We start from the raw sequence: 111,282 nt of genomic DNA on the forward strand, positions 1-111,282 counted from the left end.
GTCGGCCCCGGGCAGGTCGGTGAAGAGCATCCGCATCATCTCCTCGTTGTCACGGGCAACGAAATCGACGATGAGATCGGCGGCGCCGGTGACGACGGCCAGGAAGCGCACGTCCGGGCTGACGGCGAGCTGGTCCGCGAGGTCCAGCCCGCGACCGGGCCTGGCCTGCACCCGGACGAGCATGGACGAGCCCTCCCGGGTGCGGTCCAGCTCCAGCGTGCCGACGACCCGCAGCACTCCCCGCTCGCGCAGGGCCTTGTAGCGCCGCTGGGCGGTCGTCTCGCTGGTACCCACCCAACGGGCCACCGCGCACCACGGGGCACGACCGTTGAGCTGGAGCGCCGCGATCACGCAACGGTCCAGGTCATCAATGGTGTCCACGAGGGCTCGGTGGGTCATGGGGCGGACGCTAATGAGCGCTTTTCCACTCGTCAATGATGGAATCCTGCATCGCTCCTGGTCACAGCCGGGCGATCCGGCACCCCGCACATCACGAAGGCGTAACACCCGCAGATCTGGCGTGCATGAACGGACGAGGCGCGGCGTGACGGATTACGTCACGCGGATATCCAAAAAAGTTCACTCTCGCCCCGGCCGCGGCGGGCACAGGCGTGCTTCCTCCCCCTTCCCAGGTGGGGAAGTCAGTGCATGGGCAGCAACCGCGTGGCGGCCGCGGTGATGGTCCGCGCGGCGTGGGTGAGGACGGGGATCTCGCCGGCTCCGCGGCGGGTGACGGACATGATGCGGCGGGCCGGGGCCGGTTCACCGTGCAGCGGGAGACGTGCCACCAGCGATTCCTCGCTCAGTTGCGCCAGGCGCGGTACGAGGATGACGCCGAAGCCGTGGGCCACCAAGGCGGTGCCGGTGCCCCACTCGTCCGCGTGGTGCGCGATGTGGGGTGTGAAGCCCGCGCTCATGCAGGCGGCGAGCACCAACTGGTGGTAGGTCGTGCCCGGGTTGCCCACGATCCACGGTTCGCGCGCGGCGTCGGCCAGGGTGACCCGCCGCTGCCGGGTCAGGGGGTGGTCCCGGGGGACGACCAGGTCCAGCGGGTCGTCCAGCAGCGGCCGCTGGTCGAAGCGCCCGTCGGTCATGGGCGGCGAATCGGCGGTGACGACGAGCAGCGCGAGGTCGGCTTCTTCCGAGAGCAGCAGGTCGAAGCAGCGGTCGGGTTCGGCCTCGATGATCCGCACCGTGAGATGGGGATGGGCGTCGCGCAGGTCGGCCGCGGCGGGAGGCAGCAGACGGCTGGCGGCGGTGGAGAACCCGCACAGGGTGACCTGTCCCGTGGGCTCGGTACCGGCGGCGGCCAGCTCGGCTCGGGCGAGCTCCCACTGTTCCTGAAGGCGCTCCGCGTGGCGCAGCAGGATGCGGGCCGCGTTCGTCAGGCGGATGCCGCGGCCTTGCTGCACCACCAGGTCCGCTCCGACCTCGTCGGCGAGCCGGCGCAACTGGTAGGAGACGGCGGAGGGGGTGTAGTGCAGCGCCCGTGCCGCGGCGGTCACCGAGCCGTGCTCGGCGACCATCTGGAGGATCCGGAGCCGGGAGTCAATCATGAAAATATTTTGCACGGTGACGCCGAGAATCGTTTGATTTTCCTCGCCTCCCTGATGGTCCTGACGGCGGGCGCCTATCTCCCCAGCCCGCTCTACCCCGATTACCAGCGTCTCTTCGGCTACGACGACCTGGTCATGACCCTGCTCTTCGCGACGTTCGCGCTGGCCGGCGGTCCGGCGCTGCTGCTGTGCGGACCGGCGGCGGATATCGTCGGCCACCGGCCGGTGCCGCCCTGTACCTGCTGTTCTACTGGGGGTCGGGGGCACCCGCGGTCGCCGTCGGGCTGCTGACCGCCTGGATGCCGCTCACCGCGGCGGTGACCCGGCTCAGCTGGGCCGGAGTCGCCCTGACCGCGCTCGCCCTGTCGGCCACCTACTGCCTCGCCTTCTCCGAGCGGCGTCGCACGCGGGCGGGCATCCGCGGTCTCCCCGGTCTCCCCGGTCCACCGAGCTACGGCAAGTCCGGCGACACCGTGCTCCGGGCCGCGGGAACGGAGAGCCGACCCGTCCGGTGCCGGGCCGCCCGCGGCTTCGTGTCAACCTCGGCCGCAGCCGGGGAACTCGGCATCGTCACCGCCACGACGACATATGTACAAGACCGACGGTCGGCGGCCCCTGCACCATCCCCGCATGAGTGAACACAGCGTTGAGCTCTCGCACGGGATGCATGTGGTCCACGACGGCCCTCGGCAGGCACCGCCACTGTTGCTCATCCACGGATCGGGGGCCTCGGGCGGCTTCTGGGGCCCGGTGGTCCCGGCGCTCGCCCGCCACCATCACGTCATTCGGGTCGACCTTCCGGGCTGCGGCCAGTCCCCGCCCGCGGCGTCCTATGACGTGCCCGCGCAGGCGGGTCAGGTGGCGGCGCTGCTCGATGGCCTCGGCCTCCGTTCCGTGGTCGTGGCCGGGCACTCCAGCGGCGGCTACGTCGCCACCGCGCTTGCCGAACACCGCCCTGACCTGGTCAGATCGCTCGCGCTGATCAGCAGCGGCCCGAGTCTCGACGCCCTCCTGCCGCAGCCGCTCCTCCTTCGGGTGCTGTTGGCCCCGCCCCTCGGCCCGCTGCTGTGGCCGAGGCGTTCGGACGCGACGATCCGCAGGGGAATCAGCGCGACGTGCGCCCGCCCGGTGGACGTTCCGGACGACCTGGTCGCCGACATACGGAGGATCACCTACCCCGCGCTCAGGACCGTGCTGCGCTGGAACGCCGCGTACATCACCGAGCGGAGCGTGCCCGAGCGTCTCGCCACCCTCGAGGTCCCCGTACTGGTGATCTTCGGTGCTGCCGACCCCCGCTGGGAGCCCTCGTCGGCGCACCAGTACGACGCGGTGCCGGACGCGCGCATCGAGCTGCTGCCCGGCGTGGGGCATGTGCCCATGCTCGAGGAGCCCGACGCGACCGGCACCCTGCTGCTGGGCTTCGCGGCAACGGGCGTTGACACCCCGCCCGTGACGCCCTGAGACCTAGACTGGTCGCGTGATGTCGGCGGGGACACCATTCGACTGGGCAGCGGTGGACGTCGCGGTCCCGCGCCCGTCCGGTCGGCTGCCGGGGGTCAGCATGGCCGGGTTCCGCCAACGTGTCCCCGCGGCGGTGGACATCGCCATGGTGGCGCACCCGTCCGTCACCCTGCTGCTCGACCTGAGCGAGGGAGACGGCCTCGTCTACGACGCACACGGTAGGCATGGGCGCGGCAGTGTCGTCGTCGGGCTCCACCCCGGCGAGCTGCGGGCAGGCGGCCGGGTGGGCGAGTGCCTCCAGATCCGGCTGGAGCCGGTCGCGGCGGCCGCGGTGCTCGGCCCGTCGGCCGAGCTCAGCGGGACGGTGGAATCCCTCGATGATGTCTGGGGCGCCGACGCCTGGCGAGCCGAGGACAGGCTGCGTGCCGCCTCGTCGTGGGACGAGCGGTTCGCGATCGCGGTGGACATCCTCGGCCGATGGCTGGGCCCGCGCCCACCGGTCGACCCGGAGGTGGCCCACGCCTGGCGGCGGACGCTCACCGCCCGGGGGCGGGTGCGGGTCGAGCGCCTGGCGGAGGAGGTCGGCTGGAGCCGCAAGCGCCTGTCGGCCCGCTTCCGCTGCCAGCTCGGCATCACACCCAAACGCGCCGCACGACTGGTGCGGTTCGACCACGCGGCCCACCTTCTCGCGGCGGGTCACGCCGCCGCCGACGTTGCCACCGAGACCGGCTACGTCGACCAGTCCCACCTCCACCGCGAGGTGAAGGCGTTCACGGGGCTCACGCCCACGGCCGTGGCCGTCGCGCCGTGGCTCGCGATCGACGATGTGGCGTGGCCGACTTCCTCGCCGCCCCGGAGGCCGGGTGCGGTGATCGCGGAGGCGCAACCCACCTCGTGAGACCGCACACCGGGGTTCGGAGAGCAGCGCGTTGAGTTCGGGGAAGGTGATCGCGTCGACGAGGGAGCCGTAGTCACCGGTGTCGAAGAGCTCCTGCGCCGCGCGGCGAGCGGCAGCGTACGCGGCCTGCGCCACGCCGGAGCCCAGGCTGACGCGGGCCACGCCGAGGGCGCCCAGCTCGGCGACGGTCGGGGCGCCGGGGCCGGCCATGACGTTCAGCGGTCCCGAGATGTCTTTGGCCAGCGCCGCGATCGTGGTGGTGTCGGTGACACCGGGGACGAAGATGCCGTCCGCACCGGCGTCGAAATACATGTGCGCCCGGGACAGGGTTTCCTCAAGTCGGGTGTCCGGGTTCCCGAGCCCCAACAGGTACGTGTCGATACGGGCGTTGAGGAAGAGATCCGCCCCCGCCCGGTCAGCGGTCCGCCGGGCGACCGCCAGCCGCGTCGCGAGCTCGCCCGGGGGCCTGGTGCCGTCTTCGATGTTGACGCCGACGGCGCCCGGCCCGCCGCGAGCACCCCGGTGATGGTCTCGGCGACGTCGGCCGCGTCCTGCCCGTACCCGCCTCGATGTCGGCGGTGACCGGAACCGCGACCGCGGCGGTGATGCGGGAGATCGTCTCCAGTGCCTGGTTGCGGGCGAGCGCCTCGCCGTCCGGGGAGCCCAGCGACCAGGCGACGCCGGCGCTGGTGGTGGCGATCGCGGGAGCGCCCGCGGATTCGATGACGCGAGCGCTTGCGACGTCCCAGGCGTTGGCGAGCGCGAGGGGCCCGGCGAGGGTGTGCAGGGAGCGGAAGAGGTGGGCTTTGGCCTGCTGCGTGGCGGTCATGCGGGTAGCCAAACACTGCCGGGTGGTCATTTCCGGCAGGAATCCGACATCGGCGTCGACCTTGCCGAATCTCGGCGCGGCCACCGGTCGCTGGTAGTAGGTCTCGCGCCTCATGCGCGCTGTGAGCCCGCTGGCTAGGGTCGGCTCCCATGCACCCCATGCACCCCATGCACCCCATTCACTCCACGCACCCCACGCATCCCACGGGAATCGTTCGTCGCCAGGCGGCGGAGCGAAGGCGCGACACTCTGGACCGGCTCGTCGCCGAGCGGGATGTATGGGTGTCGACGGGGCATCCTGAGCGCGGACCGCACCAGGTGCCGCTGTGGTTCCTGTGGGATGGGCAGGCCGTTTGGATGTGCACCAGCGCCACTTCGGTGACGGCGCGGAACGTCCGCGAGGAGCCGCGCGTGCGCCTGGCACTGCCGGACACCTTCGATGTGGTGCTTCTCCAAGGGGAGGCGGAGTGCTTCCCGGATCAGGAGGTCCCCGGAGACGCGGCCGAGGCATTCACCGCCAAGTTCGGGTGGGACCCGCGCGCGGAGGAGGGGCCCTTTCTCTACGTCCGCGTGGTGCCGAAGACGGTGCTCGCCTGGCGCGGCGAGCCGGAACTACGCGGGAGAGCCATCATGCGCGACGGGACGTGGCAGGAGTAGCCGCGCCGCCTCCGAGGAGGCAGCGCTCACGGCGATGGCGGCCAACTGAAGCACTCAGCGGCCAAGTACTACCCCGTACCAGGCCGTTGACAAAGTCGATGGGCAGTAGAAATCTGTCGTCAAGGCACTGCAAAAGATAGACGAAATTACTCAACTCTTGCACTGCGGCTGGCTCGGCTTCTTCACCGCGACATCGTCTGGGCCCGCTGAACACCGTCATCGTCCACCAGGCGCACCGCTCCCTCATGCCTGCGTGCTCCCTGCCCCGAGAAATCCTGCGCGTCTGTGGGCGGCGGGTGGCGGGGCCGGTTGCGAGCGCTCAGGGGAAGGGATCGAGAGGGCCTCATGAGAAGAAGACATCACGGTCGGCGGTTAGCCGCCGGGCTTGTGACGGCGGGTCTGCTCACGGTCGGGCTGCTGCCCGTGACAGCCCATGCCGCGGAGGGAACCCATGCCGCGGAGGGAGCGAACCTGGCGCTGGGCAGGCCGGTGACGGCCGGCGGGGCACACGGCTCCTACCCGGCGAGCAATGTCACCGACGGCAGCCAGTCCTCCTACTGGGAGGGTCCCGCGGGCTCGTTCCCGCAGTGGGTGCAGGTCGACCTCGGGAGCAAGGCGGACATCGACGAGGTGGTGCTGAAGCTCCCCGCGTCGTGGGAGTCCCGCACCCAGGGCGTGAGAGTCCAGGGCAGCGCCGACGGCCAGAACTTCACCACCGTGGTCGCCGAAGCGCGCAAGGACTTCTCGCCGTCGTCCGGCAACACCGTGGCGCTCGACCTCACGGCCGAGGCGCGGTACGTGCGCGTACAGGTGACCGGCAACACGGGCTGGAACGCCGCCCAGCTCTCCGAGGTGGAGGTGCGCGGGGAGGCCGGCGGGGAGAACCCCGAGGACCCGCCCGCGGGCACCAACCTGGCCCTGCGCAAGCCGATCGAGGCGTCGTCGACCACCCAGAACTACATCGCGAGCAACGCCAACGACGGCAGCACCGCCACCTACTGGGAGGCGAGCGGCCAGTCCTCGACGCTGACCGCGAAGCTCGGCGCCGACGCCGATCTGACCGCCGTCGTCGTCAAGCTCAACCCCGATCCCGTCTGGAGCACCCGGTCGCAGAGCATCCAGGTGCTGGGACGGCCGGCCGGGGAGTCCGGTTTCACCTCGCTGAAGGACCGGGCCGACTACACCTTCAACCCGTCGCAGAACAAGAACACGGTGACCATCCCGGTCACGGGCCGGTACGCGGACGTACGGCTGCAATTCTCCGGTAACACCGGTGCCGGCGGGGGACAGGTCGCCGAGTTCGAGGTCGTCGGCGCGGCCGCGCCCGCCCCCGACCTGACCGTCACCGATCTCTCCTGGTCGCCCGAGTCGCCCTCCGAGACGGACGCGGTCACCGTCGAGGCGACGGTCCGCAACGCCGGGACGGTCGCCGCGCCCGCGACCACGGTGAACGTCAGCCTCGAGGGCACGGTCGCCGGCAGTGGCGCGGTCGACGGGCTCGCGCCGGGCGCGTCGTTGAAGGTGCCGGTCAAGGTCGGCAAGCGGGCCATGGGCAGCTACACCGTCTCCGCCGTCGTCGATCCGACCGACACGGTCCCTGAGCTCGACAACACCAACAACAGCCGCAACGCCGCCTCGAAGCTGGTCGTCGGCCAGGCCCCCGGACCGGACCTGGAGGTCACCGGCATCACCACCAACCCCTCCAGCCCGGCCGTCGGCGCCAAGGTCACCTTCACCGTCGCGGTGCACAACAGGGGTACGAGCGCGGTGCCCGCCGGATCGGTCACCCGGCTCACCGTCGGCGAGACCACGCTGAACGGCACGGCGGGCACCGTCCCGGCCGGTGGCACGGCCACCGTGGCCATCAGCGGCGACTGGACCGCCACCAACGGGGGAGCGACGCTCACCGCGACGGCCGACGCCACCGGCACCGTCGCCGAGACCAACGAGGACAACAACACCTTCGCCCGCTCCCTCGTCGTCGGACGCGGCGCCGCCGTGCCGTACACCGAGTACGAGGCGGAGGACGGCCGGTACGACGGGACCCTGCTGAAGACGGACGCCAAGCGCACCTTCGGGCACACCAACTTCGCCACCGAGTCCTCCGGGCGTGAATCGGTCCGGCTCGACACCACCGGTCAGTACGTGGAGTTCACCTCCACCACCCCGTCCAACTCGATCGTCGTCCGCAACTCCATCCCGGACGCGGCAGCCGGTGGCGGCAAGGAGGCGACCATCAGCCTCTACGCGGACGGGAAGTTCGTCCGCAAACTCACCCTGTCCTCCAAGCACAGCTGGCTCTACGGCACGACCGACGACCCGGAGGGCCTGACCAATCGGCCCGGCGGCGACGCCCGGCGGCTGTTCGACGAGTCCCACGCCCTGCTCACCGACTCCTACCCGGTGGGTACCAAGTTCCGGCTCCAGCGGGATGCCGGTGACGACGCGGCCTTCTACATCATCGACCTGGTCGATCTGGAGCAGGTGGCGGCACCGGCCACCAAGCCCGCCGACTGCGTCTCCATCACCGACTACGGGGCCGTGCCCAACGACGGCATCGACGACGCGGACGCCATCCAGCGCGCCGTCACGGCGGACCAGGAGGGCCAGATCCCCTGCGTGTGGATTCCCGCGGGCCAGTGGCGCCAGGAGAAGAAGATCCTGACCGACGACCCGCAGAACCAGGGCCAGTACAACCAGATGGGCATCCGGGACGTCACCATCCGCGGTGCCGGGATGTGGCACTCCCAGCTCTACTCGCTCATCCCGCCCCAGGAAGCGGGTGGCATCAACCACCCCCATGAGGGCAACTTCGGCTTCGACATCGACGACAACACCAAGATCTCCGACATCGCCATCTTCGGCTCGGGCACCATCCGCGGCGGCGACGGCGGCGCCGAGGGAGGGGTCGGGCTCAATGGCCGCTTCGGCAAGAACACCAAGATCGCCAACGTGTGGCTCGAGCACGCCAACGTCGGCGCCTGGGTCGGCCGCGACTACTCCAACATCCCCGCGCTGTGGGGGCCCGGTGACGGCCTCGAGTTCAGCGGCGTACGGATCCGCAACACCTATGCCGACGGAGTCAACTTCACCAACGGCACCCGCAATTCGACCGTCTACAACTCCTCCTTCCGCAACACCGGCGACGACTCGCTCGCCGTCTGGGCCAACAAGTACGTGAAGGACACCTCGACGGACATCGGCCACGACAACCACTTCCGCAACAACACGATCCAACTGCCCTGGCGGGCCAACGGCGTCGCGGTTTACGGCGGCTACGGCAACACGATCGAGAACAACCTGATCTCCGACACCATGAACTACCCGGGGATCATGCTGGCCACGGACCACGACCCGCTGCCCTTCTCGGGCCAGACGCTCATCGCCAACAACGGCCTGTACCGCACGGGCGGCGCGTTCTGGGGCGAGGCGCAGGAGTTCGGCGCGATCACCCTGTTCGCCCAGGGGCAGGACATCCCGGGGGTCACGATCCGCGACACCGACATCCATGACTCCACCTACGACGGCATCCAGTTCAAGACGGGCGGCGGCACGATGCCCGGCGTCCGGATCGAGAACGTCACCATCGACAAGTCCAACAACGGGTCCGGGATCCTCGCGATGAGCGGGGCGCGCGGCAGCGCCACGCTGACGAACGTGACGATCACCAACTCGGCCGAGGGCGACGTGATGAAGGAGCCCGGCTCGCAGTTCGTGATCAACGGCTCCGCGAACCGGTCCTCCGCATCCGCATCGCGCGACTGAGCGCCGTTCCACAGGACGCACCGGCTCCGGCCCGTGACCAGCGGATCTTCCGATCCGCCGGTCACGGGCTTGACCTTGACACGGTGATAACGTGTGCCCTGGGTGCAGGAGGTGGCCCCGATCAACACAACAATCGGAACCCCGCAGAACACCCGAGTGGCCAACGCCCTGAGCGCCGACGACCCGTCGGTCCGGCTTCAGGCGGCCCTGGCGGTCGGCTCGAACCCCGACCCCGGCTTCCTGGAGCCGCTCGTCGAACGGTGCGCGGTCGAGCCGGACTTCTTCGTACGGGACATGCTGTCCTGGGCGCTGACCCGCCTCTCGCCGGAGATCACCCTGCCCCGGATCCGCCGGGAACTCGACGCTGAGCGCACTCAGGCCCGCAGCCAGGCGTTGCACACGCTCTCCAAGATCGGCGACAAGGGCGCGTGGGCCTGGATCACGCGCGACCTGCTGCGCGACGCCGACGACGGGATCGCGCGGACCGCGTGGCGCGTCGCGGTCGTCCTCGTACCCGAGGACGAGAAGGAGGACCTGGCCGACGAACTGGTCACGCAGCTCGGCCGCGGCGACCGCGATGTGCGGCTCAGCCTGAGCCGGGCCCTGGTCGACCTCGGCGACGTGACCGAGCGCGCCCTGGAACAGGCCGCGGCGAACGAAGACCCGGCGGTGGCCACGCACGCCCGCGCCACCGAGCTGCTCCGGCAGAACCCGGAGACCGGCTTCGACGCGGCCATCGACGAGGCGAAGCGAGCCGCCACACTCGGCCCGGAAGGAGCCGCTGCCGCGGCGTCCGCGAAGACTGCGGAGATCGCGGATTGCTGATCGGCGAGGTGGCCCGTCACTCGGGGGTGAGCGCCCGGATGCTCCGGCATTACGACGCCCTCGGGCTGGTGCGCCCGACCGGTCGCACCGTCGGCGGCTACCGCGAGTACTCCACCGAGGACGTCCGCAGGATCTTCCACGTGGAGAGCCTGCGGTCCCTCGGGCTCTCGCTCAAGCAGATCGGGCGCGCGCTGGACGACCCGGCCTTCACCCCGTCCGCGCTGGTCAGCGACCTCATCCAATGGACGGAAGACCGCTTGGCGCGGGAAGCGGAGCTGCTCGACCGGCTCCGCGCGATCGATGCGTCGGCGCCCACCGGCTGGCAGGACGTCCTGCGCATCGTCGAACTCATGCAGGGGCTCAACTCGACCAGCGCCGCGCGCAGGCAGCAGGCCGTCCTGGCCCGGCCGGGGGACGTGCCGGTTCCCGCCGAACTGCTGGCCGGGGCGGTCCTGGCCGAATCCGACCCCAACGTCGCGGGCGCCCTGCGCTGGGCCCTCGCCCGATCGGGCGGCGATGGCGTGGCGACGCTGGCCGCCGGCGTGCACTCGGAGGACGTCGACATCCGGCGGCGCGCGGTGCTGGCGATCGCCGAGCTGCCCGAGGCCCCGGGCGCGACCGCGGTGCTTGCGGACGCGCTCGGCGACCCGGACCCGACGGTGCGCAGGCAGGCCGCTCTGGCGTCGGGCAGGCGTGGCGTGACCGCGGCCGTGCCGACCCTCGTCGACATGGTGGTCGAGGGCTCCAACGACGTCGATGCGGCAGAAGTCCTGGGAACGCTGTCCCAGGACCCCGGATGCGCGGACCGGATCATGACCGCACTGGCCGACGAACTCGCCGCCCCCACCGCGGACTCCGCGACACGGATACGCCTGGCCCAGGCACTGGTCGAGCAGTCGGGGACCGCCGTGCAGGAGGTTCTGCGCCAACTGGCCCACGACGACGACCACGCTGTCGCCCTCGTCGCCTCGTCCTTCGTCGGACTTCTCGAAGAACGGAGGCAGGGCTGTCACAAACGGGGAGGCCGTCTTGTCCTTTCTATGGACAGTCCCTGTTTGGAGGAACACATGAGTGCTGAGCACGCGCACCTGCCACATGGCGTTGAGGTGATCATGACCCTGCCGGAGGCGGCGGCCCGCATCCCGGCCGGCGCCGAGGCCAGGACCGTCCGGGTCACCCTGCCGCCCGGTGACCCTGGCGCGCCGCCGCACCGGCACCCCGGACCGCTGTACGGCTACGTGACCGAGGGCGAGATCCTCTTCGAGCTGGAGGGGGAGGCGCCCCGGGTGCTCAAGGCTGGTGACGCCCTGTTCGAGCCCGGGGGAGACGTGATCCACTACCAGGGCGCCAACAACCTTCCGGACGCGCAGTCGCAGCTTGTGGTGACCATGTTCGCGCCGCCCGGTACCCCGGTTCTGACCGTGGTCAGCCCAGAGGAACTGGCCGAACGACGGCACCTACGGGTGGCCGACTGAAAAGCTCGGTCACACGTGTGCGGGGCAGCCGGATCACATAGCCGAGACCCGGCTACCCCACACAGCTTGACCTGGGCCGGAGTCGCGGACACCCGGTAGGACGCCCTACTTCGGTGGCTGGAAGCCGCCGATCTTCTGCTCGAGCAGTTCGGCCAGCCGCAGCGGGGTGCGGTCCTCGAACATCGGACCGAGGAGCTGCACTCCCACCGGCAGACCCTCGGGGGACCGGCCCGCTGGTATGGCGGTGGCGGGCAGGCCGGGCATGGTGGCCACACCGGCCCAGACGAGCTGGTCGAAGTACGGGTACTCGACGCCGTCGATGTCGAGCCGGCGTTCCCTCGGATCGGGGTTGTGGTCGTGCGGGAACGCGGGAGTGGGCGTGATGGGACACACCACGGCGTCGAACTCGGCGAAGAGCTGCCGCCAGCCGTGGCGGTGGAGCTCGCGACGGCTGTTCGCCCCGATCCAGTCGCGGTGGCTGAACACCATGCTGCGCAGCCGCGCCGCATCGAGACTCTGGTCATCCGCGCTCAGCGCGGCGGCGCTGGTCCGCAGCTGCTCGTACGCCTCGATGGGGAAACGTGCGATCTGGCTCGAAAACAGCAACTGCGTGTAGAGCATCGCGGCTTCGGTCAGATCGGGCAGCAGCGGACTGTGCCGTTCGACGCGGGCACCGGCGTCGACGAGCGCGTCGGCCACCCGGTTCACGCCCGCCCGTACAGCGGACCCGGTCGGAATGAGCGGATGCTCGTCGAGGACCAGGACCCGGAAGTCGCCAAGCCGCTCGTGGCGCGCGGGCGGCAGCGTCACGTCGTGCGCCACACCGAGCGTCAGCGGGTCCGGTCCGGCCATGACGTCGAGCAGGAGCGCGAGGTCGCGGGCAGTGCGCGCCATCGGACCGACGACGGCGAGGTCGGGGTCGGCCGGCAAGGCCGGCGCGGGCGGCGGGACCATACCGCGGCTCGCCGCCAGCCCGAGTGTCGGCTTGTGTGCGTAGACACCGCAGAAATGCGCGGGGGTGCGCAATGAACCGGCGATGTCGGAGCCGATGGACAGCGCGCCGAATCCGGACGCCAGGGCCGCCGCCGATCCGCCGGAGGATCCACCCGGCGTCCGACCGTGATCCCATGGGTTATTGGTGGTGCCGTAGATCTCGTTGAAGCTCTGCACATCTTGCAGCCCCACGGGCACATTGGTCTTACCGAGCACCACCGCGCCCGCGGCCTTGAGCCGTGACACCTGGACCGCGTCCTCGGCCGGGAGGTAGTCGCGGTGTTGCGGCATGCCCCAATTCGTGGGCAGCCCTGCGATGTTGTAGGACTCCTTGACCGTCACCGGAATGCCGAGCAGCGGCCGGTCCTCACCACGGGCGCGCGCCTGGTCGGCACCGCGCGCGGCGGCCCGTGCACGGTCGAAGTCCGGCACACAGATCGCGTTGATCGCCTTGTCGTCCCGCTCGATACGGGCGATCGCCTGGTCGGTCAGTTCCGCCGAGGTCACTTCACCGGCACGCAAAGCGGCCGCGAGTCTTTCGGCCGTCTGAAAATTCCACTCCATAAATCCGACCGTAACGGCCTCTGGAACAGGCCATAAAACGCTTCTCAACGCAACGGGATGGATGCCTCAATACGCAGCAAGTTCCTCTCCGCCAAAGACAGTTCGCCCGCTGGCGCCGGCGCTGTCCCGGGCCGATGGCGCGGTGCGGCTCGCGCCGGTTACTTCCGCTCCAGCGCGGCCAGTCGCAGCTCAAGCTGGTCAACCCGGTGCCGTAGCAGGGTGACCTGAGCTTCCAGGCTGACTTCCCGTTCCGCTCTGCGTTGAATGCGCGGTGACGCGGCGGCGCGCTCGATCACCGCTTCCAGTTGGACCAGGCGCTGCGGCCCGTTCGGACCATCCACCAGCCGGGACCGGATCTCGCCGTTGCGGTACCAGGACCGCAGGGCCGAGCGGGAAACGCCGGTCTCGGCCTCCGCCTTGGCCAGCGTGACCCAGGGTGTCTCGTCCAGCCGCTCGAACAGCTCCAGCTCATTCTGCCAACGCGCGAGCCGGTCCTCCCAGTCCGACGGTGTCTCCATCACACCCTCCCTTCGCCACGGTGACCCTATTAATAGCAGTGTATTGACAGGGTTGCGACCATGGAGCCATGCCATTTGAAAGGTTCACAATGGAAGCCCGCAAGGTGGTCGTCACGGCTCAGGAGGAGGCGAGGCTGCTCAAGCACCACCACATCGGCACGGAGCACATCCTGTTGGGGCTGCTCGACGCGCCGGACAGCACGGCGGCGAAGGTTCTGCACCGGCTCGGGTACGACAAGGAGACGGCACGGGCCGATATCGCCGCGGTGGTCACGCCCGGCACGCAGGAGCTGAGCGGCCATATCCCGTTCGCGCCGCGCGCGAAGAAGACGCTGGACCTCGCCGTGCGCGAGGCGCAGCAGCTGCACCACACCTACATCGGTACGGAACACATCCTCCTCGCTCTGGTCAGCGAAGGTGAGGGCGTCGGCGCGAAGACGCTTGCCGAGCGGATCAGTCCGATCAGCAAGATCCGTGCAGCGGTGCTGGCCTCAGCGGAGGGATCGCAGGACGTCGCGGCCGGCCCATGGCCGGCCGGCACGCCTGCCACCGAGGACACCGTGTCCGCCGCCGGCGCGCTGGCCGGTGGCGCACCGGTCGGCAGCCATCACCTTCTAGAGGCGATGCTGCGGGCGGAGAACAGCATGGCGGCCAGGGTGCTGCGCGAACTCGGAGTCGACCCGGACGCGGTCGCCGCCAAGATCGACGAACTGGACCCGGAGACGACCACGGACGCGAACCCGGAGGAAGCCGCCGCGCGCAGGATGGAAATCCGGCTGGTCGACGATGAGGTGCACCTGATCCTGCGGGACCCGGCAACGGTCACGATGGCCAAGAACGTCACCGAGCTGTCCGGCGGCCCGATCCATGGCGTCGGGCCGGTCGCCGGGATGTTCGTCCCACTCTGGCGGTCGACCAACCAGCTACTGCTGCAGATCCAGCGCGTGCTGGAACCGGAACCCGAAGAAGCGGACGGATCCGCCACGAGCAAGGTGGCCAAGGCCGTACGCACAGTGCTCGCGCCCCGGCTCCGCCGGTGAATCGGAGGCAACCATGACCATCAGCATCGTTGGAGCCGGCTTGGGCGGCCTGGCCCTTGCCCGTGTGCTGCACGTGAACGGCATCGATGCCGTCGTGTACGAACGCGAGCCGTCGCGCGACGCGCGCGGTCAGGGCGGCATGCTCGACCTGCACACCGGGACCGGTCAACGGGCGATGCGCGAGGCCGGCCTGATCGACCAGTTCCGCGCGATAGCCCGTCGTGAAGGCCAGGACCTGCGCCTTCTGGAGCCGGACGGCACCCTGCTGCTGCAGGAGGACACGCCCGAGGACGCCCCGCTCGACCGACCCGAGGTCGACCGGGCCGATCTGCGTAATCTGCTGCTGGATTCGCTGCCCGAGCACGCGGTGCGTTGGGGGCACGCGTTCGAGCACGCCGATAACGGCCTGCTGCACTTCGCCGACGGCAACAGCACGACGTATGACCTGCTGGTCGGCGCCGACGGCGCGGACTCCCGGGTCCGCCCCCTGCTCACCGACGCCCGACCAACGCACACCGGCCAAAACGTTGTTGAGCTCGGGATTCCCGACATCGACCGCACCCATCCCGATCTCGCGGCGATGGTGGGGCGCGGCAACTACTGGGCGCTCGGCAACGGACAATCCCTGTCGGCGCAGCGCAACGGCGACGGCCGCGTACGCATCTACCTCAGCTTCTACACCGCCGAGGACTGGTTCGGAAGCAGCGGCATCCCGTTCGACGACCCCGCCGCCGCCCGGGCGCGGCTGATCGACCTGTTCACCGGCTGGGACGCACGGTTCACCGCGCTGATCGCCGCCTGTGACGACACGGTCCTGCCGCGGTCGATCACCACGCTCCCGGTCGGCCTGACCTGGCCGTCGACGCCGGACATCACACTGCTCGGCGACGCCGCGCACCTGATGCCGCCGGTGGGGCAGGGCGCCAACATGGCGCTGCTCGACGGCGTCTTGCTCGGCCTCGCGCTGGCCGCGCACCCGGACGACTTTCCCGCCGCCGTCAAGGAATACGAACGCGAGATGTTCGAACGCACCAGCGCTGCCGGCCGGCAGTCCGCCCGTATCCAGGAGATCCTGATGTCGCCGGACGCCGGCCGGAAGATGCTCGCGTTCTTCCAGCCGGGCTGAAGGTATACGGATTGCCGGGGCGCCTTGCCATAGGAATCCCCTATGGCACCTGCTGACATTTCGTCTTTGCCTCTCCTTCCTTTCCGGTTCTACCGTAAAACCACTCGACGAGGTGCTCACCGCGCTTTCTTCGGAGATTCGCGCTCTGCGCATGTCGATTCTTTTTCCGTCGAGCGGACAATGACGCGATCGAGAGGACCGGTGGCATGGCCACAATCGAGAACGGATCGGGAACGCGCGAACTCGCGGGAAAGCGGGCCCTGGTCACGGGGGGTTCTCGCGGAATCGGAGCGGCCATCGTGCGTCAGCTCCTGGACGCGGGCGCCGAGGTGCTCACGACCGCCAGGTCGGCGACGAGCACGGTGCCGGAAGGGGCCACCTTCGTGGCGGCCGATGTGCGGACCCGGGCCGGCGCGGAGGAGCTCGCCGCGGCCGCGCGGAAGGTGCTCGGCGGGGTGGACGTCCTGGTCCACAACGCGGGTGGGGCGCGACCGCACGAGGGCAGTTCGGCCATCTCCGACGAGGAGTGGCAGGACGCGCTGGACCTGAACTTCCTGGCGTCGGTGCGGCTGGACTCGCTGCTGGTACCGGGTATGCGGGAGCGGCGTTCGGGGGTGATCGTGCACATCTCGTCGGCCGCGGTCCTCACCCCGGTAGGGCCGTTCCTGCACTACACGGCGGCGAAGGCGGCGCTGGAGAACTACAGCCGGGGGCTGGCCGTGGAGCAGGCCCCGTTCGGGATCCGGGTCAACACGGTGTCTCCCGGCAGGGTCGCCACCCCCGGCGGCGAAGAGACGCGGGAGCAGTGGGCGCGGCTGGACCTGGCGCCGGGCCAGAGCGACGGCGCCATCGCGCCGCTCGGGCGCGACGGTGAGCCCGACGACATCGCCCAGGCGGTGCTGTTCCTCGCCTCCGGCCGGGCGAGCTGGCTGACCGGAAGCAGTCTCATCGTGGACGGCGGAGAATTCCCCAGGGGCTGACGCCGACGGAATTCCGGAACGCTGATTCAAAGAAAAAGAATGGAGCGGCGCCCGCCTCCTTCTCGACCGTCAGGAAACCGGCGAGAAGGAAGCGGGCTCGCTCCAGGTCTCTTTACGCAGGAGTTCCAGCAGGACCGTCTCTCCCGGGCCCGCGCCCTGCCGGACCACGGCGATGACGGGCTGGGACACGACCGGGAACACCGGGCGCGCGAGGTGCTCGTAACCGTGGGGCACCGCGGAGACCGGGACGAGCGTCACCCCGAGCCCGTGGGCGGCCCAGCGCACGGCCGTCGCCGTCTGGGACACGCGGGCGACCGTGGTCGGGGCCGGCTCGTTGTTCCGCCGCACCACCTCCAGCAGCACGGCGTCGAGTGCGCTGTCGCGATCGAACCTCACCCACGGCTCCCCGTCCAGTTCGCGCAGCTCGACCCGGTCCGCGGCGAGCAGCCGGTGCCCGGCGCCCAGCACCACGACGAACTCCTCGTCGCCGAGGTGGTGGGCGTCGTCGGGGGTCTGCTCGCACGCCGCCATCAGGGCGAGGTCCAGCACGCTCCGGCGCCCCAGCCGCTCCAGCTCGGCGGAGCTCGGCTCCTCGAAGACGGTGACCTCCAGCCGTGGGAAGCGGCGGCGCAGCGCGGCAAGGGCGCCCGGCAGCTGCCGCGTGCCGAAACCCATCTGCACCGCGACCACCAGCTCGCCCACCAGCTCATCGGCACCGGCCCGCGCCGTCGCCCTCGCCCGCCGCGCCGCGCTCACCGCGGCCTCCGCCTCCCGCAGGAACGCGCGGCCGACCACGGTGGGCACCAGTCCGGTCGGTGTGCGGGCGAACAGTTCCACGCCGAGTTCCCGCTCCAGGCCGCGGATCTGCTGGGACACCGACGGCTGAGCGACGTGCAGCCGCTCCGCCGCCGCCGTCACCGAGCCCTCCTCGGCGACGGCCAGGGCGTACTCGAACTGACGAAGGCTCATCGGCTCCCGCCCCCTCCCCGCGGTGGACCGCGGACCACCCGTTGTCGTCGTTGTAACAGCAGGTAACTCGGTTCCGTCGGCGGAGATTCCCGGGAGCACGGCAGCGGAGCCTGGATCAGGCGATTCAGCCGGTCGGGCCCGGGTCGTTGGGATGCGGCTGTACGGCGGTGACCACCGCGGTCATCCAGGGCCACAGGGGCAGGGTCCCCAGCACCTTCGCGCGCAGATCCGCCTCGCTGTCGGCGCGCCACACACCGATGCTGCGGAGCTCGCCCACCGGGCGCCACAGCCGGACCAAGTGGCCCGCGGAGGCGAGCTCCTTCGCCCGGGCCGACTCGTCCGCGCGGCGTCGGCCGACCTCGGCGGGGTCGGTGCCCTCGGGCACGGTGGTGGTGAGCTCGACCAGGAACTCCTTCATGGTCATGTTCCTCTCCGTGAGGTAGGGGGTCTCGGGGCGGTCGGCCGGAACCGTCCGTGAGGGCACCGTCGGGTGCCTACGGCGCCGGGCGGCCCGCATCGCTTCCGGATGGGGATATGGCCGGCCGGCCACCACCGGGTGACGAGGCGGGGCCGCGCCGACGGGCTTGCGTCCAGCGGACTGATCAGGCAGCGGCCTTGAGCGCGGTGGCCATCCTGACCGCGCGCTCGGCCTGGATACGGGCGGCGGTGCGCGTGGTGTCGTCGACGGGGTTGGTGCCCTGGGCGTCGACATGGGAGGTGCCGTAGGGGTTGCCGTCGGTGAACTTGGCCGGGTCGGTGAAGCCGGGGCTGACGGTGATGCCGCCGAAGTGGTGGATGGAGTTGTAGAGGGCGAGGAGGGTGGACTCCTGGCCGGCGTGGGCGGTGGCGCTGGAGACGAAGCCGCTGTAGACCTTGTCGGCCAGCTTGCCCTGGGCCCACAGGCCGCCGAGCGTGTCGATGAACTGCTTGAGCTGCGCGGAGACATTGCCGAAGCGGGTGGGGGTGCCGAAGAGGACGGCGTCCGCCCACTCGATGTCGTCGGGGGTGGCCTCGGGGATCTCGGCGGTGGCGGCGTGGTGGGCGGCCCAGGCGGGGTTGGAACCGATGGCCGCCTGGGGAGCGAGCTCGGCGACCTTGAGCAGGCGTACCTCCGCGCCGGCCTTGACGCCCGCGTCGCGGAGCTCCTTGGCGATCTCGGCGATGGTGCCGGTGGACGAGTAGTACACGACGGCGAGCTTGACGGGGGTGGTCACAGTGACTCTCCACTTCAGGGGGATAACCGGTGCAGGCGGTCGGTAGTCGACCGACCGGCTAAAGATTAGTGGACCGGTCGTCTAGTCGCCGGCATGGAGCCAAGGGGGACAGGCCGACCCCCGGGCGTCCGGCGGGACGCCCGGGGGCTGCGGATTCTCGGTATAGACGATCGGTCGTACACTTGCCGCCATGGGACGCACCAGTGATGCGAAGGAGAAGATCCTCAACGCCGCGCACTCGCTCATCGAGCTGCGTGGCTACTCGGCGCTGGGTGTCGCCGAGATCTGCAAGGCGGCCGACGTTCCCAAGGGCAGCTTCTACTACTTCTTCGAGTCGAAGGAGGCTCTTGCCCTGGCCGTCCTCGACGAGCACTGGCAGACGCAGCGCGGCGACTGGGCCCGGACCCTGCAGGACGACGGGGAGCCGCTCTCGCGGCTGCGCCGGCTGTTCGAGCAGACCCAGGCCAGCCTGCACGCGGGCCAGCAGAGCTGTGGAACGGTCTCCGGATGCATGTTCGGCAACCTCACCCTGGAACTGAGCAACCAGACCGAGCCCATCCGCGCACGCCTTCAGCAGATCTTCGACGCTCAGGTGGAGATGGTCGACACGGTCATCGCCGAAGCCCGGGAGCGCGGAGAGGTCACCGTTGGCGACACCCATGCCGCTGCCCGGTCGGTCGTCGCTCAGCTCGAGGGCCAGGTGCTGTTCGCCAAGCTCTACAACAACACCCAGCACCTCGAAGCCCTGTGGGACAACTGCCTGGCGCTGCTCTCCGCACGCCCGACGGGCATGGCGGCCGTCAGCTCCTGACCAGTCCGGGAGCGACCGGCCGGGGCCGTCGGTCGGCGAACAGCTTGGTGCCGGCGTAGTACCCCACCGCGCCCACGACCAGCCCGACGAGCCAGGACAGATCGGCGCCGCCGAGGGATCGCACCAGCGGGCCGACGTAGATGCTGCTGTTGATGAACGGCAGTTCGGCGGCGATCGACACCAGATAGACGAGCACCGCCCACCAGGTGAAGGTGCCGTACCGTCCGTTCTTCGTCAGCAGTTCGGGAATGTCGTAGTGGCCGCGGCGAACGAAGTAGTAGTCGGTGAGGTTGATCGCGGTCCATGGCACCAGCAGGTAGAGCACGAACAGGGTGATGTTCTGGAACGTCTCCAGCAGGCTGCCGCTGGACAGGATGGCAAGCGCGCTGGCGAGGGCGGCGAAGCAGATGACGAAGATCGCCCGGGCCGTCGCGGTCGAGCGCACCCTGCCCTCCGCGGAGAGCGCGCTGAGCACGGTGAGGAACGCACCGTAGGGACCTTCGGCACCCGCCGGGACCAGCCCGAGGAGCAGCGCCGCGACCAGGAGCCAGCCGAACGACGGGAAGCGGTCGGCCAGGAACCCGATCGCGTCGGAGTTCACCGCGTCGCTGTTGACCGTCGCCGCCATCGCCCCGATGACCATCGTGGCCGCGCCGCCCACGGCCGAACCGAGGTAGGTGTAGGAGAAGGTGACCCTGGTCGGCGTGGACTCCGGCAGGTAGCGGGAGTAGTCGGAAACGTAGGGCGCCCAGGTGACCTGCCAGGCGACGCACACCGAGATCGCGGACACGACCACGCCGATGGAGTGCGTGGTGGGGCCGGGCGGATGGCTGGGCAACTGGGGGAGAAGCCGTACGAACAGCGCGAGGAACGCCACGCCCGAGATCACCGCGACCACCCGGCTCGCCGCGTGGATCAGCCGGTATCCCACCAGGGGGATCAGCAGCAACACCACGTTGAACACCACGATGCCCAGGGCCTTCGGCAGATGCGCCCAGGTGGCGATCGCCTGTCCGGCGACGAGGCTGCCCTCGACGGCGAAGCCGAGGTACATCAGCACGACCATGACCGAGGGCAGTATCGCGCCGTAGAAGCCGAACTGGGCGCGACTCTGCACCATCTGCGGCAGGCCGAGTTGGGGCCCCTGCGCGGAGTGGTAGGCCATGAACAGCGCACCGACCAGGTTTCCCACCAGGATGCTGATGATCGACCAGGTCAGGCCGAGTCCCATCCCGACGGGCACCGCACCGATGATCAGGGTGTTGATCTGGACGTTGTTGGAGAACCACAGGGCCAGTTGGTGCCATGGCCGGCCGTGGCGTTCCGCGGCCGGAATGTGTTCGATCGTGCGCCGCTCCAGCGCGAACGACGGGTGCTGTTCCATCACATCGCCCGTGCGCCGTCGACGGCCTCGGCGATCGCGGCCAGCGCCGCGGCATGCTCGGCGCGGCCGTCCCGGGGGTGCGGAAGGCTGGAGAACTTCACGATGACGACGTTCCGGACCGGGTCGAGCCAGAGGTACTGGCCGAAGATGCCGATTCCGAAGAACGTGCCCACCGAGTCGCCGGGCGCCCACCACTGGTTGCGGTATGTCCCGTGGGGATAGATCGACCCGAGATCGCGGTCGGGCAGCACCGCCGTCCGGCCGCCCCGGCGGGTGGCGCGGACCCACTCCTCGGGAATGACCTGGCGGCCCGCCACCATGCCGCCGTCGAGCACGCACCGGCCGAACCGGGCCAGATCACGGGCGGTGGCGTGGATTCCGGCGCAGGCGTACGGGTTGCCCACCGGGTCCAGGGTGATCACGGCGTCGTGTTCGGCGCCGATCCGGGACCAGATCCGTTCACCGAGCAGGTCCGGATAGGGCCTGCCCGCGGCGCGCTCCAGCACCCAGGCGAGTACGTCGGTGGTGGCCGAGCAGTACTGGAACCGGAGCCCGTGCGGGCCGTCGGGGGCCAGACCGGCCAGGAAGGCCCGCACGCCATCGGGGTCGCCGTCGTGGCGGGGCCGCCAGCCGGCCGCGCGGTCCCCGATCCGCACCTGTGATCCCGGGTCGTCGTAGTCCTGGCTGTAGTGCAGCGCCGCGGTCATGTCCAACACGTCGCGCACCGTAGCCGTCCCGTACGCCGACGACGCGAGTTCCGGAACGTACGACCGCACCGGAGCCGAGACGTCCAGGGTTCCGTCGGCCACCAGGCAGCCCGCGGCCATGCCGGCGATCGACTTGGAGATCGACATCAGCGCATGCCGACGGTCCGGCGCAGCCTCGCCGTAGTAGCGCTCGAACAAGAGCTGGTCGCCCCGCAGCACGACGATCGCGTCGGTGGCCGTGCGTGCCAGGAACTCGGCCACCGTCGAGGAACCGTCGGCGGTCGCGATCGGCACCTCGTCCAGCTTTGTCCCGGCCGGGACGAACCGGCGGCAGGCGGTGTGGCCGCGCGGGATCACCGCGGTGTCGAAGAGCGGCTCGGCATGGTTGAACGCCCACCGGTTGGCCGGCGGTTCCAGCCAGTTCTCCACCGTGGCCGGGCTTTCCGGAGAGGCGTCGGCCGCCGTGGCCGGCACCCCCTCCCCGCCGGGGCTCGTCGGGCGCCTGCGCGAAGGCGCGGTGTCGGTCTGCTCGCTCACAGGCTCGCTCATGGCTCTGGCTCCTGGTCCGGATGGGGCGTTCAGTGAGGCAGAACTCAGCGTCGCGAACTCGCATCATGCTGTCCAATACCGATTGCTTCGCCGATCCCATGCCGATTCGGCATAATGCGCGGGTGGAACTCAAACGCATCCGCTACTTCCTCGAGGTGGTCCGCGCCGGCACCGTCACCGCGGCGGCGGAACGGCTGCACATCGCCCAGCCGGCGGTGTCCCGGCAGCTGCGCTACCTGGAGACCGAACTGGGACTCGTCCTGTTCGACCGGATCGGGCCGAGACTCCGGCTGACCAGCGCGGGACGCCAGTTCGTCGAGGTCGCCGAGGATCTCGTCCGCCGAGCCGACCGGATCGAATCCGCGGCCCGGCAGATGGCCCGCGGCGAGCTGTCCCAGGTGGTTGTGGCCGCCGCCCAGACCACCATCACCGAAGTGCTCGCACCGTTCGTCGCGACGCTGGCCCCCGACGATCCGTTCATCTCGGTACGCGAGGTGCCCGCGGACCAGATCCACAGCACCGTGCGCGAATACGCCGACCTCGGCGTCGCCGCGGGGCCGGCCGACGATCCGACGCTGACCTGGCGCCCGCTGACCGACGTTCCGTTGCGGGCCTATGTCGCCCCCGGCCACCGCTGGGCCACCGAGGGCCGACATGCGATCACGATCTCCGAGCTGGTCACCGAGAACCTGTTGCTGCTGACCCGGGAGCACCCGGCGCGCGGGATCCTGGACCGGGCGGTGTCCCAGGCGGGCCTGACCTACGAGCGGGTGGCCGAAAGCGGCAACGCCCTGATGTGCGAGGCGCTCGCGGCGAGCGGTTTCGGCGTCGGTGTCATCACCGACCTGCCCCGGTTCGGCGGCCACCCCCTGCTGATCGACACCGGCGCACGGACGACACTGCGCCTGTCACTGCACGCCTGCTGGTCGCCGCACCACTACGCGGCGGGCGCGCTGGCCACCGTCGTGGACCGCCTCGCCGGGTTCGCCGCGACATACGTCCACGACACCGCATGGCGAACCGGGCCGGGATCCCCGGGCGGGCCGAGCTGATCGGCCGATGCGGCACCGAGCCCCGGTCAGTCATGGGTGGGGCCGGGAGCTGTGCTGTCACCCTCGCCGTCCTGCCGCGTGCGGCGGTGGTGGTAGGCGCTGCGGACGTTGCGGGCAACGGCGATCGCCGCGGCGGTGAGGAGGGCGGAGGCGAGGTTGCCGGTGAGGTCGTGGAGGAGGAAGTCCTCCAGGCTGTCCCAGTCCATTGGTTGGTGGCGTCCCGTCTTGCTCGCGGATGACTGACGCCTTCACCGTTCTCCCAGGTCAAAGTGTTGCGGAAGGGTGCAACACCCGCCTGTCGGCACCTTTTTCCCTTGATCGATTTTGTCCGGTCCCGCCGAATGGGGAGACTGGTGCGCCCCGAGAACGCGGGGTGTGCCCGGACGGGGGGACGGGATGGACGCTGAAGCCGTCGACGGCGAGTACCGGCTGGCGAGCGATGCCTACGCCGAGGGACTGCGCATCGCCTACCAACAGATCCCGGACTCATACCGGACGTTCGCGCGCAGGCAGGAGGTCACGTTCGACTACACGGCCGTGTCGCGCTTCCTGTCGGGCGACAGGGTGGCGCCCCCGGAGTTCATCGACTGCCTGGCCTTGGTACGTCGGGCCGTGAACGCCCCACTGCCCGCGGCGGAACAGGCGCGGCTGCGGGAGTTATGGCTGGCGGTGATGCGGACGAGCGGCAATCCCCACCACCGCCTCGCCTATCTGGAACATCAACTGGGCACCGTACGCGAGCGGCTGATGCAGGCGGAGGAACGGGCCGGCACCGACCGCCGACGCTTCGAAGCCTTGCAGACCCGCCTTGAAGCCCTCCAGGAAGAGCTGGGGAAGGCACGCGTCGCCGCCGGCCGCGCGCGGGCACTTCGCGAAGAGAACACCTGGCTGCGGCGCCAGCTCGTGGCAGCGGCCGGCTACGTCAAGGACACCGAACGAGAGCTCGGGGAAAGCGAGCGGCGGCGCACGGACCTTCAGGAGACGGCCCGCCTGCTGGAGCAGGAAGTCGCCGTGCTCCGTCGGCAGGTTGAGTCGCTGCATCAGGAAGCACCGGCAGCCGTCCCCGCATCCGCGGGAGGCGCCAAGGTCGGTGTCGGGGCCGCTGCCGGTACTCCGAGCGACCCGGCGGTGCGGACCCTCCCCAGGACGATCATCTCCCGTATCGCTTCTCATCAGCTCACCCGATGGCAGCAAGGCGTGGTGTTGGTAGCCGGTATCGGAGTCACCGTGGCGCTCACGTCCTGGATTCGAAATTCCATCGACTGGCTTCCAGGGATGGACTACGCCAAGGGGGACAGACCTTCGGAAACCGCCAAGGAATGCAACCTGGAGACGGGCTGCTCGCCGGCTTACTGGTCGTGGAAGATCCCATCGGGCGGCGCGATCGAAACGACCTTCTGGCTCGATATCTCCGACAAGAGCCAGCAGCCTCGGGGAACCCTCGAAATCCTGAATGGAGATCGATGCGAGGGAACCGTCGAATGGGCCATCACCGCAGGTACCGGGCAGGTTTCGGCGGGCACCGTCACTGCCGGCAAGACCACGTCGGTCACTGGCAGCGCGCCATCCCACAGCGGCCAGATCACCATCTCCGCGCGGCGCACCGACAGCGAAGGATGCCAAGCAACCCTGTCCTGGACGGATGCGCGAGTCGAATGAACTCCCGCCGTCGCCCGCGGGGCCTCAGCGGGGGATGAAGCGGTCGATCAGGAGGGCGAGGCGCTGGGGGACCTGGTCGGCGGGCATGCGTCCGGCACGGGTGAGGGTGACCAGTCCGTGCAGCGCGGCCCAGAACGTCTCGACGAGCAACCCCGGTGCATCGGAGCCCGCGTGGTCGTGGAGCGGGTCCAGCAGGGCCTGGTACGCCTCGCGCAGGGGGGCGGGCGTGGCCTCGTCGGCGAAGGGCAGGCCGTTGTCGAGGCTGAACATCGCGTCGTACAAGGCATGGTTGCGCTCGGCGAAGTCCGTGTAGGCGTGGGCCAGCGCGGTCACCGCCTCCCGGTCGGCGGGCCCGTCCGGCACCGCGGCGCGCAACGCGGTCTTCAGCTCGGCGAATCCCTCCAGCGCGACCGCCCCCACGATCTCGTTCCTGCTCCGGAAGTGGCTGTAGAGCACGGGCTGGCTGTACTCGATCCGCTCGGCGAGCCGGCGCGTGGTGACCGCGTCCCAGCCGTGGGTCTCGGCGAGTTCGCGGGCCGTTGAGACGATCAGCTTGTGGCGGTTGGCCCGCTCGCGTGCCTTGCGTTCGTGTACTGACATGACCCGATCCTAGCACCGCTAGACAATAGCGCGTCGGCAGGTCTATCGTCGCATCGGATTCTAGCGGTGCTAGGAATCGGTGCTGGGAAATCTTTGGAGGGGACATGCAGAACGTATTGGCAGTCGTCACGGTCGTCGTGGTCGGAGTGATGGTGGGCGTGGAGTTCGCGGTGGCGGCGTTCGTCAACCCGATCCTCGACCGGCTCCCGAACGACGGCGGACTCGACGCTCGCAGCGACGGGGCGCGCGTCCTGGGCAGGGTCATGCCGTTCTGGTACATCGGCTCGGTCGTCCTCGGCGCGGTGTGGGCCGCGGTGACGTGGGGTGACGCGGGCGCCTCGTTCATCACCGCGGGCACGCTCCTGCTCGTGCTGAGCGTGGTGATGTCGATCCTCCTGCTCGTGCCGATCAATTCGCGCGTCGCGACATGGTCGCGCGAGGGCGTGCCCGCGGACTGGAAGCAGCAGGTGGGACGGTGGGACCGGTTTCACTACGTTCGCGTGGGCGTCATCGTGCTCGCCTTCGCGCTGTTCGCCGTCGCCCTCGGCCGGGGCGTATGACCAATGTGCTGTTTCAGGTCCGCAGGTAGGACGCGCCGTTGAGGTCGAGCACGGCTCCGGAGGACCACGCGGCCTCCGGTGAGGCCAGGTAGAGCACGGCGGCGGCGACCTCCTCGGGCGTCCCGACCCGCCCGAACGGGCTCTGGCCCCGCAGCTCGTCCCCGGTGGGGCCGGCCATCTTGGGGGCCTGCCGTTCGGTCGCGACGAACCCGGGGGCCACGGACGCCACCGCGATCGCGTGCGGCGCCAGCGCGACGGCCATCGACTGCCCGAAAGCGTGCAGCGCGGCCTTGCTCGCACCGTACGCGGGGGAGTCGGGCTCGCCCCGGAAGGCGCCGCGGGAACCGATGTTGACGATGCTTCCGGTCGCGCCGCGGTCGATGAGATGCCGGGCGACGCAGTAGGTCATGTTCGACGCACCGAGCAGATTGACGTCGATCATGCGGTGCCAGATCCGCTGCCAGTCCGCGTAGGACACGTCGGCCACGGAGTGGCGGTTCTCGGCGGACGGCGCGATGGCGGCGTTGTTGACCAGCACATCGACCCCGCCCAGCGTCCGCACGGCCCCCTCGACGATGTCCTGCGCCGCTTGTGGATCACCCAGATCGCCGCCGAGCAGACAATGGCCGGAGCCGGGCAAGTGCCGCAAGGTGTCCTCGGCATCCGCGAGGCCGGTCGCGTAGTGCACCCCCACACGGTCGCCCCGCTCGGCGAACGCGTGGGCCACGGCACGACCGATGCCCCGCGACGCTCCTGTGACCAGCACCCGCCTCATCGCGCGAACACCTTCGCTGTGGACACGGGGCCACCGGGGACCACATGGGTCACCAGCTGATGGCCATGCAGATCCCCATCGACCCATTGGCCGGTGGAACGTCCCTCGGCAAGCCCGAGGACGTCTCCGTAGAACCGGCGCGCGGCATCCAGGTCATCCACGGGTCTGGCCAGATGCACGGCAGGACGCACAGGCATGGAGCGGCTCCCTCGGCTCGGATGGCTTCAGACCTTGCAGCACCGCGCCTGCGAATGTCAACATTCGACATGCCCATCGCACCGCTCCCCAAGGCCAGCCGCCGCGGACTGGCACAAGAGGCCGCCGACCTCATCCGCGAGGCGATCTTCGACGGCCACTTCCCGCCCGGATCGCCGCTGCGCGAGGTCGAACTCGCCGCCTCATTGGGGGTCAGCCGCGGATCGGTACGCGAAGGACTCGCATTCCTCGAACGCGAAGGGCTGGTCCGGAGCGCCTGGCATCGGGGCACCACCGTCATCGACGTCACCGAGCAGGACGTCGAGGAGGTCTATGCCGTGCGCGCCGCGCTCGACCGCCTCGCGGCGACGAGCGCGCAGGGCAACGCGACCGCCGATCAGCTGACCGAGCTGGACACCCTGGTCCGGGCGATGGCGGAAGAGATCGGCGGCGAGGCGTCCGGCGCGAGGCTGCTCGCGCTCGACATCGCCTTCCACGACCTGATCTACGCGGCCTCGAACAACCGCAGACTCGGCGCGGCATGGCACGCCGTACGCTCACAGATCTATCTCTTCCAGCTCCGCCGTATCGCCCTCGGCTACGAGCACTACCGTGCCCGGGTGGTGGACGAACACCACGAACTGGCGACGCTCCTGCGCTCCGGCGACCGCGGCACGCTGGCCCGGCGCGCTGAAGAACACGTCGACTCCGCCCGCCGCAGTCTCCTCACCGGACTGCACTCCTGAACGGCTCGGATCGTGATCCGCCGGGCGGGGGCGGGGGCGACTCCTTCTAGGACTCGGTCTCGGGTGCGATCAGTGAGCGGGCCACCGCGAGCGCCGCTGCGTGGCGTTCCGCCTGTCGGCCGCCCAGTTCGCGTCCGCGTGCCGCGGCCATGATCACAGCGGACAGGGCCAGTCGTCCGCGCATCATGCCCTCGGGCCCTCCGCCGGTGGCCAGTGCGCGGGTCAGGTCGCCCAGCCGCTGCTGGAGTGCGCGCGCGGCGGCCAGGCCCCGCAGGGCGTGCTCGTTGAGCTGGGCGCACACCAGTGAGGCGCCGTGCTCGCCGCGGACCAGGGCGTCGAACTGCTCGACGGCCCGCATGCGGGTCGCGGCGGACGGCGGGTGGGCGCGTGCGGACTCGATGACGGCGTCGAGCGCCGGAAGCAGTTCTTCGTAGGAACTGGTGAGCAGCTCCTCCTTGTTCGCGAAGTGGTGCAGGACGGCCTGCCTGGTGACGCCCGCCTGCTTGGCGACCTGAGTCAACGAGGTCAGCTCGTAGCCCTGCTCGGTGAACAGTTTCAGCGCGATGGCCCGCACGCGTCGACGGGTGTCGGTGCGCCTTCGATCGGCTTGCTCCGGCATATTCAACTGCCTTACTGGTAAGTCAGGTATTCTGATCGCATGAATGGCACAGAGAGCAACCTACCCGCTGGTGGGAGCGGGATCGACGCGTCCTCGCCGATCCCCGACGAAGGGCTTGCGGGGCGGCGCGCGCTGGTCACGGGCGGGAGCCGCGGGCTCGGCGCGGCGATCGTGCGGCGACTCGCCGCGGCGGGCGCGACCGTGTTCGCGGCAGCCAGGTCGGCGCCGCCCGAGGGTTCGCTGCCGGCGCGGTTCTTCACCGCGGACCTCGCGGACCCCGACGGAGCACGGCAGTTGGCGGAGCGGGTGCGCGACGCCGCCGGCGGGGTGGACATCCTCGTCGACAACGCCGGCGCCGGCAGTGCCCCGGAGGACACGCTGACCCGGCCGCCGGCAACCTGGCAGTCCGACCTCGAGAGCAATCTGCTGTCCGCGGTCCGGCTGGACCAGGAACTGGTCCCGGGCATGGTGGAGCGCGGCTCGGGGGTCGTGGTGCATGTCTCGTCCATCGCAAGCCATCTGCCGCAGCCGGGCCAGGCCGCCTACGCGGCGGCCAAGGCCGCGCTGAACAGCTACAGCCGCTCGCTCGCGGCCGAGGTCGGCCCGGCCGGGGTGCGGGTGGTGTGCGTCCTGCCGGGCTTCATCGCCACCCCGGGGGCGATCGCGCACCATCAGAAGATCGCCGACAGCCAGGGGGTTTCGCTGGAGGAGGCGCAGCGCGGCCTCGCGGCGCGGCTGAACGTGCCGATGAACCGCCCCGGAACCCCTGAGGACGCCGCCGAGCTGGTCGCGTTCCTGGTATCCGAGCGGGCGCGCTGGCTCACCGGATCCCAGTTCCGCGTCGATGGAGGCATCCTCGCCCAGGTGTAGCCGGGCCGGTGCCACAGCGGCTCCGTGCGCGAGGGGGGCGCTCAAGGATAATTCCACCATATGTGTCCTTGTCCGGTGGTTCACTTGGCTCAGGCGTGCCCGCGGGGGGCACGGGCCCAGGGGGGAACACCGGATATGGCCACGCCCATTGTCACCGCACTGGCGGTGTATGAAGCCGGCAAGAAGGCGTACGAGGCATACCAGGGCATCGTCGCCTTTGTCAGCCTCGGCAGTCACACCCCCACTCCCGAAGAGCAGATCCTGGCCCGGCTGGAGGTGCTGCACCAGGATTTCGTCGCCCTCCAGGGGCGGTTCGACGAGGTGCTCGAGGCCGTGAAACAGGCGGTCAGAGTCGAGCAGCAGGCGTATGTCCTCAATCTGCGGCGCGATCTGGAGGGGCTGCGCGGGCGGGCCCGCACGGCCACGGACGAGCTCAGCGCCTGGGTCGCCGACGGGCGCAAGGACCCCCTGCTGCGGTCCAACGCGGACAACAACTCACGGCTGGCGGCGAATACCCTGCTGGAGGGCGACTCCTACTTCTACCGCCCGGATCCGAATTCACCGGAAAGCGTCTTCGACCACCGGCTGGCGTATATCGCCTACGTCTATGTGCTGACCGTCCGGTTCGGCGTGATCGCCGGGCTCAATCCGCAGTACCGCGAGGACCGGCTGGCCCGCGAGGAGCTGACCCGGCACGCGGCGCGGCTGGACTGGGTGTTCCAACACGCCGACCAGGCCATCGAACCGCATACCGGCGGCGGTCCTGACGACCGCGGCAGCTACTTCCTGGCCCACCAGTGCGTGGACCACATCACCGGCTACGACACGGGGCACACCGAAGTCGGGTGGCGTCCGGGAGGGCAGGCCGAGTACGACGACGCCTGCGCCTACTACGCCGATCAGCTACGCGCCGATATGCGGGTCAGGACGGGTCTGGCCAAACTCATGGGCCTCCACGACACCGTGGCCTACTGGGCCAAGGACCCGCGCACACCCTTATGGTCCCCCTGGACCCCGGTGGAGGTGCCGGACAGCATCGTGTCCCTGGCCGCGGCGTCGGACCGGCCGGGACACACCGTGCTGGTGTGGCGGGACCCGGACAAGGGACAGCTCCGCACCACGTCCTACGACGCCACCGCGGCCACACCGGCCTGGAAGCCTTCGGTGGCCATCAGCGCGGAGAACATGGTGCGGGAGGAACCCACGCCGCGCGCCGTGTCATCGGGGCCGGGCCTGATCACCGTGGTGATGCGGGGCAAGGAGGGCGGCATCTACGCCACGCGCACCGACCCCACCCGGCCGACCGGATGGCTGGACGCCCCGGTCAAGGTGAGCGGCGGCACCACCGACGTCTCGTTCGGCGAGGCCGCCGCCTCACCGGGCTCCGTCGTCGTGATGTGGCAGGACAATGGCACCGGCACGCTGATGGCCGCGTTCCAGGACGCCAAGGGGGCGTGGGGGCCACCGCAGGCGGCGACCCCGGCAGGCGCCATTTCGCTGAGCTCGGACCTCGTGGTGGCCTGTCCGGCGCCCGGGGTGGTGCTGGCCGTGTGGACCATGAACAACCGTACACTGCACAGCGTCACCTACGATTCCCACGCGACCGGCCCCGCGTGGAGCGCACCCGCGCAGATCGCCGAATTCCCCGGGAAAGACTTCGCGTCGTCCATCCACGCCATGGGCACCGGCGACGGAAAGGCCGATGTGGTCTGGCAGGGCACCTTCGGGGCCATGTGGAACATCCACTACGACGGCGGCTGGGGCGCCCCGGCCGAGATCACCCCGCGGCACCTCACCAAATGGGGCTATCCCTACACGATCGTCCCCGCGGTGACCGGGGAGCGGCGGCTCAACTGGTTCTGGCAGGGCCGGGACAGCCGCGTGCAGACCATCTACCGGGATCCCCAGCAGCCCCAGTGGTCGGCGCCGCAGCGGCTCGGACAGCCCTGGTGGTCGTACGCCGAGCTGGCCGCGGTGCCGTCGACGGCTGGGAGCGTATCGCTCTACCGGGTCGACTTCGGCAGCGAGATCGGTGAGGTGCCGAAGCTCCAGACGTGTTTCTACGACACCGCCACGCCGACGGCGTCGGCCCGGATCGCGGACGCCCGAGCGCTGGTGGCGCGGGCCCAGACCCTCTGGAACCTGCCGGGCCCGGCGCGCGAGGAGGCCAACGCCCGGGCGGCCGACGCGATCGCGGTGGCCCGCGAGGTCGTGGCCCTGGACTCCGGCTTCCGTGCGACGCTCGCGCAGTGGCTGGTGTTCCCGGCGGGCACGTATCTGATGGCCAGTGGCCACCACGATGACGCCATCGCTCGTATGCAGGAGGCCCTCGGCCTCTACGAAGCACTGATCCATGAGCAACCCGGATCTGATGACCTCCGCTATCGAAAGGCGTGGACGCTGGTCAATCTGGCCCAGGCCCTGTGGGGTAAGCCCGACCACGCCCAAGGCGTACAGCGTGCCGTCGAGGCCACCGACCTGCTCCGCCAACTCGCCACCAGGACCCCCACCTACCGGCCTGGGCTCGCGCAGTGGCTGGTGTTCCCGGCGGGCACGTATCTGATGGGCAGCGGCCGCCACGATGAGGCCATCGCTCGTATGCAGGAGGCCCTTGGCCTCTACGACAAGCTGATCGGTGAACAGCCCGGATCTGATGACCTCCGCTATCGAAAGGCGTGGACGCTGATCAATCTGGCCCAGGCCCTGTGGGGTAAGCCCGACCACACCCGAGGCGCGCAGCGTGCCGTCGACGCCACCGACCTGCTTCGCCAACTCGCCACCGAGAACCCCGGGAGGTATCGCGGAGGGCTGGGCGACTGGCTGATGTATCCGACGATCCCCTACCTGCGGCAGTCCGGCCGGAAGGACCAGGCGCTCGTGCGGGCGCAGGAAGCCGTGGACATCTTCACCGCGCTCAACGCCACGGATCCCGCGGCCTACGGGCCGAAGCTGGCGGCGGCGAAGAAGCTCGTCGCCGATATCCAGGCCGAAACGCGGCCCGGCGATGTCCAGTCCGCCGATGTCCAGCCCGGCGATGTCCAGCCCGGCGATGTCCAGTCCGGCTGACGCGCCCGGGGACGCGCCGGGCGTCAGCCCCGGTCGCCGATGCCCGTGGCGTCGGGGCTCCGGTACGCCGTCGGAGGTTGGCCGAGGAGCTTTTTGAACGCGGCCGTGTAGGCGGCGGGGTTGTCGTAGCCGAGCTGGGTCGCGATGCGTGTGACGGGCATGCCCGCGGTGAGGTGCTGAAGGGAGTGCAGGACGCAGGCGCGTTGCCGCCATTGCGAGAAGCTCAGGCCGGTGCCGCGCTGGAACAGGCGGGCCAGGGTGCGTTCGCTGATGCTGAGGGCAGCGCACCAACGGGCGGGCGGGTCATGGATGTCCGGCTTGCGCAGGAACGCCTCGCACAGGCCGCGCAGCCGCGGATCGGAGGGCAGCGGCACATCGAGCGGCAGCGGGGTGAGGGTCTTGAGCTCGTGGAGGATGAGGGCCGCCACCGCCGCGTCGCGGCTGTGCTCGGGGTAGCGCGGCTCCAGCTCCACGGCCTCCAGGATCAGCGCCCGCAGCAGCATGGAGACATCGACGGCCTGACACCGGGCGGGAAACCACGGCACGGCGGTGGGCTCGATGTAGAGGCTGCGGGTGCTGACGCCCGTCATCGTGACCTGATGCCCGGTCGCGGGCGGGATCAGCACGGCGCGGGCGGTGGGTATCGTCCAGCTGCCGTCCGCCGTCTCGACCCGCATCACGCCGGTGGCCGCGTACAGCACCTGGGCGCGGCGGTGCTCGTGCCAGACGAGCAAATGATCCTGGGGGTAGTCGGTGCCTATGGCCAGCACCGCACGATCGAGGTCGTCCACCTCCGCGACCCGGATGTTGCGCATACCGCGAGGCTACGCGGGCCGCGCACCCTTGTCTGCTGCGCGTAGGAATATGGCAAACCGTCGATTGCCCGCCACGCCTGCTGGTCCCTAGCGTCTGACCAGTGCTGACCTCGTTCTCCACTCTCCTGTTCCTCGGATGCCTGACCGGCATCACGACGGTGCTCTTCGGCTTCGGCGGCGGTTTCATCACGGTCCCCGTCGTCTACGGCGTTCTGACCGTGACGGCGTCTCCGGGAAGGGACGCGGACGCCATGCACATCGCCGTGGCGACCTCGGCTGCGGTCATGGTCGTCAATGCCGCCGCGGCGGCGCTTGCCCAGTGGCGGCAGGGCCGACTGCGCCGCGCGTACGTCTGGCCGCTGGCGGCGTTCATCGCGGTCGGCGCCGTCGTCGGATCCTTCGCGGCCACCTTGATCGGCGGCACGGCGCTGCGCCTGCTGTTCGCTGCCTACCTGCTGGTGACGATCGCCGACAGTCTGCTGAGGAAGGGCTTCCTCTCCGTGGCGCATCAGACGCGCCCGGAACCACTGGGGCGGCGCACCACCACCCTCGGCGGCATCGGTATCGGCCTGGTGGCCGCGGGCCTGGGGGTGGGCGGCAGCGTCATGACGGTTCCGCTTCTGCGCCGCAGAGGTCTTCCCATGGCCGAGGCGACCGCCATGGCCAACCCCCTCAGCGTCCCCGTTGCCATGGCCGGAACCCTCGTCTACGCCCTCGCCCCCGCCACACCCGCCGGTCCGGGACAGCTTGGCTATGTCGATCTCACCGCGGGCGCCGCCCTGCTCATCGGATCACTGCCCACCATCGCCGTGGCGAGGCGCGTCACCGGCCGGGTCCCGGACCGGGTCCACTCCGTCGCCTACGTCGTCCTGCTCCTGATCGTGCTGGTCGTGATAGTGACCATGGGAGTCTGACGCGTCTGACGCGCCGGTCTCCCGGACACGCCTCGTCGGTACGAGGCGCGGCGGCTCAGCCCGCGTTCTGCGCGCCGAACCGCAGGCCGTCGAAGAGGATCGCCGTGATCTGCACGGCTTCGTCCTGCCAGCCCTCCGTGGTGTGCATTCCACAGATGCCTCCCAGCGCGCGCAGCAGTGTGCGTCCGCTGACGCCGCCACGGATGGTGTCGGCCGCTGTGCCCGCTTCGAGTAGCTGCTGGAGAGCCTGTGCCATCCGCGTGCGGGCGTCATCGAAGATCGGTGAGTCCGTCGCCATGATGCTCTCCAGCGCGACGGCCATTCCCTTGCCCACGGCGGCGTGCTCCACGAGCAGCAGCAGGAAGTGGCGCAGGGCCTCGTCCGGGGCATGCAGGTCAAGGAGTTCCGCGGGTGCGGCGCACAGCTCGTCGACCTCCTGGCGGTAGACCTCCTCGACGAGGGCCTCGCGTGTCTCGAAGTGGCGGTAGAGCGTCCCGACCGCCACTCCGGCCCGCCGGGCGATCTCTTCCACGTGAGCGTCGGCCTCGCCGGTGAGGAACGCCTCCCGCGCCGTGGCCAGGAGCGCCTCGCGGTTGCGGCGCGCATCGGCGCGCATCGGACGTGACGACGGCAACAGTGCCTCCGTAAAGTGAGTCGGGTTCCGTTTATGTATAGTTTCCGGAGTCGGGTTCACTTTACTGGAGGGGCACTCCCATGACAGTTCCGGAAGAGGGGCTCAGCGGCCTTCGTGTGCTGGTCACCGGCGGCAGCCGCGGTCTGGGCGAGGCGACCGCCCGTCGATTCGCCGCCGCGGGCGCGACGGTGCTGACCGCCTCGCGCAGCGCGCCTCCGGAGGATCTGCCGGCCACCTTCATCCCCGCGGACCTCGCGACGGATCAAGGAGCGGCGGAGCTCGGCCGACGGGTCATCGACAGCGTGGGCGGGGTGGATGTCCTGGTCAACAACGCGGCCGCCGCGAGCGCCCCGATGCCGACCCTGAAGCGGTCCGACGCGTCGTGGCGTGCGGACCTCGAGATGAACCTGCTCAGTGCCGTCCGGCTCGACCGGGCCCTGGTCCCGGGGATGGTTGAGCGGGGTTCAGGTGTCGTCGTGCACGTCTCGTCGATCGCGAGCCGTCTGCCGCAGCGCACCGAAGCGTCCTACGCGGCGGCCAAGGCGGCGCTCAACGCATACAGCCGCGAGCTGGCGACCGAAGTGGGCGAGCACGGAGTGCGGGTGGTGTGTGTCCTGCCGGGCTTTGTGGCCACCGAGGGCGCCGTCCAGCACCTTCAGCGCATCGCCGACCGGCAGGGCGTTGGCGTGGCGGAGGTACAGCAGCAGATCGTGGATCACCTCAACGTGCCGATGGGCCGGCCCGGCGATCCCGAGGACGTGGCGGAGATGATCGCCTTCCTCGCATCCGGCCGCGCGAAGTGGCTCACGGGAGCTCAGTTCCGAGTCGACGGCGGCATCATCCCCGTGGCGTAGGCCCAGGCCCAGGCCCCCGGGGGGGATTGCGCCGGGCCCGGAGGCCAGGAGCCTCGTTTCAGGGCCGCGGAAACGAGCCGCGGTGTTCGTCGGCGAGCGGGACACACCGAGCGGGACCGGCTTCTCCGGGGGCGGTCGCCCACGCACACGCCGGGTGGGTCACCTGAGCTTGTCGTCGATGTCGAGTGAGCCGACGATCGACCGCAAGCTCGCGATGAGCGGCGCGATGGAACCGTCGCGGGCCTCGGCGCGGCTGATCGCGCAGATCCGGACACTGCCGGACGCGTCGGCGATCGGCCGGAACACGACAGTGGACAGGTGATTGGAGAACGCGATCGGCCCGGGGTGGACACCTACGTGTCCGCGCGTGGCCACATGCACGGCAAGCTCGTCGTAGCGCCCCACCTCCTCGATGTGGGTACGGGGGATACCGGCCCGGATGATGTCCGCCTGCAACTGGCTCTCCAGGTAGGGGTTGTCGGCACGCGGGGTGATCAGGATCTGACGGGTGCGGAGGTCGGTGAGCGCCACCTCGCGGCGGCTCGCCAGCGGGTCCGCCGCCCGCACCACGGCGACCAGCGGGAACTCGCCGAGCACGGCGCTGGCGATCCCGGGTTGCTCGGGAACCGACCAGCACAGGCCCACGTCCACCTCGCCGTCCGCCACGGCGGCGAGTTGCTCGGGGGTGTGCATGGGGACCGGACGCCACCGGCCCCGGGCCTCGTCGTCGGCGGTGGCGCCGGGCCAGGCGTCGACCAGTCCTGGCAGGATCAGCTGTCCCAGCTCCGGGGTGTGGGCGACGACGAGGTCACGATGGCGCGCCGAGCGCAGGCGGGCGGTCCGATGGGCCTGGTGCAACGCCTCGATGGGCTGCCGGATCGCGGCGGCGAACTCGGCGCCGAAGGGGGTCAGTTGCACCCTTCGGCTCGTACGCTCGACGAGCCGGCTACCGAGGCTGCGTTCCAGACTGGCGACGGCCTCGCTGACACTGGGCGGGGCCAGTCGCAGACGGTCGGCGGCGCGCCGGAAATGGAGTTCGTCCGCGACAGCGAGGAAGCACTCCATCTGACGCAGGTTCACTGCCGTCCTCCCGTCACTCCATAGTGTTCGAAACTCCAAGGTGTTCGCACCACGACGAGCAGCCAGACTCTTCTACCACATCGTTCGGATTTGCCGAACGATGGCTTCGGCAACCCGCAGTTGATCAGTCCCTCGCCTTGGACCGAGTATGGCGTCACATCCGATCACCGCGACCGGGATCGATGACCCCGTCGCGGCGCCGTAGCCCGAGGGAGACAGTGTGACCGAGACCGGTGGGCGGCGGCCGGGACGGGCCTGGATCGCGCGGCTGGGCCCGCGGGGTGAGGTCGACCTGGACCGAGCGGCAAGCCCGCGCGCGGTCGTCGAGGACGCCGTCGCGCGCGTCGGCGCGGACCCCGTGCGCTGGGCGATCGAGCTGAATTCCGTGGTTGTGCGGCGGATCGTCGGCGAGGTGCCGGCCCTCGGCGGTAGCCCGGCCGCGGTCGAGCTGCTCCGCCGGGGCAATGAAGCGACCACCCTGCGGGCGCTGTTCACTCTGGTGGACGGCCCGGCAGCAGCCCCGCCCACCGATGAGGCGATCCTGGAGGGCATCCACGAGTTCGTTCACCGGGCCGTACCGCTCGAGCGGGTGTTGCACGGCGTCCGGATCGGGCATGCGGCGACGACCGAGGCGTTCCTGCGGGCCTGTGCCGAGCTGGTCGACCCGGAGGTGGCGGTCGATGAGGTCACGGCGATCTCCCGCGAGCTGTTCTCCTACGTCGATGACCTCTCCGACACCATGATCCGCGCCTACCTCGTGGAACACGAGGTGTGGAGCACCAGCGCGGCCGCGGCACGGGCCGACATCGTGCGTTCCCTGCTGAGTGATGCCACGACGACGGACGTCGGCGAGGCGTCGCGTGTCCTCGGCTATGACCTGCGACGGACCCACGAGGCGGTGGTGGTGTGGTCGGACGCGCCGAACGGCAGCTCCACACTGCAAGCGGCGGCCACCGAGGCGCTCCGGGCCCGGGGCGCCACCACGATGCTGGTCGTACCCGTGGCCTCGGGGCGGTTGTGGGCGTGGGGCACGGTGCCCTCGGAAGGCACGGTGCCTTCGGACGGCACGGTGCCTTCGGACGGCACACGCCGGACCGGTTCGTGGGAGACCATCGCCGAGGCTCTGTCCCGGCAGCGGACGCAGGCGGCCTTCGGGACCCCGGGTGGCGGCGTCGAGGGCTTCCGTCGCTCCCACCGCGAGGCCCAGCGCGGGGAGCGGGTCGAGCGACTGCGGCGCGAGGCCGGGCGGGTGCCGAGGCATGCGACCGCCTACGCCGACGTGGCCGCCATCGCGCTGTTGGCCACCGATCTCGACGCGGCCGGTGACTTCGTACGACGTGAGCTCGGCGGGCTCGCCACCCGCAGCGCGTCGATGGAGGCGCTGCGGACCACGCTGTACCACTACATCGGCGCCGAGCGGAGCCTCGTGGATGTCGCCCGACGCCTGCACGTGGCCAGGGGGACGGTGACCTACCGCGTGAAGCGAGCCCAGGAGGTGCTGGGACACGGCCTCGACGACCGCCGCTTCGCCCTCCACACCGCCCTGGCACTCGCCGAGGAACTGGGGGACGCGGTCCTCCAGCCCCGCGACGTCACAGAGCGGTGAGCCCGGAGCGCCGGTCGCGGCCCGGACCGGTGCGGCAGACCAACGGACCGGTGCCGCAGACCAACAGACCGGTGCCGCAGACCAACAGGCGACCGGAATCCTGAGCCGACAGACCAAGCGCCCGCCCCGGAAGCCGGAGTTCACTGTGTGATGTCGGACGCGGGATCACACAACACCACGCATCCCGACAGACGAACCCATGCCTACGAGAGGCGCCCGATGATCAACCGAGAGACTTTCGTCGAGCTGATGAGCGGGGTGTGCTCGCCGGTCACCGTGGTGACGGCGACGACCGCCGACGGACGACCGCACGGCACCACCGTGTCGAGCCTTGCCTCGCTCTCACTCGACCCTCCGCTCGTGAGCTTCGCACTGGACCGCTCCTCGCGGCTGCTGCCCCACCTCCAGCCGGGTGACCGGGTGGGAGTGAACATCCTCGGCGCCCACCAGCGGGAACTGGCGTCGGCATTCGCCCGCCGGAGTGGATCGGGCTCGAAGTTCGACGGCGTCACCTGGACCCTCCGCGCCGGACTGCCCTACCTGCCCGAGTCCGCAGGCTGGACGGCGGGACGCGTCGAACGCCACGTGGACGGCGGTGACCACATCCTGCTCGTCGTCGGCGTCGAGGAGGCCGAGCCGACCCCCGCGGCCCCGCTGACCTACGCACGCCGGGTCTTCGGCACCCACACCCCTCTCGCTGTCGCGAGCTGAGCCGTACGACCCGTACGACCCGTACCCACCCAACCCCCGACACCGAAATGACGACGATGACCATCACCCTGGACGTTCCCCGCACCACCGATACCGCACGTGACCTGCGGTCCGAGCTCGTCGAGCGCGCCGCCGCCCTGCGACCGCTGATCGCCGCGGGCGCCGATCGGACCGACCGCGAGCGCATGGTTCCCGCCGAGAACATCGGCGCCCTGGCCGAGACCGGCCTGCTCTCGCTGATGCGACCCGCCCGTTACGGCGGCTTGCAGACCGACTATCGCACCCTGCTGGAGGTCAGCCGCGAGGTCGGGCGGGCCTGTGGCTCCACCGCCTGGCTGACCTCACTGCTCAACGCCAATGCGTGGTTCGTCGGGCTCTTCCCGGCCCAGGCCCAGGACGACGTATGGGCCCACACCCCCGACGCCCGAGTCGCCGGTGTCGTGACCCCCTCGGGTACCGCGCGCGTGGTCGAGGGTGGGTACCGGGTGAGCGGGCGCTGGGCCCCGGCCTCCGGGTGCGCCCACGCCGACTGGGCGGTCCTCGGGGTCACCCGGCCGGACGCCGAGGGAACGTCGGACGCCGTCGGCATCGTGCTGGCGCCGATGACGGAGCTGACCGTCGAGGACACCTGGTTCGTGGCGGGCATGCGCGGAACCGCGTCGAACACCCTCGTCGGCGAGGACCTCTTCGTGCCCGCACACCGCTTCCACTCCGTCCCCGACGCCGTCGAGGGCCGCTACGCCACACCCTTCACCGACGAGGCGCTCTACCGGGCACCGTTCGTGCCGACCGCCGCGCTCGTATTGACCGGGCCCCAGCTCGGGCTGGCCGCGGCCGCTGTCGATCTCCTGCTGGAGAAGGCCCCGCGGCGAGCGCTGACCCTGACGAGCTACGCCTCCCAGGCCGAGGCACCCACCATCCAACTCGCCGCCGCGAAGGCCGCGTCGCTCGCCGACTCCGCCCAACTGCACGCCTACCGCGCCGCCGCCGACATCGACGAGGCCGCGCGGGCCGGGGTGTTGCCCGATTACGATGCCCGGGCACGGATGCGGATGGACGCGGGAATGGCGGCGGTCCACGCGCGTGAGGCGGTCCGCATCGTGTGCTCGGCCCAGGGCGCTTCGAGCTTCGGCGAGTCCAACCCGCTGCAGCGCATCTGGCGCGACATCGAGACCGGGAGCCGGCACGCCGTCCTCAACCCCGAAGTGGCCGCCGAGATCTACGGGAAGTCGCTGTTCGGCATCCGGGGCACGGTGTCCGTGATGGTGTAGGACGAGGATCGTCCCTCCTACGAGGGCGTCGACGCTCCCGTGGACGACGAAGCACAACCCCGCTCGTCGTGCGATGTCAGCCAGCTCCATGACCTCCGTGGTGCAGCCGGTAGTGCTGGGCGAGGAGATCACGCCCGTAGTCGTTGCCGTTGGGCGCCCGCACGATGGTGTGGACGTGGTAGCGGGCGGGCTCGGGATTGGTGAGGAAGACACCGGGATGGTTGTCGTACTCGACCAGGAGCACGGGGGAGTGGATCCGGTAGTAGAAGGCGCACTCGTCGTCGTGGCCGCCGCGCCAGGCGAACCGTGTCTCGCCGAAGTGCTCACGGACGAGCGCCAGGGTGCGCTCGGCCTGTGGCGGCGGGAGGCGGTCGAGATAGACGCGGATCAGCTCCACCAGACCGTCACGCTGGTCGGCCGGCAGGCTCGCCGCGACGATCCCCTCGGGAGGCAGGACGAGGTTGTCGCTGCCCGCGCCGGCGAGATGCCGTCCGTTCCACGGACCGGCGAGCTCGGGCGGCAGGTCCTCCGCCCGCAGCGACGGCCCCATCAGGAACTCCTCCTGCCGGCCCGGGTCCAGAGTGCGGCGGAACGCCAGGGCGACCTCGGTCTCGTCGCCCAGGGCGTGGACGCCCTCGAACCGCCCCGTTCCGGTCGTCGGCTCGGCACCGAGGAACACCGGGGCGAGAATCACCTGTCCTCCGACGAAGACGCAGTGCACGTCCACGTGATGGCCCATCAGCTGCCATCCCCAGGGGGAGTCGCCCGAGGGGGACCCGAAGACGGTGAACCAGTAGGCGAACTCCGTGAGGGTGTCCCGGTAGTCGTCGATGAGCTCGCCCAGGTTCTCGTTGAGCGCCATCACCGCTCGCACCTGGGCGTAGCCGGTGGGGCTGAGACTGGCCTCGATGACGGCGAGTGCGCGGTCGCGGTCGCCGTCATCGAGCCGTTCCAGGCGCATGCCCTTCGGGTGCCATGTGGGGATCGCGTTCGTCCACAGCTGCCACTCCGGGGCGTCCATGGGCAGGGCGGCGACCACCCTCTGGTGGGGCGCCAGCCCGTCGAGGTAGGCCAGGGCCGCCACGACGGCGGCTTTCGGGGATGTCCCCGCGTCATTCAGCCGGTAGAGGCCCGGGCGCGGGGTGCCGTCCTCGGTGATGCCGACGAAGGGCTCGCGGTGCCGGCGTAGACCGGCGGTCAGCTCGAAGGCCGCCTCCGGGGGGAGCAGATCGTCGAAGAGGTGGGAGTCGACGATGGGCAGCTCGCCCCGGGTGGTCGGCAGGGGGAAATCTTCCGGATGCCGCTGGTGAGACATCGGTCTCCTTACTCGGTGGGAACAGCGAGGACGTCGCCCGGCATGAGGAAGCGGTTCTCGATCCGCCGGGAGGCGATGAGCCAGCGGTGAGCTTCGCCATCCGCTTCGCCATCCGCTTCGCCGACCCGGACGAAGCGGTCGTACACGTCGGCGACCAGCACCGGCACGGTCGTCGGTACGGGTGGCGTTCCGTCCTGCGCGTAGAGCACCAGGGCGGACACGGCCTCGACGCGATCGCTCTCGTGCCGCAGGACATGGAAGTTGGACATCAGATGACGCGACACCCGCGGTCCCCGTGCGGTGCGGTCGCGGTACACGCCGTTGATCTCGTCGGTGCCGCGGAAGGTGCGGCGCGAGAACGTCAGCTCGGCGTCGGGGGTGAAGAATCCGGCGGCTGCCGAGCCGTCGCCGTGATCGATCTCGTACCACAGCGCCGTCACCAGCATGGACAGTTCGGTGTGCGGGAGGGCGAGGGTCATCGGCCGGCTCCCGGCGCGGCGGTACGCGCACCGCGCACCAACGCGTGTGCGCCCTGGCGCAGCATCGTGGTGTCGGCCCCCAGGACGAGGAAGTCGTACCCACGACGCTCCAGCAGTTCCGACGCGTTGTCCGAGGCCGTGGTCCCCAGGGTGATGCGGTGGTCGGCACAGCGCCGTTCGGCCGCCGCGACGAGGTCTGCCGGCCTGCCGTCACCCTCGCCGAACTGACCGGAGACCGCGAGATCGGTCGGGCCGATGAAGACCGCGTCGACGCCGGAGACCTCACCGATCTCGACGATCGCCGAGAGGGCTCCGGCGCTCTCGGCCTGGACCACGAGGCGGACCTCGTCATTGCCGGACCGCAGATAGTCACCGAGGGATTCGAGCCCCCATCGGCCGGCTCGTCCGGAGGTGCTGGCCCCGCGTCGTCCGAGCGGAGGGAACCGTGTCGCTCGTACGGCGTCCCGCGCCCGGGCGGCGTCGTCGACCTGTGGGACGAACAGACCGGCCGCCCCCGCGTCGAGCGGGACCTGGACATCGCGTGGCGCGGTACCGGCGACCCGGACGAAGGGCGCGAGTCCGCAGCCACGGGCCAGCCCGATCATGGTCGATATCGTGCGGGTGTCGATCGCGCCGTGCTCGGCGTCGATCACGACGAAGTCGAACCCGGCGAGTGCGAGCAGCTCGACGCTCTCCGGTGCGGGGAGCTTGACCCAGGCGCCGAGCCGGGGGAACGCATCGCCCCTCACGGCCGGGTCCCCTGGTATTCCCCGGCGTTGAGCACCCAGCCCTTCGCGAGGAAGTCCTCGCGCGGTGGTGCGAAGACGTCGATGAGCGTGTGCGGGCCCGCGCCCACGGCGCGGGTGGTGTGCACGACGGTCGGCGGGATCAGTGTCATCGAGGGACTGCCGACCTCGACATGCTCATCGTCGCGCCACTCACTCATCCGGGGGGTCCACGGGACCCGGAGGTGATGGGCGTAGTTCCCGACGAGGGTCACCGACATCTGCTCGAAGTCCTCGTGGGAATGGGGCGAGAGCCGTTCGGGGTCGCGTGGCCCCTCGTGCACCGGAAACCAGTTCACCATCAGCGACGCCGTCCGGAAGATCCGGCCGAGGCGTCCCTCCTCGTCGGGGATGTCCCGCAGGCGGTGTATCCGGATCCCGTCACCGCCCGCCTCGATGGGCTCCGGCAGCGGTGCGGCTCGCGGGTCGGCCCCGGCAGCATGGTTGACGGCCCGTCTCATCTGCTCGTCGCAACGGGCGGTGAACACCCGCGCCACCGTGGTCGATGACGCCGCGTGCAGCGTGCTCGTGCCGGCCGGTATGACGACGAGCGCGGGCTCGGGCACGGACACCAGGGCCCGGCCGTCGTGCTCCACGCCCACCACCGCGTCGTCCTGGACGAGCAGCACGTACTCGTCGGGCAGGTTGTGCTCGGTGAGGCGGTCACCCGCTTCGAGCTCGGTGATCGCTACGACGAAGTTGCGGCCGCACACCGACCACGTACGGCTGCCACCGGCGGAGATCAGGTCCGGGGCACGCTCGGAGATCTCGTCGACGACGGAAGTTCCTACGATTGCAGCGATGGTCATCGGGCCTCTCCTGGGGGAACCGCTTGGATGCCATCAGCTTCCTGTCGGCTCGGCGGAGGAACAATCGCGAGTTTCCGAGCGCACCGATCGGCTGAGCCGAACCATCCATGGAACGACGGCGTCAGGGCATCGGACGAGGTTCACCCTCCATCGAGTTCTTGGCGCACGGTGGCGGCGATGCGGGTGAGCGCGGCGCTGAGGTGGCGGCGTTGAGCGGCGCTGAGCGGATCGAACACGAGTCGCTTCACCTGCGCGACGTGTTCCGGTGCGCTCGCGACGACCTTCTGCCGGCCGGTGTCGGTCAGTGTGGCGAGGGTGTATCGGCCGTCGGTGGGGTCGGGTCGGCGGACGACCCAGTCGCGGGTTTCGAAGCGGTCCATCACCTTCGACAGGCGAGGCTGCGTGCTGTTGCAGTCCCGGGCCAGGTCGCTGAGTCGCATCGTGGCCTCGTCGGTCATGGACAGCCGGGCCAGAACGCCGTACTCGAAGTTGGAGATGCCCGCATCTCGTTGCAGCTGACGGTCGAGGGCCGCCGGAAGTGCGATGACGACGGTGAGCAGGGCCTGCCACAGGTCTTGCTGTTCGTCGTCGAGCCAGGCTGACGAAGTGTCCATGCTTCACATCCTACTTGCCCAGGAAACTCAGATGACTTGCCTGGGCAACTCAATCGGGGTTACGTTTGACTTGCCTGGGCAAGTCAACGGGCGACTTCGGAACCGGTGACGGCTTTCGGAATGACCACGACGACTGTGAAGGAGCCGGTATCGATGCCCGCCACGAACGGCCTGTCTTCTTTCTTACCGTCGCACCCGCCGGCCGGGGCGTACGACGATCTCCTTGCCCGGGTACTGCCACAGGCGCGCTCACAGCGTGTGTGGAGTGAGTCCGACGGACCCCTTCCCAGTCTCTTCGTCAGCCACGGGGCCCCGTTCACCCTCGACGATCCGCAATGGCTCGGCGACCTCTTCGACTGGGCCCAGTCGATGCCCAAGCCCAAGGCCGTCGTGGTCATCTCGGCGCACTGGGAAAACGCACCGGCTGCCCTCTCCGGATCCGCGGCAGGTACGCCGCTGTATTACGACTTCAGCGGCTTCCACCCCCGTTACCGGACGCTTCCCTACGCGACCCCCGACGCCACTGACCTGGCGCGGCGGCTCACCGGCACGCTGAGCCGGACCACCGTGCACGAATTCACCGACCGCGGCCTCGACCACGGCGCCTTCATCCCCCTCATGGCCATGTATCCCGCGGCCGACATCCCGGTCGTACAGCTCTCGATGCCCAGTCTCGAACCTGGCGCTCTGCTGGAACTCGGTGCGCGCCTGCGGCCTCTGCGCGAAGAAGGCGTCCTCATTGTCGGCTCGGGCTTCATGACGCACAGCTTCGCCGTCTTCCGCCACCCTGAACTCGCCGCTGAGACGGCGGCATTCGACGAATGGGCCGTCGACGCTCTCGCCAGAGCCGACGTCGACGCACTCACCGACTACCGCGGCAAGGCACCGGGTGCCGAGGTGGCCCACCCGACGGCCGAGCACTTTGTCCCGCTGCTGCTCACCGTCGGCGCCGCCTCAGATCCCGGGAGCGCCGTGAGCGCCATCGACCGCATGGTGATGGGCAACTCCACGCGGTCGGTGCAGATGAACTAACGACGGCGGGTGCCCCCCCCATGAACGAGCAACGGCCCCGCACACACCGACACACCGACACACCGACACACACAAAAGGAAGTGCCATGAAGGCAGTGCGCTACCACGACTTCGGCAGCAGCGAGGTCCTGCGCTACGAGGACATCGAGCGTCCGGTACCCGACACCGGGCAGGTGCTGGTGCGGGTGGCGGCCACGTCGTTCAACCCGGTCGACGACCACATCCGCGCCGGAGCCCTGAACGCGATGTTGCCCATCGCTCTCCCGCACGTGCCCGGGATCGACCTGGCGGGCACCGTCGCCGAACTCGGCGCGGGGGTGTCGGGCGTGGCGGTCGGCGACCGGGTCGTGGCCATGCTGCCCCTCGACGCCGTGGGCGCGGCCGCCGAGTACGTGCTCGCCCCGGCCGAGGCCCTGGTCGCGGCGCCCCGGTCGATCGACCTGGTCGACGCCGCGGCGCTGCCCCTTACTGGCCTGTCGGCCTGGCAGGTGTTGTTCGAGATCGCCGAGCTGAAGCCCGGGCAGACCGTTCTGGTCAACGGGGCAGGGGGTGCGGTGGGCAGTCTCGCGGTTCAGCTTGCCGTCGACGCGGGAGCGCAGGTGACCGCGGCGGCCAGTCCGCGGCACGCCGAGCGCCTTCAGGGCTACGGCGCCCAGGTCGTCGGCCGTCTCGATCTCGCCGCAGGCCCCGCCGCGGTGGGTGGCCCCTTCGAGGTTCTGCTGAACCATGTGCGCGGCACCGAGGACGAGGCCGCGCGGCTGTCGCGCTACGTCGCCGACGGCGGCGTAGCAGCCAGCACAGCGGGCCCGATACCGGAGGACCCCGCCCGCTCGGTACGCACGGCCGGCCTGTGGGTCCGCAGTGACGCCGCCCAGTTGACCGAGCTGGTGGCCAGGGTCGATGACGGTCGGCTCCGCATCCATATCGCCGCCCGCCGCCCGGTGGCCGATTCGCGTGCCGTGCATGAGGACTCGGCGGCCGGACGACTGCCCGGCAAGACCGTCCTGATCGCTCCCTGATCGCACACCGGCCGGGACGCCCGCCGTTCGCTCTCCGGCCGACCGGCGTCCCGGCCCTCATTTCGACCGAATTGCCGCTGAGATCGCGACCACGCCGGTGGCGGCCGCGCGGCCCGGCTCACTCCTCAGCGGCGTTGAGCGACTCCCGCACCCGCGTGACCTCCCACGGGGCGTCCTCCACGGGCCAGCTCGCGCTCAGCTCCTCGAGCAGAGGGCGATGGTCCTCGATGACCCCTTCCCACATCAGCCCCCACGCCGCGGCCGCTTGAACCTCTATCTCGGGGCAGCGTGTCGCCCGAACGAGCGCCTCCACGGAGTTGGTCCCCGGAGACTCGTCGAGCAGTTCCAGTGCCCTGACGCGGTCGTTCAACGGCACGTTCGCGTCGCAGGCGACCTTCCCCAGCGCCTCGACGATCCGTAGGTCAGTGTCCTCCGCGTCCTTGAGCACCGCTTCCACCACATGGAGAACCCGTTCGCGCACGTGATCGCTCGCGGCGGCTGCCACGACCTCGGCCAGCAGGGAAGGCTCTTCCGCTGCCACGACGTCCAGCGCCGACAGTGCGGTGAGGTGCTTGGCCTCGGGCCCGTACATGCGGCTGAGCCCGGCCGGTGAGGGAGGCTGCCGCAGCACCTCCCGGATGCGATCGAGGACGAGTGCCCTCTCTGGTTCACGCGCTTCCTCGCCGCCCCGCTTCACGGCGCCGTCGGGACTCCACCAGTGGTCGAGGGCGATGCCCACGGCCGCCTGGTCGTCGCTTTCGAGCAACGTGCGAAGCGCCCGGTGATACGACTCGTCCACCGTGGGAGCCCGCAGCCTCTTGTGGGCGCGATACAGCCCCGGATCCGCCAGCCGGTGTCCTTCCCAGTGGACGCTGTGCGGTTTGCCGAAGATCAGCTCAACGGGGTCCTGGCCCCAGGGGCGGTGCGGAGGCCGGTCGCCCCAGCTCTCGGCGACCTCCTCCATGATGGCGCGGTGCCGATCCACGCCTCCCGTCCTGACCAGGTAATACGCGGCGTGGGCCTGCACCTTCGGCTCGCCCTCGCGGCTCGCCCGGAGGAGAATGCCGTCCGCGTCCGCGCCGAGGCTGTCGGCCAGGACGCGGATCGCCGTCTCCTTCGTGCCGTAGAAGCCGACGGACGGGTCGAAGACCAGGTCGCCCAGGGCGGCGACGAGCCTCTCGTCCTTCACCTCGGCCTCGTCGAGCACGCCGTAAGCCATCCAGACAGCCTCCTTGCGCACCGCGTCCGAGTCGGTGCGCAGGAGAACGTCCAGCAGGAGCTCGGCGTCGCCGGGCTCGGTGTGCCGCGCCCCGATCATGTTCAGGGCGCTCACCTCGGCGGGAGACATCGGCCGCCGGAGCACGTCACGAGCGCGGGCCAGCACCTCGGGCAGGTAGGTCTCGACAGGTTCCTCGTCCTCCAGGACATGGCGCAGCCCTTCCGAGGACTCGTAATGGTCGAGCGCGATGCCCACGGCGACCGGGTCCTCGCTGCGGAGCAGGGTGGCGAACGCCTGTAGGCATCCCTCGTCGCTGAGCGGGAACATCAGCTCGTCATGAGCCTTCCGGAGCACCGGATCGGCAAGCTCGGTGTCCTTCCAGTAGGTGCTGTGGAAGCCTTCGAGCGCCTGGCGACGAATGTGCTCGGCCTCCCAACCCGCCTCCTTCGGCCAGGACTTCGCGAGCCGCGTGACGCGGTCGCGGTGGACGCGGAGCCGCAGGGGCGTCGCGAGACAACCCGCCGCGTACACCTGGAGTTCCAGTTCGGACGACTCGGTGAGACGGACGATGAGGTCCTCGACTTCCGGGAGATCCACATCGTCCAGGGCCCGCATGGCGTCCCTGCGATCCCGCACAGCGAGGCCCTCGTCCAGCACCATGGCGGTGATCAGCGCCAGCAGCCGCCGGTTTGGCTCCTCACCCTCCGCGAGGGCGGTGCCGGCCGCGAGAAGCGCCATCTCCCGCACCTCGGCGTCCGGGGCGCCTTCGAGGGCGTCGGCGATCACGTCCGCGTCCTCCTCCTCGGCGAGATGCCACAGCACGGTGAGAGCGCTCGTGTGGCTGCGGCCGGACGGAGGTTGCCTGAGAAGGTCCCGGGCGGCGAAGCGCACCTCGTTGGCCAGCGGCCAGTAGGGGTTGTCCACACCCCACCGGGTGTCCGCCTGCGCCGACTGGTAATCGTCCAGGGCACCGCGGACGACGTCGATGTCGTCGCTCTCCAGCCGGGCGCTGAACTCGCCGAGGCGGGACTTCTCGCCGTCGCTCACGAGACCTCCTTCATCATCATCTCTGCAGGCTGGCAGAGCTGTCCGGCCCGTGTCCCCGCATTTTCACAACAGGGAGTCATCCACCACGTGCGTTCTGCCGACCACCGAGACGGCGCGACTCCATTTGATCACCGGCGTCGAGGGGGCGTTGAGTAAACTCGGGATGGGCTTGGACGAGGTGACGGCGGCTGGCCGCAGCCATGGGTGAGCGCCCCGGAGATGATGCTATTCTGCCCCAAATCGGACATTGGGGGTCGTGTGGCGGATACGGAAGCGATGGTGCGTCAGTGGCAGGCCCACACCCGTGCCGAGTTCGTGACTCGGGACGTGGACGCCACGATGCGGACCATGAGTGACAACCCCGCCGTTCTGCATGTGCCCACGGGTATGGGCGGTACGGGCCGCGAGGGTGTCCGCGCCTTCTACCGAACGTGGTTCGTGGGACGCAACGCGGCCGACCTGAACATCGAGTCGGTCAGCCGGACGGTCGGCGATATGACCGTCGTGGACGAGTTGCTGCTCTCGTTCACACACGACATCGAGGTCCCCTGGATCCTCCCCGGCGTGGCCGCGACGGGGAGGAAGGTCGACACCCCGGTGATCGCCATCGTGGGATTCGAGGGCACCGCGGTCGCGTACGAGCACGTCTACTGGGATCAAGCCGCTGTGCTCGCCCAGGTCGGCCTGCTGGACCGCGCGACCGTGGAGCGGCTGCCCGTCGTCACGGCTCCGCGCGCTCTTCTGGACGGCTCCCACCCCCTGAACCAACTCGCCCAGGCCGACTGACACCTGCCTGCCGGAGCCTCAGCCGGTGGCCAGGGTGCGGTCCAGGAGTGAGAGCAGGCGGTCCCAGTGGCGCTTCAGCCCGGCGGCGTTAAAGGCATCGGTGTCGGACATGGTGAAGCCGTGGATGGTGTCGGGGTAGATCTCGCAGGTGTGGCCGACACCCGCGGCATCCAGGGCCTGGTAGAGCTCACTGATGACCTCGGGCGACAAGTCGCCTTCGGCGAGGCCGAGATGGACTTCGGCGGTGAGCTCGGGCACGAGGCGGTGTGGGCTGTCGGGCGCGTCGGTGACCACGAAACCGGGATGGAATCCGGCGACGGCGGCCACCTGGCCGGGGTGGGCCGCCGCGGTGCGCAGCGCCAAGAGGGTGCCGATGCAGTAGCCGGTCACGGCGACCGGTCCGGCGCTGACCTCCGGCTGGGTGGTGAGGAACGTGAGGTAGGCGTCGGCGTCGCGCAGGACACGTTCGGTGGTGATGTGTGCCTCGAGCAGGGGCATCAGCCGGCCGATGACCGCGGGCCGGGTCTCCTCTCCGATGTGCTCGGGAAGTTCGATCACCGGTGCCGGGCCGTGCCGGTAGTAGAAGTTGGGGACGAGCACGTAGTAGCCGTGTCCGGCCAGTTCGCGGGCCATCTCCTGCAACACGGGCCGCACTCCGAAGGCGTCCGAGCACATCAGCACCCCCGGGTGCCGCCCGCCCCGGTCGGGGAAGGCGGCGAAAGCGTCGGCCTGGCCGTCCGCGGTGGGAATCCGCAGTGTCTTGGTGGGCATGAATGCTCCTGTCGTGGTTGATGTGCCGAAGCTGTGATCAACACGACGGAGGCGGAGCCCGCGCGGCAGCGCAAGATCCTCGATCGAAGAGCGGGCCCGCACCGGCCCGTACGGCGCTCAGGAGAGCACCGGGTCACCAATCCGTGCGTGGCGCGATGCCGTCCCGGGATTCATGCCAACAACGTAGTCCACGGAACAAAGCCGACGCCAGCGCCCCCAGCACACAGTGCGGTTGGCGAGAATGCCGTCGGTCAGTTCGGCGACGGGATCGTCTCTGCCCGCTGTGTTCCACTACGACGTCGTCAGAGGACGTCGTAGGTCAGGTGCGTCACCGTCGATGTCGAGGTCACGCTCCGCTGCACCAGGGTGCGTGGCGCTCCGCCGGTGAACAGTGGCGTTCCGGTGCCCAGTACGACGGGCGCGAGGTGCAGCGTCAGCTCGTCGACCAGACCGGCGGCGAGCGCCGAGCCGACCGTGGCGCCGCCGCCCATGAGGAAGGCGTCGAGGTCCTTGCCGCTGTCGGACGACGCCGCCTCGGCGCGTTCGCGCGCGGCGGTGACGGCGTCGGGCAGGCCGGTGGTGACGAACGTCCAGTCGAGGTCGGTGAGGCGTACCGACTCCGGCGGTGAGCTCGTCACGACGATGAACGCGGGCTTGCCGACCTCGCGGGCGCCGTAGCCGGTCGTGTCGTCCCAGCCGTTCGGCCCGTCGACGATGTCGAAGAGCCGGCGGCCGAGGACGACGGCGCCCGAGCGGGCGGTGGCCTCGCGCAGGATCCGGCGGTCGTCGGGGTCCTCGGAGAACGCCCAGGTGTGCAGGGCATCGCCGCCGGTGCCCAGACCGTTGTCCGGGCCGGGGTCGGGCCCGGTGACGAAGCCGTCGAGAGAGACCGAGATGTCAGCGATGATTCGGGTCATGTCAGGGCAGACTCGATCGGCCACTCGAACTCATCGCTCAGGCGTGGAGCCTCCTCTCTCGGGCCACTCTCGGCGCCACTGACGATCGCTCTGCGATCGTGGCAACCGCAACCGCAACCACAACCGCAACCGCATCGTCGCTCGGGAGACGCCAACACATGAATACGCCACCATCACCACCATCGCCGGCTGGAGCGGAGCCGACTGGCGGGTCAGCCGTCCAGATAGGCGCTCTCGTTCCGCTGACTCGGCCTGGCTGGGTCGAGGCAGGCCAACACTTGCTCGCTGGGCTCGAGTTGGCCGTCCGCGAAGTCAATGACGGCGGCGGGATCGCCGGAAGACCACTTGAGCTGGTGGTCCGGGACACCGCGGCTGATCCACAGAGGGCCGCGGCGGCCGTCGACGAATTGGCTCGCCTGGGCGTGGCCGCCGTGGCGGGGGAGTATCACAGCGTCGTCGCTCGCGCCGCTGCCGCCAGGGCCGACGCCCTCGGCCTGCCGTTCCTCTGCTCGTCAGCGGTTCTCGACGCGCTCACCGACCAGCCGACGGAATGGGTCGCGCGCCTCGCCCCGGCACAGTCCCACGGCTGGCAGATCTACGCGGACTTCCTCCTCGGCGCGGGCCACAGCCGCATCGCCGTAGCGGCCCAGCCGAGTGTCTACTGGGCATCCGGGACCCGCATTCTGCGGGACTACCTCGCGCCACGCGGCGGCACCGTCATCGAACTCGACATGCGCACGCTCACCCCGATGGCGGTGTGCGACGAACTCGTCGACCATCGCGCGACGGCCCTCCTTCTCCTGGTCGGCCACCCGGAGCCGGCAGTGTCGATCGTCAAGGCTGTCCGCGGCGACCGGCGCCTCGCCAACGTGATGATGGGTGCTCCGGCCGGGCAACCGGAGTTCGCCGAATGGGTGACGTTGCTGGGCGACGACAGCGCCGCGATCCCGTTCTTGCGCTACCTGCCCGAGAGCCTCAGCCCACTCGGTGCACGAGTCGAGGCGGCCCTCCGCGAGCGGTTGGCCGAAGCGCCCTCCTTCGTCGCCTTCGAGGGCTACGACACGGTTGCCGTACTCGCCGATGTGCTGCGCACTCACGGCGTGGACCGGGCGCGCACTGCCGAAGCCTGGCCGCGGGTCGCAGTCGAGGGCACCCGCGGGCGGATCCAGTTCTCCCGTACGCCGGGCATCAGCGTGTGGCAATGGACTTGGGCGCCCGTCCAGGTCGTTGACCGGGATCCGGCGGACCTCGATCGCTTTCGGGTCCGCCACGTCGGCTGAGAGGCCACGGAGGCCCGATTGACCTGTTGCCCAGGTGATATCCGGTCGATCGGGCAGGCGGGGCGGGACCGGACACCGCCACCACCGCCCACGGCACCTTGCGCATCGCCCAAGTCGCTTGTGGCACGGTCGAGTTGGACACCTCCTACAGCACCATCGAGACCCGTGTCCGCGAGTCCGTGGTCACCTGGCTCGACGTCAACTCCGGCCATGGGCAGGCGCGCAAAACGCTCACCGCCTCCGAGACCCGGAGAAGATCACCGGCCGTCAGTCCCCGCGGACAGCGGCGGCGTGGCTTCCCGGCGAGGGTGCGCCTGGACAGCGGCAATAGCCATGGGGTACGGGTGACCTCATGCCTCCCACGTTGAGTTCAACGAAAACCCGCGTCGCGCTCCGCCAATCGGCGCGTATCTCCCTTGAGTTGCTTCTGGTCCTCGTCATGACCACGGTGGTCCTGTGGGGCCTGGGCCAGATGTGGTCGGTGGTCTGGCCACTCGTCGTCGGACTGCTCCTTACGACGCTGACCTGGCCCGTGGCCCGCTTTCTGCGTGGGCTCGGGTGGCCGCCCGCGCTGGCCGCCTCGGTCGTGACCGTGCTGTTCCTCCTGGTCGTCACGGGCATCGTGGCGCTGATCGCGGTACCGGTGGCGTCCCAGTCCGGCGAACTGACCGACCGTGTGACCGAAGGCATCCAACAGGTGCGTGAATGGGCCGCCGGGCCACCGTTGAACATCAGCGATGACCAGATCACCAAGGCCACCGACACCGCGGCCGACCGGCTGCAGAGCAGTGCCGGCAGCTTGGTCACCACTATCGTCACGGGGGTGAGCACGGTGATCGATGGTGTGGTCACCGCCGTCCTCGCGCTCTTCTTGATGTTCTTCTTCCTCAAGGACGGTCCGCGGTTCCTGCCGTGGCTCGCCCGCCAACTGCCCGGTCGGCTCGCCACCGACATCCCCGTGGTGGCCGCGCGCGGTTGGGACACTCTGGGCGCCTTCGTGCGTTCCCAGGCGTTGGTCGGCCTGCTCGACGCCGTCCTCATCGGACTCGGTCTGTGGGCCTTGGGAGTGCCGCTGGTGCTGCCGCTGGCGGTCCTGACCTTCATCTGTGCGTTCGTGCCCATTGTGGGGGCCTTGTTCGCGGGTGCGGTCGCGGTGCTCATCGCGTTGGTGTCCAACGGCTCGACGGACGCACTGATCACCCTCGCGATCATCGTCGTGGTGCAGCAGTTGGAAGGCAATGTGTTCCAGCCCATGATCCAAAGCCGCGGGCTCGGGCTGCACGCGGCAGTCATCCTGCTGGCGGTGACGTTGGGCAGCAGCCTGGCCGGGATCGTGGGCAGTCTGCTCGCCGTACCGGTCGCCGCGCTGATCGCGGTGGTCTGGAACTACTTGCGCGAGCAGCTCAGCCACCCGCCGGAGGAGCTGGAGAGCAACGAGCAACACGCCGGTGGCGCTGTCGTGTCGTAGACCCTCGGTGTCGGCGCCGACAGTCGGCGCCGACACCGAAAGCGCATCGGGCGCTGCCGTCCGAGCGGTGGCGCATGCGGTCGGGCAGGCGGGGTACTCGGCAGGCCCACTTCGTATGAGGAGTACTTCGCCATGATTTTCGGCATTGTCGGCATCTGCGTCCTACTGGCCGTGCTGGCCTTCCTGGTCCCGCGCCTGTCCCGGCACCCCGAACGGGGCACCCAGCGCACCCTGGGCGCCGGATCACGCGCCGGTGGCAAGGCTCCCGGCATCCTGGGGCGGATCCTCAGCAAGCCCTTCCGCAGCAGCTCCAAGGCGGTCGGCCGCAGCGGCTCCGCCGGTCGGCGGGCCCGAGGCCGCATGCCGTTCTAGACAGAAGTCATGGGGGCGGGAAGTCGCGGGCCCCGATGGCTCAGTGACCGCGGAACGCCTCCTCCAGCCACCAGGCCCCATGGTCGCCGACCACCTTGGCATCGATGAGGAGTGGCGCGGACCGTGGTCCGGCGACCCAGTCCTCGACGGCCTTGAGGTCCGCGGGCGTGCGTACGGTCACCGCCTCGAAGCCGTACCCTCGCGCCACGGCGGCGATGTCCGTCGGCGGGAACTCGACCGTGTCGAGCGGATATCCGCCGGGCTTGAAGTGGTGCACCTCCGCTCCGTAGGCGTCGTCGTTGTAGACGGCGACCACCATCGGCAGCCCGAGACGGCGTACGGTGTCGAGTTCGGCGGCGCTCATCAGCGCGCCGCCGTCGCCGAGCGCGGCCACGGGCAGCCGGTCCGGCCGCGCCAGCGCCGCGCCGATGGCCGTCGCAAGGCCCAGGCCGATCGACTGGAACGCCTGGGTGAAGCACAGGCCGTTGTGGTCCGGAACGGACAGATACATGGTCGGGTAGCCCATGAAGTTTCCGGAGTCCACGCCCATCACCCGCTCGGCGGGGAGGATGTCGTCGAGCGCGATGCTCAGCGTCCTCGGGTCGATCCGTTCACGGCTGCTCTCGTCCTCGTACGGCACATCCCGCCACCGCACCCGCCCGGCGATGGCTGCCCCGATGTCGGCGCTCCGGTAACCCTCCCGTTGCCGTCCGGGCGTATCGAGCACCTGCCGCGCCGTGAGTTCCACATCGCCGGTGACGCCGAGGTGCACCTCCCGGTGCACACCGAGCGCCGAGGCGTCGTCGTCGACCTGGACGACGGTCGTGTCCGGACCGATCAGCCGACCGTGCCGCATCGTCCACATATTCAGCGCGCAGCCCCAGCCCACGATCAGATCCGCCCCCTGGATCAGCTCTGCCGTCAGGGGGGACGAGAAGCCGCCGGACACGTCGAGCGACCACGGGTCGTCGTGGAACAGTCCGCGGGCGACGGCCGACGTGGCCAGCAGCGCACCGTGGCGCTCGGCGAGCGCCGTGAGGGCATCTCGGGCGCCGGGCGCGCGCGATCCCCGGCCGGCCACGAAGACCGGACGTCGCGACCGCTCGAGCACCTGCGCCAGCGCCGCCACGTCGGCCGGTACCGGCTCGACCCCGGTCCGTTCCGGCGGCGGCGCGGCCAGGGCCGGTGCGTCGTCGGGCGCGGCCAGGGCCTGCACGTCCAACGGGAGGTTGAGCAGCACGGTGCGCCGTTCGTGCAGGGCGCGTCGCACCGCGGTGCATGCCTGCTCGACCGCGTCCTCCGCCGACGTCACACGCGCCGTGACCGCGCCCACCGCATGCGCCAGCGCCTCTTGGTCGACGGAGAAGTTGGACCTCGGCTCGGTCGCCTCGGCCGCCAGCACGAGGAGCGGCGTACGGCTCTTGGCCGCCTCGCCGATACCGGTGATGGCGTTCGTCAGTCCGCACCCCTGATGCACGGTCAGCGCGGCCACCGTGCCGCTCATCCGCGCGTAGGCATCCGCCATCGTGGCCGCGCCGCCCTCATGGCGTGCGGCGACGAACCGGGAACCCGCCGCCACCATGGCATTGGTCAGATGGAAGTTGCCCGAGCCGACCACCCCGAATACATGGTCGACACCTGCCGCGGACAACGCCCGGCCGACGGCTTCCGCGACCTTCATGAGCGCTCCACCAGCGCGAGCACCCGCGCGGGAGCCCCGGATCCGGTGACGATGGGCAACGGCCCCGCGATGATGACGGCGCCGGTCGGTGGCAGCGCCGAGAGATTCCGCAACTGCGTCAGCCCGTACTTGTCACTGCCCATGAGATAGGAATGACAGGGGAAGGCCGGGTCGAACGAAGGCGCCTGTCCGGCGTCGGTGCCCACCGTTTCGACACCGAGGCCGATCACCGGCGACTCCTCCGCCACCCACCGAGCGCATTCCGGTGCCAGGCCAGGGGTGTGCGGACCGCTCGCGTCGGCGTTGAGGAACGGCTCCTGTGCGTGCGAACGGGCGTCCCAGCCGGTACGCAGCAGCAGCCAGCCGCCCTCGGGCAGCGGCTCGTTCTCGGCCTCCCATGCCTTCACATGGTCCACTTCGACGAGGAAGTCGGGGTCCGCCTCCGCCTCGGCGGAGAAGTCCAGCACGGCCGCCGGTGCGATCAGCCGCCCTGCCGGAACCGACGCCACGTCGGTGAGGTCCTTCCCGGTGACCCAGTGGTTCGGCGCGTCGAAGTGCGTGCCCGTGTGCTCACCACTGTGGAAGTTGTTCCAGTACCAGGCCGGTCCCCGGTCGTCGTACCTGCTGATCTCCTCCAGTTCGAACACCGCGGTCTGGCCGAACTCGGCGGGCAGCTGGATCACCGGCGTGGAGGACGACAGGGGCGAGGTGAGGTCGACGACTTCGATCGCACCACTTCGCAACCCGGTTGTCAGGGCGGCGAGGACGGATTGGGGGGACATGACGGCCTCCTGCACATGAGGGCTGATCGTGTGCCGTTTGTCAATGCGTCACTGCAGGTCGTAGGGGCCCGGCGGGGTCCGCAGGTGCGCTGGGTGCGCTGGGACTCTACCCGAGTGATCATCACTGGTGTATCAGGTGACGCGGAATCCGCCGCCGGTTCCCGTGGTGCCGCCGCATGCGGTTACGCGACGAGCAGGAGCACGCTGATCGCCAGCATCACCACGGCTGTGCCCCCGTGGATGCCGTAAACGGCGGCCTTGGGCCCGTTGCTGCGCCGCACGATCAGCGCGTCGCCGACGGGTATGCCGGTGGCGGCCAGCATGAACCAACCCAACAAGTGGGATGTCGCTCCGGCCAGCAGGATGAAGAGGAAGACCCCCGAGGCGATGTCGCGCACGGCCTTGACGGTCAGCCAAGCCTGGAAGTTCCGGTCCTCGGTCGGCGTGCCGGGTATGCCGAAGTCGACGGCGGCCCGCGGTGCCCAAAAGGCGCGCGCGCCCACGAAGATGATGCCTGCGCCGATCAGACCGGCGAGCACGTTGGCGACATTGATGAGCATCAGATTGCTTCCCCCTCGATGACAGCACCCGCAGCGATTTCTAGCGGTGCTAGTGATGACAGTGACGATAGCTCTAGTATCGGCAGCATGTCTAGCGTTGCTAAGATGTCGTCATGTCGGCCGGAAACGAAGGTGGCCGCCCCGGATTTCCGGGGCGGCCTGGGCGGGGGTGGGCGGGAGTCGGGCTCCCGGGATGTCCCCGCGGGTTCTGGATGGTGCGGGGGCTACTTCTGCGTCATGGGCGTTCGGGCGGATTCGGGGGTGGAGGTGGTCGGTGACTGGGAGCCGCTCGCGCCACCGAGCCACTTCAGGCCGTCGAGGAGGAAGCGGTTCTGTGTCTCGCTCGCGAAGGTGGACGACAGGGGGGTGTTGGTGTCGTAGTCCATCGCGTTGTGGCCGAAGTTCGCGTACAGCATCTTGTACTTGTTGTTCGTCCACAGGATCGGGTAATAGCCGCTGTACCAGGTCTGGTTGGGGTCGGTGCCGAGCGGGAAGCTGCTCGGGTCGACGGAGGCCAGGATCTTGATGTCCGGGTTCTGCCGCAGGTCGTTCGACCAGCTGTACCACTCGCTGACCGACGAGGTGAAGGTGGCGGGCAGGGCCTTGGTGGACGGGTGTGTCCGGTCCTCGACCTTCAGGGTGGCCGTGGTCGGACCCCAGGTGTTGGACTTGAAGTTGCCGCTGCCGAGGAACTCATTGTGATACCAGGGCCAGCTCTGCGCCTCGGTGGTGAAGGCCGCCACGTGGAACCCCATCCAGGCGCCACCCGCGCGCATATAGCGCTCGAAGCCGGCACGTTGGGCGGAGGTCTGCGGCAGGTCGTCGAGGAACAGCACCACCTTGTAGTCGTCGACCCCGCCGTCGGCGAGCAGGTTCCAGTTGTTGCTCGCCGTGTAGGTGAAGCCGTTCTGTGCCGCCTGCTGGGGGAACCACTCGTTCGCTTCGTGGACGAAGTTGATGTGGGCGGCGTCCCACGTTCCGTTGTACAAGGCCAGGACCTTGAACGGCGCGGCCGCGCTGCGCGCCGTCGCGTGGACGGGGGCGACCGCCAGGCCCAGCAGCGTGGCCAACAGCACCAGCAGCCGTATGGCCACGGATGCCGTCCTGGGCGATCCGATGTCTCTGCTCTCCTGCATGTGTGCTCCTCGCTGTGCGGATGTTGCCGCTGTCACGGGTGGGGGATCTGGACACCGACGGCCAACGCCGACACAGCTGCGGAGCGGGTTTGTCCACCATCGCAGAGGCACGGCTTTTCGCAGACGGGCGATGGGTGAAATTAAAGGTCTGAACCAGACACGTCAAGAGATGAAGCAAGAAGAGCACGATGGTGAGGTTCGCCTGAAGAAGTCGAACGCGCCCTATGTCGCTCCGTGGACCTTCTGTCGCCGCCCGGCCGGGATCCGCGCTCAGCGCCCCAGGATCCGGTCGACGTCGGCCATCTGCCCGGCGGTGAGCGGCCCCTTCGCGATGGCGCCCGCGTTTTCCTCGGCTTGGGCGACCGTACGGAAGCCGGGGATCGGGATCGTCCGCGGGCTACGGGCCCAGATCCAGGCGAGGGCGCCCTGGGCGAGGGTGCGGCCGTCGCTGGTGAGAATGGACCGCAGGGCGTCGACGCGCTGGAGCCAGGCCGGGTCCGCGCCCGTGTTCGCGAGGAAGCCCGGCAGCCAGGCGGGGGGCGCGTTGCGGATGTCCGCGTTGTCCAGGGCGCGCCCGGGTGTGTGTTTGCCGGTGAGCAGCCCCATGGCGAGGGGGCTGCGGTTGATGCTGGCGAGGTCCGACTCCGCGCAGAGGGCGAGGAGTTCGGGCGCGTCCTGGAGGATGTTCAGGCGGTGCTGGACGGCCGCGCAGTGCGTGCCCTGGGCGAAGACGGCGGCCCGGGCGGGGTCATCGGTGCTCCACGCGTACGCGCGGATCAGGCCCTCGCGCACCAACTCCTCGCAGATGACGCGAAGTTGGGCGGCGCGTTCGGGGTCGGCGTCGGAGATGTGGAGTTGGTACAGGTCGACGTGGTCCGTGTCCAGGCGCCGCAGTGAGGCGGTCAGGGCGCGGCGTAGGTGTTCCGGGGAGTCGTCCTGCCCGTCGCAGATGCGGGTCCGCTCGTCGAAGAGGTTGCCCCATTTCGTCGCGATGACGACGTCGGTGCGGTGCTTGCCGAGGGCGCGGCCGAGCAGGCGTTCGCTGTGGCCGGTGCCGTACGCGTCGGCGGTGTCGAAGAAGGTGACGCCGAGGTCGAGTGCGCGCTGAATCGCCCGTACGGACTCCTCGTCGTCGACCTTGCCCCAGCCCAGGGGCTGCCCGTCGGCTGACTGCCACTCACCGCCGATGGCCCAGCAGCCGAAGCCGAGAGCGCTCACCTCGATGCCGCTGCGGCCCAGTGTTCTGTTGTGCGCCGTGGTCTCCATGGCCGTGGACAGTAGGAGTTGGAGCGCACACGAAGGCAAGCCCTGGCGAGGTTGCCTTCGTGTGCACGAGGTTGCCTTCGGGTGCGACGTCGGGTGCGCCGTGGGTCAGATGACTCCCTGGGCCAGCATCGCGTCCGCGACGTGGCGGAAGCCCGCGGTGTTGGCGCCGAGCACGTAGTCCTCGGCGTCACCTCCGTAGATCTCGGCGGAGGCGCGGCACTGGGCGTGGACCTGCCGCATGATGCCGGCGAGCTGGTCCTCGGTGCGCTCGAAAGTCCAGCGGTCGCGGGAGGCGTTCTGCTGCATCTCCAGCGCGGAGGTGGCGACCCCGCCCGCGTTGGCCGCCTTGCCCGGGCCGAAGAGGACCCGCGCATCGCGGAACACCTCGACCGCCTCGGGTGTGCACGGCATGTTGGCGCCCTCGGCCACGGCGAGCACACCGTTCTTCACCAGTGCGGTGGCGTCCTGCTGGTGCAGCTCGTTCTGGGTCGCGCACGGCAGGGCGATCTCGCACGGCACGTCGAACACCGACCCCCGGTCGGAGAACCGCGCGCTCGGCTTCGCCTCGGCGTAGGCGGAGAGCCGGGCGCGGCGCACCTCCTTGATCTCCTTGAGCAGGGCCAGGTCGATGCCGTCCTCGTCGACCAGGTAGCCGGAGGAGTCGGAGCAGGCCACCACGAGGCCGCCCATGGCGTGGACCTTTTCGATGGCGTAGACGGCGACGTTTCCCGACCCGGAGACCACGACCCGGCGTCCGTCGAAGCCCTGACCGCGGGTGGCGAGCATCTCCTGGGCGAAGTAGACCGTGCCGTAGCCGGTGGCCTCGGTACGGGCGTGTGAACCGCCCCAGCCGACGGGCTTGCCGGTCAGCACACCGGCCTCGTAGCGGTTGGTGATCCGCTTGTACTGGCCGAAGAGGTAGCCGATCTCACGGCCGCCCACTCCGATGTCCCCGGCGGGCACATCGGTGTGCTCGCCCAGATGGCGGTACAGCTCGGTCATGAAGGACTGACAGAACCGCATCACCTCCGCTTCCGAGCGGCCCTTGGGGTCGAAGTCCGACCCGCCCTTGCCGCCGCCGATCGACAATCCGGTCAGCGCGTTCTTGAAGATCTGCTCGAAGCCGAGGAACTTCACGATGCCCAGATTGACGCTCGGGTGGAACCGCAGGCCGCCCTTGTACGGTCCCAGGGCGCTGTTGAACTCCACCCGGAAACCGCGGTTGACCTGCACCGTGCCCTGGTCGTCCACCCATGGGACCCGGAACATCAGCTGTCGCTCCGGTTCGCACAGCCGCTCCACGATCCGGGCGTCCGCGTACTCCGGGTGCGCCTTGAGTACGGGGCCTATGGCGTGCAGGACTTCGTGCGCCGCCTGGTGGAACTCCGCTTCCCCGGGGTTCCGGCGGCGGAGGGTGTCGTAGACGGCTTCGATCTGGGCACTGACGTCCATGTGGTGTCTCTCTGTTCAGGTGTGGGCGAGCCGGGTGTGGATCCGTGGGCCGTGCGGTTGCCGCGCCCAGATTAGGGGCTTGGGGCGGACCAGCCGATCAGCCCGCCGCGCAGGGCGGCCACGAGGCGGGTGGCCGCCTCGTCCTCGGTACGTCCGCTCTTGATGAGGTCGAGGATGTCCCGCGGATCGAACAGCGCGTTCCACAAATACAGGGCCTCGTCCCCGAGATCCCCTAGACCGAGTTCCTCGGTGGTCTGCCGCAGCGGTTCGGTGAGCGCCTCCGCCTGCGGGGTGAGATAGCCGGTGCCCTCACGCAGCCGTTCGAGATAGCCGCGGTGCGACCGCATCTGTGCCATCGCACCGCCGTGTTCCAGCACGAGGGAGACCCAGTACCGCGACACCGCTTCGAGCCTCACCATGCCTCGCGTGGTCTGCCGGCTGCTGAAGTCCCGTAGCTCGGAGCCCACTTGGGCCCGGAACGCGTGCAGGATCTCCTCGACGGAGGAGAAGTGCCGGTAGGCCGTCGCGGTGGACACCTCGGCGTGCTTGGCGATCTCGGCCAGGCTGACCGGCGTCGGCGAGTTCTCGAACAGCAGCGCGGCGGCCTTGATGAGGTGCCTGCGGTTGCGCTCGGTGTCACTGCGCATGGGTCGACTCCTCGTCGGGTGGGGGACGGCGTTCACCGCAGGGCCGACAGACCCTCGGCCAGTCGGCGTACGCCCTCGGTGATGGCCTGCGCGCTGGCAGCGTACGACAGCCGGAGGTGCCCCTCGCCCTGGGCGCCGAACTCGCTTCCGGGCCGGACGGCGACGCCGTGGGCACGGAGGGCCGCGACGACCTCCACCGAGGGCAAGTCCAGGTCGTAGCGCGGGAATTGGTAGAACGCGCCCTCGGGCGAGCTGAGCGTGAGGCCCGGGATCGCGGCGAGTTCCGTACGCATGATGTCGCGCCGCTGCTCGTACGCCTCGCGCATGCGGGCCACGTCCTCGTCGCAGCTTCGCACCGCGGCGAGCGCGGCGTCCTGGACGAAGGTGTTCACCGAGCCGTTGAAGGTGTTGTGGATGCGTGCCGACGCCTGGATGAGCGCCGATGGGCCCCACAGGTAGCCGACGCGCCAGCCGGTCATGGCGTAGCTCTTGGAGAAGGTCTGGCAGTACACGGTGCGGTCGCGCAGGCCGTCGAGCGAGATCGCCGAGGTGAACGGGCGGCCGGTGTAGTCGAGGTCGGAGTACGCCTCGTCGGAGATGACGATGGTCGAGGTGGCGTCGAGCAGATCGGCGAGCGCTTCGAGTTCCTCGGGGCTGTGCACGATGCCGGTCGGGTTGCTGGGATTGCAGAAGACGAAGAGCCGGGCGCCGGTGAGGGCGTCGGCGAGCCGGTCGAGGTCCCAGTGCAGGTCCGGCGCGAGCGGGACGGGCACGACGGTGCCTCCGGCCATGCTGACCAGGTCGGCGTAGAGGGAGTAGGTGGGGTCGGGGATGACCACCTTGTCGCCGGGGTTGACGATGCCGAGGATCGCGGCGGCGAGGCCGGCGGTCCCGCCCTGTGTGATCAGGATGTCCGCGGCACTGACCGCTGTCCCGGCCAGGCCGGTGAGCTTCTCGGCGAGCGCCTCGCGCAGTGCCGGTTCGCCGAGCAGCGGTGAGTAGTGGGTGCGTCCGGCGCGCAGCGAGGCGTGGGCCGCCTCGGTCACCAAGTGGGGTGTGTCGAAGTCGGGTTCGCCCATGGCGAGGGAGACGAGGTCGCCCCGCGACTGCGGTTGCTGCGTCCGGCGGGAGGCGGCCGCGATCCGGGCGACGGCCTCCGCGGTGGCGAACCGGGGCGGCTGCGTGGTGATGGTGGGCGGCATGCGCTCCTCCTGATGGTGCGGGTTGGTCAGGCCTGCGGTGCGGCGTCGGCGGGTGCGCCCGCCCAACGGCTGATCTCTAGGTCGGCGGAGGTGTCGCGCTGTCGCGTGGGGGCGACGACGATCTCCTGGAGGACGACGCGCTGGGGAAGGGTGATGGCGAGGCGGATGGCCTCGGCCACGTCCTCGGGCTGCACCATGTTGGCGCGTTCCTCCGGCTTCGGGGGCCGGGCGCGGTTGTCGAGGATGGGGGTGTCCGCTTCACCGGGGAGCACGGTGATCGCGCGCAGCCCCTGGTTGCGGAAGGTGTTGTGCAGGAAGGTCATGAAGTTGCGGACCCCGGCCTTGGCCGCGCCGTAGGCGGCGCCGCCGAGCAGGTTGGGGTTGACGGCGGCGAGCGAGGAGACGGTGACGATCGTCCCGCCGCCGCGGCCGAGCATGTCGGGCAGCACGGCCTGGGCGAGCTGGAAAACGGCCGTGAGGTTCACCTCGATGACGTGGCGCCACTCGTCGTGAGGGAGCCACTGCGGGTTGAGCACCGTCGAGGAGCTGCCCGCGTTGTTGACGAGGACGTCGACGGGGCCGAGTTCGGCGTGGACCCGGTCGAGGACCCGTGTCACATCGTCGGCACTGGTGACATCGGCCGCGAGGGCGAGGGCCGTGCCGCCCTCGTCGCGGATGGTGGCCGCGACGGCGTCGAGCGCCTCCTGTCTGCGCCCGAGCAGCACGACGGTGGCGCCGTCCTGGGCGAGCAGCCGCGCGGTCTCCAGGCCCATCCCACTGCCCGCTCCTGTGATGAGCGCGGTCCTGCCGGACAACGTCGTCACCGTTCCTCCTCCACCACACAAATGAGACTTCGATTTCAAGTGAGAATATCTTCTCGTTTATTGCGGGACAAGGGTTCCCTGAAACCGAGGGCGCCGAACGCCTCGGCCGCCGCCTGCCCCAGCGCGCACACCTCCGCCTCGCGCCGCGCGAACCGGCGCAGCGAGACCTCGCGGTCGGTCCAGCGGAACCGCAACTCCCGTCCCGGACCGGCCTGTCCGAGCAGGGGCAGCGAGGCCCGCGAGGCGACACCGACGATCGGATAGCCCGCCGTCAGGCTCCGGTAGCGGCCGAGCACGATCAGCTCGTCGGCATGCGGGATCTGGAGCGCCCCGATGGGCACTCCATGCGACACGATCTCGGTGTCGGAGTCCGGGTGCAGCACCGGTCCGTCGAGCCGCAGCCCCACATGGTTGGAGCGCGTGGTGACGACGTACGCCGACTCCGCGATCAGCTCACGGATGCCGGGGATCGTGCGGACACCGTGGCTCGCGACGATGTCGACGACCCAGGGCCCGTCGTCGAAGCGCGGAACGGGGACGGGCAGCCGGAACAACGGCGAGGCGAACAGCCGATGGCCGAACCCCCGGAACTCCGTCTCCAGCAGCACCCGTTCGCCTCGGGCGATGACCTGCCCGAAGCCCATCCTGGCGTCCGGGGCCGCGCTCCCCAGCAGGGTATTCGCCTCGAGTGTGCCGTTCACGGCCAGATAGGTACGGATCCCCCGGCTCATGTCCCCGCGGACCCGCAGCTCGTGGCCGGCCGGTACCACCAGCGGCGACCAGGTGTCGACGGGCGCGCCGCCGACGGTGACCCGGGCGGGTGCGCCGGTCACGGCCAGCAGGACGTCGGCTTCGGGGACCAGGGCCAGTTCGCCGCCGAAGTTCTCGATCAGTGTCGCGCCCCGGGCGTTGCCCGCCAGGAGATTCGCCACGGCCGCCGAATGCTGGTCGGCCGCGCCACCGGTGGGGACACCGCGCCGTTCCGTATCGCGGCGGCCTAGATCCTGGAACGTGGTGACCCATCCGGTGCTCGTGATGTCCAGCGCCACGGTCGTCATACGGCCCCCTCCACCGGCAGCAGGAAACCGGCATTCCGCGCCCGGACCTCGTCCCGGGAGACGGGGACGAAGCGCACGATGTCGCCGGTGCCGAACGAGACGGGGTCCGGGCGGGAGATGTCGACGATGGTGTACGGGGTGCGCCCGACGACACGCCATCCGGTCGGACCGGGGAACGGCTGGATGATCGCGTTGGTCCCGGCGATCATGATCGCTCCGGGGGCGACATCCGTCCGCGGCTCGGCCCGCCGGCGCACCGGTCGGGGCACCTTGAGCCCGTCCATCATCGGGGCCATCGCCGCGCCGAGGAGGGAGATCGTGAACGTGGACTCCGCGATCGCCTCGACGACCTCGGCGGGGGCCAGACCCAGCTCCTCGGCGACGGACCTCAGATCCGGGCCGGTCTCCTCGTCGAAGACGACGGGGACGGTGAACGCGCGCACCGCCCGCGGGCGGGCCGTACCCGTACCCTCCGACGGCGAAGGCGCCCACCGCGCCACCAGACGGGCCGCGTACTCCACATGCTCGAACGCGGTCCGCAGCGGGTCGAACTCGATGAGCAGGGACTCCAGACCGGAGACGACGTCGAGTACGCCATGGGGGCGGTGGGCCAGGAACCGGTCGCGGAAGGCGACGATCCCGGCCCTTCGGATGGCCTGGTCGGGGTGGGGGATGGTCACCATCACCGCCGAGTCCCCGAAGGGCTCGACGGTGAGGGCGCCGTACTGTGCTGTGGTCATCGCCTGGTGCGCTCGGCCGTCAGCCGGCGAGCGCGACCTCCGCCTTTTCCGCCAGGACCTCGCGCAGCCCGGCGACGCGGATGCCCGCGGCGCCGAGCGCGCCGCGCAGCGCGGTGCCGTTCGCGAGGACGGACGGGTGGTCGCCGTGCAGCAGCAGCACATCGGCGTCGTGGCCGAGCGGGACCACATTGCCGTTGACCGAGCGCACGGTGCCCTCGCGCACCACCTGCGCCGAGCGCTGCCCGATCAGCTCGGGGTCGTAAATGAGGCCGCCTTCGTGCGAGCGGGGGACGGGCATGCCGTCGTCGCCGTAGCCGCGGTCGGCGAGGAACACATAGCCGACCTCCAGCCCGCGCTTGCGCGACTCCTCGGCGAGCAGACCCCGTTGGCAGATGACGATGTAGTCGGTGTTGTACGCGGCGATCGCGTCGGTGATGGCCCGCGCGTGCTTGGCGTCGGTCTGCGCGATCGAGCCCATCCGCCCGTGCGGGGCGACATGGCTGATGGTGCCGCCGTGCACCCGCGCGAAGGCGTCGAGTGCGCCGAGCTGGTAGAGGACATCGGTGCGGATCTCCTCTTCGGACGCCTCGATGAGACGACGGCCGAAGCCGACGAGGTCGGGGTAGCCGGGGTGGGCGCCCAGTTCGATGCCGCGCGCGACGCAGTCCGCGACGGTGCGGTCCATGATGCGCGGGTCACCGGCGTGGAAGCCGCAGGCGATGTTCGACGAGGTGACGAGGGAGAGCAGGGCTCCGTCGTCGCCGATGGTGTAGTTGCCGAAACTCTCGCCGAGGTCGGCGACGACGGCTACGGAGTTGATTCCCATGGTGTCTCCTAGTGCCGGGGTGGGTGGTTCAGCGGGCGGTGAGGGGCCGGCCCTTGGTCTCGCGCAGGAAGGCGATGGCGATGAGAGTGATCACGGCGGTGATGATGGAGGCGTAGGCGGGGACGAGCGTGGAGCCGGTCGACTCGATCAGCTCGGTCATCACCAGCGGGGCGCTGCCGCCGAAGATGATCGTCGAGATGCTGAACCCGATGCTGTAGGCGGAGTAGCGCACCGTGGTCGGGAACATCTCGGCGAGCGCGGTGTGGACGACCGCGGCGTGGCCGGAGAAGGCGATCGCCAGCACGATGGTGCCGATGCAGGCGAGCCCGAACTCGCCCGTGGTGATGAGCCGGAACATCGGATACGAGACGGCGGCCATGGCCACGGCGGAACCGGTGAGGACGGGCTTGCGGCCGATCCGGTCGGACAAGCGGGCCATGAGCGGGATACAGAGGGAGATGGCCACCAGGCTGAACGCCGTGACGGTGAGCGACCGCAGCATCGAGAAGTTGTGCTCGCCGAGCGAGGACCTCAAGTAGGTCGGCATATAGACGAACAGCAGGTAGTAGCCGGGGCCGTTGAGCGCGGGGAGGAAGATCGTGAGGGCGATCGCCTTCAGATGGCGCGGGGAGGTCAACGCCTCCCGCAGCGGGTTGCGTACGACGGTGTTCTGCTCCCGCAGCGCCTCGAAGTGCGGGGTCTCCTCCAGCCGGCGGCGGATGTAGAAGCCGACGTAGCCGAGCGGGACGGCCAGGAGGAAGGGCACCCGCCAGGCCCATGAGGTCATCGCGTCATCGCCGAGCGTCGTGATGAGAAGGGCGGAGAGGACGCTGCCGAACATCAGGGCCACGAACGAGCCGACCGCGATGAAGCTCATCATGTAATTGCGGCGGGTATCGGGTGCGTACTCGCCGACGAAGGACATGGCACCGGCCACCTCACCACCCGCCGAGAAGCCCTGGAGCACCCGGAGCAGGACCAGCAGCACGGGCGCTGCGACACCGATGACACCGGAAGAAGGTATGAGGCCGATGGCCGCGGTCGCGGCGGAGATGAGCACCAGCAGAGTGGCGAGAAGGCTCTTACGCCCGAGCCGGTCCCCGAGATATCCGCAGATGACGCTGCCGAACGGGCGGGCGACGAAGCTGATCAGGAAACCGATGTTGGTGAGGAAGAGTCCCCCGGCCTCGGCCTCGCCCATGATGTTGATCGCGAGGTAGGTGACCAGCAGGCCGTACACGCCGTAGTCGTACCACTCGACGAAGGACCCGATGGCGCCCGCGAAGGTGGCCTTGCGGACGACCTTGCCGTCAGCGGAGACGATGTCGACCGCTGCCGCGTCGGGCGTGTCCGACGCGGCGTCGTGACGATCTGAAGTGGTGTCGAGCCGATCTGAGGTAGTCATACGCGTTTACTTTCGGTGTCGCGGACTCCTGGAACGGTGTCCTGAAGATCATGCGCTGAACGGGGTTGCTGTCAGCGGTCGCTCCTGGGCCGGGGCGCACCTGGACGTTTCGGGGTCTATGGGAAGGCGATGACGGCGCTCGGGCCGTGCTCGCTCGCCTGAGTGAGGCCAGAGGTGAGGCAGGAGGGAAGAGTCGCGGAGCGGCGTCAGGGCCAAGTTGCGACGTGAATCGCGAATGAGAATAGATTCGCATTCTGGGGCGGTCAAGGATGTGCGTTGCCCCTTCGTTAACCTTTCGCTTCCATCGTGCTTCCGCCTTGGACTCCAGGGTTCGTTCGGTGATTTGAAGATGCTTTCGATGGTGGTGCCGTGGTGTGACCTGCCCTGAAGGGGCCGATCTCGCGGGCTGGGCACCTCTTGTCTTGCGTCACGGATGGATGCAGACTGACTCTCGCGAAACGCGAAATCTTTCGCACTTTCTTGTTGGGGGCGTGGTGAACCCATGACGCCCGCCACCGCCCCGCCCGGCGGTACCGGACCCGGTGAAGGAGCCTGCGATGACTCAGGACAACGTGCGCGTGAGCAGCGCGTGGGAACGCGTCGACGGACAGGTGCTGGATCAGTTCCGCGCCCACTCCGTGGCCAACCTCGGCGATGCCCTCGACCGGCTGAACATCGTCGACGGTGGCATCGCGCCCATCTGGAACGGGGCCAAAGCTGTCGGCACGGCGCTCCCGGTTCTCACCGTCGCGGGCGACAACAAGGCCGTGATCGCGGCGCTCGAGCACATCCGCCCCGGTGACATCCTGGTCATCAACGCCTTCGGCCACGACGGCCGCGCCATCATCGGCGACAACCTCGCCCAGCGCTTCGCCGTCTACGGTGCCGCCGGGGCGGTCGTCGACGGATATGTGCGCGACGCCGCGATCATCGAAGAACTCGGGGTCCCGGTCTTCGCCCGCGGGCTCACCCCCGCCGGTCCGTTCAAGAACGGCCCGGGCACGATCGGCGAACCGGTCGCCATCGGCGGTGTCGTGGTGAACCCCGGAGACATCGTCGCCGCCGACGGGGACGGCGTCATCGTCATCCCGCCGCACCGTGCCGATGAGGCGCTGAGGGCGGTCGAGGAGATCGTGGCCCGCGAGGCGGCGCTGGACGCCGAGGTCGAAACGCTGCGGAACCAGGCCAAGGCCGTCCGATGAGCGGAAAGGACGAGATGACGGGTCAGGATCAGGTGACCGGCCGGGACCAGATGACCGGCCGGGACCGCGTGGCGGATCGCCTCCGCGTGGCGGTCGCCGCCCCGCTGTCCGAGGAAAACTGCGCCCGCATCCGGGAGTTGGAGCCGCGGATCGACCTCGTCGTCGACCACTCCCTCCTCCCGCCCATGCGCTGGCCCGCCGACTTCGCCGGCGACCCGGCCTGGCGGCGCGGCCCCCAGCAGCAGCGCGCCTACGAGGCCGCGATCGACTCGGCCGACGCCCTGTACGGCGTCCCCGACCTGGACCCGGCCGCCCTGGCGCGGGCGGTCCGGGCCAACCCGCGCCTGCGCTGGGTGCACACGATGGCCGCGGGCGGCGGCGGCCAGGTCAAGGCCGCCGGGCTGAGCGCCGAAGAGCTCGACCGGGTCCTGTTCACCACCTCGGCCGGTGTGCACGGACGCCCGCTCGCCGAGTTCGCCGTCTTCGGCGTCCTCGCGGGAGCCAAGGACCTTCCCCGACTGCGGCGCCAGCAGCGCGACCGGGAGTGGACCGGCCGCTGGACGATGGGGCAGGTGAACCAGCAGACGGTGCTGGTCCTCGGCCTCGGCGGGATCGGCCGGGTCGTCGCCGAGACCCTCCACGCGCTGGGGGCCACGGTCATCGGCACGAGCAGGAGGGACGTCACCGTCACCGGCGTCTCCACCGTGGTGCACCCCGACCGCATCACCGAAGTGGCTCCCACCGTGGACGCCGTCGTGAACACCCTCCCCGGCACCGAGGCCACCGAGCACCTCCTCGGCGAACGGTTCTTCGGCGCCCTTCGGCCCGGCGCCTGTCTCGTCAACGTCGGCCGAGGAAGCGTCGTCGACGAGGCCGCGCTGATCGGCGCGCTCGACTCCGGCCGCGTCGGCTTCGCCGCGCTGGACGTCTTCGAGACCGAACCGCTGCCCGCGCACAGTCCGCTCTGGGACCACGACCGTGTGCTGGTGAGCCCGCACACCGCCGCGCTCGACGCGGCGGAGGACCGCCGCATCGCCGAACTCTTCGCCGCCAACGCCACCCGGCTCCTCGACGGGCATGAGCTGGTCAACCGCGTGAACACCGTCGAGTTCTACTGACCGGGACGGCGGCGCGCTCGAAGGGGCTGTCGCGGAGGTCAGAACGCGTAGCGGCGCACGGTCTCCGGGTGGATGACGAGACGGACCGAGTCCTCGGCCAGGATCCCGGCGAGGTCGTCGGCGCGGGCCGGGTCGTCGAGATCCCAGTAGCGCGCGGCCAGGCGGGCGGCCAGGTCGTGTGCTCCGTCGGTTTCCACCGTGGTGCGGCCGGCGACCGACAGCCAGCGCTCGCGTTCACCCACCGGGGCGGCGACGACGATCGAGGCGCGGGGGTCGCGGCGCAGGCGGCGCACTTTGAGCGTGTCCGGGCCCGTGAACAGCTGGATCGTGCCCTCGGCGGTGGCCTCGAACCACACCGGCCGGGGCTGTGGCGGAAGCGGCCCACCGGCCACGGACAGAAACCCGTACAGGGGGCGCCGGAGGAACTCGAGGTCCTGGGTGGTCAGCGAAGTGGCGTCGGTGCTCATCACAGCCCTTCCGATGGGTGAGGGGGAATGGTTTCGAGGTCGTTGAACGAGGCGTCGGCTCGTTCGGAACGCGTGTTCCGCGGACGGGCGATGGCCAGGCAGCTCGGCCGCCGCCGGGCGGTTATCGCGCCCAGGCTCCCGCCGCCGCGGCCCGCACGACGTAGTCCTCAAAGGTCCGGGGCGCCCGTTCCAGCACGGTGGCGAGGTCATCCGTCGTCCCGGCCAGCAGCCCGCGTTCCATCAACACGAACATCTCGGCGACGTGGTGGGCGTCCTCCTCGCCCACGCCCTCCTCGACCAGCGCCGCGGTGTACTCGGCGGGGGAGACCTGCCGGTAGGCGATGGGCCGCCCGGACGCCCGGGAGATCAGCTCGACGGCCTCTCCGAAGGTGAGCGCGCGTGGTCCGGTCAGCTCGTAGATCCGTCCGGCGTGCCGGTCGGTCTCGGTCAACACCGCGGCCGCGGCGTCGGCGACGTCCTCCGCGTCGATGAACGGCTCGGGGACCGTGCCGGCCGGGAGCGCCAGCTCCCCGGCGACCAGCGGGGCGTGGAAGACGTCCTCGTCGAAGTTCTGCGCGAAGTTCGACGGCCGCAGGACGGTCCACTCCAGCGCCGAGCCGCGTACGGCGTCCTCGGCCGAGCGCATGTCCAGGCCGAACGTGGAGTCGCCCCAGGTGTCGGAGCCGCGCCCGGAGAGCAGGACCAGCCGCCGCACTCCGGCGGCCTCGGCCCGGGCCACGAACTCGTGTACCGGGCCCGGCACGCGCGGGGCCACTACATAGGCGACGGCGATGCCCCGCAGGGCCGCGTCCCAGCCGCCGGGGTCGGACCAGTCGAACCGGGTCCGGCTCGATCGGGAGGCGGCCCGCACCGGTGTGCCGTGCAGCCGCAACCGGGCGAGGATCCGCCGACCCGTCTTGCCGGTCGCGCCGAGGACGAGAGTGGTGTCGTTGCTCATGAGACCGATTGAACACGGCCGACTCGGACGAACCCATAGGTAAAAAACCGGATCACCTGTGTATGCGTCTAAAATCGCTGAGGTGGACGCCTTCAGTGACCTGATCCGCGGGGTGCGAGCCTGTTCGGCAGCTCGACCCTGTCCCCGCCCTGGGCCCTGCACTTCGTGGACGGCGCGCCGCTGACCCTGTGCACCGTCCTCACCGGGGCGGGCTGGATCGTGCCGGAGCACGGTCCGCCCGAGCCGCTGCGCGCCCGCGAGGCGATCGTCGTGCGCGGCCCCGCCACGTCCACCTTCGTCGACGAGTTCGGCACCCGGGCCGAACCGATCGCATGCGGCGAGCACTGCGCGACGCCCGAGCAGGGCGGGACCCGGCACCGGCGCGGCTGGAACGACCCGGGCGGGGACGCCGGTGACGGCCCCGGCGGGGACACCGGTGACGGCCGCGGTGCGACGACCCTGATCGTCGGCGCCTATCCCGTGCGCGGCGAGATCAGCCGCCGGCTGCTGGACGCGCTGCCCGTTGTGTTGCGTGTGGACGCCGGGGGCACGGCCGACCCCGTGCTGGACCACCTCGCCGCCGAGGTCGCCGTCGACACACCGGGCCAGCAGGTCGTACTCGACCGGCTGCTGGACTGGATGATGGTCTGCACGCTGCGCGAGTGGTTCGACCGGCCCGGCGGCGAGCCCCCGGCCTGGTGGGCCGCCCAGCGGGACCCGGTGGTCGGCGACGCGCTGCGCCTGCTGCACGCCGAACCGGCGGCACCATGGACGGTCGCCGCCCTGGCCGAGCACACCGGAGTGTCGCGTTCGACGCTGGCCAAGCGGTTCGCCGACCTGGTCGGCGAACCCCCGCTGACCTACCTCACCCCCTGGCCTGACGCTCGCGGCAGACCTCCTGGTCGAGCGGAAGGCCGCGACCATCGCGGACATCGCCCGCACCGTGGGCTACTCCGACCCGTTCGGGTTCAGCGCGGCGTTCAAACGGGTCCGAGGCGCCAACCCCAGCGAATTCCGGCGCACCGCGACCACTGACGCCTGAACAGGGGCAAGTCAACCCGACGCCCCCTCGCAGGCGCAGGCTGACCAGGTGCGGGTTCAAGCGTGTCGAAGGCGAAGGCCAGGACCGTCAGCGCGGCTTCGGTGGCGTAGCCCTGGCCCCAGGCAGAGCGGGCGAGCCGCCAGCCGAGACGATCGGTACGCAGTTCAGCCATGCTGCCCAGCCCAACGTGAACCTGGCCTCCGGGCAATCCATATTCTTGGTGACACCGGGAGCTGCGGCCCGCACCCGCACAGGCGCCAGGCGTCAGGAGCAGGTCTTGCGCAGCTCGCGCTTGAGGACCTTGCCGGTGGGGCCGAGGGGCAGTGCGGTCATGAAGACCACCTTGCGCGGGTACTTGTGCCCACCGAGCCGTTCCCGGGACCAGGCGATGACCTCCTCGGCGGACGGGACGCGCAGGTCGGCCCGCGGCACCACCGCGGCGCACACCTCCTCGCCCTTGACCTCGTCGGGCACTCCGACGACCGACACCTCGGCGATGGCCGGGTGCCGGGCCAGGACCTCCTCGACCTCGCGCGGGTAGACGTTGAAGCCGCCGCGGATGATGAGGTCCTTGCTGCGGTCGACGATGACGAGGAAGCCGTCCTCGTCGACCATCCCGAGGTCACCGCTGCGCAGCCACCCGTCGACCAGCGCGGCCCGCGTGGCCTCCGGGTCGTCGAGGTAGCCGTGGAACACGTTGTGCCCCCGGATGACGACCTCGCCCACCTCACCGTCCGGCAGGGGCACGATCCGGTCCGGGGTGCGGGCGTCGGCGACGGCGATTTCCACGCCCCACACCGCATGCCCGACCGTGCCGGGCCGCCGCCCGCGGCCGTGCTCGTTGAACGTCGACGCGGGCGATGTCTCGGTGAGTCCGTAGCCCTCCAGGATCACCGTGTCGTACGCGGCCTCGAAGCGCTCCAGCAGCGCCACGGGCAGGGCCGCGCCGCCCGAGACGGCGACCCGCAGATACGCGGGCCGGCGCGGGTCCGCGGTGGCCGCCTCGGTGAGCGCGTGGTACATCGTGGGCACGCCCATGAACACCGTGACGTTCTGGCTGACCATCAGATCCAGCGCGCCGGACCCGGTGAACCTCGGGGTGAGCACGAGCGCCGCCCCGACCCGCATCGTGGCGTTGAGCGCACCGGTCTGACCGTAGCTGTGGAACAGCGGCAGACAGCCCAGGACCACGTCGTCCGGCACCATGCCGATCAGGTCGTACGCCAGCACGGTCGCGTTCATCACCAGGTTGAGATGGGTGAGCTGGGCGCCCTTGGGCCGGCCGGTGGTGCCACTCGTGTACAGGACCGCGGCGATGTCGTCGGCCCGGGCCGGCTCGATGGTCTCGAGCCGGCCCTCCCCGGTGACGACGTCCAGCACCTTGATACCCGCCTCGGCGGCCGCCGGCTCGGCCACGGTCAGCAGCGGGCCGCCCGCGATGACGGCGACGGCGCCGCTGTGCCGCAGGATGTACACCACCTCCTCGCAGACGAGCAGACCGTGCACCGGCACCACGGTGGCGCCGAGCGCGAGGACGGCGTAGTACGCGCGGGGGAAGTCGATGCCGTTGGGCAGCATCAGCGCCACCCGGTCGCCGCGGCCCACCCCGCAGGCGCGCAGTTGCGCCGCGAAGGCCAGCACGTCGTCCCACAGTTCGCTGTAGGTGAGCCGGATGTCGCCCTCGACGATCGCGAGGCGGTGCGGATGGCGACGGGCGGAATCGCCGAGGATGGCGGCGACACTCAGCATGGCGTCTCCCCTGAGGCCGAGCGGTGGATGCCGTGGATTACGACGGGCCCAGATTCAGACATCGCCGCTGGTCCCGACCATGTGCGGGTGCCCACCCTTGGCCGCTGCGAGGTGGGCACGGGCCCTTGCGTAGCGCTCTTCGGCCAGGGCCACGGGGGAGCCGGGCCCCGGCTTGTGGCCCCACACCGACATCAGGGTCGGGGCGATCACATCGTGGCCGGGGTCGTCCAGCCGGCGTCTGAACCGGCGGGCCGCGGCGGCGTTCACCACCTCGGTCGAGCACAGCAGGTCGAGGATGCGGTGGGTGTAGCGGTCGTGCACGGGCTCCAGCCGGGAGCTCGCGCCGCGCAGGGTGAGGACCAGCCCCTCGGCGTCGACCTCGGCGAGGCCCAGGGCACGCAGCGCGCCGGGCAGCCGGCGGCCGGTCGATCCCGGAGCCGCGCAGATGCGCCTTGACGGTCCTCATCGCCGGTTCGGTGGCCGGATCCGGTTCGGCCGGACCGTAGGAGCCCCAGTCGAACTCCTCGGCCAGCAGCACCCCGCCCGCGGCCACCAGCTCGGCCAGCCCGGCGAGCACCGTCTCTCGCCGTAGCGCAGGCTACCGAGCACCAGCCGGGTGTGTACGACGTCGAACGGCGCCTCGTTGAACAGCGGTTCGGCGCCGGGGGAACTCCGCACGAAGCGGATGCCCGGCCGGCTGCGCACGGCCGCGCCGGAGAGCCGGACGTCGGTGACCACGACCTCACCGGCCGGGCCCACCGTATCGGCCGTCCACGGCGCCAGGCCGGAACCCGCGGCCCCCAGTAACAGCACCCGGGAGCCACGCCGTACGCCGAGACGGGCCAGCAGCCGGGCGCTGCGGTCGTCGTACGCCCGGACGAGGCCGGCGGGCAGCGTCGCCGCCGCCCGGGCGGACGTGTCCCCTTGGGCCCGTGTCCGCCTGGGCATCAGTGGTCTCCCTCGCCCGGGATGTCGTACATGTGGAAGGCGAACCGGGACACCAGCTCGCGGCAGAACTCGACGCCGCGCACGGAGTTGCCTCGCCCATCGAGCCGGGGGGACCACACGCACACGCCCATCACCTGGGGGATCACCACCATCAGGGCGCCGGAGACACCGCTTTTCGCGGGCAGTCCGACGGCGAACGCGAACTCGCCGGAGGAGTCGTACATCCCGCAGGTCGCCATCATGGCCAGGCAGCGGCGGACCGAGGCCGCGGAGACGACGCGCTCGCCGGTCACCGGATTCCGCCCGCCGCCCGCGAGGGTGGCGGCGGCGGCGCTCAGCGCCTGCGCGTCGAGCTGGATGGAGCAGCACTTGAGGTAGAAGGAGAGCGTCTCCTTGAGCGCGGTGCCCGCGGGAAAGACGTTCAGCTCCTGCATCCTGCATCCTGCGGCCCAGGGCGATGTTACGGTCCGAGCTGCTCTCCTCGGAACGGAAGCCCTCCTCGTCGAACCCGGGTGCGGCCGTACCGCCGCACAGCCGCCGCCAGGTGTCCAGTACCCGGGCGAACCTGGACTCGGAGTCGTGCCGCGGCCCGAGCAGCGAGCAGGTCATGATCGCCCCGGAATTGATCATCGGGTTGTGCGGCCGCCCGTCACGGGTGAGCGTCAGCGCGTTGAAGCCGTGCCCGCTGGGCTCGTGGCCGATGTGCCGGTGCACCACCTGGGGACCGTGCTCGTCCAGCGCCATGAGGTAGTTGACCGGCTTGCACACCGACTGGACGGTGAAGGGAGTATGGGAATCGCCGACGGAGACGCGCCGTCCGTCGACCGTGCACACCGACACGGCGAACCGGTCGGGGTCGGCTGCGCTGAGGGCGGGGATGTATCCGGCCACCCGGCCCCGCCGGTCGGGCATCAGACGGCGGTGGATGTCGGCGACGACGGCGGTGAAGTCGTCGAAGTCGGTGCCGGCCGTGTCGCGTCGGGCGGGGGCGGCGGGGACGTCCCGCCGCGGCAGGACCCGCGGGTCGGCGGTCGCCGGGCGGGGATATGGCCTCGGGCTCGTGGCAGTGCTCATTGGTGCCTCCACACGCTGGATCGGAGCGGACCGGGGTGGTCCAGCGATGGAAGCAGCCGTTCCGTTGCTTACGCGCTGGCCGTACGCACAGGGATGGACACAGCGCGTTGTGCCGCGGAACTAGGCGAGCCGGTATCTGAAACGTGAACGAGTGGGCGAAACGCCATGCGTATCGGCCCAAGGGCCGTCCTGTGCCGCGGCCCGGGACGGCCCCGAACCAACCCGCCTCAGCGCACGGTGATGACCAGCTTGCCCGTGGTGCGGCTGGTCTCCGCCTGGACATGGGCCCGGGCGCCCTCGGCGAGCGGGAAGGTGCCGGAGACACGGGCGCGGAGCCTGCCCCGGTCGACGAGCTCGGCGATGGCGCGCATCCCGGCCTGGTCGTGCTCGACGAGCAGGGTGACGGCGCGGACCTGTGCCTGCTCCGCCGCGGCCCGGGTGTCCTGGGCGCCCGGCAGCAGGGAGATGAGGACGCCGCCTGGGCGGAGCACGCTCACGGAGCGGGTGGCGGTCTCCCCGCCGACGGCGTCGAGGACGACGTCGTAGCGTTCCTCGGTGTCGGTGAAGTCCTCGGAGCGGTGGTCGACGCAGGCATCCGCGCCGAGTTCGCGCAGGAAGTCGTGCTTGGGGGCGCTCGCCGTCCCGGTGACGTGCGCGCCGCGCTCCTTGGCGAGCTGTACGGCGAGATGGCCGACACCGCCGGCCGCGGCGTGGATCAGCACCCGCTGCCCGGCCCGCAGGTCCGCGGTGTCGACGAGGGCCTGCCAGGCGGTGAGCGCGGCCAGCGGCAGAGCGGCCGCCTGGACGTGGTCGATCCCGGTGGGCTTGGCGGCGAAGGCGCGGGCGGGGCCGGTCACGTACTCGGCGTGGGAGCCCGCCCCGTACGGGTAGGGCAGCATCCCGAACACCTCGTCACCGGGCTGGAAGAGGGTGACGCCGAAGCCGGTCTCCACCACGGTGCCGGAGACGTCCCAGCCGAGGGTCAGCGGCGGGGGCGGCAGGAAGATGCTCAGGGCGCGGTGCTTGAAGTCCGTGGGGTTGAGTCCGGCCGCGTGCACGGCGACGAGGATCTCTCCGGGGCCGGGCGCGGGCCGCGGAAGCTCGGTCAGCCGCAGGACCTCGGGGCCGCCGAGGGCCGTCTGGTGCAGGGCGAGCATCACGGGGGCGCGGTCCGGGGCGGTGGGGTGCGGGGAGTGTGTGGTGGCCGCCGGGGACGGGGAGTCGAGGTGCTCGGGGGTGTCCGTCGAAGAGGTGTCCGTCGATGTCATGGCTCGATCCTGGCCGTACGGTCCGGCCCGGGACGATGGCCAGAAGGTCAGCCTCCGATACATTCCTGCCATGCCCATCGACCCTGCCGCCCGCTCCGTTCCCGGCGCCCGCACCACTCCCACCGCCCGCCCCGCGTCAGCCGTGCCCTCCCGGGTCCGTGAACTCGCCGACCGCGCGGCCGAACTGGACCGCCGGATGCGCCCGGACCCGCGGCCCGGCGCCCACAAGGTCGTCGTCCTTGCCCTCGACGGCGTCTATCCCTTCGAACTCGGCATCCCGCACCGGGTCCTGGGCTCCGCCGATGGCCGCTACGAGGTGCTGTCCGCGAGCGTGGACGGGCAGCCCGTGCGTACCGACTCGGATCTGACCGTCACCCCCGGGCACGGTCCCGAGGTGCTGGCCGAGGCGGACACCGTGGTCATCCCTCCGTACGCGATCACCCGCGCCTCGGCCGCCGCCCCGGACCCGCAGGTCCTCGCCGCCCTCTCCCGCGTCCGCCCCGGCACCCGGCTGGTGTCCATCTGTACGGGCGCCTTCCTGCTGGCCGCCGCCGGTCTCCTGGACGGGCGCCGGGCCACCACCCACTGGGCGCTCACCGACCACTTCCAGGAGCTGTTTCCCCGGGTCGAGTTGGATGCCGGTGTGCTCTTCGTCGACCACGGTGATGTGCTGACCTCCGCGGGGGCGGCGAGCGGTGTCGACGTCTGCCTGCACCTGGTGCGCCAGGACCACGGCAGCGAGGTGGCCAACCACGTCGCCCGTTGCTGCGTCGTGCCGCCGTACCGGGACGGCGGGCAGGCGCAGTACATCGAGCGGCCGCTGCCGCCGGCGAGCGAAACCGGCACCGGGCCGACCCGCGACTGGGCGCTGCGGCGGCTGGAACTGCCTTTGTCGCTGGACGAGTTGGCCGCGCACGCGGCGATGAGCACCCGTACCTTCGCCCGGCGCTTCCGGGAGGAGACCGGTCTGAGCCCCGGCCGGTGGCTGACCCAGCAGCGGCTGCGGCGGGCACGGCATCTGCTGGAGTCCAGCGACCTGCCGGTGGAACGGGTCGCCCACGAGGTCGGCTTCGCCACCGCCACCTCGCTGCGGCGGCACCTGGCAGCGGAGGCGGGGGTGGCCCCGTCGGCCTACCGGCGCACCTTCCGCGCCTCGGGTCCGGCTGCGGGCGGCGTCAGGGAAGCGTCACGGGCCAGGGGCTGAGTGGTCGTCGCCTCCTGATGTGCACTACGCACTCGGCAGCAGGTCCAGCGTGAGCAGGCCGAGATAGCCGGCCAGGAGGAAACGGTGGTCCTCCAGCGAGCTGCCGCAGAGCTGCTCGATGCGGCGCAGCCGGTTGAGGATCGTATTGCGGTGGCAGTACAGCACACCGGCCGCACGGGCGGCGGAGCGGCCGCTCTGGTACCAGATCGTCAGCGTCTTGAGCAGCACCTCCCGCTCGTCGTCCGGCAGGTCGAGCACCGCGCCCAGGGCGCGCTTGGTCAGCCGCTCGGCGAGGGCCGGGCTGGATATGACCAGGGCCTCGGGCAGGCGCTCGGCGATCCACGCCACCTCGTCGCCCTCGTGCCGCACGGTCTGCAGGGCGACATCGGCCGAACGGTGGGCCTCGGGCAGTTCGTGCATCGCGTCGAAGGGGTCGGAGACGCCGATCCGGCCGGACGGGTTGCGGTTGAGCGCCCTGATCAGCCGGAGCACGCTGGAGTGACCGAGTGCCACCAGGCCGATTTCGCGGTCGCCGCGGATGCGCCAGGCGGCTGGGAAGGAGTAGGCCGCGCAGGCGTCGCGGGCGGCGCTGAAGGTGTGGTGGGCGGCGATGTCGAACGTCGCCACGGCCACGGCGTACGGGCCGGTGGCCGGCAGGCCGAGGATCTTCAGTGCCTCGGCGGCCAGTTGGGGGTCGCCGCCGCGGCCTTCCAGAAGGGCGTCGAAGGTGGCCTGCTGGCGCTGAGCGTCCCGGCGCTGCAGTTCGGCCTCGGTGGTGCGGTAGCCCTGGACGACGGCCTCGGAATGACGGTCCATGACGTTCATCACGGCTGTGGTGACCCGCAGGAATTCTGTCAGTTCGGTGTGGGAGCGGCCTTTGACCTCGGTCAGCAGCGAGTTGAGCACCAGCTCGGTTGCGAGCCGGTAGGCGCGTAACACCGCTTCCAGCGGCACCCCCTGCTGGGCCCGGCGGCGTCCGGTGGTGCGGGCCACCGCCAGTTCCTCCTCCGGCGGGCGCTCGACTCCCGCCAGGGACTCCAGGATCGCCCGCAGGTTCTCCTGCACCGATGCGGCGAGGATCTCCAGCGGTACGGCGCCGATCGCCTGGTACATCGGCTCCTGCGCGACGATCTGCCCCACGATGCGGCGGCTGAGTTCCGGGACCTGGCTGAGCATGCGATGGGCCACCGCCGTAAAGGCGGTGCGGGAATCTGCCGACATGTGTCGGGAGGGTAGCGAGGGAGGTCCACTGCGTGAACAGCCCGTGGCCGTCGGCTTGAGAACACGTGGACCAAGCGAGAACGGGGGTTGAACAGCAGGCGAACGCGCCCTGCACAATCGGCCCCGCCAGAGGCTGTGCACCGGAACAGAGCGGCAGCTTGAGCCCACACATACCGTGAGCCAACCGAGATCCCCGCCGTTCACGGACCCGACGCCTTCGCGTCACGGGTATCCGCTCAGGGAGGCGAATGCGATGCAGGAGATGCAGTACCGCGTACCGGACGGCGAGCACGAGGGGTGGCTCGAACCCGCCGAGCACAAGGGGTGGTTCGAACCGGGACACCGGCACGCGCCCCGGACGAAGCAGGGCGCCGTGGTGACCAGCACGATGCCGCTGCCCCGCTCCGAGCCCCTCGTGGCGCACCAGGACCAGCCCCAGCCGCGCAGCGCGCCCGCCCACCACACCGACCAGCGGCCGGCGGTCACCCAGCGGCACACCGAGCGGCTCCACCGCAGGTACGCCGAGATCCTTCAGGAGGTGCGCATCGCCCAGTGCGGCATTCAGGTCCTCTTCGCGTCCCTGCTGACCCTCGGGGTGACCCCGAAGTTCGCGCAGCCGACCGCGTTTCAGCAGTGGACCTACTGCGCCGCGCTCGGCTGCGCGCTCGGCGCGGCCGGTACGCTGCTCGCGCCCGCCGCCCTGCACCGGCTCGTCCGGGGCGACCACGCCAGGGACGCCCTGGTCGATTCCGCCAATCGCTGCCTGATAGCGGGGATGGCGTTTCTCGCCCTGGCGATCAGCACCGCCATGACGCTGATCATGGATATGGCGATCGGGGCCATTCCCGCTCTCATCAGCGGCGCCGCGGCGCTGTTCTGGTTTCTGCTGCTGTGGCTGCTCGGGCCGATGCACATCCGCAGACGTCTACGGCCGGTCAGGTCGAAGGGTGTGCACACCGCCGCGACGTCCGTCCCGGCCGGACCGGCTGCCCCGGAGGCCCGCTGACATGACGGGACGGCCGGCGCCGGTCAGAGCTGGTTCTCGCCCCCGTCGACGTACAGGTTGGCGCCGAGGATGAAACTGCTCTGCTCGGAGGCGAGGAAGGCCACCGCGTTGGCGACCTCGTCCGCGCGCCCGATCCGGCCGAGCGGGACACCCGTGGCGAACTGCGACTTGGTGACGGGCGTGTCCGCCGTGGCGACCACGCCATCGAGCCCGGGAGTGTCGATGGTGCCCGGGGAGACCGCGTTGACCCGGATGTTCCGGCCCTTGAGCTCGTTGGCCCAGGTCCGGGAGAAGGACCGGAGTGCTGCCTTGGAGGCCGCATACGTGCCGAACGCCGCGACACCGTCATCGGCGCGCACAGACGAGTTGAGGATCACCGAGGCGCCGTCGTTGAGCAGCGGCAGTGCCTTCTGCACGGTGAACAGCGTGCCCCGCACATTGACGTCGAAGGTCTGGTCGAAGTGCTCCTCGGTGATCTGCTCCAGCGTCGCGAACGACGCGGCGGCGGCGTTGGCGAACAGCACGTCCAACCCCCGGCCCCGGGCGCGGACCGTGTCGTACAGCCGGTCCAGGTCGGCGAGGTTCGAGATGTCGCCCGACACCGCGGTGGCCCTCGCCGGGCCGATGGTCTCCACGGCCGCGTCCAGCTGGGTTCTGCGCCGGCCGGTGATGAACACGTGCGCGCCCTCGTCAGCCAGCCGTACGGCGGTGGCCAGACCGATGCCGGTGCCGCCTCCGGTCACGACGGCGGTCTTGCCCTCGAGCTGTCCCATGCGAATGACCTCTCCAAGATTTCAGTACCGATCGGTACTGAACAAGACCATAGCACTTCCGTACCGATCGGTGCGGAAGAGATGGGGTGGGGGACATGGATACGCACCGGAAGGCGTCGATCGGCCGACGGCGCCACCCGCGACGACCTGCGGCAGGTGGCCGACATGGCCCTGCGAACCTGGTCACCGGCCAGCCTCACCTACGCCGCGACAACGGCCGATCCCGCCACCGACCGGCAGCGCCACCGCGACAGCCTGGCCGCCACCGTGCGCCGCGCGTTCGCACCCTGACGACACCGGCGCAAGGAACAACGCGCGTACCCTGCCGATGCGGGACCCCGCCCGACCACGCGAGAGGACACCCACCGATGTCCGAGATCCACGACCGACCCGGGGAGCGAGGGCCGCGTATGCCCGAGCCCCCGGAAGTGAACGCGGCGGCCGTCGCGGACGGCATCGTGCCCGGCTTCGGCATGGACGCCATCCACGAGGCCGCGCGGCGCCTGTCCGGTCATGTGGTCCGGACACCTCTGCTCACCTCCCCGATGCTGGACGAGCTCGTCGGCGCCCGCGTCCTGGTCAAGGCCGAATGCCTCCAGCTCACCGGCTCGTTCAAGGTGCGCGGGGCGCTCAACGCCCTGCTCGCCCTGGAGGAGGAGGCGCGCCGCGCGGGGATCGTGGCCTACTCCGCCGGCAACCACGGGCAGGGCGTGGCCGCGGCGGCACGGCTCGCCGGTTGCCCCGCGGTCATCGTCATGCCGCATGACGCCCCGCAAATCAAGGTCGACAACTGCCGCTGGTGGGGCGCCGAGACAGTCCTGTACGACCCGCGGACCGAGGACCGGGAAGAGGTCGCCCGGAAGATCCTTCAGGACCGCGGCATGACGCTGATCCCGCCCTTCGACGACGTCAGGGTCATGGCCGGGCAGGGCACCGTCGGCCTGGAGATGGCCGAGCAGGCGCGCGAGCTGGGCCTGACCCCGGACGCGGTCCTGGTGAACTGCAGTGGCGGCGGGCTGGCCTCCGGTGTGATCGCCGCGCTCCACCACGCGTTCCCCGGCATGGTGAACCACATCGTCGAACCGGCAGGCTTCGACAAGATGGCCCGGTCCCTGGCGACCGGCCGCGTATGCGCCAATCCCCACCCGCCCGGCGGCCTCATGGACGCCATCTCCGGCCCGGCGGCCGGTGCGCGCCCGCTGGCCGTCCTCCGCCACCACGATGTGACCGGCCTGACCGTCACCGACGAGGAGGTCCTGGCCGCCATGGGCACGGCCCACCGGCTCCTCAAGATCGTGATGGAGCCGGGGGCCGCCGCATCCCTGGCGGCACTGCTGTCCGGGAAGGTGGACGTACGGGGCAGGACCGTGGCGCTCGTGGCGTCGGGCGGCAACGTCGATCCAGCGGTCTACCGCCGGGCCCTGGCGGACTGAACCACACCCCGCCGAGGAGTACTGCATCCCCTCGGCGGGGAACACCTGTGGCCGATGTGACGCCCAGGGGCGCTCCGCGCCCGGCCATCGCGGCGCCGCCGATCAGGCCATCGAGGTCGAAGCGTGCCGTCGGTGCACGTAGGCTCGGTGGATGGCGAAGTATTTCGATGTGCATCCCGATAACCCTCAGCAGCGCACCATCAGCAATGTGGCCGACAGGATCCGCTCCGGTGGGCTGGTCGCCTATCCGACGGACTCCTGCTTCGCGCTGGGATGCCAGATGGGCAATCGTGACGGAATCAATCAAATCCGGTCGATTCGCAACCTCGACGACCGTCACCACTTCACCCTGATGTGCCAGAACTTCGCGCAGCTCGGCCAGTTCGTGCACATCGACAAGGACGTGTTCCGCGCGATCAAAGCGGCGACGCCCGGCAGCTACACCTTCATCCTCCCGGCGACGAAGGACGTACCGCGTCAGCTTCCGCACCCGAAGAAGAAGACGGTCGGCGTCCGGATCCCCGACCATGTCGTCACCCAGGCCCTGCTCGCCGAGCTCGGTGAGCCACTGCTCTCCAGCACCCTGCTGCTGCCCGACGAGGACGAGCCGATGACACAGGGCTGGGAGATCAAGGAACGGCTCGACCATGTGGTGGACGCCGTGGTCGACTCGGGTGACTGCGGCACCGAGCCGACCACGGTCATCGACTTCTCCAGCGGCGAGGCCGAGATCGTACGCCGGGGGGCGGGGGACACGGCACGGTTCGAGTAGCCGCGCCGCCGGCCCCCGGCCGCGCGCCGATCAGGCGGGTGGCAGGTATGGCACCTCCTGGCCGTTGACGATGACCCGCCGGAAGGTCAGGTCGTCGGTGTAGGCGATGCTGTCGGGGTTGAGGATGCCGGTGAAGGCGGAGCGGGAGAGGTGCACACCGCGCAGATGGTCGGTGTCCAGGCCGACCAGCCGCAGCACGGTCTGGGCGCCGTCGATCGCCATACGGTCCATATGGATGTTCCGCACGGACACCGGCAGGGTCCCGTCCTCGCCGCCGTTGTAGGCCATGGTCACGAACGCGATGTCGCGCTCCACGTCCTGTCCGGTGAAGTTCCGGATGTGCACACCGTCGATGAAGCCGCCGCGCTTCTTGTTCGCCTTGACGTACAGCGCGTGCTTGACGGGGTAGCGGCCGGGGAAGTCCGGTGGGTTGATCTCGCAGTTCTCGGCGAAGATGTCGCGCACCCCGCCGGACATCTCGCTGCCGACGGTCATCCCGCCCCAGCGGCCGGAGAACTGGCAGTCGCGTACGACGATGTTCCTGCTCGGTACGCCGACGCGGTGGCCGTCCTCGTCCCGGCCGGACTTGACGGCCACGCAGTCGTCGTTGGTGTTGAAGCGGCAGTCGGTGATGAGCACATCCGAGCAGCACTCCGGGTCGCAGCCATCGGTGTTGTAGAGGGTGCTGTCCACGGTGACACCGCGCACGGTGACGTTGCTGGAGAGCACCGGATGCACGGTCCACATCGGCGGGTCGACGATGGTCAGGTCGCTGACCAGGACATTGCGGCAGCGGTAGAACTGCACCATCTTCGGCCGCAGATAGTGGCCGTCACCGAAGACGCGCCTGGCCACCGGCGCTCCCGTGGAGCCCATCTCGCGCAGCAGTTTCTGATCGGCCCCCTGCGGTCCGCTGTCGCGGTACCAGCTCTCCCACGGGCCGAGCCGCGCCTGCCCGTCGAGGATGCCGGGCCCGGTGACCGCGACGTCCCGCGCGCCGTACGCGTAGATGAAGGGCGAGTAGTTGTAGCACTCGGTGCCCTCCCAGCGGGTGAGCACCACCGGCAGGAAGTCGCGCGGATCGGGGCTGAAGGCGATGGTGGCGCCCGCGGTGACATGCAGATTCACCCGGCTGCGCAGATGGATCGCACCGGTGAGGAAACGGCCCTCGGGGACGACGACCTGGCCGCCGCCCGCGCGGTGGCAGGCGGCGATGGCGGCCCGGAACGCCGCGGTGTTCATCGTCCGCCCGTCGCCGACCGCGCCGTAGTCGGTGATCCTGAAGCTCCGGCGGGGGAAGGCGGGCGGCCTGATCCGGTCCAGGATCCCCGGCACCGCGCGCCACGCCCCGGAGTAGTCGGTGGCCGCGCCGGTGTGCGACGTGGCCGCGTACGCCTGCCCCGCGGGCAGTTGGGGGAGCAGCGCGCCTGCCGCCAGCAGACCGCCGGTGCGCAGCGCCGAGCGGCGGGAAGGTCTCGGATGCATCGCCTGGCTCCTCAGGTGGTCCGGCCGACGGAGAGCCGGTCGAGGTCGGGGGCGGACTCGGTGTCGTTGGAGATCTTGATGGTGTTGGCGCCGGCTTTGAGGGTGACCGGGAGGGAGGTCGTGCGCGGGGTGGTGTTACCGGTGTCGGTCACGGTCACCTTGGTCGCCGGGCCGCCGTTGACGCTCACCTGGAACGAGCGGGTGCCGTTGACCGTGTAGTCGAGGTGGAGCGTGTGCTGCCCGCCGTCGGGGACGACGACATCGGGGAAGACCATGGCCGCCTGCTCGCTGCCGCCGATGTTGCGCACCTTCTCGGCCCCGGAGCAGGGTCCGCAGCCGGTGAGGCCCGTGCTGCCGAACTGGTTGGCCGAGTCCTCCGCTTCGCGCGCCCATATCCGGTCGGCGGGCAGTGGCCGCACCTTGACCTGGTCCGAGACCGACTTCTGCCGGCCGAGCAGCCCGAAGTCCGCCGTGACGGGGATGTCGGCCGAACCGGCGTCCTGGCCGGGCGGGGAGGTGAGGGTCCAGGTGCCCCGCACCGTCTGGCCGAGCCGCAGCGACCGGGCCGTGACCGGGCCGCCGTCCGCGGTCCAGCCGGCCGGCAGCCGGGGGGCGAGGCTGATGCCGTCGAGCTGCTCGTCGGCGTCGAGCCGGAGAGTCGCCGTGACGGTGAGGGACCGCCGGCCGGGCCCGACCCATTGCAGACCGTGGGGCTGGACGGTGAGCGTGGTCTTGGGCGTGTACGAGGCCGGGGGCAGCGGGGCGACCGCGATCCGGTCCAGCCCGGGGCCGCGGCGGGCGGTGCTGAAGACCTTCACCGTGTTGGCGCCCGCCTTGAGTGGCACGGACACCGCCGTGCTCTCCGGCACCTCGGGGCTGCCCGCGACCACGGGGACCTCGACCGGTGCCGCGCCGTTGACACTCACGGACAGCGAGGAGGCGGCCTTCGCGGTGTGGTCCAACTGGAGCCGGTAGTCGCCGCTTTCGGGGGCGCGGACCTCGCGGTACGTCACGGAGTTGCGGGCCCCGCCGCCGAGGCCGTCCACGCGCCGGCCGCCCGAGCAGGCGCCGCATGCCACGGAGCGGACCGTGCCCGACGACGCGTTCTGCCGGGCCTCGGCCTCCAGCGGCAGCCGGCTGCGGGTGGTCTTCGAGCGGCCGTAGGCCACCTGGATCTCGTCGATGCGCAGCTGGTTGTAGAACTCCGGTGCCTGCGGGCCGCCCCACAGGCTGCGCACCTCCAGCTTCAGATAGCGGGCGTCGCGGCCACCGATGTCGATGGTCTGCACCCCGCGGGCGCTGGGCAGAGTGCCGGAGCGCACCTGCGTCCAGCGCTTGCCGTCGCCGCTGGCGTAGACGCGGTAGTCCTTGATGCGCGCGGAGTCCTCGGGGCGCCCGAAGGAGGACCGGGCGTGCGTCGGCGACCACTCGCGCTGGTTCACCGCCAGCGCCGTGGTGTGCTTGCGCGCGCCGAGGTCGAGGGTGACGGAGACGGGCAGCTTGCCGTCGCTGTCCCAGTAGGTCTCGTAGTCGCCGTCGGCCAGGTCGGCCGCCGGGTGGCCGGTCCGCGCGGAGGTGGCGGTGGCGCCGACACCGGACTGCGGATAGAAGGGCCGGCGGCCGTCGGTCTCGACCTTGAAGACGGTGTCGTACGGATCCCAGTCGTGGATGCCGAGGATGGACAGATGGCCGCCGGACTGGCTGAAGCGCATCTTCTGACCGGTGCGGAGGTTGGTGACCCGGCGCACGGTGTAGCCGTTGTCGCCCAGCCGCACCATGTCGGTGCGGGGCGGGGTGACCACGTGTACGTACTGGGTGCGGTCGCCGTTCTCGCCCCGGCCCACGGTGACCACGCCATGGGCGCCGTCGTTCCAGAACCCGGGCCGCATGCCGCCGTACATATAGCCGCCGCCCTCGACGCCGTGCACCGACTCCTTGATGGGCTCAACCCACTTGCCCATGAAGTCGTTGAACTCCTCCTGCTGGGGCGGGAGTTTGCCGTTCACCATGGGTGTCTCGGCCATGAGCGACTTGATGGAGGAGCCCGCGTTGGTGATGTAACGGCCGGTGCTCAGCCGGGCGTCGACCTCGTGGTCACCGCCGTCGTACCACCAGTCGCCGGTGGTCGGCAGCTTGTAGTCGGCCTCGGTCAGCCGGGGCATGGGAACGCTCACGGCGGCGGGGTAGTCGTACGCCGGGGTCATACCGGTCTTCTGCTCATTGCTGACCGTGTCCATGATCGGCGTGTCTTCGTTGTTGTTGCTCAGCAGCCAGTCCGGGCGGCGCTCGCGGATCTTCTCGTAGAGGCCGTGCTCCTCCCAGTACTCGTTGTCGTTGTCGATCCAGAACCCCGACAGGTCCGGGTACTTCTCCATGGCCTCGAGGAACAGGTCGTAGCTGTACCTGCCGAAGCCTTGGCGCGTGGTGAGGTCGACCTGCTCGCCCTTGTACGCCGAGTAGGCGGCCGAATCCAGCGTCTCGACGCCGTCCGCGTTGTGCCACTGCGGATCGTCGGTCATGTAGAGGACGATGCGCACGCCCTTGGCCTTACCGGCGGCCACCAACTCGCCGAGCAGATCGCGCTCGGTGGCACAGCTTCCCGGAATCTTCGAGGGCCACGGGCGGGCGTAGCCCAGCCTGCTGTGGAAGGTGGCCAGCACGATGTACGAGGCGCCGAGCTTGCGCGCCTCGTCCACCCAGTAGTCGGCGCTCCAGCCGCCCTCGGTGACATCGCGCTCCCACTCGGCGCAGTCGCGGTGCTGGGGGTGGGTGAACATGCCCCAGTGCAGGAAGAGCCCGGCGGTGGACTGACGCAGCCACTCCTGCCGGGGGTGGTGGACCTCGGCCTTGGCGGGGGCGGCGAGGAGGCCGATGGCCAGGGCGAGTACGACCGCCGCGCACACAGCGCGCCACCGGGAGCGGGTGGCGCGGATGGCATGTGTGGTGCGGGCAGCAGAGATGTGGAAGGGGCGGAGCGGGATCCTCGGCGTGGGCATATCCTGTCCTCCGTGAACGTTCCCGTGAGCGTTCACGAAGCACTGTCCGGCTCACCCGGCCGCCGTGTCAATATGTGTGCGGCGGTGGGGTGTTATGCGGTGGCGATCCGTTGACGCCCGTCGTCGCCGCGGTGATTATCAAGGCGGGAGCGGATCGGGGACCGCATCCATGAGCGCGCCCGAGTGCCACGTCCGCGGGTGGGGGAGAGGGGTGGGGACCATGCCCGCGAACGGCAGGCCGCGCCGGATCACCATCGACGACGTGGCGCGCTCGGCCGGGGTGTCCCGGCAGACCGTGTCCCGCGCGGTCAACGACAAACCGGAGATCGACCCCGCCACCCGGCAGCGGGTGCTCCTGGTGGCCCAGTCCATGGGGTACCGGCCCAGCCGGTTCGCCCGTGGCATGGTCGGCCCGGGGCTCACCACGCTGGGGCTGGTCATCGCGGACGTGCTCAACCCGTTCTTTCCCGAGGTGGTCTCCGGTGTGCTGGCGGCGGCCGACGAGCGCGGCTGGCAGGTCGCCGTCTACAGCACCGGATCCGCCCTGGAACGCGAGACCGCGGTGGCGAAGACCGTGGTGAACCACGTGGACGCGTGTATCGCCTTTCTGCTGGACCCCGGCGCCATCGAGCTCATCCGGCGCTCCGGGATGCCCTTCGTCCTGCTGGACAACGAGCACCGGCCACCGGCGGTGAGCGGGGGCCGGATCGACTTCGCCAGCGGGATGCGCCAGGTGGTCGGCCACCTTGTCGAGCGCGGCCACCGCCGGATCGCGATGCTCGACGACCGCGGGCGCCCGGACGCGGGCGACCGCGGCACCCGGCACTCGCTGTTCCTGGGGACCGCCGCCGAACTGGGGCTGCCCGCGGACGAGAACTGGGTGTTCCCGGCGGCCAACTCCCTCGACGGCGGGGCGGCGGCCATGGACGACGTGCTGGACACCGGCTTCGGCGCGACGGCCGTGCTCGCGTACAACGACCTGATCGCCATCGGTGCCATGCGCCGCGCCCGCGACCGCGGGGTGCGGGTGCCGGAGGACTGCGCGTTCGTCGGCTGCGACGGGCTGACGCTGAGCCGGCTCGTGGACCCGCCGCTGACCACCCTGACGGTCGACAAGGAACTCCTCGGCCGGGCCGCGGTGCGGCAGGCCGCCGCGCAGATGACCGGCGCCGGAACGGGCGAGACGGTGATCGAGCCACGCCTCGTGGTCCGCGCGTCCTCCTGACCTACCCGCCGCCGCCGTCGGCGCTCCCGGCGAACAATATGAACGCAATGATCGACGGGATGGCGCTCGCCCCCGGCGGTTCCTAGCATCCCCGTGCGCAGCGCAGCTTCGCGCGGAGCACGATAGGAGCCACTCCTTGAACACATCTGACGCGCCCACGCATGTCTCCTGGTGGGCCTCCCACCGCCGACGCCGTCCAGCGGTACTGGCGGCCGTGCTCGCGGCCGTGTCCCTCGGCACGCTCGGCAACGCACCCACCGGCCACGCCCAGACCACCCAGCCCGCGGCCGCCACCTGCCCGGCCAAGCTGGCCGGGAAGGCGAAGTGCTACACCGGCCAGGACACCAACGGGGCGTACTACACGATCGCGGTGCCCACGCACTGGAATGGATCCCTCGTCGTGCACGCACACGGCGGGCCCGATCTCGGCGACTCCTCCGACCCGTCCCGCAGCGCCGACGACCTGGAGCGCTGGGCGGTGATGGTCGACCAGGGATATGCCTGGGCCGGCTCCTCCTACCGCCGCGGTGGCTACGGAACCCGGATGGCCGCCGCCGACACCGAGAACGTACGCCGCCTGTTCCTCGCACGGTTCGGCAAGCCGAAGCGGACGTACATCCACGGCCAGTCCTGGGGTGGCGACGTCGCCGCGAAGGTCGCGGAAACCTACGGCGCACGGCCCGGGGCCTACGACGGGGCGCTGCTGACCAGCGGTGTCCTCGGCGGTGGCTCGCGCGGCTACGACTACCGCGTCGACCTGCGGGTGGTCTACCAGTACTACTGCCACAACCACCCCCGGCCGACCGAGCCGCAATACCCCCTGTGGCAGGGGCTGCGGCCGGACTCCACCCTGACGAACGCCGGGCTCCGCGCCCGCCTTCAGGAGTGCACCGGCTACGCGTCCGACCCCGCGGACCGGACCGCGGCGCAGCAGCGCAACCTCGACGACATCCTCGCCGTCACCCGCATCCCGGAGCGCTCACTCGAATCGCATCTGCAGTTCTCGACCTTCACCTTCCGGGACATCGTGTGGAACCGGCTCGGCGGCCGTAACCCGTTCGGCAACCGGGGTGTGTGGTATTCGGGTTCACACGACGACAAGGCGCTCAACGCGGGTGTCGAGCGGTTCTCGGCCGATCCCACCGCCCGCCGTGACCTCTCCTACGACAGCGATCTCACCGGCAGGGTTTCCCTTCCGGTCCTCACCCTGCACGCGATCGACGACCCGACGGCCTTCGTGGAGCACGAGGCGGCCTACCGCGCCACTCTCCGGGGTGCCGGCCGGGGCGGAAACCTCGTCCAGACGTTCACGAAGGAGACCGAGCACAGTGCGCTGAGCGACTCCGAATACGCCAACTCCCTCTCGGCGCTCGACACTTGGGTGCGCTCCGGCCGTAAGCCGACCCCGTCCTCGATCGCGGCCTCCTGCGGAGCCTTCGACGACATCTACGGCAGCGGTTGCTTCTACGACTCCGCCTTCCACCCCTCGCCCTACGCCTCGCGGGTCCGTCCCCGACCGGGCGGGCTCGGCTGGCCCGCCATGACCGCGGCACAGGAGCGGGCGTGGAGCCGGATCGACGGTGTGGGGATCGCCCCCTGACGGGCCCCGCCCACCGGGGTCGGCCCCCTGCGGCCGACCCCGGCCCCGACGCCGGTCAGGTGCTTCGGGGAGCCGCGGCTCGGGGGCGGGGAGGGCCGGGCTCCCCGCCGTGGTTACCGTGGCCCCAGCACCCCACCGAACCGCCCCCTGGAGGATCCCGTGCCCGTACCCCTCGGCGAGGACGTGCTGGCGCTGCTGCGCCGTCCCAGCACCTGCTACCTCGCCACCACGATGCCCGACGGCTCGCCCCAGCTCACCCAGACCTGGGTCGACACCGATGGCGAGCACGTCCTGATCAACAGTGTTGAGTCGCATCAGAAGACCCGGAACATCGCGCGCGACCCGCGGGTGGCCGTCGCGGTCGCCGACCCCTCGCAGCCCTCCTCCTACGTCCAGATCCGAGGCCGTGTGGTGCGGGTGACCACCGAGGGAGCGAGCGACCACATCGAGGCGCTCGCGCAGAAGTACCTCGGGGGGCCCTATCCCTGGTTCGGCGGCCGCGATCAAGTCCGGGTGATCTATGTGATCCAGCCTGAACGGATCAGCAGCCCCCGCGGCTAGGCGGGTCCGCTGGGCCGTGGTCGCCCGACCCCCGCGGGAAGAGCAACCCGCACACGGGAGCGATGTCATCACTCGATCGTGAGTTGTTCCCTTCATATGCCCGGTGCGATGCCACGCTGGCCGACACGGCGTATGACCGGCGCCGCCCGGACGTGCTGAGGGTGGGGGATGGGATGGCGCAAGGCGCGGGACGACGCGGGGGACTGGACGAGCGGGCGGTGCTGCTGGCGGCCGGGCTGGCCGATCTGGCAGTGAGCACGCTGGGTTCGGTGCTGGGGACGGCGCGGGTGTTGCTGCGCCGCTCGGACGCCGCGGAGCTGGCGGCGGAGGCCGAGCACGATCTGATGGCACGCGGGCGCCTGGTGCTGGACCGGCGTACCGCGGCCGTCCCCCCGGCCCACCTGGAGATTCTCGCCCGGCACGCGCTGGCTCGGCGGGCCACCGGCGATGTCTGACCGGCGGGGGTCCGACCGATGGGGGCCGGCCGCGTTCAAGACCCGCGTCGACGAGGTGCTGCACCGTTTCGTCGCCCAGGAGGCCGAGCAGTTGTCGGCGATCGATCCGGCCCTGGGCCCGGTGGCCGGGCAGTTGGAGGCGGCGGTCGCGGACGGCAAGCGGCTGCGGGCGGCGTTCTGCTACTGGGGCTGGCGCGCGGTGGGGCAGCCGGACAGCGATGCGCTCGTGCGGGCGGCGGCCTCGATGGAGCTGGTGCATGCCGCCGCGGTGGTGCACGACGATCTCATCGACGACAGTCCGCTGCGGCATGGCCGGCCCACGGCGCATATCGCCCTGCGCGGTGCCGTACGCCGCCGCCCGCGTGCGGTGGCCGCCGCCAGGTCGCTGGCGATGCTGGTGGGGGATCTGCTGATGTCGCTGGCCGGGCAGATGTTCGCCACCAGCGGTCTGCCCGCCGCGTACCTGGCACGGGCCCGCCCGCTGTGGTCGGTGCTGGCCCGGGAGCTGATCGCGGGGGAGTGCCTGGAGATCCTGCGTACCGGGGCCGATCCGGACACCACGGCGTCGCTGAAGGTCATCCGGTACAAGACCGCCAAGTACACCGTCGAGCAGCCCCTGCTGATCGGCGGCGCCCTGGCCGGGGCCGGTGAGCGGCTGCGCGAGGGCTACTCCGCGTACGGGCTGCCGCTGGGCGAGGCGTTCCAGCTCCGGGACGACCTGCTCGGCCTGTTCGGAGACCCGGAACGCACCGGCAAGGCCAACGCCGACGATGTGCGCGGCCACCGGCCCACGGCCCTGCTGGCGGAGACCTGGCGCATCGCCGGTGACGACGAGCGGGAGCAGCTGAGCGCCCTCCTCGGCCGACGCGATCTGGACGCGGCCGGTCTGGACGCGGTCCGTGAGGTGATGTGCCGGCTGAAGGCCCCGGACCGTATCGAGGCCATGATCTCCGCGCGGGTCGAGGAGGCCCTCGACGCTCTGCACGAGCTGGACGCACCCCCGCACGCCGCCACTGCCCTGACCGCGCTGGCGCGTTCGGCGGCGGTCCGCCTGTCCTGACCCCGCGCAGGCGGGAGTTACGTGCCGTCCCGGCCGCCGCCCCCGCCTGTCGTGAACGACCCGTGAATGACAAGGAGTTCTGTCATGACCTACACCGAGGCATCGATGGACGCCCTGCGGCAGGCCGGTGACGAACTCGCCGACGCCACCGTCGCCGCCCTCTTCGAACGCGGGGAGGTGGGCATGTTCAACACCCTGATGCGCTATGTCTCCACCGTCGGCGCTCCCTTGCCGGACGGGCTGCCCGATGTCGCCCGGGAGTACCTTCGGGCCACCAGCGCCCCGCCCTCCTGGGTGGACTGGGGGGAGATGGAGAAGGCCCGGCTGTTCTTCACCGACAACAACGTGCACATCTCCACCGCGCTGTCCTTCGCCTCCATGCCCGCGTGCTACGTCGTCCCGCGGGTGGCGAAGCTGCTGTCGGCCACCCACGGGCTGAAGTACCCCGCCAAACGGATGGCGGAGACCGGCCAGTTCACCGTCTACCTGATGCAGCCCGGCGCCTTCGAGGCCGGCAGCCGCTTCATCCCCGCCGCCCAGAAGGTCCGCCTGCTGCACGCCTCCATCCGCCACCACCTGAGGCGGGAGAACCGCTGGGACACCGACGCGCTCGGGACGCCGATCTGCCAGGAGGACATGATCGGCGGGCAGATGTTCTTCTCCCTGCTGGTCCTGGACAGCCTGCACCGCCTCGGCATCCACATGTCGACGGACGGCGCGGAGGCGTACTACTACGCCTGGCGCGTGGTCGGTGCCATGCTCGGCGTCGACCAGGACGCCGTCCCCACGACCCTCGACGACGCCCGCCGGTTCCTCGACCTGTACATGGTCCGGCACATGGGGCCGTCCGAGGAAGGCGCGCACCTGACCCGGCAGCTCATCGACCTCTACGAGGAGGTCGTGCCCGGGACCTTCTTCGACCCGATCGTCTCCGCACTCATCCGCCACCTCGTCGGGGACACCTGCGCCGACTGGCTCCAAGTGCCGCGCACCCCGTGGGACACCGTCGTCAAGGCCGTGCCCCACCTCCTCGGCGTACTGGAGACCATCGAGGACCGCTCCCCGCTCGGGGCCTGGGCGCTGGACCGCCTCGGCCACCTCACCACCATCCTCGAACTGTCCTCCCTCACCCGCGGACGCGTGATGCACTACGCCATCCCCGAACAGCTCAGGAAGGACTACGGCATCCCCGGCACGGTGCCCCGCACTCACCGGTGGACCCCGCCTGCCGCCACCGTCTCCCGGTGACCCGCGCACGCCATCTTCGACGGCACAGCGAGAAGGGAGCGGGGCAGCCGCATCAAGCCACCGGGCTGCCGAACCATGGGACCGCGGCCCGCTCGAGCGCCTCACGGTCGGGGTGGCGATCGCCTGCCCAGGCGACGACGCCGTCCGGCCGGACGAGCACGGCGCCTGATCCGAGGTCGTTTCTCGCCGGCCCGGCCGCGTACCGCATCCGGCCCTCCCAGCGCATCGCTGAACCGTGCAGGCGTCGGTCGACGCTGAAATCGAGCACGATGCCTTGTCCGTCCCGCATCAGGTCGCCGAGGCGCGTGCCGTCCTGAAGGCGAAGGTCCGGGGCGTTGCGGCCGACCAGTGGATGCTCGCTGCCGAGGTCGTAGCGGATCGACGATCCCGACACCTTCTGGAACACGTAGGTCGTTCCGTCACGGGTCCCGATCAGGTCGCGGACCACCGCTTGGATCGCCTGGCCATGCGCGTCCGGCCGCATGGCCGCCACCTGGGCGCGCGACCAGTCGAGCACTGCCGCGCCGATCGGATGGCGCTCGCGGGTGTAGGTGTCGAGCAGCCCGTCCGGGGCGTGCCCGTGCACGGTGGCCGCGAGTTTCCATCCCAGGTTCATGGCGTCGCCGATGCCGGTGTTGAGTCCCTGCCCGCCGAGGGGGGAGTGGATATGAGCGGCGTCGCCCGCGAGCAGGACGCGTCCCGCCCGGTAGGTCGTCGTCTGCATCGCCCGATCGGTGAAAGTCGAGGCGAGATGGATGGCGCTCAGTGTCACGTCGGTGCCGGACACTCGGCGCAGAACCGTCTGGAGATGGTGGCGAGTCGGCGGCTGCGAGCGGTCGAACGCGCCACCGTCGAAGTCCATCATGCCGATGTGCCCTTCCGCGGGCATCCGGATGTACATGCCGCTCGGCGTCAGGTTGAACCCGGGGCGCAGCTTCTCGGGATCGGCGATGGTGGCGTGCAGGGTGTAGCCGGTGAACTGCGGCTCGCTGCCGACGAAGTCGAAGCCCGCGAGCCCGCGCACCGTACTGCGTCCGCCATCGCAGCCGACGAGCCAGCGCGCCGCGTACGCGTGCTCGCCCGCTTGCGCGACCACGCTCTCCTCGTCCTGGGCGATGGCTGAGACCGTGACGCCGCGCCTGATTTCCACGCCGAGCTTGGACGCCCGCTCGGACAGCACCGCCTCGACCGCTTCGAGGTGTGTCAGCATGCCCTCCGGTGCCGGGCTGGGAAGCCGGAACGGCAGGGCGGCGACGTCGACCTTGGCCGGATCGAGCATCATGCCGGCGAAGTGGCCCGCGGTGCGCGGGGGTGACGGCTCGTCGGTGTCGGTGTGCGCGCCGGGATCGTCGTGGACGCCCGAGGCCGTCAGCAGCGGGTGCAGCATCCCGCGGCGGTAGAACGCCTCGACCGACGCGGCGGACAGGCCCCGCATCCCGAGCGGCTCCGCCCGCCACGGGGAGCTGGGCTCCGGCTCCCGTTCGAGCACCAGGACCGAGCAGCCCGCGAGGCCGAGTTCGCAGGCGAGGAACAGACCGACCGGGCCGGCGCCCACGATCACTACGTCATGCACGACAACTTCCCTTCCGAAGCCTGTGGTCTTCAGGCACGGGAAGGCTGACGCGGGCCGCTCACACGGGGCACACACGGCGCTGACATGGGGGCACGTGGCGCTGACGCTGACGCTGCCGTCCCGCACCGTCTCAGCGCTGCGTACGGGCCCCCGGCAGGCTGCTGATGGCGGCGTGCCGGGGATGTGCGGATGGCCGTACGCCGCCGTGATCACGGTCGCGCTCGCCGCGCCGTCCGGTACGGGCGTGGACGGCGAACGTCAGGCGCCGTCCCGATGTAGGCGCTGTCCTGGTGGAGGCACTGCCCTGATGTGGGGATCCGAGAGCGCGTGCGCGAAGATCGGGGGATGGACGGGAGCGCGCTTCGCGTCACGCTGCTCGGCGCCTTTCGGGTGTCGCGCGGTGACGCCGCCCTGCCCGTTCCTGGTGCCCGGTCGCGAGGTCTGGTCGTACGGCTGGCGCTCGCCGGTGGGCGCGCGGTCGAGCAGGGCGTCCTGGTCGACGCGGTCTGGGCCGAGGGCCCGCCGGCCGGCCCCGCCCACGCCCTGCAGACCCTCGTCTCGCGGCTGCGCCGGACCCTCGGCTCGGCCGACGCCGTCGCACAGGTCGCGGGTGGCTACCGGCTGGACGTGGACGCGCACGACGTGGACGCGCTGCGGTTCGAGCAACTCGCCGCCGACGGCCGTGCCCGCCTGCGGACCGGCGACCCGAATGCCGCGGCGGCCGTGCTCGGCGAGGCCGTGGCGCTATGGGACGACCGCCCCGGAGCCGAGCCCACGGCCGTCGCCGCGGTCGCGCCCGCCGCCGCGACCCGGCTGGCCCACGCCTCGGTCGAGGCCGTCGCCGACCTCGCCGACGCCGAGCTCTCCCTGGGCCGTGCCGACGAGGCCGCCGCCCGCCTGACCGCCCTGCTCGCCGAGCACCCCGTCCACGAACGGGCGGCCGCGCTGCTCATGGACGCGCTCGCCGCCCAGGGCCGCCAGGCCGAGGCCCTGGCCCGGTACGAGCGGATCCGCGCAACCCTGGCCGACGTCCTGGGCACCAACCCGGGCGCCGCCCTGCACGAGCGCCATCTGCGCCTGCTGCGCGCCGAGCGGCCCGCCCCGGCCGCCGACACCGCGCCGACCAGTCCGGCCGAGCAGACGAGCCCCGCCAAGCAGACCAGTCCGGCCAACCTGCCCGCGCCGCTGACCAGTTTCATCGGGCGCGACGCCGACCTCGCCCGGATCGGCACGCTGCTCGCCGCCGGGCGCCTGGTCACCGTGCTCGGTCCCGGCGGCGCCGGTAAGACGCGCCTCGCCATCGAGGCCGCCCGCCGCCACCGCCACGCGTACCGCGACGGCACCTGGATGATCGACCTCGCCTCGGTCACCGAACCGGCCAAGGTCGGCGCGGCGCTGCTGGCCGCGATCGGGCTGCGCGGCGGCGCGATGTTCGAGGCCCGGATGCGGGTCGAGGGCGAGGAGTTGGACGTACTCGTCGATCAGCTCGCCGGCCGGGAGAGCCTGCTGCTGGTCGACAACTGCGAGCATCTGATCGACGCCGTGGCGCACCTGATCTCGGCGCTGCTGGCCCGCTGCGCCGGGCTGCGGGTGCTGGCCACCAGCCGGGAGCCGCTGGCGGTCGACGGCGAGGGGCTGGTCCCGCTCGGCCCGCTCCCCCTGCCCGAGCCCGACGAGGACGTGGGGCAGGCTCGTCGTACGGCGTCGGTGCGCCTGTTCACCGAGCGGGCGGCGGCCGTGCGGCCCGGGTTCGACGTCGACGCGCACAACCTCGGCGAGGTGCTGCGCATCGTCCGTGGCCTGGACGGCATGCCGCTCGCGCTCGAACTGGCCGCGGCCCGTCTGCGTACGCTCGCGCTGGCCGATCTGGCCGCCGGGCTGTCCGACCGGTTCCGCCTGCTCACCACCGGCAGCCGGACCGCCTTCCCGCGCCACCGCACGCTGCGGGCGGTCATCGCGTGGAGCTGGGACCTGCTCGACGCGGACGCGCGTACGGTCGCGGAGCGGATCGCGGTGCTGCCCGGCGGCGTCACACCGGCCTCGGCCACCGCGGTCTGTGCCGGTACCGCGGTGCCGGCCGGCGAGATCCGGGAGCTGCTCGCGGGCCTGGTCGACCGGTCGTTGCTGCAACTCGCGCCGGACACCGGCCGGTACCGGATGCTGGAGACGATCCGCGAGTACGGCCTGGAGAGTCTGGCCGAGCGGGGCGCCCTGACCGGCGTGCGGGACCTGGCGGCCCGCCACTTCGCCGAGCTGGTCGCCCGGCAGGACCCGCTGCTGCGCGGCCCTGGGCAGTTGGACGCGCTCCATGTGCTGCGCGCCGAGTACGACAACGTGCTCGCCGCCCTGCGCCACCTCTGCGACACCGGCGACACCGGCGACACCGGTGGCGCCGACCGCGCGATCGGGCTCGCGGTGAACCTGATCTGGTACTGGCAGATGCTCGGCCGCCACTCCGACGCGGTCTACTGGCTCGGCGAGGCGGTCGCGTTGCCGGTCGAGCGGCCGAGCGCGGAGCGCGATATCGCCGAGGGGATGCTGCTGCTCAACACCTTCGCCACCCCGAGCGCGCCGGCCATCGACTCGATCAAGGAACGGCGCGAGGAGCTACGGGCGCTCACGGACCGGCTGTTGAGCCAGCCGGAGTCGGCGGACTCCGGTGGCTTCGGTGGCTTTGGCGGCGCGCTGACCGCGGCGGGGCTGGCCTCAATGGAGGAGATCGGAGCGTCGCCGACGATCATCCAGCGGCTGGTCGACGGACCGGACGTATGGCTGGCCGGACTGGCCCGCATGTTCCGGGCCCAGTCCGCCGAGGCCGAGGGTCGCCTCGATCCGGTCCGCGGCGATGTGACCGCCGCGCTGGACTGCTTCGCCCGGGCGGGCGACCGCTGGGGCCTGGCCAGGGCGCTGCCGCTGCGCGCGCTGCTGCGGCAGTACGACGGCGATCTCGACGGCGCGCTGGCCGACCTGACCGAGGCCAAGAGGCTGGCCCGCGAGTTCGGGTCGCTCAGCCTCAGCGACGAGATCTTCATCGACCTGCGATGGATCGATCTGTGGGTCCGACTCGGTGAGACCGCGCGAGCGACCGAGATGATCGCCGCGACCCGGGAGCGTGCGCTGCGCTCGGCGTCGCCCGAGATGGCGATTCTCCTCGACGCGCGGGAGGCCGGCGTGTGGGTACGGATCGGTGACCTGGACCGGGCGCGTGAGCTGGTCGAGTCGGCCGAGGCCGGGCTGTCCGCGCAGTTCCCGCTCGGCGGCGGCCACGGGCAGGCGCTGGTCGGCGTGGTGCGGGGCGAGCTCTGTCTCGAACTCGGCGACGGGCCGGGCGCCGAGGAGGCGCTGGGCCGGGCGTACGCGGCGGCGGTCGACAGCAAGGACATGCCGATCGTGGCGACGGTGGCGGTGACCGTGGCCGGCCTTGCCGCGCTGTACGGGCGCCACCTCGACGTGGCCGTTGTGCTCGGCGCGGCGGCCCGCTTGCGGGGCGCCCACGACCGTACCGATCCGCAGGTCCGCACGCTGACCAGCCGCGGCCGGGCCGCGCTCGGCGACGAGCGCTTCGCGGAGGTGTACGAGACCGGCCGGCAGTTGGCCGCGCCCACGGCCCTGACCCGTGCCGATCCGGCGCGGTTGCGCCATGCGGCGCCCCCCGCGGCGGACGGCGCCGCACCTTCCGACTTTCACTCGCGGTGAGGGGGCCGGCCGGCCACGGCATGCACGAGCCGCTGCCGTACGCCGGCCTCGATGTCGTTGTCCATGGAGCGCACCAACCGGTCCCAGCCACCCAGCCGCCTCCTGGACCACGTCGTCGACATCGGGGCCGGGTCCCAGAATGCTCAGCGCCACCGCGCGCATGCCGGCCCGGTGGCGTTCCAGCAGCAGCCCCAGGGCCGAGACGTCGCCTGCCTGTGCGGCACGCGTGAGCATGGCGTCCTCATGCGCGCGGCGTCGCCTGCGTATGGGTTCATGGGGTCCTCTTCCGGCGTCGCCCGTCGTGCGGTGACCGTACCCGCCGGGTTCGCCGCTGTCAGGGCCCGCCCCGGGGCCGCGTCGGCGGCGGGCCGGACGGCGCGCCCGCACACGTTGCGCGGAGGCCGAGAGGACGAAGGCAAAGGCAAAGGCAAGGAGAAACACTCTCTCCTTGCCACTTTCAACGTATAGCGCGCAGGGGGGCTTGCCGCAAGCCCCGGGTCACGGCGCAGAATCGTCGGCCGATGCCACAACCTGCGGAAATGGGGGCACGACGTACGTGTGTTGTTGTCGACGTATGGGGGACGCGATGACGTCGAACCAGTGGTGGGACCGGCCCGCGGTGCAATGGAGCACGGCTGCCTCGGAGGTCTCGCGATGAGTGAGCAGTACGTATTGGATCTTCAAGAGGTTGCCGAGACGCAGGCCGCGGTCGTCGGCGGCAAGGGCGCGCACCTGGGCGGGCTGTCGCGGATCGAGGGCATCCGGGTGCCGGGTGGCTTCTGCGTGACGACGGACGCCTTCCGGCGGATCATGGCGGAAGCGCCGTCGATCGACGATCACCTCGATCAGTTGTCGCGCGTGAACCCGGACGACCGGGAGGCGATCCGCACGCTCAGTGCGCGGATGCGTCGGACCATCGAAGGGATCGCCATCCCGGGCGATCTCGCGGCGGCGATCACCCGCGCGCTCGCCCGGCTCGGCGAACAAGCCGCCTACGCCGTCCGATCCAGCGCGACGGCGGAGGACCTGCCGACGGCCTCCTTCGCCGGTCAGCAGGACACGTACCTGAACGTCGTGGGGCGGACGGCGATCCTCCAGCACATCAGCCGGTGCTGGGCCTCGCTGTTCACCGAGCGGGCCGTGACCTACCGTCGGCGCAGCGGCATCGACCACCGTACGGTCCACATGGCCGTGGTCGTGCAGCAGATGGTCTTCCCGCATGCGGCCGGAATCCTGTTCACGGCCGACCCCGTCACGGGCGACCGGAAGGTCGCCACCGTGGACGCAGGCTTCGGGCTCGGCGAGGCCCTGGTCTCCGGTCTGGTGAACCCGGACGTCTTCACGGTGCGACAGGGCGAAGTCGTCGCCAAGACGATCGCCGCCAAACAGTGTGCCGTTCAGGCCCTGCCCGCCGGCGGTACGCGGGAAGTGGCGATCGACTCGCGGCGGCAGGAACAGCCGGCGCTGACGGACGCGCAGGCCGTACGGCTCGTGGAGCTCGGGCGGCGGATCGAAGCGCACTTCGGCCGCCCCCAGGACATCGAATGGTGCCTGGTCGACGATGGCTTCCAGATCGTGCAGAGTCGGCCGATCACGACCCTGTTCCCCATCCCCGAGACCGGCGACCAGGAGAATCACGTCTACCTCTCCGTGGGCCATCAGCAGATGATGACCGACCCCATGAGGCCCCTGGGGATCTCCGTGTGGCAGCTCACGGCCATGGCGCCGATGCACGAGGCCGGCGGAAGGCTGTTCGTCGACGCCACCCGGCGCCTGGCCTCGCCCGCGAGCCGCGCCGCCCTCCTGGACGTCGTAGGGAGAGGCGATCCGCTGATCAGGGACGCTCTGGAGACCGTCCTCGAACGCGACGATTTCGTCCCGTCGCTCCCGGACGCGGGTCCTGGCGGGCCCCCGGCGCGTGGCGCGTCCGCCCCGATCGCGACCGATCCGGCCATCGTCACCGAGCTGATCGAGCGCAGCCGGACGTCCATCGCCGCCCTGGAGCACGACATCAGGACGAGGACCGGACCAGCGCTGTTCGACTTCTTGCTGGAGACCTTCGAGGAGCACAAGCGCGTCCTCACCGATCCGCTGAGCATGCAGGCGATCATGGCGGGGATGGAGGCCACGTGGTGGCTCAACGACACGCTGCGGGAGTGGCTGGGCGAGAAGAACGCGGCTGACACGCTCACACTGTCCGCCCCCGACAACGTCACGTCGGAGATGGGACTGGCGCTGCTCGACGTCGCGGATGTGATCCGCCCGCATCCGGAGGTGGTGGCGTTCCTGCGGGGTGTCGAGGACATCGAGTACGCCGAGGACGCAGCCTTCCTGGACGAGCTGGCGAAGCTCGCGGGCGGGACCGAAACGCGCGACGCCATCGAGTCCTACCTCGACCGGTACGGCATGCGCTGCGTCGGCGAGATCGACATCACGAGGCCACGGTGGCGCGAGCGCCCCACCACACTCGTGCCCGTGATCCTCGACAACGTCAGGAACTTCGAGCCGGGCGCCGCCGAGCGGCGCTTCGAGCAAGGGCGGCAGAAGGCGCGGCAGAAGGAACAGGACGTGCTGTCACGCTTGCGGGCCCTGCCGGACGGGGACCGGAAGGCCGACGAGACCAAGCGGATGATCGACCGGGTCCGAACCTTCATCGGGTACCGGGAGTACCCGAAGTACGGCATCATCAGCCGCTACTTCGTCTACAAGCGGGCTCTGCTGGCGGAGGCCGAGCGCCTTGTGCAGGCAGGCGTGCTTCCTGAGCAGGAGGACATCTTCTACCTCACGTTCCACGAACTCCACGACGTGGTGCGCTCGCACCAGGTGGATGACCAGCTCATCCAGCAGCGCAAGGATGCCTTCCGGTCGTACCACGCGCTCACCCCGCCCCGGGTGCTCACCTCGGATGGTGAGGCTCTCACCGGGGCGTACCGGCGCGACGACGCGCCGGCCGGAGCCCTGATCGGCCTGCCGGTTTCCGCCGGGACCATCGAGGGACGGGCCCGCGTCATCCTTGACATGGCGCAGGCCGATCTCGAAGCGGGCGACATCCTGGTCACGGCCTTCACGGACCCGAGCTGGTCGCCGCTGTTCGTCGGAATCGCGGGCCTGGTGACGGAGGTGGGCGGCCTGATGACCCATGGCGCGGTGATCGCCCGGGAGTACGGCTTGCCGGCCGTCGTGGGCGTGGAGCGGGCCACCCGGCTGATCCGGGACGGGCAGCGGATCCGCGTGCACGGAACCGACGGGTACGTCGAGATCCTGCCCTGACCGGCCACACCGAGCAGCCCCACCGCACATCCATCGGTCGGAAGGCGTCGAGTGGGACAGCCTCCCGACCCTTCGAGCCCCTGGGCGGTCATGGCATCGCATTGCTGAACTGCTGCGATCGGTCCGGGTTCTCGTTCACCCAGTCGAAGAAGGGCTTGCCGAGGTAGTGCGCCGCGGCGGGCTCGCCCGTCCGCGGCAGGCGGCGCAACGGCTGGACCTGTGCGCCGGATTTCTCGGCCAGTTCGCTCACCGTAAGTGGACCGCCGGCCCTGTCCAGCATCATCGGCACGTCCAGTTTGGACACGACATAGACGGCCTGGGAGACCTGAAATCCATTCTTGACAGCAGGCGTCCCGTTGAATATGCACGTAGCCGCCGGGGGCACAAGGCGATGCGGGTCGGATTTCATTCGACGCCGGCTCGGATAAAACTCAGAGCCGCGACGTCCGCCGGGGTCTCGCCCGCCCGGCGGCGGAGGTGAATGGTGAAGATGGTGACGCTTCGCGCACCGGGATGCCGGGTGGGCTCGCGCCGCTCATTACCTCCGGCGTAATCGACGGACGGGAGCCGGCTGGACGAGAGTTGCCGCAACGCGGCGACACCTCATCGCCCAGGAAGGATCCGCCCACCATGCCGTATTTCGAAGGTTCCGACGGAACGAGCCTGTTCTACACCGACTGGGGACAGGGCAAGCCGGTGGTGTTCGTCACCGGGGCCTGGCTCAGCAGCAGCTCATGGGAGTTCCAGATGCTCCCGCTGTCCGAGGCGGGCCTGCGCTGTGTCGCCTTCGACAAGCGGGGGCACGGCCGCTCGGACTGGGTCGGCCACGGCTTCGACTACGACACCCTCGCCGATGATCTCGCGGCGCTGCTGGATCTCCTCGACCTCCGCGAAGTGACCCTGGTGGCCCACTCGATGGGCGGTGGGGAGGTGATCCGCTACCTGACGCGCCACGGCTATGCGCGGGTGAGCCGGGTGGTGCTGATGTCGGTCACCGCGCCGTTGATGGCCTGGGGGCAGGACAACCAGAACGGGATCGGCCAGGACGCCTTCGACGCCTTGCTGGCGGAGCGGTCCAAGGACCGCCCGAGGTGGATGGCCCAGAATGCACAAGCGTTCTTCGCGACGCATCTGGGCAACACGATCTCCACCGAGCTCATGGAGTGGACGGTGCGGAGATGCCTTGACTGCTCGGCCAAGGCGGCCGTCGAAGTGATCAGGACAGGGTTCGCCACCGATCTGCGCGAGGAGGCCGCCGCGCTCCAGGTCCCGGCGTTGATCATCCACGGCGACGCCGATGCCTCCGCTCCCATCGGACTCTGCGGCCGACGGATGGCGAAGCTGGTGCCGGACAACGTCTACAAGGAGTACCCCAGGGCGGGACACGGCCTCTTCATGACCCACGCCGATGACGTCAACCAGGACTTGCTCGACTTCATCGGCGCCACCTCGACCCTCGACGGGGTCAATTGTTCCGGCTAGGGAACGCATTAGTCCGATCCCCTCTCTCTTGTGCTCGCTACCCCGCAGCTCTCGCGAAATGCGATGTCGGCCGTCTCCGGGTCTGATTCCAAGGTGGTGTGGGAAGGTTCCCCGAACGGGGAGTCGGCGGCTGGGACTTCGCCACCCGGAGGCTCGCTCGCCGCCCAGGCGCCGTGGTGGGAACCGGGAACCGGGAACCGCGTCGGGATACCACGCACAGAACCAGGGCCACCTCGTCGGCGAACTGGTGCGCCGGGTGACCGGTAAGCCCATGAAGGCATTCGTCGCCGACCTGCCCGCGCTCAACGGCCACGGGAACGCACGGTCCGTGGCCCGAATCCTCAAGGCTCTCGCGCTGGGCCGATCGGTCCGAAGCCGCACTTCCCACCAGCGCCACCACGAGCGCGCCGAGGCTCACCACGAAAGCCGTGGCCGGCAGCCGCCGTCGCAGCACCAGGACCGCCAGGGTCACCACTTCACAGCCCACCAGCGACGACCACGCCACCTTCGATGTGTCCGCGTAATACTGCGCCAGCAGCGGCGGCAACAACGTCAGCGCGATGAGCCCGGCATCAGTACCCCACCCAGGCCACCTACCGGAATCTCTGTTCATCCGGGTAACAGTAGAAACTCGCGCACCCGCCTCCGTCACTCCTAGGAGTGACTTCCGCGAGGGGTTTGACCATGGCCGATGCGTCCCCGTCAGCAGTCCGCCGACGACGCGACCGGACTCATCTCCCTGAGCGGGGCACGTTCCCCGGCCTCCCCGGCGGGGCGTCACTCGACCGGCACGGTGATGTCGTCCCTCTCGGCCTGCGAAGGGCGTCCGCCAGGTGCCGGTTCGCCCTTCGCGGTCTCTCGTGACTGCGGTCGCTCCCAGGCTCCCAGGAACGTGGCGGCGATGGAGGCGAAGGCCACCGCGGCGATGCCGAGCCACTGCGGCCAGGCCAGCCGCTGTCCGAGGATGAGGAGTCCGAACAGGGCGCCGGCGGCCGGTTCCAGGCTCGTCAGCACGCCGAACACACGAGGCGGAATCCGGCGCAGTGCCTCCAGGTTGAGCGAGTACGGCAGCACGCTGGATGCCACCGCCACCACCGCGGCCACCCACAGCACACGCGGGTCCAGGAGTGCGCTCCCGGCGTGGGCGACGCCGTACGGAGCGCTCAGCAACGCTGCCCACAGCACCGCCAGGGCCAGGCCGTGGCCGCCGCTGAGGCGTCGCGCCATGCGGGAGGAGACGAGGATGTAGCCGGCCCAGCAGCACGCCGCCACCGCGGCCAGGGCGAGGCCGCCCGGGTCGAGCGGGACGCCACCCCCACTCAGCAGGAGAACACCGCCGGCCGCCAGGCACGCGGGCAGCAAGTCCACCCACCGTCGTGATCCGGCCAGAGCGATGACGAACGGTCCGAGGAATTCGATCGTGGCCACGGCCCCCAGGGGGATGTGCTTCACCGCCTCGTAGAACGCGAGATGGTGCCCCGCCAGCAGGGCCCCGGCGCCGATCACCGTCCCCCAGGCACCCTTCACCGAGTTCAGCGCCTGCCGCCGCGGGCGCCACCACAGGCACAGAAGGACACCCGCGATCAGCAGCCGGAGGAACACCACGCCCGCGGCACCCACCTGCGGGTACACCCGAGGCGCGAAGGCCGCGCCGAACTGGATTCCGCACACGCCGCCGAGCACGAGCCCCGGGGCGGGGATCTTCCCCACGACCGCCGCGTACCCCCGGGTCATGCCGCTCTCAACCATCTCTGTGTCCGCATTCCTCTCGTCTTGGACCCGGGGCAACAGACAGGTGTTCAACGTAAACTGAACACTGGTGACTGTAAGAGGTTCGTCGAACACTGTGCAAGGTGAGGAGGGGCAATGGCGAACCAGGCCGCCGGCGGCGGGCGCCGTACGGCCCGCTGCGGCTACCAGCTCACCGGCAGTTCGTAGACGCCGTAGACCACGCCGTCGTCCTTGAACGGAATCCGCTCCAGCTCGGTCGCCCGGCGCAGGGTCGGGACGCGGCGGAAGAGGGTGCGGTAGACGACCTGGAGCTCCAGGCGGGCCAGGGGCTGGCCCAGACACTGGTGGACGCCGAAGCCGAACGCCATATGGCGGCGGGCGTCGCGGTGGACGTCGAGCCGTTCCGGGTCGGGGAAGACGCCGTGCTCCCAATTGCCGGTGGCGCCGGGGATGATGACACCTTCCCCGGCTCGGATGACCTGGCCACCGATCTCGATGTCCTCGAGCGCGAGGCGGCGCTGGCCGTTGTGGACGATGGTCAGGAAGCGCAGCATCTCCTCCACCGCGCCCGCGACGATCTTCGGGTCGTCGGTGTCGCGGACGACGGCGAGCTGGTCGGGGTGTTCCAGAAAGGCGAGGGCGCCCAGGGCGATCATGTTGGCGGTGGTCTCGTGTCCGGCGCCGAGCAGCAACAGGCCCAGCATGGCGGCCTCGTGGCGGGTGAGGTCGCCGGTCGTCGTCCGGGCGGCCAGGTCCGAGAGCACATCGTCGGCCGGGGCGGCGAGTTTCGCCTGGAGTTGCCCGTCCAGGTACGTCAGGAGCGCCCCGCTGGCGGCCCGGGTCTCCTCGGGCGACGCGTCCCGGCGGACCCCCACCGCGCTCTTGCTCTGGAAGAACGCATGGTCCTCGTACGGGACGCCGAGCAGTTCGCAGATCACCAGCGACGGCAGCGGCAGCGCGAGGGCCTCCACCAGGTCGGCGGGGTTCGGCCCGGCGAGCATGGTGTCGATGAAGTCGTCGGTCATCTTCTGGACGGCGGGCCGCATGGCCTCGATGCGTTTGATGATGAACGGGCCGGTGACCATCCGGCGGATCCGGGCGTGTCCGGGGTCGTCCATGTGGAGGAAGGACGGCGGGTTCTTGGCGAGCGCCTCCTGGAACGCGGCGCTCATGTGGGGGAAGCCCTGGCGCGTGGGGTCGACGCTGAGGCGCTGGTCGCCGTACAGGGCCCGCTGGTCGTCGTAGCGGGTGACGAGCCAGGGCGTGCTGCCGTCCCACAGGCGGACCCTGGAGAGCGGCTGCGCGGCGTGCAGCTTCATCATCTCCGGGGGCGGGGCGAACGGACACCCGGCCGCCCGGGGCATCGGGAACTCGGGAATGGTCTCGTCCGGGGTGCCGGGATGGGCGTTGATCATGTTCAGGTCCGATCTTTGCCTTCAGTTTAAATCAATGAGTTGATTTAAACTGAAGGAGGAGCGGGTATCAAGGGGAGGGGGTGCCAAGGGGTCCGGCCCGCGCAGCACCGCAGGCCGTCCGCGATGTGCTGTTGCGTAGGCTTCCGGTGTTTGACCTCGCCGGTTCGGGCGAGGACCTGCGGCGGCATGTGGGGCCAGCCGTCGCGGAGCGTGTGAGGTCCCGATGGGGCGGTGGCGATGGCAGACAGAATGAGGCAGGACGAGCGGGTCGCCGCGACGCGGGAGTCGTTGCTGAGCGCGGCGGAGCGGCTGTTCGCCGAGCGTGGGGTGTACGCGGTGGCCAACCGCCAGATCAGCGAGGCCGCCGGGCAGGGCAACAACGCCGCGGTCAGCTACCACTTCGGCACCAAGGTCGACCTGGTGCGCGCGCTCGTTCGCAGGCATGCCGAGCAGATCGAGGGGATCCGGGCGCGGCTGCTGGCCGAAATCGGCGATTCCGCCGATCTGCGGGACTGGGTGGCCTGTGCGGTCCGTCCGACCACCGAGCATCTGGAAGCTCTGGGCCACCCGAGTTGGTACGCGCGGTTCATCGCCCAGGTCACGGCGGACCCCGCGCTCTACGCGATCGTGACCGAGGAATTCTCCGTCGCCGCTCCGTCGATGCGGGTGTTGCAGGAGGGCCTGAATCGCTGCCTGCCGGATCTGCCCGCCGAGGTCTACGCCGAGCGCTCGGCCATGACGCGTCACTTGATCACGCAGATGTCCGTCGAGAGGGAGCGCGCCCTCGCCGACAACACTCCTACCTCCCGTGCGACATGGCACGAGGCCGCCACCGGCCTCATCGACGCGATCGTCGCGTTGTGGCATGCGCCGGTCACGCAGGTGCCGTGACCGGCAGTCGGGGTCTGAAGGATTAAAACACTCGCTTGACTTCTTTAAATCATCGGATTTACTTGCTTCGAGGGGCGACGCGGCACGCACCTACGGCAGCCGCCTCTCCATCCGATGAATCGACGAAGGAGCATCAGCGATGAAGGTCACCGTGGACGAAGACAAGTGCTGTGCCGCGGGCACCTGCGTGCTGACCGCCCCGGAGGTGTTCGACCAGCGCGAGGACGACGGCGTCGTGATCCTGCTCGACGCGGCCCCCGCCGGGAACCTCCACGCCGCGGTGCGTGAATGCGCCGCGGTATGCCCCGCCGGAGCGATCCACGTGGGCGAGGACGCATGAGCGCTCCCGCCGATGTTCTGGTGGTCGGAGCCTCCGCGGCCGGGCTCTCCACCGCGGAAGCCCTGCGGCGCAAGGGATTCCAGGGTGACCTGACCGTCCTGGGCGCCGAGCCGCATCTGCCCTACGACCGGCCACCGCTGTCCAAGCAGGTCCTCTCCGGCGCCTGGGAACCGGACCGGGCCTTCCTCCGCCGACCTGCCGAACTCTCCGCGCTGGAAGCCGAGTTCGTCCTCGACGGTCCGGCCGTCGGTCTTGACGCGGAGGCGCGCACCGTCCACACCGCTTCGGGCCGTGTGCTGCGGGCGGACGCGATCGTCGTGGCGACGGGCCTGCGGCCCCGCACCTTCGCCGGGCAGGACGGTCTCGCCGGGGTGCATGTGCTGCGCACACTCGACGACGCGTTGGCACTGCGGGCAGAGCTGATGACCTCCTCGCGCGTCGTGGTGGTGGGAGACGGCGTACTCGGCACGGAAATCGCCGCCACCGCACGGACCATGGGCCTGGCGGTCACCCTGGCAGGACCCCAACCCGCGCCTTTGGAGAGCCAGTTCGGCCCCCTGATGGCGGGGCAGCTCGCCGAACTGCACACCGGCCAGGGAGTCGATCTGCGGCTCGGCGCCGAGGTGGCCGGGCTGGCCGAACGGAACGGACGCGTCACGGGGGTGGAGCTGGCCACCGGCGAGGTGCTGCCCGCCGATGTGGTCGTGGTGGCGTTCGGTGCCGTTCCGGCGACGGACTGGCTCGCGGGCAGCGGCCTCAAGGTCGACAACGGAGTGGTGTGCGACCCCTGGTGCCGTGCGGCGGACGGTGTCTACGCCGTAGGGGATGTGGCCCGCTGGCACCACAGCGGTTTCCGCACCCTGCTGCGCCTGGAAAACCGCACCAACGCGACTGAGCAGGCCGGTCATGTGGCCGCCACCATTCTCGGCGAGAGTCGGCCCTACACCCCGGTTCCCTTCTTCTGGACCGACCAGTTCGACGTCAAGATCCAAGTGCATGGTGTGCTGTCGGCCGACGCCGAGGTGACCGTCGTGGACGGGGACATGGCGCAGGGCCGGTTCGTCGCGCTGTACCGCCGGAACGGCGCCACGGTCGGCGTGCTCGGCTGGCGCATGCCCAAGCAGACCCGTCTGCGTCGGCAGGAGGTCGTCGACGCGTTCACGTCATGACGGGCGCCGTCAGGTCTCGTGGACGAGGCGTCCGGACGCGAAGAGGGCGACCTCGGGCCGCCATGCGTCACGGTACTCAGGATCACCGGCGAAGCGCAGCGCCAGCGCCCGGACGGGCGGGCAGGGCCACGCGGGGACGGTGATGTGGCCATGGGTGGGGAAGAGTGTGTACGGGGGAATCCGCGAGCATGCGGCACAGCCGGTGAACATCACCCCCCGCGTCTCCGCGCGACCGCCACCCCCTTCGAAGTAGGCGGCTGATATCCGCCGTGGTTCATGCGCGACGAGGTGCTCGAGGTCGCTCTCGTCATCCAGCCGTGTCAGCAGGAAGCCGAGCAGTTCCTCGGTGAAGCGGTCGTAGCGGGGCACTTGTTGAGCCTGCCATGGCGCGCCCTGTGCCCGGTGAGCATCGCCGCCGCCGGCCCAACCAGGGAGCGGGCCCCGCGGTGTTTCAGTCGGCGAAGGTACGGCGGTATCTCGACGGGCTGGTCCGGGTCAGCGCGGTGAAGTGCACGCGCAGCGACTCCGCGGAGCCGAAGCCGCATCGGTGCGCGATGTCGTCAACGCCAAGGTGAGTGGTCTCGAGGAGGACGCGGGCACGGGCCACACGTTGCCCAGCCACCCAGTTCATGACGCTCGTGCCGGTCGCGGCCCGGAATCTGCGGCGCAGGGTCCGCGTGCTCATATGGCTGTGCCGGCCGACCGACTCCAGAGTGAGCGGCTCGTCGAGATGCCGCAGAATCCAGGTGATCACGGCGGTGATGTCCGATTCGCCGCTGGGCGGGACGGACTCGATGAACTGAGCCTGTCCGCCTTCGCGATGCGGCGGGCTGACCAGAAACCGGGCCATCGCGTTCGCGGTCGCCTGACCATGATCGAGCCGCAGCAGATGCAGGCACAGATCGGTTCCGGCAAGGACACCGGCCGAGGTGAAGACGCCGGTGTCCTCGACGTAGAGCTCCGCCGCACGAACCGTCACCGACGGATAGCGGTCCCGCAGCCGCCCCGCCC

At 70.5% G+C, this 111,282-nt stretch carries 103 protein-coding genes and 8 pseudogenes (2 of these 111 cut by a window edge); 52 read left to right on the top strand and 59 right to left on the bottom strand.

What is annotated here, in order from left to right:
* Nucleotides 1-399, bottom strand: the 5' end (the start) of a protein-coding gene (locus J5X86_RS13825; RefSeq protein WP_208517070.1) for an Lrp/AsnC family transcriptional regulator. The gene continues 609 nt to the left of window position 1, outside the view; the window shows 399 of its 1,008 coding nt (coding positions 1-399); it begins with the start codon at nt 397-399; its stop codon lies off the left edge, out of view.
* A gap of 242 nt (nt 400-641) precedes the next feature.
* Nucleotides 642-1,556: a LysR family transcriptional regulator gene (locus J5X86_RS13830; protein WP_208517071.1), complete on the bottom strand. Its 915-nt coding sequence runs from the start codon at nt 1,554-1,556 to the stop codon at nt 642-644.
* A gap of 33 nt (nt 1,557-1,589) precedes the next feature.
* On the opposite strand from J5X86_RS13830, the gene J5X86_RS13835 reads away from it, so the two are divergent.
* Genes J5X86_RS13835 through J5X86_RS13850 form a run of 4 tightly spaced genes read left to right on the top strand, consistent with a single transcriptional unit; the run spans nt 1,590 to nt 3,915 of the window.
* Nucleotides 1,590-1,847, top strand: a complete 258-nt coding sequence (locus J5X86_RS13835) for an MFS transporter (RefSeq protein WP_243980342.1) — start codon at nt 1,590-1,592, stop codon at nt 1,845-1,847.
* A gap of 8 nt (nt 1,848-1,855) precedes the next feature.
* A complete protein-coding gene (locus J5X86_RS13840; protein WP_208517072.1) occupies nt 1,856-2,194 on the top strand; it encodes a hypothetical protein in 339 nt (112 codons plus the stop codon).
* On the top strand, nt 2,187-3,017 hold the full coding sequence (locus J5X86_RS13845) for an alpha/beta fold hydrolase (RefSeq protein WP_243980345.1): 831 nt from the start codon (nt 2,187-2,189) through the stop codon (nt 3,015-3,017). The genes J5X86_RS13840 and J5X86_RS13845 overlap by 8 nt, the downstream gene beginning before the upstream one ends.
* Before the next feature lie 19 nt (nt 3,018-3,036).
* Entirely contained in the window at nt 3,037-3,915 is an 879-nt protein-coding gene (locus J5X86_RS13850) for an AraC family transcriptional regulator (protein WP_208517499.1), read from the top strand.
* An 18-nt stretch (nt 3,916-3,933) separates the two neighbouring features.
* Here the strand turns inward: J5X86_RS13850 and J5X86_RS13855 are convergent.
* Nucleotides 3,934-4,744 (bottom strand): annotated as a pseudogene (locus J5X86_RS13855) (isocitrate lyase/phosphoenolpyruvate mutase family protein); the annotation flags it as partial.
* Between the two features lie 158 nt (nt 4,745-4,902).
* On the opposite strand from J5X86_RS13855, the gene J5X86_RS13860 reads away from it, so the two are divergent.
* From J5X86_RS13860 to J5X86_RS13880, 5 genes and pseudogenes are all read left to right on the top strand, one after another.
* A complete protein-coding gene (locus J5X86_RS13860) occupies nt 4,903-5,400 on the top strand; it encodes a pyridoxamine 5'-phosphate oxidase family protein (RefSeq protein WP_243980347.1) in 498 nt (165 codons plus the stop codon).
* Between the two features lie 345 nt (nt 5,401-5,745).
* The gene (locus J5X86_RS13865; RefSeq protein ID WP_208517073.1) at nt 5,746-9,165 is read left to right on the top strand and encodes a CARDB domain-containing protein; all 3,420 of its coding nucleotides are present in this window, start codon (nt 5,746-5,748) and stop codon (nt 9,163-9,165) included.
* 102 nt (nt 9,166-9,267) lie between these two features.
* Nucleotides 9,268-9,990 (top strand): HEAT repeat domain-containing protein, encoded by a 723-nt coding sequence (locus J5X86_RS13870; RefSeq protein WP_208517501.1) that lies wholly within the window; start codon nt 9,268-9,270, stop codon nt 9,988-9,990.
* A pseudogene (locus tag J5X86_RS13875) lies at nt 9,984-10,988 on the top strand (MerR family transcriptional regulator); the annotation flags it as partial. The gene J5X86_RS13870 and the pseudogene J5X86_RS13875, both read left to right, overlap by 7 nt.
* 114 nt (nt 10,989-11,102) lie before the next feature.
* Nucleotides 11,103-11,465 carry a cupin domain-containing protein gene (locus J5X86_RS13880; protein ID WP_243980426.1) on the top strand — a complete coding sequence of 121 codons (363 nt, stop codon included), beginning with the start codon at nt 11,103-11,105 and terminating at the stop codon, nt 11,463-11,465.
* Nucleotides 11,466-11,570: 105 nt separating this feature from the next.
* On the opposite strand, the gene J5X86_RS13885 is transcribed toward J5X86_RS13880, so the two are convergent.
* Both J5X86_RS13885 and J5X86_RS13890 read right to left on the bottom strand, forming a co-directional pair.
* Nucleotides 11,571-13,022 (bottom strand): amidase, encoded by a 1,452-nt coding sequence (locus tag J5X86_RS13885; protein WP_208517074.1) that lies wholly within the window; start codon nt 13,020-13,022, stop codon nt 11,571-11,573.
* 158 nt (nt 13,023-13,180) lie between these two features.
* Complete coding sequence (locus tag J5X86_RS13890) at nt 13,181-13,540, bottom strand: excisionase (protein ID WP_078645052.1); 360 nt, start codon at nt 13,538-13,540, stop codon at nt 13,181-13,183.
* A gap of 89 nt (nt 13,541-13,629) precedes the next feature.
* Between J5X86_RS13890 and J5X86_RS13895 the strand changes: the two genes are divergently transcribed.
* The 3 genes from J5X86_RS13895 (at nt 13,630) to J5X86_RS13905 (ending at nt 16,686) form a co-directional block, all read left to right on the top strand.
* Nucleotides 13,630-14,580: a Clp protease N-terminal domain-containing protein gene (locus J5X86_RS13895; RefSeq protein WP_243980349.1), complete on the top strand. Its 951-nt coding sequence runs from the start codon at nt 13,630-13,632 to the stop codon at nt 14,578-14,580.
* A gap of 13 nt (nt 14,581-14,593) precedes the next feature.
* The gene (locus tag J5X86_RS13900; protein WP_208517076.1) at nt 14,594-15,706 is read left to right on the top strand and encodes an NAD(P)/FAD-dependent oxidoreductase; all 1,113 of its coding nucleotides are present in this window, start codon (nt 14,594-14,596) and stop codon (nt 15,704-15,706) included.
* A 206-nt stretch (nt 15,707-15,912) separates the two neighbouring features.
* Nucleotides 15,913-16,686: an SDR family oxidoreductase gene (locus tag J5X86_RS13905; protein WP_208517077.1), complete on the top strand. Its 774-nt coding sequence runs from the start codon at nt 15,913-15,915 to the stop codon at nt 16,684-16,686.
* Nucleotides 16,687-16,755: 69 nt separating this feature from the next.
* Here the strand turns inward: J5X86_RS13905 and J5X86_RS13910 are convergent, their stop codons facing one another.
* From J5X86_RS13910 to wrbA, 3 genes are all read right to left on the bottom strand, one after another.
* Complete coding sequence (locus J5X86_RS13910; RefSeq protein WP_208517078.1) at nt 16,756-17,655, bottom strand: LysR family transcriptional regulator; 900 nt, start codon at nt 17,653-17,655, stop codon at nt 16,756-16,758.
* A 124-nt stretch (nt 17,656-17,779) separates the two neighbouring features.
* On the bottom strand, nt 17,780-18,073 hold the full coding sequence (locus J5X86_RS13915; protein ID WP_208517503.1) for a muconolactone Delta-isomerase family protein: 294 nt from the start codon (nt 18,071-18,073) through the stop codon (nt 17,780-17,782).
* A gap of 184 nt (nt 18,074-18,257) precedes the next feature.
* Nucleotides 18,258-18,869, bottom strand: a complete 612-nt coding sequence (gene wrbA / locus J5X86_RS13920) for an NAD(P)H:quinone oxidoreductase type IV (protein WP_208517079.1) — start codon at nt 18,867-18,869, stop codon at nt 18,258-18,260.
* Between the two features lie 190 nt (nt 18,870-19,059).
* Here wrbA and J5X86_RS13925 point away from each other — a divergent pair, with 190 nt between their 5' ends.
* Nucleotides 19,060-19,680: a TetR/AcrR family transcriptional regulator gene (locus tag J5X86_RS13925; RefSeq protein ID WP_208517080.1), complete on the top strand. Its 621-nt coding sequence runs from the start codon at nt 19,060-19,062 to the stop codon at nt 19,678-19,680.
* On the opposite strand, the gene J5X86_RS13930 is transcribed toward J5X86_RS13925, so the two are convergent.
* Both J5X86_RS13930 and J5X86_RS13935 read right to left on the bottom strand, forming a co-directional pair.
* Complete coding sequence (locus J5X86_RS13930; RefSeq protein WP_208517081.1) at nt 19,670-21,064, bottom strand: cytosine permease; 1,395 nt, start codon at nt 21,062-21,064, stop codon at nt 19,670-19,672. The two genes, J5X86_RS13925 and J5X86_RS13930, sit on opposite strands and share 11 nt — an antisense overlap.
* A complete protein-coding gene (locus J5X86_RS13935; RefSeq protein WP_208517082.1) occupies nt 21,064-22,320 on the bottom strand; it encodes a serine hydrolase in 1,257 nt (418 codons plus the stop codon). The genes J5X86_RS13930 and J5X86_RS13935 overlap by 1 nt, the downstream gene beginning before the upstream one ends.
* Nucleotides 22,321-22,442: 122 nt before the next feature.
* Between J5X86_RS13935 and J5X86_RS13940 the strand changes: the two genes are divergently transcribed.
* Nucleotides 22,443-23,372, top strand: a complete 930-nt coding sequence (locus J5X86_RS13940; RefSeq protein WP_208517083.1) for a LysR family transcriptional regulator — start codon at nt 22,443-22,445, stop codon at nt 23,370-23,372.
* 26 nt (nt 23,373-23,398) lie between these two features.
* Here J5X86_RS13940 and J5X86_RS13945 read toward each other — a convergent pair whose 3' ends face one another.
* Entirely contained in the window at nt 23,399-23,578 is a 180-nt protein-coding gene (locus J5X86_RS13945; protein ID WP_208517084.1) for a hypothetical protein, read from the bottom strand.
* Between the two features lie 190 nt (nt 23,579-23,768).
* On the opposite strand from J5X86_RS13945, the gene J5X86_RS13950 reads away from it, so the two are divergent.
* Nucleotides 23,769-25,031, top strand: coding sequence for a hypothetical protein (locus J5X86_RS13950; RefSeq protein WP_208517085.1), 1,263 nt, complete (start codon nt 23,769-23,771; stop codon nt 25,029-25,031).
* 24 nt (nt 25,032-25,055) lie between these two features.
* Here the strand turns inward: J5X86_RS13950 and J5X86_RS13955 are convergent, their stop codons facing one another.
* On the bottom strand, nt 25,056-25,631 hold the full coding sequence (locus tag J5X86_RS13955) for a TetR/AcrR family transcriptional regulator (protein ID WP_208517086.1): 576 nt from the start codon (nt 25,629-25,631) through the stop codon (nt 25,056-25,058).
* Nucleotides 25,632-25,735: 104 nt separating this feature from the next.
* On the opposite strand from J5X86_RS13955, the gene J5X86_RS13960 reads away from it, so the two are divergent.
* On the top strand, nt 25,736-26,191 hold the full coding sequence (locus J5X86_RS13960; RefSeq protein WP_208517087.1) for a DUF1772 domain-containing protein: 456 nt from the start codon (nt 25,736-25,738) through the stop codon (nt 26,189-26,191).
* A 13-nt stretch (nt 26,192-26,204) separates the two neighbouring features.
* On the opposite strand, the gene J5X86_RS13965 is transcribed toward J5X86_RS13960, so the two are convergent.
* Entirely contained in the window at nt 26,205-26,966 is a 762-nt protein-coding gene (locus J5X86_RS13965; RefSeq protein ID WP_208517088.1) for an SDR family NAD(P)-dependent oxidoreductase, read from the bottom strand.
* A 35-nt stretch (nt 26,967-27,001) separates the two neighbouring features.
* A pseudogene (locus J5X86_RS13970) lies at nt 27,002-27,163 on the bottom strand (VOC family protein); the annotation flags it as partial.
* A 69-nt stretch (nt 27,164-27,232) separates the two neighbouring features.
* Between J5X86_RS13970 and J5X86_RS13975 the strand changes: the two are divergent.
* Nucleotides 27,233-27,907 (top strand): GntR family transcriptional regulator, encoded by a 675-nt coding sequence (locus J5X86_RS13975; RefSeq protein WP_208517089.1) that lies wholly within the window; start codon nt 27,233-27,235, stop codon nt 27,905-27,907.
* A gap of 46 nt (nt 27,908-27,953) precedes the next feature.
* Here J5X86_RS13975 and J5X86_RS13980 read toward each other — a convergent pair whose 3' ends face one another.
* Nucleotides 27,954-28,526 (bottom strand): TetR/AcrR family transcriptional regulator, encoded by a 573-nt coding sequence (locus J5X86_RS13980; RefSeq protein ID WP_208517090.1) that lies wholly within the window; start codon nt 28,524-28,526, stop codon nt 27,954-27,956.
* Between the two features lie 39 nt (nt 28,527-28,565).
* Here J5X86_RS13980 and J5X86_RS13985 point away from each other — a divergent pair, with 39 nt between their 5' ends.
* Both J5X86_RS13985 and J5X86_RS13990 read left to right on the top strand, forming a co-directional pair.
* A complete protein-coding gene (locus J5X86_RS13985) occupies nt 28,566-29,396 on the top strand; it encodes an oxidoreductase (RefSeq protein ID WP_208517091.1) in 831 nt (276 codons plus the stop codon).
* A gap of 135 nt (nt 29,397-29,531) precedes the next feature.
* Nucleotides 29,532-32,462: a tetratricopeptide repeat protein gene (locus tag J5X86_RS13990; RefSeq protein ID WP_208517092.1), complete on the top strand. Its 2,931-nt coding sequence runs from the start codon at nt 29,532-29,534 to the stop codon at nt 32,460-32,462.
* A gap of 23 nt (nt 32,463-32,485) precedes the next feature.
* On the opposite strand, the gene J5X86_RS13995 is transcribed toward J5X86_RS13990, so the two are convergent.
* On the bottom strand, nt 32,486-33,277 hold the full coding sequence (locus tag J5X86_RS13995) for a helix-turn-helix domain-containing protein (RefSeq protein ID WP_208517093.1): 792 nt from the start codon (nt 33,275-33,277) through the stop codon (nt 32,486-32,488).
* Between the two features lie 101 nt (nt 33,278-33,378).
* Between J5X86_RS13995 and J5X86_RS14000 the strand changes: the two genes are divergently transcribed.
* The gene (locus J5X86_RS14000) at nt 33,379-34,191 is read left to right on the top strand and encodes a sulfite exporter TauE/SafE family protein (RefSeq protein ID WP_208517094.1); all 813 of its coding nucleotides are present in this window, start codon (nt 33,379-33,381) and stop codon (nt 34,189-34,191) included.
* Nucleotides 34,192-34,246: 55 nt separating this feature from the next.
* Here J5X86_RS14000 and J5X86_RS14005 read toward each other — a convergent pair whose 3' ends face one another.
* Nucleotides 34,247-34,825 carry a TetR/AcrR family transcriptional regulator gene (locus J5X86_RS14005; RefSeq protein ID WP_208517095.1) on the bottom strand — a complete coding sequence of 193 codons (579 nt, stop codon included), beginning with the start codon at nt 34,823-34,825 and terminating at the stop codon, nt 34,247-34,249.
* A gap of 80 nt (nt 34,826-34,905) precedes the next feature.
* Between J5X86_RS14005 and J5X86_RS14010 the strand changes: the two genes are divergently transcribed.
* Nucleotides 34,906-35,679, top strand: a complete 774-nt coding sequence (locus J5X86_RS14010) for an oxidoreductase (RefSeq protein ID WP_119985587.1) — start codon at nt 34,906-34,908, stop codon at nt 35,677-35,679.
* Between the two features lie 159 nt (nt 35,680-35,838).
* Here the strand turns inward: J5X86_RS14010 and J5X86_RS14015 are convergent, their stop codons facing one another.
* Nucleotides 35,839-36,759 (bottom strand): LysR family transcriptional regulator, encoded by a 921-nt coding sequence (locus tag J5X86_RS14015; RefSeq protein ID WP_208517096.1) that lies wholly within the window; start codon nt 36,757-36,759, stop codon nt 35,839-35,841.
* 220 nt (nt 36,760-36,979) lie between these two features.
* Here J5X86_RS14015 and J5X86_RS14020 point away from each other — a divergent pair, with 220 nt between their 5' ends.
* The 3 genes from J5X86_RS14020 (at nt 36,980) to J5X86_RS14030 (ending at nt 40,347) form a co-directional block, all read left to right on the top strand.
* Complete coding sequence (locus tag J5X86_RS14020; protein ID WP_208517097.1) at nt 36,980-38,365, top strand: CdaR family transcriptional regulator; 1,386 nt, start codon at nt 36,980-36,982, stop codon at nt 38,363-38,365.
* A 219-nt stretch (nt 38,366-38,584) separates the two neighbouring features.
* Nucleotides 38,585-39,076, top strand: coding sequence for a flavin reductase family protein (locus J5X86_RS14025; protein ID WP_208517098.1), 492 nt, complete (start codon nt 38,585-38,587; stop codon nt 39,074-39,076).
* 56 nt (nt 39,077-39,132) lie between these two features.
* On the top strand, nt 39,133-40,347 hold the full coding sequence (locus J5X86_RS14030) for an acyl-CoA dehydrogenase family protein (protein WP_208517099.1): 1,215 nt from the start codon (nt 39,133-39,135) through the stop codon (nt 40,345-40,347).
* Nucleotides 40,348-40,423: 76 nt separating this feature from the next.
* On the opposite strand, the gene J5X86_RS14035 is transcribed toward J5X86_RS14030, so the two are convergent.
* From J5X86_RS14035 to J5X86_RS14055, 5 genes are all read right to left on the bottom strand, one after another.
* Entirely contained in the window at nt 40,424-41,662 is a 1,239-nt protein-coding gene (locus J5X86_RS14035; protein ID WP_208517100.1) for a DUF3500 domain-containing protein, read from the bottom strand.
* Between the two features lie 8 nt (nt 41,663-41,670).
* Complete coding sequence (locus J5X86_RS14040) at nt 41,671-42,141, bottom strand: nuclear transport factor 2 family protein (RefSeq protein WP_208517101.1); 471 nt, start codon at nt 42,139-42,141, stop codon at nt 41,671-41,673.
* Nucleotides 42,138-42,890 carry an HpcH/HpaI aldolase/citrate lyase family protein gene (locus J5X86_RS14045; protein WP_208517102.1) on the bottom strand — a complete coding sequence of 251 codons (753 nt, stop codon included), beginning with the start codon at nt 42,888-42,890 and terminating at the stop codon, nt 42,138-42,140. Before J5X86_RS14045 ends, J5X86_RS14040 begins: the two co-directional genes overlap by 4 nt.
* Nucleotides 42,887-43,735 carry a hypothetical protein gene (locus J5X86_RS14050; protein WP_208517103.1) on the bottom strand — a complete coding sequence of 283 codons (849 nt, stop codon included), beginning with the start codon at nt 43,733-43,735 and terminating at the stop codon, nt 42,887-42,889. The genes J5X86_RS14045 and J5X86_RS14050 overlap by 4 nt, the downstream gene beginning before the upstream one ends.
* A 140-nt stretch (nt 43,736-43,875) precedes the next feature.
* Entirely contained in the window at nt 43,876-44,349 is a 474-nt protein-coding gene (locus J5X86_RS14055) for a MarR family winged helix-turn-helix transcriptional regulator (RefSeq protein WP_208517104.1), read from the bottom strand.
* Nucleotides 44,350-44,607: 258 nt separating this feature from the next.
* Between J5X86_RS14055 and J5X86_RS14060 the strand changes: the two genes are divergently transcribed.
* Entirely contained in the window at nt 44,608-45,381 is a 774-nt protein-coding gene (locus tag J5X86_RS14060) for a class III extradiol ring-cleavage dioxygenase (protein WP_308124551.1), read from the top strand.
* Between the two features lie 86 nt (nt 45,382-45,467).
* Entirely contained in the window at nt 45,468-46,400 is a 933-nt protein-coding gene (locus J5X86_RS14065) for an NADP-dependent oxidoreductase (protein WP_208517106.1), read from the top strand.
* Between the two features lie 118 nt (nt 46,401-46,518).
* On the opposite strand, the gene J5X86_RS14070 is transcribed toward J5X86_RS14065, so the two are convergent.
* A complete protein-coding gene (locus tag J5X86_RS14070; RefSeq protein WP_208517107.1) occupies nt 46,519-48,666 on the bottom strand; it encodes a hypothetical protein in 2,148 nt (715 codons plus the stop codon).
* A gap of 276 nt (nt 48,667-48,942) precedes the next feature.
* Here J5X86_RS14070 and J5X86_RS14075 point away from each other — a divergent pair, with 276 nt between their 5' ends.
* A complete protein-coding gene (locus tag J5X86_RS14075; RefSeq protein ID WP_208517504.1) occupies nt 48,943-49,452 on the top strand; it encodes a nuclear transport factor 2 family protein in 510 nt (169 codons plus the stop codon).
* An 18-nt stretch (nt 49,453-49,470) separates the two neighbouring features.
* On the opposite strand, the gene J5X86_RS14080 is transcribed toward J5X86_RS14075, so the two are convergent.
* The gene (locus J5X86_RS14080; RefSeq protein ID WP_208517108.1) at nt 49,471-50,223 is read right to left on the bottom strand and encodes a dienelactone hydrolase family protein; all 753 of its coding nucleotides are present in this window, start codon (nt 50,221-50,223) and stop codon (nt 49,471-49,473) included.
* A gap of 302 nt (nt 50,224-50,525) precedes the next feature.
* Complete coding sequence (locus J5X86_RS14085) at nt 50,526-51,140, bottom strand: dihydrofolate reductase family protein (protein WP_208517109.1); 615 nt, start codon at nt 51,138-51,140, stop codon at nt 50,526-50,528.
* Nucleotides 51,141-51,298: 158 nt separating this feature from the next.
* On the opposite strand from J5X86_RS14085, the gene J5X86_RS14090 reads away from it, so the two are divergent.
* The 4 genes from J5X86_RS14090 to J5X86_RS14105 all read left to right on the top strand — a co-directional run bounded on the left by J5X86_RS14090 (nt 51,299) and on the right by J5X86_RS14105 (nt 54,260).
* Nucleotides 51,299-52,420 (top strand): ABC transporter substrate-binding protein, encoded by a 1,122-nt coding sequence (locus J5X86_RS14090; protein ID WP_208517505.1) that lies wholly within the window; start codon nt 51,299-51,301, stop codon nt 52,418-52,420.
* Between the two features lie 98 nt (nt 52,421-52,518).
* A complete protein-coding gene (locus tag J5X86_RS14095; RefSeq protein ID WP_208517531.1) occupies nt 52,519-52,788 on the top strand; it encodes a hypothetical protein in 270 nt (89 codons plus the stop codon).
* A complete protein-coding gene (locus J5X86_RS14100) occupies nt 52,773-53,888 on the top strand; it encodes an AI-2E family transporter (RefSeq protein WP_208517110.1) in 1,116 nt (371 codons plus the stop codon). The genes J5X86_RS14095 and J5X86_RS14100 overlap by 16 nt, the downstream gene beginning before the upstream one ends.
* Nucleotides 53,889-54,020: 132 nt before the next feature.
* On the top strand, nt 54,021-54,260 hold the full coding sequence (locus J5X86_RS14105; RefSeq protein WP_014059174.1) for a DUF6411 family protein: 240 nt from the start codon (nt 54,021-54,023) through the stop codon (nt 54,258-54,260).
* 40 nt (nt 54,261-54,300) lie between these two features.
* On the opposite strand, the gene J5X86_RS14110 is transcribed toward J5X86_RS14105, so the two are convergent.
* The 13 genes and pseudogenes from J5X86_RS14110 to J5X86_RS14170 form a co-directional block, all read right to left on the bottom strand.
* Entirely contained in the window at nt 54,301-55,941 is a 1,641-nt protein-coding gene (locus J5X86_RS14110; protein ID WP_208517111.1) for a thiamine pyrophosphate-binding protein, read from the bottom strand.
* Nucleotides 55,938-56,723 (bottom strand): cyclase family protein, encoded by a 786-nt coding sequence (locus J5X86_RS14115; protein ID WP_208517112.1) that lies wholly within the window; start codon nt 56,721-56,723, stop codon nt 55,938-55,940. The genes J5X86_RS14110 and J5X86_RS14115 overlap by 4 nt, the downstream gene beginning before the upstream one ends.
* 182 nt (nt 56,724-56,905) lie before the next feature.
* Nucleotides 56,906-57,283 carry a DUF4267 domain-containing protein gene (locus J5X86_RS14120; RefSeq protein ID WP_208517113.1) on the bottom strand — a complete coding sequence of 126 codons (378 nt, stop codon included), beginning with the start codon at nt 57,281-57,283 and terminating at the stop codon, nt 56,906-56,908.
* 251 nt (nt 57,284-57,534) lie between these two features.
* A pseudogene (locus tag J5X86_RS14125) lies at nt 57,535-58,419 on the bottom strand (ThuA domain-containing protein); the annotation flags it as partial.
* A 270-nt stretch (nt 58,420-58,689) separates the two neighbouring features.
* On the bottom strand, nt 58,690-59,685 hold the full coding sequence (locus J5X86_RS14130) for an aldo/keto reductase (RefSeq protein ID WP_208517115.1): 996 nt from the start codon (nt 59,683-59,685) through the stop codon (nt 58,690-58,692).
* A 105-nt stretch (nt 59,686-59,790) separates the two neighbouring features.
* Nucleotides 59,791-61,137 (bottom strand): NADP-specific glutamate dehydrogenase, encoded by a 1,347-nt coding sequence (gene gdhA / locus J5X86_RS14135; RefSeq protein ID WP_208517116.1) that lies wholly within the window; start codon nt 61,135-61,137, stop codon nt 59,791-59,793.
* Between the two features lie 71 nt (nt 61,138-61,208).
* Nucleotides 61,209-61,784, bottom strand: a complete 576-nt coding sequence (locus J5X86_RS14140; protein ID WP_208517117.1) for a TetR/AcrR family transcriptional regulator — start codon at nt 61,782-61,784, stop codon at nt 61,209-61,211.
* A gap of 32 nt (nt 61,785-61,816) precedes the next feature.
* Nucleotides 61,817-62,986 (bottom strand): pyridoxal phosphate-dependent aminotransferase, encoded by a 1,170-nt coding sequence (locus tag J5X86_RS14145; RefSeq protein WP_208517118.1) that lies wholly within the window; start codon nt 62,984-62,986, stop codon nt 61,817-61,819.
* A 26-nt stretch (nt 62,987-63,012) separates the two neighbouring features.
* Nucleotides 63,013-63,810: an SDR family oxidoreductase gene (locus J5X86_RS14150; RefSeq protein WP_208517119.1), complete on the bottom strand. Its 798-nt coding sequence runs from the start codon at nt 63,808-63,810 to the stop codon at nt 63,013-63,015.
* A gap of 35 nt (nt 63,811-63,845) precedes the next feature.
* Entirely contained in the window at nt 63,846-64,868 is a 1,023-nt protein-coding gene (locus J5X86_RS14155) for a biotin-dependent carboxyltransferase family protein (protein WP_208517120.1), read from the bottom strand.
* A complete protein-coding gene (locus J5X86_RS14160; RefSeq protein WP_208517121.1) occupies nt 64,865-65,608 on the bottom strand; it encodes an allophanate hydrolase subunit 1 in 744 nt (247 codons plus the stop codon). Before J5X86_RS14160 ends, J5X86_RS14155 begins: the two co-directional genes overlap by 4 nt.
* Before the next feature lie 19 nt (nt 65,609-65,627).
* The gene (locus J5X86_RS14165) at nt 65,628-66,434 is read right to left on the bottom strand and encodes a LamB/YcsF family protein (protein WP_078645129.1); all 807 of its coding nucleotides are present in this window, start codon (nt 66,432-66,434) and stop codon (nt 65,628-65,630) included.
* A 28-nt stretch (nt 66,435-66,462) separates the two neighbouring features.
* Nucleotides 66,463-67,839, bottom strand: coding sequence for an MFS transporter (locus J5X86_RS14170; RefSeq protein WP_208517122.1), 1,377 nt, complete (start codon nt 67,837-67,839; stop codon nt 66,463-66,465).
* A gap of 557 nt (nt 67,840-68,396) precedes the next feature.
* Between J5X86_RS14170 and J5X86_RS14175 the strand changes: the two genes are divergently transcribed.
* Nucleotides 68,397-69,041 (top strand): RraA family protein, encoded by a 645-nt coding sequence (locus J5X86_RS14175; RefSeq protein WP_208517123.1) that lies wholly within the window; start codon nt 68,397-68,399, stop codon nt 69,039-69,041.
* Nucleotides 69,038-70,159: a D-2-hydroxyacid dehydrogenase gene (locus J5X86_RS14180; protein ID WP_243980358.1), complete on the top strand. Its 1,122-nt coding sequence runs from the start codon at nt 69,038-69,040 to the stop codon at nt 70,157-70,159. The genes J5X86_RS14175 and J5X86_RS14180 overlap by 4 nt, the downstream gene beginning before the upstream one ends.
* 38 nt (nt 70,160-70,197) lie before the next feature.
* Here the strand turns inward: J5X86_RS14180 and J5X86_RS14185 are convergent, their stop codons facing one another.
* Both J5X86_RS14185 and J5X86_RS14190 read right to left on the bottom strand, forming a co-directional pair.
* A complete protein-coding gene (locus tag J5X86_RS14185) occupies nt 70,198-70,626 on the bottom strand; it encodes a pyridoxamine 5'-phosphate oxidase family protein (RefSeq protein ID WP_208517124.1) in 429 nt (142 codons plus the stop codon).
* 121 nt (nt 70,627-70,747) lie between these two features.
* The gene (locus J5X86_RS14190; protein ID WP_208517125.1) at nt 70,748-71,584 is read right to left on the bottom strand and encodes an NAD(P)H-binding protein; all 837 of its coding nucleotides are present in this window, start codon (nt 71,582-71,584) and stop codon (nt 70,748-70,750) included.
* 165 nt (nt 71,585-71,749) lie between these two features.
* Here J5X86_RS14190 and J5X86_RS52845 point away from each other — a divergent pair.
* Both J5X86_RS52845 and J5X86_RS52850 read left to right on the top strand, forming a co-directional pair.
* Nucleotides 71,750-72,196: pseudogene (locus J5X86_RS52845) on the top strand (cupin domain-containing protein); the annotation flags it as partial.
* 319 nt (nt 72,197-72,515) lie between these two features.
* Complete coding sequence (locus tag J5X86_RS52850) at nt 72,516-72,626, top strand: hypothetical protein (RefSeq protein WP_374229255.1); 111 nt, start codon at nt 72,516-72,518, stop codon at nt 72,624-72,626.
* Between the two features lie 55 nt (nt 72,627-72,681).
* On the opposite strand, the pseudogene J5X86_RS14200 reads toward J5X86_RS52850, so the two are convergent.
* The 7 genes and pseudogenes from J5X86_RS14200 to J5X86_RS14230 form a co-directional block, all read right to left on the bottom strand.
* Nucleotides 72,682-72,834: pseudogene (locus J5X86_RS14200) on the bottom strand (GNAT family N-acetyltransferase); the annotation flags it as partial.
* A gap of 56 nt (nt 72,835-72,890) precedes the next feature.
* Nucleotides 72,891-74,375 carry a long-chain fatty acid--CoA ligase gene (locus J5X86_RS14205; RefSeq protein ID WP_208517126.1) on the bottom strand — a complete coding sequence of 495 codons (1,485 nt, stop codon included), beginning with the start codon at nt 74,373-74,375 and terminating at the stop codon, nt 72,891-72,893.
* Nucleotides 74,376-74,429: 54 nt separating this feature from the next.
* On the bottom strand, nt 74,430-74,696 hold the full coding sequence (locus J5X86_RS14210) for a hypothetical protein (RefSeq protein ID WP_208517127.1): 267 nt from the start codon (nt 74,694-74,696) through the stop codon (nt 74,430-74,432).
* Between the two features lie 141 nt (nt 74,697-74,837).
* Nucleotides 74,838-75,323: a hypothetical protein gene (locus J5X86_RS14215; RefSeq protein WP_208517532.1), complete on the bottom strand. Its 486-nt coding sequence runs from the start codon at nt 75,321-75,323 to the stop codon at nt 74,838-74,840.
* Complete coding sequence (locus J5X86_RS14220) at nt 75,323-75,757, bottom strand: glutaminase (RefSeq protein ID WP_208517128.1); 435 nt, start codon at nt 75,755-75,757, stop codon at nt 75,323-75,325. The genes J5X86_RS14215 and J5X86_RS14220 overlap by 1 nt, the downstream gene beginning before the upstream one ends.
* Before the next feature lie 52 nt (nt 75,758-75,809).
* A pseudogene (locus J5X86_RS52855) lies at nt 75,810-76,397 on the bottom strand (glutaminase); the annotation flags it as partial.
* 227 nt (nt 76,398-76,624) lie between these two features.
* Nucleotides 76,625-77,665 carry an NADP-dependent oxidoreductase gene (locus tag J5X86_RS14230; RefSeq protein WP_374229252.1) on the bottom strand — a complete coding sequence of 347 codons (1,041 nt, stop codon included), beginning with the start codon at nt 77,663-77,665 and terminating at the stop codon, nt 76,625-76,627.
* 70 nt (nt 77,666-77,735) lie between these two features.
* Here J5X86_RS14230 and J5X86_RS14235 point away from each other — a divergent pair, with 70 nt between their 5' ends.
* Nucleotides 77,736-78,869, top strand: a complete 1,134-nt coding sequence (locus J5X86_RS14235; protein ID WP_208517129.1) for a GlxA family transcriptional regulator — start codon at nt 77,736-77,738, stop codon at nt 78,867-78,869.
* Nucleotides 78,870-78,893: 24 nt separating this feature from the next.
* Here the strand turns inward: J5X86_RS14235 and J5X86_RS14240 are convergent, their stop codons facing one another.
* Nucleotides 78,894-80,090, bottom strand: coding sequence for a CdaR family transcriptional regulator (locus tag J5X86_RS14240; RefSeq protein WP_208517130.1), 1,197 nt, complete (start codon nt 80,088-80,090; stop codon nt 78,894-78,896).
* Between the two features lie 253 nt (nt 80,091-80,343).
* Here J5X86_RS14240 and J5X86_RS14245 point away from each other — a divergent pair, with 253 nt between their 5' ends.
* Complete coding sequence (locus J5X86_RS14245; protein ID WP_208517131.1) at nt 80,344-81,096, top strand: DUF6328 family protein; 753 nt, start codon at nt 80,344-80,346, stop codon at nt 81,094-81,096.
* A 23-nt stretch (nt 81,097-81,119) separates the two neighbouring features.
* On the opposite strand, the gene J5X86_RS14250 is transcribed toward J5X86_RS14245, so the two are convergent.
* Nucleotides 81,120-81,869 carry an SDR family NAD(P)-dependent oxidoreductase gene (locus J5X86_RS14250; RefSeq protein WP_208517132.1) on the bottom strand — a complete coding sequence of 250 codons (750 nt, stop codon included), beginning with the start codon at nt 81,867-81,869 and terminating at the stop codon, nt 81,120-81,122.
* Between the two features lie 165 nt (nt 81,870-82,034).
* On the opposite strand from J5X86_RS14250, the gene J5X86_RS14255 reads away from it, so the two are divergent.
* The 3 genes from J5X86_RS14255 (at nt 82,035) to J5X86_RS14265 (ending at nt 84,074) form a co-directional block, all read left to right on the top strand.
* Complete coding sequence (locus J5X86_RS14255) at nt 82,035-82,160, top strand: transcriptional regulator (RefSeq protein ID WP_208517533.1); 126 nt, start codon at nt 82,035-82,037, stop codon at nt 82,158-82,160.
* A 119-nt stretch (nt 82,161-82,279) separates the two neighbouring features.
* Nucleotides 82,280-83,302 carry a threonine/serine dehydratase gene (locus J5X86_RS14260; RefSeq protein ID WP_243980360.1) on the top strand — a complete coding sequence of 341 codons (1,023 nt, stop codon included), beginning with the start codon at nt 82,280-82,282 and terminating at the stop codon, nt 83,300-83,302.
* A 151-nt stretch (nt 83,303-83,453) separates the two neighbouring features.
* The gene (locus tag J5X86_RS14265; protein WP_078645147.1) at nt 83,454-84,074 is read left to right on the top strand and encodes an L-threonylcarbamoyladenylate synthase; all 621 of its coding nucleotides are present in this window, start codon (nt 83,454-83,456) and stop codon (nt 84,072-84,074) included.
* Nucleotides 84,075-84,104: 30 nt separating this feature from the next.
* On the opposite strand, the gene J5X86_RS14270 is transcribed toward J5X86_RS14265, so the two are convergent.
* Together J5X86_RS14270 and J5X86_RS14275 are read right to left on the bottom strand one after the other, a co-directional pair.
* Nucleotides 84,105-85,559 (bottom strand): glycoside hydrolase family 28 protein, encoded by a 1,455-nt coding sequence (locus J5X86_RS14270; protein WP_208517134.1) that lies wholly within the window; start codon nt 85,557-85,559, stop codon nt 84,105-84,107.
* Between the two features lie 11 nt (nt 85,560-85,570).
* Nucleotides 85,571-88,555 (bottom strand): CBM35 domain-containing protein, encoded by a 2,985-nt coding sequence (locus J5X86_RS14275; RefSeq protein ID WP_208517135.1) that lies wholly within the window; start codon nt 88,553-88,555, stop codon nt 85,571-85,573.
* Between the two features lie 220 nt (nt 88,556-88,775).
* Between J5X86_RS14275 and J5X86_RS14280 the strand changes: the two genes are divergently transcribed.
* The 6 genes from J5X86_RS14280 (at nt 88,776) to J5X86_RS14305 (ending at nt 94,704) form a co-directional block, all read left to right on the top strand.
* Nucleotides 88,776-89,780 (top strand): LacI family DNA-binding transcriptional regulator, encoded by a 1,005-nt coding sequence (locus J5X86_RS14280; RefSeq protein ID WP_208517136.1) that lies wholly within the window; start codon nt 88,776-88,778, stop codon nt 89,778-89,780.
* 136 nt (nt 89,781-89,916) lie between these two features.
* On the top strand, nt 89,917-91,380 hold the full coding sequence (locus J5X86_RS14285) for a hypothetical protein (protein ID WP_208517137.1): 1,464 nt from the start codon (nt 89,917-89,919) through the stop codon (nt 91,378-91,380).
* 159 nt (nt 91,381-91,539) lie between these two features.
* Entirely contained in the window at nt 91,540-91,941 is a 402-nt protein-coding gene (locus J5X86_RS14290; RefSeq protein WP_208517138.1) for a PPOX class F420-dependent oxidoreductase, read from the top strand.
* Nucleotides 91,942-92,114: 173 nt separating this feature from the next.
* On the top strand, nt 92,115-92,396 hold the full coding sequence (locus J5X86_RS14295; protein WP_208517139.1) for a polyprenyl synthetase: 282 nt from the start codon (nt 92,115-92,117) through the stop codon (nt 92,394-92,396).
* Nucleotides 92,389-93,456, top strand: a complete 1,068-nt coding sequence (locus tag J5X86_RS14300) for a polyprenyl synthetase family protein (protein WP_208517140.1) — start codon at nt 92,389-92,391, stop codon at nt 93,454-93,456. Before J5X86_RS14295 ends, J5X86_RS14300 begins: the two co-directional genes overlap by 8 nt.
* An 84-nt stretch (nt 93,457-93,540) precedes the next feature.
* Complete coding sequence (locus tag J5X86_RS14305; RefSeq protein WP_208517141.1) at nt 93,541-94,704, top strand: oxygenase MpaB family protein; 1,164 nt, start codon at nt 93,541-93,543, stop codon at nt 94,702-94,704.
* A gap of 52 nt (nt 94,705-94,756) precedes the next feature.
* On the opposite strand, the gene J5X86_RS14310 is transcribed toward J5X86_RS14305, so the two are convergent.
* Complete coding sequence (locus J5X86_RS14310) at nt 94,757-96,277, bottom strand: FAD-dependent monooxygenase (protein WP_208517142.1); 1,521 nt, start codon at nt 96,275-96,277, stop codon at nt 94,757-94,759.
* 345 nt (nt 96,278-96,622) lie between these two features.
* Here J5X86_RS14310 and J5X86_RS14315 point away from each other — a divergent pair, with 345 nt between their 5' ends.
* Nucleotides 96,623-99,973 carry a BTAD domain-containing putative transcriptional regulator gene (locus tag J5X86_RS14315; RefSeq protein ID WP_208517143.1) on the top strand — a complete coding sequence of 1,117 codons (3,351 nt, stop codon included), beginning with the start codon at nt 96,623-96,625 and terminating at the stop codon, nt 99,971-99,973.
* 93 nt (nt 99,974-100,066) lie between these two features.
* On the opposite strand, the pseudogene J5X86_RS50665 reads toward J5X86_RS14315, so the two are convergent.
* Nucleotides 100,067-100,207 (bottom strand): annotated as a pseudogene (locus tag J5X86_RS50665) (sigma-70 family RNA polymerase sigma factor); the annotation flags it as partial.
* Between the two features lie 420 nt (nt 100,208-100,627).
* Here J5X86_RS50665 and rph point away from each other — a divergent pair.
* Complete coding sequence (gene rph, locus J5X86_RS14320) at nt 100,628-103,243, top strand: rifamycin-inactivating phosphotransferase (RefSeq protein WP_208517144.1); 2,616 nt, start codon at nt 100,628-100,630, stop codon at nt 103,241-103,243.
* Between the two features lie 88 nt (nt 103,244-103,331).
* Here rph and J5X86_RS14325 read toward each other — a convergent pair whose 3' ends face one another.
* A complete protein-coding gene (locus J5X86_RS14325; protein WP_208517145.1) occupies nt 103,332-103,547 on the bottom strand; it encodes a hypothetical protein in 216 nt (71 codons plus the stop codon).
* A gap of 326 nt (nt 103,548-103,873) precedes the next feature.
* Between J5X86_RS14325 and J5X86_RS14330 the strand changes: the two genes are divergently transcribed.
* Nucleotides 103,874-104,725 carry an alpha/beta fold hydrolase gene (locus J5X86_RS14330; protein ID WP_208517146.1) on the top strand — a complete coding sequence of 284 codons (852 nt, stop codon included), beginning with the start codon at nt 103,874-103,876 and terminating at the stop codon, nt 104,723-104,725.
* Between the two features lie 777 nt (nt 104,726-105,502).
* Here J5X86_RS14330 and J5X86_RS14335 read toward each other — a convergent pair.
* Together J5X86_RS14335 and J5X86_RS14340 are read right to left on the bottom strand one after the other, a co-directional pair.
* The gene (locus J5X86_RS14335; protein WP_243980362.1) at nt 105,503-106,459 is read right to left on the bottom strand and encodes a DMT family transporter; all 957 of its coding nucleotides are present in this window, start codon (nt 106,457-106,459) and stop codon (nt 105,503-105,505) included.
* A gap of 179 nt (nt 106,460-106,638) precedes the next feature.
* On the bottom strand, nt 106,639-107,871 hold the full coding sequence (locus J5X86_RS14340; RefSeq protein WP_208517148.1) for a cytochrome P450: 1,233 nt from the start codon (nt 107,869-107,871) through the stop codon (nt 106,639-106,641).
* A gap of 237 nt (nt 107,872-108,108) precedes the next feature.
* On the opposite strand from J5X86_RS14340, the gene J5X86_RS14345 reads away from it, so the two are divergent.
* The 3 genes from J5X86_RS14345 to J5X86_RS14355 all read left to right on the top strand — a co-directional run bounded on the left by J5X86_RS14345 (nt 108,109) and on the right by J5X86_RS14355 (nt 110,271).
* On the top strand, nt 108,109-108,762 hold the full coding sequence (locus J5X86_RS14345; protein WP_208517149.1) for a TetR/AcrR family transcriptional regulator: 654 nt from the start codon (nt 108,109-108,111) through the stop codon (nt 108,760-108,762).
* A gap of 139 nt (nt 108,763-108,901) precedes the next feature.
* Nucleotides 108,902-109,102 (top strand): ferredoxin, encoded by a 201-nt coding sequence (locus J5X86_RS14350; protein ID WP_208517150.1) that lies wholly within the window; start codon nt 108,902-108,904, stop codon nt 109,100-109,102.
* On the top strand, nt 109,099-110,271 hold the full coding sequence (locus J5X86_RS14355; protein WP_208517151.1) for an NAD(P)/FAD-dependent oxidoreductase: 1,173 nt from the start codon (nt 109,099-109,101) through the stop codon (nt 110,269-110,271). The genes J5X86_RS14350 and J5X86_RS14355 overlap by 4 nt, the downstream gene beginning before the upstream one ends.
* A 9-nt stretch (nt 110,272-110,280) precedes the next feature.
* On the opposite strand, the gene J5X86_RS14360 is transcribed toward J5X86_RS14355, so the two are convergent.
* Both J5X86_RS14360 and J5X86_RS14365 read right to left on the bottom strand, forming a co-directional pair.
* A complete protein-coding gene (locus J5X86_RS14360) occupies nt 110,281-110,640 on the bottom strand; it encodes a hypothetical protein (protein WP_208517152.1) in 360 nt (119 codons plus the stop codon).
* A gap of 82 nt (nt 110,641-110,722) precedes the next feature.
* Nucleotides 110,723-111,282 carry the 3' portion of a helix-turn-helix domain-containing protein gene (locus J5X86_RS14365; RefSeq protein ID WP_308124553.1) on the bottom strand. Its footprint extends 406 nt past the window's final position, so only the last 560 of its 966 coding nucleotides appear in the window; its start codon lies beyond the right edge, outside the window — the gene reads right to left on this strand; its stop codon occupies nt 110,723-110,725.

This window comes from Streptomyces sp. NEAU-YJ-81, assembly GCF_017592595.1.
Lineage (GTDB): Bacteria > Actinomycetota > Actinomycetes > Streptomycetales > Streptomycetaceae > Streptomyces > Streptomyces hygroscopicus_B.

What these genes read in the sequence shown, in the direction of transcription:
- J5X86_RS13830 (WP_208517071.1), bottom strand. Translation starts at nt 1,556, where the DNA reads ATGATTGACTCCCGGCTCCGGATCCTCCAGATGGTCGCCGAGCACGGC.
- J5X86_RS13840 (WP_208517072.1), top strand. Translation starts at nt 1,856, where the DNA reads ATGCCGCTCACCGCGGCGGTGACCCGGCTCAGCTGGGCCGGAGTCGCC.
- J5X86_RS13845 (WP_243980345.1), top strand. Translation starts at nt 2,187, where the DNA reads ATGAGTGAACACAGCGTTGAGCTCTCGCACGGGATGCATGTGGTCCAC.
- J5X86_RS13850 (WP_208517499.1), top strand. Translation starts at nt 3,037, where the DNA reads ATGTCGGCGGGGACACCATTCGACTGGGCAGCGGTGGACGTCGCGGTC.
- J5X86_RS13860 (WP_243980347.1), top strand. Translation starts at nt 4,903, where the DNA reads ATGCACCCCATGCACCCCATTCACTCCACGCACCCCACGCATCCCACG.
- J5X86_RS13865 (WP_208517073.1), top strand. Translation starts at nt 5,746, where the DNA reads ATGAGAAGAAGACATCACGGTCGGCGGTTAGCCGCCGGGCTTGTGACG.
- J5X86_RS13880 (WP_243980426.1), top strand. Translation starts at nt 11,103, where the DNA reads ATGACCCTGCCGGAGGCGGCGGCCCGCATCCCGGCCGGCGCCGAGGCC.
- J5X86_RS13885 (WP_208517074.1), bottom strand. Translation starts at nt 13,022, where the DNA reads ATGGAGTGGAATTTTCAGACGGCCGAAAGACTCGCGGCCGCTTTGCGT.
- J5X86_RS13890 (WP_078645052.1), bottom strand. Translation starts at nt 13,540, where the DNA reads ATGGAGACACCGTCGGACTGGGAGGACCGGCTCGCGCGTTGGCAGAAT.
- J5X86_RS13895 (WP_243980349.1), top strand. Translation starts at nt 13,630, where the DNA reads ATGGAAGCCCGCAAGGTGGTCGTCACGGCTCAGGAGGAGGCGAGGCTG.
- J5X86_RS13900 (WP_208517076.1), top strand. Translation starts at nt 14,594, where the DNA reads ATGACCATCAGCATCGTTGGAGCCGGCTTGGGCGGCCTGGCCCTTGCC.
- J5X86_RS13905 (WP_208517077.1), top strand. Translation starts at nt 15,913, where the DNA reads ATGGCCACAATCGAGAACGGATCGGGAACGCGCGAACTCGCGGGAAAG.
- J5X86_RS13910 (WP_208517078.1), bottom strand. Translation starts at nt 17,655, where the DNA reads ATGAGCCTTCGTCAGTTCGAGTACGCCCTGGCCGTCGCCGAGGAGGGC.
- J5X86_RS13915 (WP_208517503.1), bottom strand. Translation starts at nt 18,073, where the DNA reads ATGAAGGAGTTCCTGGTCGAGCTCACCACCACCGTGCCCGAGGGCACC.
- J5X86_RS13925 (WP_208517080.1), top strand. Translation starts at nt 19,060, where the DNA reads ATGGGACGCACCAGTGATGCGAAGGAGAAGATCCTCAACGCCGCGCAC.
- J5X86_RS13930 (WP_208517081.1), bottom strand. Translation starts at nt 21,064, where the DNA reads ATGGAACAGCACCCGTCGTTCGCGCTGGAGCGGCGCACGATCGAACAC.
- J5X86_RS13935 (WP_208517082.1), bottom strand. Translation starts at nt 22,320, where the DNA reads ATGAGCGAGCCTGTGAGCGAGCAGACCGACACCGCGCCTTCGCGCAGG.
- J5X86_RS13945 (WP_208517084.1), bottom strand. Translation starts at nt 23,578, where the DNA reads ATGGACTGGGACAGCCTGGAGGACTTCCTCCTCCACGACCTCACCGGC.
- J5X86_RS13950 (WP_208517085.1), top strand. Translation starts at nt 23,769, where the DNA reads ATGGACGCTGAAGCCGTCGACGGCGAGTACCGGCTGGCGAGCGATGCC.
- J5X86_RS13955 (WP_208517086.1), bottom strand. Translation starts at nt 25,631, where the DNA reads ATGTCAGTACACGAACGCAAGGCACGCGAGCGGGCCAACCGCCACAAG.
- J5X86_RS13960 (WP_208517087.1), top strand. Translation starts at nt 25,736, where the DNA reads ATGCAGAACGTATTGGCAGTCGTCACGGTCGTCGTGGTCGGAGTGATG.
- J5X86_RS13965 (WP_208517088.1), bottom strand. Translation starts at nt 26,966, where the DNA reads ATGAGGCGGGTGCTGGTCACAGGAGCGTCGCGGGGCATCGGTCGTGCC.
- J5X86_RS13975 (WP_208517089.1), top strand. Translation starts at nt 27,233, where the DNA reads ATGCCCATCGCACCGCTCCCCAAGGCCAGCCGCCGCGGACTGGCACAA.
- J5X86_RS13980 (WP_208517090.1), bottom strand. Translation starts at nt 28,526, where the DNA reads ATGCCGGAGCAAGCCGATCGAAGGCGCACCGACACCCGTCGACGCGTG.
- J5X86_RS13985 (WP_208517091.1), top strand. Translation starts at nt 28,566, where the DNA reads ATGAATGGCACAGAGAGCAACCTACCCGCTGGTGGGAGCGGGATCGAC.
- J5X86_RS13990 (WP_208517092.1), top strand. Translation starts at nt 29,532, where the DNA reads ATGGCCACGCCCATTGTCACCGCACTGGCGGTGTATGAAGCCGGCAAG.
- J5X86_RS13995 (WP_208517093.1), bottom strand. Translation starts at nt 33,277, where the DNA reads ATGCGCAACATCCGGGTCGCGGAGGTGGACGACCTCGATCGTGCGGTG.
- J5X86_RS14010 (WP_119985587.1), top strand. Translation starts at nt 34,906, where the DNA reads ATGACAGTTCCGGAAGAGGGGCTCAGCGGCCTTCGTGTGCTGGTCACC.
- J5X86_RS14025 (WP_208517098.1), top strand. Translation starts at nt 38,585, where the DNA reads ATGATCAACCGAGAGACTTTCGTCGAGCTGATGAGCGGGGTGTGCTCG.
- J5X86_RS14030 (WP_208517099.1), top strand. Translation starts at nt 39,133, where the DNA reads ATGACCATCACCCTGGACGTTCCCCGCACCACCGATACCGCACGTGAC.
- J5X86_RS14035 (WP_208517100.1), bottom strand. Translation starts at nt 41,662, where the DNA reads ATGTCTCACCAGCGGCATCCGGAAGATTTCCCCCTGCCGACCACCCGG.
- J5X86_RS14040 (WP_208517101.1), bottom strand. Translation starts at nt 42,141, where the DNA reads ATGACCCTCGCCCTCCCGCACACCGAACTGTCCATGCTGGTGACGGCG.
- J5X86_RS14050 (WP_208517103.1), bottom strand. Translation starts at nt 43,735, where the DNA reads ATGACCATCGCTGCAATCGTAGGAACTTCCGTCGTCGACGAGATCTCC.
- J5X86_RS14055 (WP_208517104.1), bottom strand. Translation starts at nt 44,349, where the DNA reads ATGGACACTTCGTCAGCCTGGCTCGACGACGAACAGCAAGACCTGTGG.
- J5X86_RS14065 (WP_208517106.1), top strand. Translation starts at nt 45,468, where the DNA reads ATGAAGGCAGTGCGCTACCACGACTTCGGCAGCAGCGAGGTCCTGCGC.
- J5X86_RS14075 (WP_208517504.1), top strand. Translation starts at nt 48,943, where the DNA reads ATGGTGCGTCAGTGGCAGGCCCACACCCGTGCCGAGTTCGTGACTCGG.
- J5X86_RS14080 (WP_208517108.1), bottom strand. Translation starts at nt 50,223, where the DNA reads ATGCCCACCAAGACACTGCGGATTCCCACCGCGGACGGCCAGGCCGAC.
- J5X86_RS14085 (WP_208517109.1), bottom strand. Translation starts at nt 51,140, where the DNA reads ATGACCCGAATCATCGCTGACATCTCGGTCTCTCTCGACGGCTTCGTC.
- J5X86_RS14090 (WP_208517505.1), top strand. Translation starts at nt 51,299, where the DNA reads ATGAATACGCCACCATCACCACCATCGCCGGCTGGAGCGGAGCCGACT.
- J5X86_RS14100 (WP_208517110.1), top strand. Translation starts at nt 52,773, where the DNA reads ATGCCTCCCACGTTGAGTTCAACGAAAACCCGCGTCGCGCTCCGCCAA.
- J5X86_RS14105 (WP_014059174.1), top strand. Translation starts at nt 54,021, where the DNA reads ATGATTTTCGGCATTGTCGGCATCTGCGTCCTACTGGCCGTGCTGGCC.
- J5X86_RS14110 (WP_208517111.1), bottom strand. Translation starts at nt 55,941, where the DNA reads ATGAAGGTCGCGGAAGCCGTCGGCCGGGCGTTGTCCGCGGCAGGTGTC.
- J5X86_RS14115 (WP_208517112.1), bottom strand. Translation starts at nt 56,723, where the DNA reads ATGTCCCCCCAATCCGTCCTCGCCGCCCTGACAACCGGGTTGCGAAGT.
- J5X86_RS14120 (WP_208517113.1), bottom strand. Translation starts at nt 57,283, where the DNA reads ATGCTCATCAATGTCGCCAACGTGCTCGCCGGTCTGATCGGCGCAGGC.
- J5X86_RS14130 (WP_208517115.1), bottom strand. Translation starts at nt 59,685, where the DNA reads ATGGAGACCACGGCGCACAACAGAACACTGGGCCGCAGCGGCATCGAG.
- gdhA (WP_208517116.1), bottom strand. Translation starts at nt 61,137, where the DNA reads ATGGACGTCAGTGCCCAGATCGAAGCCGTCTACGACACCCTCCGCCGC.
- J5X86_RS14140 (WP_208517117.1), bottom strand. Translation starts at nt 61,784, where the DNA reads ATGCGCAGTGACACCGAGCGCAACCGCAGGCACCTCATCAAGGCCGCC.
- J5X86_RS14145 (WP_208517118.1), bottom strand. Translation starts at nt 62,986, where the DNA reads ATGCCGCCCACCATCACCACGCAGCCGCCCCGGTTCGCCACCGCGGAG.
- J5X86_RS14155 (WP_208517120.1), bottom strand. Translation starts at nt 64,868, where the DNA reads ATGACGACCGTGGCGCTGGACATCACGAGCACCGGATGGGTCACCACG.
- J5X86_RS14160 (WP_208517121.1), bottom strand. Translation starts at nt 65,608, where the DNA reads ATGACCACAGCACAGTACGGCGCCCTCACCGTCGAGCCCTTCGGGGAC.
- J5X86_RS14165 (WP_078645129.1), bottom strand. Translation starts at nt 66,434, where the DNA reads ATGGGAATCAACTCCGTAGCCGTCGTCGCCGACCTCGGCGAGAGTTTC.
- J5X86_RS14170 (WP_208517122.1), bottom strand. Translation starts at nt 67,839, where the DNA reads ATGACTACCTCAGATCGGCTCGACACCACTTCAGATCGTCACGACGCC.
- J5X86_RS14175 (WP_208517123.1), top strand. Translation starts at nt 68,397, where the DNA reads ATGACTCAGGACAACGTGCGCGTGAGCAGCGCGTGGGAACGCGTCGAC.
- J5X86_RS14180 (WP_243980358.1), top strand. Translation starts at nt 69,038, where the DNA reads ATGAGCGGAAAGGACGAGATGACGGGTCAGGATCAGGTGACCGGCCGG.
- J5X86_RS14185 (WP_208517124.1), bottom strand. Translation starts at nt 70,626, where the DNA reads ATGAGCACCGACGCCACTTCGCTGACCACCCAGGACCTCGAGTTCCTC.
- J5X86_RS14190 (WP_208517125.1), bottom strand. Translation starts at nt 71,584, where the DNA reads ATGAGCAACGACACCACTCTCGTCCTCGGCGCGACCGGCAAGACGGGT.
- J5X86_RS14205 (WP_208517126.1), bottom strand. Translation starts at nt 74,375, where the DNA reads ATGCTGAGTGTCGCCGCCATCCTCGGCGATTCCGCCCGTCGCCATCCG.
- J5X86_RS14215 (WP_208517532.1), bottom strand. Translation starts at nt 75,323, where the DNA reads ATGCCCAGGCGGACACGGGCCCAAGGGGACACGTCCGCCCGGGCGGCG.
- J5X86_RS14220 (WP_208517128.1), bottom strand. Translation starts at nt 75,757, where the DNA reads ATGCAGGAGCTGAACGTCTTTCCCGCGGGCACCGCGCTCAAGGAGACG.
- J5X86_RS14230 (WP_374229252.1), bottom strand. Translation starts at nt 77,665, where the DNA reads ATGACATCGACGGACACCTCTTCGACGGACACCCCCGAGCACCTCGAC.
- J5X86_RS14235 (WP_208517129.1), top strand. Translation starts at nt 77,736, where the DNA reads ATGCCCATCGACCCTGCCGCCCGCTCCGTTCCCGGCGCCCGCACCACT.
- J5X86_RS14240 (WP_208517130.1), bottom strand. Translation starts at nt 80,090, where the DNA reads ATGTCGGCAGATTCCCGCACCGCCTTTACGGCGGTGGCCCATCGCATG.
- J5X86_RS14245 (WP_208517131.1), top strand. Translation starts at nt 80,344, where the DNA reads ATGCAGGAGATGCAGTACCGCGTACCGGACGGCGAGCACGAGGGGTGG.
- J5X86_RS14250 (WP_208517132.1), bottom strand. Translation starts at nt 81,869, where the DNA reads ATGGGACAGCTCGAGGGCAAGACCGCCGTCGTGACCGGAGGCGGCACC.
- J5X86_RS14255 (WP_208517533.1), top strand. Translation starts at nt 82,035, where the DNA reads ATGGCCCTGCGAACCTGGTCACCGGCCAGCCTCACCTACGCCGCGACA.
- J5X86_RS14260 (WP_243980360.1), top strand. Translation starts at nt 82,280, where the DNA reads ATGCCCGAGCCCCCGGAAGTGAACGCGGCGGCCGTCGCGGACGGCATC.
- J5X86_RS14265 (WP_078645147.1), top strand. Translation starts at nt 83,454, where the DNA reads ATGGCGAAGTATTTCGATGTGCATCCCGATAACCCTCAGCAGCGCACC.
- J5X86_RS14270 (WP_208517134.1), bottom strand. Translation starts at nt 85,559, where the DNA reads ATGCATCCGAGACCTTCCCGCCGCTCGGCGCTGCGCACCGGCGGTCTG.
- J5X86_RS14275 (WP_208517135.1), bottom strand. Translation starts at nt 88,555, where the DNA reads ATGCCCACGCCGAGGATCCCGCTCCGCCCCTTCCACATCTCTGCTGCC.
- J5X86_RS14280 (WP_208517136.1), top strand. Translation starts at nt 88,776, where the DNA reads ATGCCCGCGAACGGCAGGCCGCGCCGGATCACCATCGACGACGTGGCG.
- J5X86_RS14295 (WP_208517139.1), top strand. Translation starts at nt 92,115, where the DNA reads ATGGCGCAAGGCGCGGGACGACGCGGGGGACTGGACGAGCGGGCGGTG.
- J5X86_RS14300 (WP_208517140.1), top strand. Translation starts at nt 92,389, where the DNA reads ATGTCTGACCGGCGGGGGTCCGACCGATGGGGGCCGGCCGCGTTCAAG.
- J5X86_RS14305 (WP_208517141.1), top strand. Translation starts at nt 93,541, where the DNA reads ATGACCTACACCGAGGCATCGATGGACGCCCTGCGGCAGGCCGGTGAC.
- J5X86_RS14315 (WP_208517143.1), top strand. Translation starts at nt 96,623, where the DNA reads ATGGACGGGAGCGCGCTTCGCGTCACGCTGCTCGGCGCCTTTCGGGTG.
- rph (WP_208517144.1), top strand. Translation starts at nt 100,628, where the DNA reads ATGAGTGAGCAGTACGTATTGGATCTTCAAGAGGTTGCCGAGACGCAG.
- J5X86_RS14330 (WP_208517146.1), top strand. Translation starts at nt 103,874, where the DNA reads ATGCCGTATTTCGAAGGTTCCGACGGAACGAGCCTGTTCTACACCGAC.
- J5X86_RS14335 (WP_243980362.1), bottom strand. Translation starts at nt 106,459, where the DNA reads ATGACCCGGGGGTACGCGGCGGTCGTGGGGAAGATCCCCGCCCCGGGG.
- J5X86_RS14340 (WP_208517148.1), bottom strand. Translation starts at nt 107,871, where the DNA reads ATGATCAACGCCCATCCCGGCACCCCGGACGAGACCATTCCCGAGTTC.
- J5X86_RS14345 (WP_208517149.1), top strand. Translation starts at nt 108,109, where the DNA reads ATGGCAGACAGAATGAGGCAGGACGAGCGGGTCGCCGCGACGCGGGAG.
- J5X86_RS14350 (WP_208517150.1), top strand. Translation starts at nt 108,902, where the DNA reads ATGAAGGTCACCGTGGACGAAGACAAGTGCTGTGCCGCGGGCACCTGC.
- J5X86_RS14355 (WP_208517151.1), top strand. Translation starts at nt 109,099, where the DNA reads ATGAGCGCTCCCGCCGATGTTCTGGTGGTCGGAGCCTCCGCGGCCGGG.